A 109,609-nucleotide genomic window follows, 5' to 3' on the forward strand; every position below is an offset into this window, starting at 1 on the left:
GCCGACGCCGCGTTCGATCGGGCCATCCGCTCGATCGGCAACCCGATCATCGACGGGGTGCCCGCCGGTGGCGAAGAGAACTTCGTCACGCTGCGCGAGGTCGGCACCCGACGCGAGTTCGACTTCGAGCCGCTCGACCACGCCGACCTCGGCGAGCGGCTCGGTGCCATCGACATCAAGCGCGGCACCAAGGTCTCGGGCTCGCGGTTCTACTTCCTGCGGGGCATCGGCGCACGTCTCGAGCTCGCCATGATGAACATGGCCCTCGACCTCGCCCTGAAGAACGACTTCACCCCGCTGATCACGCCCACCCTGGTGCGCCCCGAGATCATGGCCGGCACCGGGTTCCTGGGGTCGCACGCCGACGAGGTCTACCACCTGCCCGCCGACGACCTCTACCTCACGGGGACGAGCGAGGTCGCGCTCGCCGGGTACCACGCCGACGAGATCCTCGACGTCGAGGCCGGTCCCGTGCGCTACGCCGGCTGGTCGACCTGCTACCGCCGCGAGGCCGGCGCCGCGGGTCGCGACAACCGGGGCATCCTCCGCGTGCACCAGTTCAACAAGCTCGAGATGTTCACCTACGTGCACCCCGATCAGGCCGAGGCCGAGCACCTCGCGCTCGTCGCCTTCCAGGAGGAGATGATGCAGGCGCTCGGCCTGCACTACCGCGTGATCGACGTCGCGGCGGGCGACCTCGGTTCGAGCGCGGCCCGCAAGTACGACATCGAGGCGTGGGTCCCGACGCAGGGCACCTACCGCGAGCTCAGCAGCACGTCGAACTGCACCACGTTCCAGGCGCGACGCCTCGACATCCGCTACCGGACGGAGAGCGGCAAGACGGCCCCGGTGGCGACGCTGAACGGCACGCTCGCGACGACGCGCTGGCTGGTGGCGATCCTCGAGACCCACCAGCAGGCCGACGGGTCGGTCATCGTGCCCGAGGCCCTGCGCCCCTACCTCGGCGGCCTCGACGTGATCGAGCCCGTCGCATGACGAGCCCCTCGCCCGCCGCGGCCGCCGGGGCCCTGCCCGCAGACGAGCAGTGGCTCGTCTGCCTCGACATCGACGGCACGATCATGCAAGAGACCGGCACCATCAGCGACGCCGTCTCCGACGAGATCCGGCGCCTCGCCGGCGAAGGGCACCGCGTGATGATCGCGACCGGTCGCTCGGTCTCGATGACGCTGCCCGTGCTCGAGCGTCTCGGCCTCGTGTCCGAGTACGTCGTGTGCGCGAACGGCGCGATCACCCTCGGCCGCGACGAGACGGCGCCCACCGGCTACCGCCAGGTCTTCGTCGAGGAGTTCGACCCGACCGAGGTCCTGACGACCATCCGGTCGAACCTCTCGGAGGGCGGGTACGCCGTCGAGGACCGCGACGGGGTCATGCGCTACTGCGGCACCTTCCCCGTCATCGAGGCGAGCGGTCAGGCCGAGAAGGTCGAGTTCGAGCAGCTGGGCGAACGGCCCGCGACCCGCGTGGTCGTCGTGTCGCCGGATCACGGCACGGAGGAGTTCCTCGAGGTCGTCGAGCGCATGGGCCTCTCGAAGGTGAACTACAACGTCGGGTGGACGGCCTGGCTCGACATCGCGCCCGACGGCGTGACGAAGGCCACGGCCCTCGAGCGGGTCCGCGAGTGGCTCGACGTGCCGCGTGACCGCGTCCTCGCCGCCGGCGACGGCCGCAACGACATCGACATGCTGCGCTGGGCCTCAGCCGAGGGTCGGGGCGTCGCCATGGGCCAGGCGCCCGAGGACGTCGTCGAGGTCGCCAGCGAGCGGACCGGCACCGACCTCGACGACGGGCTCGCCACCGCGCTCGCGACGCTGTAGGTCCGGGCAGGCCCCTGGGGCGGATCGGGGTCGTCCGCTAGACTCGACGGCGGTCGCCGGGGTACGCCTCGCGCAGGCCGGGAGGGCTGTCCGAGCGGCCGATGGAGCTTGTCTTGAAAACAAGTGGGCAGAGATGTCTCGTGGGTTCGAATCCCACGCCCTCCGCATCAGGCGCCTGACAGTGTCTCCGACCGCAGTGTCTCCGACCGCAGCGTCTCCGACCGCAGCGCGTCGCATCGCTGCGCCCCTCGCCGCAGCGCACGGTCCGGCGGCGTGACCAGAACGAGGGGCTGCCCCGGTCGGCCGGACGTGGTGCACTGGACGTGGCCGTCGAGCACCTGAGCTCGCACCCCGAGGCCCGCCACTTCTGAGGATCCGTCCCATGACCCGTCTCGCCCTCGCGAGCGCCGTCGCCGTCGGCGCTCTCGTGTTGAGCGCCGGCCTCGCAGCGATCGCCCCGGCCTCGTCCGCCTCGGCCGCCGCGGGAGGCTCCGCCACGGTGACCCGTGCCACGATCAAGACCGCGCCGACCACGACCGTCTACGCCGGCGGTCTCTACGTGCAGCGTTCGAGCGAGGCCTCGCGCGCCGCCGACGCCCTCGCGAAGCAGGGCCGCACGCGCGACGCGGCCGCCGCCCGCACCATCGCCGGGCAGTCCGTCGCGATCTGGCTGGGCTCGTGGTACAGCGACGCGCAGCTCGTCGAGGTCCTCCGCTACAACCTGGCCGAGGCCGAGAAGGCCGGCACCACGCCCGTCTTCGTCACGTACGACATCCCCAACCGCGACTGCGGCGGGTTCTCCGGAGGAGGCGCGGCGTCGTCGGCCGCGTACCTCACGTGGAACCAGCGCATCGCCGACACCCTCCGAGGGCGCAAGGCCGTCGTGATCGTCGAGCCCGACGCCCTCGCCCACCTCAGCAGCTGCCCCGAGCTCGCCGCCGGCCGCGAGGCCACCATCAAGAAGGCCGTCACGGCCCTCAGCGCCGCGGGCGTGCCGTCGTACATCGACGCCGGCAACTCGAACTGGGTCCCCGCCGACGTCATGGCGAAGCGCCTGGTCGCCGCCGGGGTCGGAGTCGCCCGCGGCTTCGCCACGAACGTGTCGAACTACTACCCCGTGGCCAACGAGGTCGCCTACGCCGAGAAGGTGTCGTCGAAGGTGGGAGGCGCGCGCTACGTCGTCGACGTCTCGCGCAACGGCCGCGGCTGGAAGGGCACCTGGTGCAACGCGCCCGGCGCCGGTCTCGGGGTGAACCCGCACCGCACGAAGGGCACGGGTCGGCTCGACGCCCAGCTGTGGATCAAGACGCCGGGCGCCAGCGACGGTCCGTGCAACGGCGGTCCGGCGGCCGGGGCCTGGTTCCCGTCGTACGCGACCGCCCTGGTGGCCAACCGCCCGTAGCGACTCGACCGTCGGCGGCCGCCCGTAGGCTCACGGGTATGGCCACAGTCCTCTTCGTGCGGCACGGCCGCACCACCGCCAACGCCGGCGGGCTCCTCGCCGGGCGCACCCCCGGCGTCCACCTCGACGAGGTGGGTCGCCAGCAGGCCCTCCGCGCCGCCGAGCGCATCGCCGCCGTGCCCGTGGTCGCCGTGGTCTCGAGCCCCCTCGACCGCTGCCGCCAGACGGCGTCGGCCGTCATCGACGCCCAGCAGGGCCCGCTCGACAGCCCGCTCGACGAGGCCATCACCGAGTGCGACTACGGCGATTGGCAGGGCCGCTCGCTCGCCGACCTCGCCCGTGAGCCCCTCTGGTCGGTCGTCCAGTCGCAGCCCTCGGCCGTGGTGTTCCCCGGGGGCGAGCCCATGGCGACGATGCAGTCGCGCGCCGTCGCCGCCATCCGCCGACGCGACGCCGAGATCGAGGCCGAGCACGGGCCGGGCGCCGTCTGGGTCGCCGTCAGCCACGGCGACATCATCAAATCGGTGCTGGCCGACGCCCTCGGCATGCACCTCGACCTCTTCCAGCGCATCGCGGTCGGCCCGGCGTCGATCTCGATCGTCCGCTACGGCACCCACCGCCCCGACGTCATCGCCACCAACACCGACTCCGGCGATCTGTCGTGGCTGCGGGCGTCGGCCCCGTCGGGCGACGCACCCGTGGGCGGAGGCGCGGGGCACGCCTGACCGGCACCGCGCCTCCTCGAGGAGGGGCGGGTCGTGACCGACCGGCACCGCGCCTCCTGCAGGGGGTCGCGCCCCGTGACTCCGGGGCCGCTCGGAGCACGGCGCTCGTAGGATGAGCGCATGCCAACCATCGTGCACGGATTCGACTGGCCCGATCGTTTCGTCGTCGGCACCGTCGGTCAGCCCGGCGCACGGGCCTTCTACCTGCAGGTGCGCGCCGGCGCCCGCGTCGTCAGCGTCGGGATCGAGAAGCAGCAGGCCGCGGTGCTCGCCGAGAAGGTCGACGAGCTGCTCGACGAGCTGAAGGCCGCCGAGGGCCGCGGCAACCCCGTGTCGATCCCCACCGAGACCCCCGCCGAGCTGCTCGACGACGAACCGCTCGATCAGCCCGTCACCGCCGAGTTCCGCACCGGGGCCATCAGCCTCGGCTGGGATCCCTCGACCGCGCAGGTCGTCATCGAGGCGTTCCCCCTGATCGAGGACGACGATCCGGCCGACGGCCCGGGCGCACCCGACGGCCTCGAGGGTCTCGACGGGTTCGACGGCTTCGCGTTCGACTCGAATCCCGGCGACGGCCGCGGCGACGGCGACGGCGAGGCCGCGATGCTGGCCGAGGTCGTCGAACCCGCCGAGCTGCTGCGCGTGCGGATCCCCGTCGGCACCGCGCGGGCCTTCGCCACCCGCACCCTCGGCGTCGTCCGCGCCGGTCGCCCCCTGTGCCCGCGCTGCGGCAACCCCATGGACCCCGAGGGTCACGACTGCCCCGCCGGCGACCTCTGGTGACCACCGGCGTCGGGGGCGGGTCCGAGACCCGGGCCGACGACGGCGCCGAGAGCGGCGATCACGTCGACGTCGGTCTCGGTGCGGATGCCGGCGGCCTCGGTGCCGACTCGGAACCCGTCCCCGGCCCCGACCTCCACGTCGACCTCGACCTCGACCGGGGCGAGCTCGAGCTGACGGCGCGACTGACGACGGCGTCGAACGCGACGTTCGTCGGGCTCATCGGCGACCGTGAGGTGGTCTACAAGCCCGCGAAGGGCGAACGACCGCTCTGGGACTTCCCCGACAACGACCTGGCCCGGCGAGAGGCCGCCGCCCACCTCGTCTCCGAGGCGCTCGGGTGGGGAGTCGTCCCGCGCACCTGGTTGCGCGACGGGCCGCACGGCCCCGGCATGGTGCAGCTCTGGTGCGAGATCGACGCCGAGAACCCCGCCGTCGACCTCCTGCCGACCGACGAGGTGCCCGAGACGGGGTGGCGCACGGTGCTCGAGGGCTCCGACGAGGACGACCGACCCGTCGCGCTCATCCACGAGGACAGCCCGGCGCTCCGCCGCATGGCCGTCTTCGACATCGTGGTCAACAACGCCGATCGCAAGGGCGACCACGTGCTCGCCCTGCCCGACGGCCGCCGACTCGGGGTCGACCACGGACTCACCTTCCACGTCGAGCACAAGCTCCGCACGGTGCTCTGGGGGTGGATCGGCGACGAGCTCGACGCCGCGGAGCTCGACGGCCTGCACCGGCTGCGCGCCGACCTGGACGGAACCCTCGGCGACTCGCTCGTCGAGCTGCTGACCGAGGAGGCGCGGGTCGCCACGATCGAGCGGATCGAGCACCTGATCGGCGAGGGCCGGTTCCCCGCGCCCTCGGGTGCGTCGTCGGCGGTGCCCTGGCCGCTGTTCTGAGGGACGCCGCGCCTCCTGGGTGGTGTCTCCGGGGGCTTCAGCGCGCCTCCCGGAATGCGGCGCACCTCGTGAGGGCCGCCGCCGCGGCGGGATCGTGACCGTGTCGAGACCACCCGTTCACCCGGAGGACACGGAGAGGTCGTGAGCAGGACACGAGAGGCGGTCAGATTCCTCTGAGCACCCCGCTTCCCCTGCTGTCAGCACCTCACGAAGGAACCCGATGAAACTCAAGCGCACTGGTACCGTCCTGGCGATCGCCGCCGTCGGCACCGTCCTCCTCGCCTCCTGCGCCTCGAACGAAGGCGGCTCGACCAGCCCCTCCGAGAGCGCATCCTCCGACCTGTCCGGCTCGATCTCCGGCATCGGCGCCTCGTCGCAGCAGTCGGCCCAGGAGGCCTGGGTCGCCGCGTTCCAGACGGCCAACGAGGGCGTCACCGTCAACTACGACCCCCAGGGCTCGGGTGGTGGACGCGAGAGCTTCATCTCCGGCGCCGCCGACTTCGCGGCCTCCGACCGGGCCTTCAAGACCGACGAGATCTCGTCGAGCACCTTCGCGGGCTGCACGCCCGACACCGACATCGTCGAGCTGCCCGCCTACGTGTCGCCCATCGCGGTCATCTTCAACGTCGAGGGCGTCGACGAGCTGAACCTCGCCCCCGCCACGATCGCCGGCATCTTCAACGGCTCGATCACCACGTGGGACGCCGACGAGATCGCCGCCGACAACCCCGACGCCGACCTGCCGAGCACCCCCATCACCGCCGTGCACCGCTCGGACGACTCGGGCACGACAGAGAACTTCACCGACTACCTGCACGCCACGGCCCCCGACGTGTGGACCGACGAGGCCGACGACGTCTGGCCCCTCGACTCGGGCGAGGGTGCGAACCTGACCTCGGGCATGATCGACGCCGTCACCAACGGCACCGGCACCATCGGCTACGCCGACGCCTCGCGCGCCGGTGACCTCGGTGTCGCCAAGGTCAAGGTCGGCGACGAGTTCGTCGAGTACTCGGCCGACGCCGCCGCCGCGATCGTCGACGCCTCGCCGCGCGAGGAGGGCCGCACCGCCGGCGACCTCGCCATCGCGATCGACCGCACCTCCGACGCCGAGGGCGTCTACCCGATCGTGCTGATCAGCTACCTCATCGCCTGCGAGTCCTACAAGGACGAGGCCCAGGGCGAGCTCGTGAAGTCGTACCTCAGCTACGTCACCAGCGAGGACGGCCAGCAGGTCGCCGCCGACGCCGCCGGCTCGGCCCCCATCTCGAGCGAGCTGTCGACCGAGGTCGCCGGAGTCATCGAGACCATCAAGTAGCACCCGCCGCACCCACGAGGCCGTCGCCCCCACCCGGGGCGGCGGCCTCGCCTGCGTGTGCCCGTGGCGGCGCTACGACGCCACGTTGTGGACACGACGCCAGGGTTGAAGCGGGCGTCGGGTCCATGACCTGGCGTGGTGGGTGGGGGTGGGGTCGTGCGTGGCGGGTGGTGGGGGAGGCCGGCGGCTGCGCCGCCACGTTCTCGACATGCCGCCACGTGATCCGGTGGCGGGGTGTCGAGTCGGTGGCGGTTTGCGTGGGGGCGCGGCCAAGACGCAAGGGTTGAAGCTGGCGTCTTGTCCACAAACTGGCGTCGTGGGTGGCGGGGGAGAACGGCGGCGCGGCACGCGGCCGAGCCTTTCGAAGCGAGGCATTCGTCCGCCCCCAGGTCCGGTACTCCGGTACGCGCCCGCTACCTCGCGACGGCCGCCGTGGCGGCCGAGACCCTGCTGACGGATGTGTAGCCGGTGAGCTTGCCGGTGACCTGCAGGGTCACCTTCTGGCCTCGCTGCGTCGCAGTCGGCGTGAACCAGGTCTTGTTAGCACCGGCGATGGCCTTGCCATTGGCCAGCCACTGATACGACAGGACCGTCCCGGACGTCCATGTGCCCGTTCGGCTCGTCAAAGAGACACCGGCTTTCGGGGTTCCGTTGATCGTCGGCACGGGGGAGACGAGTGTGCCCTTCGCGACAGCCATCGTCGGTGATGAGGCCGCGGCCCGGGTCGCATAACCGTTCAGAATGCCGGTGACCTGGACCGAAATTCTCTGACCCGCATTCGAGCCGCCGGGTACGAAGGCTGTTTTCGTCGCACCGCTGATCGGTTTTCCATCTGCCGACCATTGATAAGTCAACGTGGTTCCGGTGGTCCATCTGCCGGCTGTGGCGGTGAGGAGGAGGCCGACCTTGGCTGTGCCGCTGATGACGGGGGTGCTAGCGGTCAGGGTGCCTTTCATCACGGCGGAACTCGGCGCCGATGACTTGGACGCCGATTCGTATCCGCTGAGACTTCCCGTCACTAGGACAGTCAATCTCTTACCGACGGTCGCCCCCGTGGGGGTGATCGTCTTCGTGCTGTAGCCGCTGAGGAGCACGCCGTCCGCGAACCATCGATATGAGAACTGCGTTCCCGAACGCCACGAGCCGGTCTGCGCGGTGACGGGCTGACCGACGGTGACCGAGCCGGATATGGAGGGCGTGCCTGCCGTCAGCACAGGTCTGTTCGTGAGCGAGATCGTCGCGAGGGTGACGAACGAGGCTCTATTGCCGAGCGTGTCCTCCAACGGATAGAGCCGGACCTCCCAACCGCCTGGAGCTGCGGTCGTGGGAATGCTGATCGTCCGTTGCCAGGTGCCGTTCTTCGTCGTTCCACTGATCAACTGCATGCTGCCGAAGCCTGCGGATTGTGTCGTCGAAGTGCTGCTCGCCACCACCGTGGGGGTCTCGACGCCCGACGGGTCGCTGATGGTGGCCGTGATCGTGAAGTTCGCGGGCCCCTGCGAGAGGTTGAAGCTCGTGCGGGTGATGGCACTGCTGACGAGCCTCGGAGCACTCGTATCGGGAGGCTTCGGGGCGAGCACGTCGATTGTCGTGAGTGTGGTGAAGAACGACGAGTTTCCGAGCATGTCGTCCAGGGGATAGAGCAGAATCTCCCATTGGCCTGTCGCAGCATTCGTCGGAATACTGATCGTGCTCTGCCAGGTTCCGTTGAAGGTCGTTCCGGCGACGAGCCGCATGCTGCCGAACCCTGCACCTTGCGTGGTCGAGAGGCTGCTCGCGGTCACCACCGGGGTCTCCACGCCCGACGGATCAGAGACCTTTACTGTGACCGTGAATGTCGCCGGTCCGTCAGCGAAGTCGAAGGTCTTCTTCGAGACCGAGCTGCTGATCAGTGTCGGCGGGCTGACATCGGCTGCCGCCGACGCGCTTGCGCTGACCGCGAGAGGCACCATGACACCGACGGTCAGGACGGTCGCCATCATTAGCGCACGGATGGACCAGGTGCTTCTCTTCACATTTTCCCCAAAGTACGAGTCGCGCTAGTACTGGCGCGACGTGCAGACTTTAGCAGCGAATATGAGTCATATCTGCGCCCTTGAATGGGGGTGCTCGTCAAATAGAACGTCCATTTCTGATATCCGAATTCCTGCTCGTCACTTTCCTCGGAGCCTCTCGACCTACTACGTTCAGCCTCACCCTGGTTGAGGGAGTCAGGTGCGATGCAGCAGGCGTTGTGACATATGGCGTGGTGGGTGGGGCGGCCAGCGACTATGACGCCACCGACTCGACATGCCGCCACGTGATCCGGTGGCGGGGTGTCGAGTCGGTGGCGGTTCGCGTGTGGCGTCGTGGGTGGCGGGGGAAGCGGCGGGGCGGGGGCGCCGGGTCAGGGGAGGAGGCCCGAGCGGAACGCCCAGACGACGGTCTGCAGCCGGTCGCGGGTGCCGAGCTTCGTCATGACGCGGGTGAGATGCGACTTGACGGTGCTCGTCTCGACCACGAGGCGGGTGCCGATCTCGTCGTTCGAGAGACCGTCGCCGAGCAGCCGGACGATCTGCTGCTCTCGCTCGGTCAGAACTCCGGGCGGCGGCTCGACCGCGGTGGACCGGCGGCGGCGGGTGAACTCCGCGATGACGCGGCGCGTGGTGGCACCGTCGATCGCGGCCTGACCGGCAGCCAGGCTGCGGACGGCGGCGACGAACTCGTCGGGCTCGACATCCTTCAGCACGAACCCGCTGGCACCGGCCTCGAGCGCGCCGAACACGTACTCGTCGAGGTCGAAGGTCGTGGCGACGAGGACCGCGGGAGGCGCGGCGGACCCGACCCGCGCCTCCTGAGCAGACGACGCGGCGCCCGCACCGGACCCCAACCCAGCCCCAGACCCGGACCCCGACCCCGACCCGAGCCGGGACCCAGCCCCAGCCCCAGACCCGGACCCGACGATGGCGCGTGTCGCCTCGATTCCGTCACCGCCGGGCATGCGGACGTCCATCACGACGACGTCCGGACTCACCCGACGCACCAGCTCGACCGCCTCGCGCCCGCCGGCGGCCTCGCCGACGACCTCGATCCCGCCGGCGGTCTCGAGCACGACGCGGAACCCCGTGCGGACGATCGACTGGTCGTCGACCAGCACGACCCGGATCACGCCGCGCCCCCGGCGGGCGACGACGGGTCCGCCTCGACCGGCAGAGACAGCGCGACGCGCCAGCGGCCGGCCTGCGTGACGCCCGCCTCGAGCTCGCCGCCGACGAGCGCCGCGCGCTCCCGCATGCCGACCAAGCCGTAGCCCGGGGTGTGCGCGGCGCCGCCGCCGGAGGGCAGGTCGTTCTCGACGACCACCGTCAGCCGGTCGACCGTCGCGTCGATCGACAGCTCGACCACGGCGCCCGGACTGTGCCTCCGCGCGTTCACGAGGGACTCCTGCACGGTGCGGAACGCCGTCACGTCGGCGAGCGGGGGCAGCGACGGCAGGGTGCCGCTCCGGTGCACCTCGACGACGGCCCCGGAGGCGCGGGCCGCGTCGACGAGATCGGTCACGTCGGCGAGACCGGGGACGGGTGCGGTGCCGCTGGCGTCGTCACCCGTCTCGCGCAGGATCCCGACGATCGACCGCAGGGCGTCGAGGGTCTCGCGGCCCTGGGCTCGGACGCTCCGCAGCGACTCCTTCGCCCGTTCGGGGTCGCCGTCGACCAGGCGCTCGGCCGCCCCGGCCTGCACGACGAGCCCCGTCAGGTGGTGCGCCGCGACGTCGTGGAGCTCGCGGGCCATACGGGTGCGCTCCGCGGCGACGGCCGATCGCGTGAGCGTCGCCTGGTGCTCGACCGACTCGGCGGCCCGGGCGCGGGCGTCGTGATCGTGCACGCGCCGGAGGGCCACCCACGAGCCCACGGCCGCGCTGACCCCGTTGACCAGCACCGCGGTGGAGACGAGCGCGAGCGTCTCGACGACGACGCCCGACGGGCCGTCCCCGAACAGATCGCCCCGCGGCGTCACGGTCGTCGTCGCCCAGTCGAGGCGCTCGACGATCAGATCGGTCGCACCGACGACGGCGCCGATCGTCGCGACGCCGATGGCCGCGAGGACGGCGCGGACCGCGACCCGGGTGGGTCGCAGGGTGGCCACGGTGTAGGCGGCGATGACGGGAGCCGCCGTCCACAGCGCGACACCCGAGGGCAGGATCGTCAGCAGAGCGGCCTGGACGACAGCGATCACCAGCAGGACGCCGACCGGGCGGACCCGACGCAGGGCCAGCGGCACGTACTGGACGACAGCCAGCAGGGTCATCACGACGAGCTGCGGGGCCGACGCGCCCAGAGAGGCGGACGGCGCCGTCCCGAGCTCGCCCGTGGCCAGCAGGGCGCCGAGCAGAGCCACCGTGACCACCGCCCAGACGGCGGCGAGCACGACGTCGCGACCGAGCGGCGTGCGGACGCCGACACGGGCGAGCATCCGACGCGTCGCTGCTGCACCGGGCCCCGAGGCGGAGCCCGCGGTGGCAGCGTCGGAGGCGGGCGAGGTCATCGTCCGAGCATGCCAGGTGCCGGTGGTCTCGGGGGAGCGCTTCAGCCCGCGCATCAGAAGCTCACGCTCGGCGCGATGAGGCGGAACACGAACGCGACGGTGGCGAGAGCCGCGAGAGCGGCGACGACGAGCACGCGTCCGGTGACGACGGCCCAGCCTCGACGGTCGCGGACGGCCCGCCACGCGACGAGGGCGGCCGGCACGACGGCCAGGACGCCGAGCACCTGCAGCACCTGGAGCACGCGCAGGGTCGTGGCCGTGACCTCGGCGAACGACATCGCCTGCACGGCGACGATCGCCCAGCCGACGAGTGCGAGCAGGGTCGACGCCTGTCCGAGTCGCGACAGCAGCAGCATCCGGTCCTTCCGGCGCGGGGCGGCGTCGGGTCGCGAGGGGTCGCGACGGGTCGAGCGGCCTCCGGCTCGCGCCAGGGCCGTGGCCGGCCAGACGATCATCGACGCGAGCAGGACGACGAGCGAGCCGAGCGCGACCGGCACGACGACCGACGCCGTCTGCCAGGGCTGCGCCCGCAGCAGGGTGAAGGAGGCGCCCCACGAGATCGCGGTCACGGTCGCGTCGTCCGCATCCCCGCCGGAGTCGGTGCGAGTCGCCAGCAGCGCGTCACCGCCGACCTCGCGCCACAGGTTGGGCTCGATCTTCTCGTAGACCCCGGTGGTGACGCCGAGCGGCTTCGGGGTGACGGCGACGGTCCCGTCGGTCCGCGGCACGACGACCGTCTGACCGCTGAGGGCGAGCAGGGCGCCCGGGTTCGTCACGGGCGACCGCGACGAGAGGTACGTGCCGGCCAGATCGGCGGCGGCGGGCCCGTCCGGAGCTTCCGCGTCCGAGGCGTCCGTGTCGGAGGCGACCGCACCCGCGCCTCCTCGGCTCGGGTCGTCCGCCTCGTCGCGCAGATACCGGTCGGCGAAGCCCTGCAGCACCGTCGTGCGGAGGTCGAGCGACGCGGTCGGCGTGCGCCCGCTGCCGTTCAACGAGACGAAGATGCCGGCGTCATGGTCGGGGAACAGCCGCATCGCCGAATGGAACACCTGGGTGTCGCCGTCGTGCCCGAATGCCGGGACGCCCGGGGTGCTGTCGTCGAAGAAGCCGAGGTCCATGCGCTGCCCGGCGGCGAGCGTGCCGAGCTGGTCGGCGTCGAGCGCGGGGCGGTGCATCTCGGCCAGCGCGTCGTCGCCGAGCAGTGCGTCGTCGCCCGGCAGGTCGCCGAGGTGCGCGAGCATGAAGCGGGCCATGTCGGTGGCGCTCGAGGTCATCGCGCCGGCGGGTGCGGCGTTGACGACCTCGGTCGGGTACGCGGGCTGCGAGTCGTCGGGGTAGCCCTTCGCGAGGCGGGCGTCGAGGTCGTCGGGCAGGGGCTGCTCGAACGACGACGACGACATGCCGGCGGGCTCGAACACGTTCTGCTGCAGCAGCTCCGCGAACGGCTCGCCCGACACGCGCTCGGCGATGTAGCCCGCGAGGGTCGCGCCGTAGTTGGAGTACGCGGGCGTGGTGCCGGGCTCGTAGACCTGCTCGGGCGGTGCGGCCGAGACGGCCTCGCGCAACGGCACCTCGCTGCCGGCGGTGCCGATCAGCCCGGCGATCACCTCCTCGAAGCCGGCCGTGTGGGTCAGCAGATGCCGCAGCGTGATCGGGCCCTTCGGGGTGTCGAGGTCGAAGTCGAGGTACTGCTGCACGTCGGCGTCGAGATCGAGATCGCCCCGCTCGACGAGCTGAATGATCGCCGTGGCCGACACGACCTTCGAGATCGAGCCGATGCGGAAGAGCGTGTCGTCGGGGTCCACGGGACGGGCGGATCCACCCTCGGTCCCCGTGTCGGCGAGGCCGTAGCCCTTCGCCGTCAGCAGCTCGCCGTCCGAGACGACGGAGACGGTGGCCCCGGGGATGCCCGTGGTCTGCAGAGCCGAGCCGATCGCGCCGTCGAGCCACGTGTCGACGTCGTCGGCGGTGAGGGAGTGGCCTCCGGGCTGCTGGCGAGGAGGGGCGGGAGGCGCGGCCTCGGTGGGCGCCGCGCTCGCGGAACCGCAGGCGGCGAGCGGCAGGGCGAGGGCCACGACCGCGGTCGCGGCGGCGAGTCGGGGCAGGAGGCGCGGGGCGCGTCGACCGGTGCGCGGCGCCCCCTGGGTCGGTGTCGTTGTCATGCCTCCACGTTCGCGGGTGCCGATCGACGGCGCAGGAGGCGCAGGTCGGGACCTCGTCTACGACCTGAGTCGCAAGCGGCCGGTCTCAGGACCCCGCCGGGGTCGGCTGACACCGCGGGCGCCTCCGGGCGCGGCGGGCGCGGCCGGGTGACCCGGTCCCCTCGGACGCGCCTACACTCCGGGTCGACGCGGTCCCCTGCCGCCCTGACCCGGAGGCCCGCCATCCCCACCCTCGACCCGACCCTCGACCCCGCGGTCGACCCCGCCGTCCCCGCGGTCCCCGCATCGCCCGCGGCTGCGCCCACGGTGGCCTCCGCCCCGACGGCGCCTCCCCGCGTCCGGTGGTTCCGCGCCGGCCCCGAGGCCCACGCCGCCCCGGAGGCGCCGATCTTCGTGCTGGTACACGGCGTCGGCCTCTCGCACCGGTCGTTCAGCCGTCTCGCGCCGCTGCTCGCCGAGCACGGCACGGTGCTGGCCGTCGACCTGCCCGGCTTCGGCCGCACGCCGGGGCCGCGTCGTCGTCTGGGCGTCGACGAGATGGCGGAGGCCCTGCTGCCCCGGCTCGACTCGGCTGCGGGAGGCGCTCCCCGGCTCGTCGTGATCGGCCACTCGCTGGGTTCCGAGGTCGCCGTCGACGTGGCCCTCCGACGACCGGGGCTCGTGCGCGGGCTCGTGCTGATCGGCCCGGTCGTCGACCCGGCGGCCTCGAGCGCGGCCGGTCAGGGGCGACGGCTGGCCCTCGACATGCTCGGCGAGCCGCCGCTCACCGGCGCGATGGTGGCCCGCGACTACGCCCGCGGCGGGATGCTCTCGTATGCCGCCGGGGTCGCCTCGATGCTCCGCTACGAGACGGCCGACCGCATCCGCGGGGTCACCCGACCGACGCTGGTCGTCCGGGGCGCGCACGACCCGATCGCCCCCGCCGACTGGGTGCGCGGACTCGCCGAGGCCGTCGACGGCCGGTCGGCCGAGGTGCCCGGCGCCGTGCACAACGTCATCCACTCCCACCCCGACGAGGTCGGCCGTCTCGTCGCGGCGTTCGCCGCAGGACTCCCGGAGGCGCGGGTCCCGTGACCGTGCCGTCGCCGTTCCGTCTCGCGCGCCTCCTGATCTGGTGGGTCCGCGACTACGCCTACGCCGCGCACTGGCAGGTCCGCGCCGTGCTCGCGCCGCGGGGCGAGGCGGAGTACCGGGACGGGGAGGGGCGCGCGGTGCTGGTCGTGCCCGGCATCTGGGAGACCTGGGCGTTCCTCCGCCCGCTGATCGCCCGGGTGCACGCCGAGGGGCACCCCGTGCACGTGCTGTCGGCCCTGCGGTGGAACGGCCGGCCCGTCGAGGCCGCCGCCCGCGACGTGGCCGAGTACCTCGAGCGGCACGATCTGCGCGACGTCGTGATCGTCGCGCACAGCAAGGGCGGTCTGATCGGCAAGTACGTGATGGCCATGCTCGACCCCGAGGGCCGCGTCGACGGCATGGTGGCCGTCTGCGCGCCCTTCTCGGGATCGCGCTACGCCCGATGGCTGCCCCTGTCGAGCCTGAGGGCGTTCTCGCCGCGGGACGCCACGACCCTGCTGCTCACCCGCAACGCGGAGGTCAACTCGCGGATCGTGTCGATCTACGGCGAGTTCGATCCGCACATCCCCGAGGGCAGCGAGCTGCCGGGGGCCGAGAACGTCCGGCTTCCCGCGGGCGGGCACTTCCGGATCCTGGCCCTGCCCCGCACGATCGCGACCGTGCTGGCCGTCGCCGGGCGGCCACCCCGTCGAGGCTGAGGCGGCGGGGGCGCTCCGACCGGTCGGTCGGGGGTCGGGTCAGGCGTTCAGCAGGCGGGACGGCTGCGCGGCCTCGTCCTCGGCCGGCAGTCGCATGCCCGACGGAGTGTTGGCCGTGGCGATGATCGCCCTGACCCAGGACTCGTTGATCCGGGGCGGGCGGTTGCCGCTGAAGTGGAACCGGAGATCGCTGGTCGGGTTGATCCACATGGTGTCGCGGCCGCTGCCCTGACTCACCGGTCGGGCGATCGTCAGCGCCACGCTCTGCTGAGCGCGGAGGAGCGTGAGCAGCGCGACCTTCAGGTGCGCGAGGGCACGGTCGTCGAGCTCGACGCCGTAGCGGTCGGTTCCGTAGAACAGGGTTCCCATGCTGATCCGCCTCGAGGTGGGGTCCGAGATTACGGGTGATCAGGGACTCGGTCGTCTCGCCTGTGGGGGCGAGGAGTGGTGGACGAGCCCGCGATGCGGGGTGTGCGGACCCGGGGAGCGCACGCTCGTGATGTACCGGCTGCCGAGGTCTGGGGTGGCCTTGCCCCCACGGTAGGGGACAGCGGGACGGTGCTGCAAGCGAGAGGGATGAGGTCGCGGAACAGCATCCGGTATGCGAACTGCTGGCCTCCGAAGGGCCGGATCAGGCGGGGGTGCGTACCCCTACGCAACGACCCCGCCTCACCGTTCGGCCCCCCGAAGGGCCGTCGGCCGTGCTCATCCGAAGAGCAGTCGGTTCGGTGTGCTCCTTTTCTACAGGGTCCGGGGGGAATCGCCTACGCCTCCGCGGTTCCGGCTGCGAATCGATGTGCAGATGTGACCGAGCGTGGTCTCCTCACCCGCGCGCGCCTCCTGAGGAGGGGATCGACGAGGCCCGTCTCGTGACGCAGCCCGTCGACGAGCGGGACGACGTCGAGAGCACCTGCTCGGGCCGGTGTCAACCCCCTGAGGCGTACTCGTTTCCGTTCGGCCCTCCGGGGCGCGACGCGGACAGTGTTGCAGCATCTCAACCCGATCGCGGCCGTCGTCCCGATGGTCGCTCGACGATCCGAGAGGCACAGCATGAGCGATGACAAGCGCTACGACAGCGACTCGTCCACACCCGTCTTCGACCAGACCGCCGGAGGGCAGCCGCCGACGGGCACGTCGTCAGGCCACGACGGCGGCCGCCGCGACGACGCCGTGACCGGACTCGGCGACGAGGTCGGCGCGTACGCCGACATCACCGACCCCGACGCCACCGCGGCCGACTTCTCGGCCACCGCGGCACCCGTGGTCGCGCCGTCCGCCGGGGCCGGCGGCTCCGGCGACGGCGGCTCCGACGGCGGCTCCGACGGCGGCTCCGACGGCGGCTCCGACGGCGGCGTCAAGGAGAAGGCCCAGGCCAAGGCGGACTCGGCCAAGGAGGAGGCGGCCGGTGTCGCGGGCGACGCCAGGAGCGCCGCCTCCGACGTGGTCGGCAGCGCCAGGGAGCAGGCCTCGAAGGTCGCCTCCGAGGCGACCGGTCAGGCCAAGGAGCTCTTCGGCCAGGCGACCTCCGAGCTCAAGGAGCAGGCCGGTGCGCAGCAGGAGAAGGCGGCCGCCGGTCTCCGCACCATGGGCGACCACCTCGGCTCCATGGCCGACAACGGCGAGAGCGGTGTGGCGGGCGAGCTCGTCCGCAACCTCTCCGGTCGCGCGCACGGCGTCGCCGAGTGGCTCGAGGGGCGCGACGCCGGCACTCTGCTGGACGACGTCAAGTCGTTCGCCGCCCGGAAGCCCGGCACCTTCATCGCGATCGCCGCAGCCTCCGGTCTGCTGGCCGGTCGGGTCGTGAAGTCGCTGACCGCCGAGGCCAAGCAGCAGCACCAGAGCGACTCCGACTCCGGCACCCCGACCTCGGGGAGCTCAGGAGGCGCGGCGACGCCGTCCGCGCCCGTCGCCTCGACCGGCGGCCAGACGCCGCTCGTCGGTGACCCCGGTCCCGTGGCCGGCGAGTACGACGTCGTCGAGGAGGGCGAGCTGCCCGACGTGATCGCGACGCCCGGCAACCCGAGCGCCACCCCGGGCACCTGGCCCGGAGCCGCAGGGCCCCGCCTGTGAGCGACCCGTCCGCCGGCGCCCCCGAGACCGGGCGTCCGGCCCCTGAGGAGACCGCCGCCACGACGTCGCTCGGCGAACTGCTGAGCGGCGTCACCGGCGACCTGTCCACGCTGTTCCGTCAGGAGGTCGAGCTCGCCAAGGCCGAGCTCACCGACTCGGCCAAGAAGGCCGGCAAGGGAGCGGGCATGTTCGGCGGTGCCGGTCTGACGGCGCTGTTCGCCCTGCTGTTCCTGTCGCTCGCCGCGATGTGGGCGCTCGGCTCGCTGATCGGCCTCGGCTGGTCGTCGCTGATCATCGCCGTCGTCTACGCCGTGGTCGCGCTGGTGATGTTCCTCCGGGGGCGCAAGCAGCTGAAGACCATCACGGGAGCGCCCTCGACGGTCGACTCCCTCAAGAAGATCCCTGAGACCGTCAAGCCAGGAGGCAACGCATGAGCACCGCAGACACCAACGAGAGCGGATCGACCCGCACGCCCGAGGAGATCCGCGCCGACATCGAGCGAACCCGCGCCGGGCTCGGCTACGACGTCGACGCGCTCGCCGACAAGGTGAACCCGTCGAGCATCGCCCACCGCCAGACCGAGAAGGTCAAGGGGCGCTTCACGAGCGTCAAGGAGTCCGTCATGGGCGTCGCCCACTCGGGCGTCGACAGCGTCCGCGACGCCGGCGGCTCGGCCGTCGACAGCGTGCGGGGAGCCAGCGGCTCGGTCGCGGGCGGCGTCACCGGCGCCCCGCAGCAGGCCGTGCAGAAGGCGAAGGGCAACCCGCTCGCGGTCGGCCTGATCGCCTTCGGCGCCGGATGGCTGGTCTCGTCGCTGATCCCCGCGTCGGACAAGGAGCAGGAGCTCGTCTCGTCGGCGAAGGAGAAGGCCGCGCCGGTCGTCAAGTCGGCCGCGGACGACGCCGCCGAGCACCTGCGCGAGCCCGCGCAGGAGGCCTTCGCCGCCGTCAAGGAGACCGCTCAGGACGCCGCGTCGACCGTCAAGGACGACACGACCTCGGCCGCCGCCGACGTCAAGGACAGTGCTCAGCAGTCGAAGGAGAACGTTCAGGGCGCCTGACCGGCGAACCACGCGACGAGGCCCCGCACCGGGAGATCGGTGCGGGGCCTCGTCGTGTCCTCGACACAGCCCCCCCACAGCGCCGGGGGATGGACACGACGCCAGGGGTTCTCCCGGCGTCGTGTCCATCTCCTGGCGTCGTGGGGCCCCAGCACGACACGAGGCCCCGCCCGAGGATGTCGGGCGGGGCCTCGTGTCGACCGCGGGGGTCAGCTCTTCGAGAGCTTGTCCTTGACGGTGCCGACGGTCTTCTCGACGATGTTCGGCACGGGGGTCGTGCCGTAGAGACGCTCGTCGGGCTTCGTGGGCGCGGGGAAGGGCAGGCCGCCGGCAGGTGCCTCCTCGTAGGTGAAGGTGCCCTTGCCGTCGGGGGTCGGACCCTTGGCCCAGGTGCCCTCCGACGCCGCCTCGCCGTCCGAGAAGTTGTAGAACTTGTACGACTCGGTCTGGATCTCGTTCGACTGCGGGAAGTTGCTCGGCACCGGCAGGTCCTCGTAGCCGTCGGCCATGAGCTCGCGGGCGGCGGCGGTCCACTGGTTCTGGTGAGCGGTGTCGCGTGCGAGAAGGAATCCGAGCATGTCCCGGACGCCCTTGTCCTCGGTCATGTGGTACAGACGCGCGACCTGGAGACGGCCCTGCATCTCGGCGTTGGCGTTGGCGATCACGTCGGCGAGCAGGTTGCCCGACGCCGTGATGTAGCTGCCCGACCACGGGTTGCCGTTCGAGTCGACCGGGCGCGCACCGGCGCCCGCGACGATGGCGTGCTGGATGTCCGTGCCGCCGACGACGGCCGCGATGACCGGGTCGTCCTGGACGGCCTTCTCGGTCGCGCCGACCGGCGCGTCGGCCAGGAGCTGGCTGATCATGGTGGCGATCATCTCGACATGGCCGAACTCCTCGGCGCCGATGCCGAAGATCATGTCGCGGTACTTGCCGGGCAGGTGGCTGTTCCAGGCCTGGAAGCCGTACTGCATCGCCACCGTGATCTCGCCGTACTGGCCGCCGAGGATCTCCTGCATCTTGTGGGCCAGGACGGCGTCGGGCTTCGACGGAGTGGCCGTGTACTGGAGCTCTTGCTTGTGGAAGAACATTCTTTCCCTTTCGTCGAGAGCATCCACCCTCCTGCCGGCCCCACGGGGAGCGACCGAAGACGATGGATCGGCCCCCACGGGGTTGACTCCGCAGCCGCCGGTGACGACAATCCCGCGCCTCGACGACGAACGGCCCCGGCGTGAGCCGGGGCCGTTCTCAGAGCGGGTCGCGCGAGGTCAGTCGGCGTCGACGACCACGGTCGTGATGACCGGGGTGCGACGGTGCCGACGCAGGAACCACCGGCTGAGGCCGTCGGCGATGGCGTTCTCGGCGCCGACCCCGTCGACGTGACCGCGGTTGGTCGCCTCGGCCAGCGCCTTGGTGGCCACGTCTTCGGCCTGCGACATCCAGCCGGCCTCCTCGACGAAGCCGCGGGGGATGAACTCGACGGGGTCGATGAGCTTCTGCGTGCCCTCGTCGAAGATGCCGAGCACGGTGATGTGCCCCTCTTCGGCGAGCGAGAGGCGGTCCTTCAAGGCGTCTTCGGTGGCGATGCCGATCGTGGCGCCGTCGACGAAGACGTAGGGGGCGGGGATGCGCCCGGCGATGCTGGCGCGGCCGCGGTCGAGGTCGACGACGACGCCGTCCTCGACGACGAGCACGCGGTCCTCCGGCACGCCGGTCGCGATCGCGAGGTCGGCGTTCGCGGTGAGGTGGCGCCATTCGCCGTGGACGGGCAGCACGTTCTTCGGCTTGACGATGTTGTAGCAGTAGGTGAGCTCGCCGGCGCTGGCGTGGCCCGAGACGTGCACCTTGGCGTTGCCCTTGTGCACGACGGTGGCGCCCCAGCGGATGAGGCCGTTGATGACGCCGTAGATGGCGTTCTCGTTGCCGGGGATCAGCGAGCTGGCGAGGAGGATGGTGTCGCCCTCGCCGACCTTGATGATGTGCTCTCGGTTCGCCATGCGCGACAGCGCCGCCATCGGCTCGCCCTGCGAACCGGTGCAGATGAGCACGATCTTGTTGTCGGCCATCTTGCTCAGCTGCTTGAGGTCGACCACGAGGCCCTTGGGGATCGTGAGGTAGCCGAGGTCGGAGGCGATGCCCATGTTGCGCACCATCGAGCGACCCACGAAGGCGACCTTGCGGCCGTGCTTGTGCGCCGTATCGAGCACCTGCTGGATGCGGTGGACGTGGCTGGCGAAGCTCGACACGACGATGCGCTTGGGCGCCTCGCGGAAGACGCGGTCGATGGCGGCGCCGAGGTCCTTCTCGGCGGTCGTGAAGCCGGGGACCTCCGCGTTGGTGGAGTCGGTCATGAAGAGGTCGACGCCCTCGTCGCCCAGACGGGCGAAGTGGTTGAGGTCGGTGATCCGCTTGTCCATCGGGAACTGGTCCATCTTGAAGTCGCCCGTGTGGAGGACGATCCCGGCGCTCGTGCGCAGGGCGACCGCGAGGCCGTCGGGGATGGAGTGGTTCACGGCCACGAACTCGAGGTCGAAGGGGCCGGCCTGGTGGTGGTCGCCGGCGGCGACCTCGTGGGTGATCGGCGTGATCTTGTGCTCCTGCAGCTTCGCCGTGATGAAGGCGAGGGTGAGCTTCGACCCGATCAGGGGGATGTCGGGGCGCTCTTTGAGCAGGTAGGGGACTCCGCCGATGTGGTCCTCGTGACCGTGCGTCAGCACGATGGCCTCGACGTCCTTCAGGCGGTCGCGCAGCGGGGTGAAGTCGGGCAGGATCACGTCGATGCCGGGCTGGGTCTCTTCGGGGAAGAGCACGCCGCAGTCGACGACGACGAGCTTGCCCTTGTGCTCGAAGAGGGTCATGTTGCGGCCGACGTCGCCGAGTCCGCCGAGGGGCGTGACCCGCAGGGCCCCGCGCTTCAGCGGCTGCGGCTTCTTCAGGTCGAGGGAGTGCTTGGTGGTCTGCATAGAGGATCTTCTGTCTCTGAGGTGGGTGTGCTGGCCGCACCTCTGGACCAGGTGCGTGTCGTCGTACGGGTGGTGCCGGGGAGATCGGAGAGTTGCTGCCAGAGATCTCGGGGTGGTGCGGAAGTCTGTGTCGCGGGCTCGTGCCTCGTCGCCGCCGTCATCGGTCGGAAGACCAGTTTCGCACGCCTGGTGACCTCGACGGCACCGCGCGCGACGGCCGGGCGGGCGGATAGCCCTTCAGGGCGTCGGTGTCAACCCGCTCGACGGGGTCGGACCGGCCCGGCGACCGCGCCCTACTGTCGGGCCGTCAGGCCCTCCGCCGTCATCCGGCTCCGGGCATCATGACCGCACACGACGTCACCGGAGAACCGACATGCGAGAACTGCCGATCGTCAAGGCCCTGGCCGCCGTCGAGGACGCCTCGACCCTCGACCCCGTCGTCACCCGGGTGCAGCGCGTGGTCGACGCCGTGCTCGCCCCCCGGGCCCTGCGCGACCTGCTGCACGGGGTACCCGCCGGGCACCCGCTGCACCCCGTGCTGGTGCTCGTCCCCACCGGCTCGTGGATCAGCGCCGCCGTGCTCGACGCGATGCCCGGCCAGGAGCGGGCCGCCCGCACCCTCGTCGGCGTCGGGCTGCTCGCCGTGGCGCCCTCGGCGCTCGCCGGGTTCGCCGACTGGGCGGCGTCGCACGAGCAGCAGAAGCGGGTGGGTCTCGTGCACTCCGCGGCGAACCTCGTCGCCACGGCCCTCTACGGCGCGTCGTACCTGCAGCGCCTCCGCGGCCGGAGCACGAGCGCGAAGCTCCTCGGCTGGACGGGACTCGGGGCCGTCGGGCTCGGCGGCTTCATCGGCGGGCACCTCGCCTACCGTCAGGCCGTCGGGGCCAACCACGCCGAGGACGTCCCGCACCTGGTGAGTCCCGGCTGGCACGAGGTCGCCCCTCTCGACGAGCTGCCCGACGGCGAGCTCACCGGCCGCGAGGTCGACGGGAAGCCGGTCGTGGTGCTCCGTCGGGGCGATCGGGCGCATGTGCTCTCCGACACCTGCAGCCACCTCTCGGGCCCGCTCTCCGACGGCGCCCTCACGACCGAGCGGGGCGAGGCCTGCGTCACCTGCCCGTGGCACGACAGCGTCTTCTCGCTCCGGACCGGCGAGGTCGTGCACGGACCGGCGACCTCGCCGCAGCCCGCCTTCACGACCCGAGTGGCCGACGGCGTGCTCGAGGCGCGACTGCCGAACGCCGGCTGACGACGCGCCCCGCGCCTCCTCGGGAGGTGCGGGGCACGTCGTCACGGACTCGCGACTACTGCGAGTGGACCATCCCGCGACCCGTCGCGTCGTCCTGCCACAGCGTCAGGTGCGGGTTCTTCAGCAGGACCGCGACCGCGCAGGCGCCGGCCTGCGCGAAGAAGACGACCTCGTCCATCAGCGTGAGCCCGGTCGGCGCCGCTCCGAAGAGGTGCGGGTCGGCCATGCCGGAGAGCCCCAGGACGAGGAACGAGAGACCGGGTATCGCGACGAGGATGCGGATCGTCAGCGCCGACGCCGGCAGCAGCGCCGCCGCGAGCAGCAGAGCGGCCGACCCGAGGTAGACGACGTCGAGCGCGATGTCGACGGTGAAGATGCCGAGCATGTGCTCGCCCTCGATGAACAGCCCGATCAGGCCGTGGCCGCCGACGATCATGGCGAGCATGAGGGCGATGGACTTCGTCATGGTGATGCTCCTCCTGGAGGTTCGGCGGGACTGCCGGCGACGGGACGTCTCGAGCGCGACGTGCGGTCGACGGTAGCGACGGCAGGTGTCGGCGAACTGAGGCGATCTGTACCCCGATCGGTCGGGTCCGCCTCGACCGGCGCTGCTTGGATCGGGGTCATGCAGAGCGAGCGCCGCCCCGTCGTCGAACCGGCCGTCCGTCGAGCGGAGCTCGCGCTCCGGGCGGCGACCGCGGCCTACGTGCTCACCTGCGGCGTCGGACTGGCCGTCCGCCGCGGGCTCCTGCGGACGGACCGCGCACGCTGGGTGCACCACGCCCTCTTCGTGACGACGGCGGCCACCACGGCTCTCGCGGTCGCCGCCCTCGCCACGAGCCGCCGTCGTGCGGCCCTGGCGCTCGCCGCCTCGGCCGTCCCCTTCGTCGCCCTGACCCGGGTCTCGGCCCGCACCGGTCCCCACGCCCGGGTGGCGCTCGCGGCCGCACCGGCCTACGCCGCCGCGTGGCTCGTCCTCGACCGCGACGCCGTCGCGGCGCGGGCCGGGGCGGGTGCGCGCTGATGGACTTCTTCGAGGTCGTCCGCCGCCGACGGACCATGAACAGCCATTTCACCGACGAGCCGGTCAGCGCCGCCGACCAGCGCCTCCTGATGGAGCTCGCCGGGCGAGCCCCCAGTCAGCTGAACAGTCAGCCGTGGCGCTTCGTGCTGATCGAGTCGCGCGAGACGATCGAGGCCGTCGCCCGCATCAGCGGCGAGAGCATGACCGAGTCGATGGCGCGCGGGGCGTTCTTCGACCGGTACAAGCCCTTCTTCCGGTTCAGCCCGGCCGAGATGGAGCGGCACCGCGACGGCATGCTGTTCGACCGCCTGCCCGCGCCGCTCCGGCCGTTCACCCGCCAGGTCTTCACGAAGCGCGGGCGTCTGCTCATGAACGCGCTGCGCGTGCCGCAGACCCTCGGCGCCGAGAACCGCAAGCTGGTCGCGGGCGCCCCGTTGCTGCTCGGCGTGATGCTCGACCGGTCGTCGTTCCGGCCCGACTCGCTGACGTCGTTCTACTCGACGTTCAGCATGGGGGCCGCGATGGAGAACGTGTGGCTCGCGACCGTGCCCCTCGGGCTCGGCATCCAGTTCATCTCGTTCCCGATGGAGCTGCCCGAGCGCTGGGCCGAGATTGAGCGCCTCCTCGCGGTGCCCGACGACCTCGAGCTGATGGCCGTCTACCGCATCGGCCACGTGCCCGCCGAGAAGGTCCGGCCCGCGATCGACTGGGTCAGCGACGAGCGCAAGGTCATCTCGCAGTACGTCTTCCGAGAGGACTGCACCCGAGCCCAGGAGGGCTGGGACGCCCCGCCGCAGCCGGTCGCCGCGCCGGGCGGGGGAGCCGAGGAGGCGCGGGTCGACTGACCCCGCCCGTCACCTCCGCCCCTCACCCGCGTTCGGCGTCGAGGCGCCGGACGAGCGCGGCGACCGCGGCCCGGCCGGCCCGGTTGGCCCCGACGGTCGACTGCGACGGGCCGTAGCCGATCAGGTGCACGCGGGGGTCGAGCCGGGCGGCCGTCCCGTCGAGCGGCACGCCGCCGAGCGGGCCGCGGAGTCCGAGCGGGTCGAGGTGGCCGAGATCGGCGCGGAACCCGGTCGCCCACACGACGGCGTCGACGCTCGTGCTCGAGCCGTCGGACTCGATCACGTGTCGTGGGCCGAGAGCGGTGAACATCGGTCGACGGACGAGCACGCCCCGCCGGCGGGCGTCGACGGCGTACGACGTCCAGCCGAGACCGGTGTACGAGACGATGCTCGCCGGCTCGCGGCCCGCCGCGGCGTCGACCGCCACCCGGCGCTCGACGTCGACGCCGTCGAGGCTCTGCGTGAAGTCGTGGTCGAGGAACACCGGTTCGCGCCGCGTGTACCAGAGCGTCGTCGCGACCCGGCTGATCTCGTCGAGCAGCTGCACGGCTGAGATCCCGCCGCCGACGATCGCCACCCGCTGCCCGGCGAAGGCCTCCGCCGCGACGTAGTCGCGGGTGTGCAGCTGGGTGCCGGTGAAGAGGTCGCGCCCCGGCAGGTCGGGGACGCGGGGCGTGTTCCAGGTGCCGGTCGCGTTGACGACGACCCGCGCCTCCCAGGCTCCGGCGGACGTCTCGAGACGCAGCGGGCCGTCGGGGTCGTCGTCGACGGCGCGCACCGAGTCGACGTGCACCGGTCGAAGGATCGCGAGATCGTCGGCGGCCTCGTAGGCGGCGAAGTAGCGGGGCACGGCCGTGCGGCTGGGCTCGGCCGGATCGACCGGGGGCAGCGGCATGCCGGGCAGGTCGAAGATGCCGTTCACCGTGGCCATCCGCAGCGACTCCCAGCGGTGCTGCCACGCGCCTCCCGGGTGCTGCTCGGCGTCCAGCACGACGAAGGTGCGGGCGCCGCCGCCGTCGCTGCCGCTGCTGGCGGCGTCGCCGTCGAGCGCCGAGGTGAAGCCGCGCCGCCGCAGGTGGTGGGCTGCCGAGAGACCGGCCTGCCCACCGCCCACGACGACGACGGTCGCGTGCCGTGCGGTCATCGCGCGGCGATGATGCTCTCGGCGACCTGCACGAGACGCGGAGCCTGAGAGGCGCTGCCGGGCCCCTCGTAGATCACGCGCATCCACGAGTCGTCGACGAGGACGTCGAGATAGCAGACGCTCGACATCTCGGCGCACTGGAGGAGCCCGTCCTCAGCACCCTGCACGGTCATCGTCGTGAATCCGTCGGATGCTCCCAGCCCGGCGACGGCGTACTCGCGGAACCGTTCGTAACCCCACCGCGCTCCTGCCGCGACGTGCACCTGAACGCTGGTGTAGATCGGTTGGCCGTCCTCGGCCCGAGTCGTGCCCTCCGATTGGCAGCCGTACTCGTCGGAGGCTTCGGCGACGAGCGGATTACGGCCGTCCGGGGTGCTCTCGAACCACGACTCGTCCAACGACGGGTCCGCGAAGATCGTGCCGAGCGGCGTGACCAGGTCGAGCGTCGAGCAGTCACCCGTGGCCACCCACCGTTGTGAGGCGGCGGAGGCGACCCACGGTGCCCTGGCCTCGAGGGGGCGCACGACGTCGGCGATCCGTCCGAGCTGCGCGACGACGAGATCGGTCGTGTCGTCTCCGAAGTCCTGCGACTGCTCGTATTCCGCCTCGATCCAGTAGTCGCCGACGACGACCGTGGCTGCACAGCGGAACGAGGCACCGCAGGCCAGGGCCGAGTCGTCGCCGAGGCCGAGCTCGACGCCGGTCCCACCCTCCCGCTTGGCCGCGAGGGCGTCGACGGACGCCGGATCGTCGAGGCTGATGTCGACGTCGAACCCCGCGTAGTCCGCCTCGCTCGACGACATCCATGCGCAGGTCTGGACTCCGCTCTGACGGAGCGACGCCTCACGGGGCGTGAAGACCAGGCCCTCCTCCTGCTTCAGCTCCGGCGCGCGCAGCAGCGACGTCAGCGACGACTCGGTCGCGAGGGTCGCGCAGTCGATCGGCAGGTACGGCTCCGGCGTGCCGCCGACCGGCTGGGTGGACGGAGCCGCGCTCGGCTCGGGCGTGGGGGTCGCGGTGGGCGTCGGAGCCGGGGGAGTCGAGACGACCGCCGTCGGCTCGGGCTGCGCGAGGCCCTCGAAGGGCGAGGGCACGAAGCCCATGGCGACGGCGCCGCCGGCACTGCCGAGGCCGATGAGGGCGACGAGTCCGAAGGCGATGCCGAAGCGCCGACCGGGTCGACGACGGGTCGTGTCGGTGGCCCGCTCGAGGACGTTCTTCTTCATCGAGACGAGCATGCGGGTGAGGTCGTCACCGGTGGGGGGCTCAGTGTTCATCGTGCGTCACCGCCTTTCGCAGTCGCGAGCGTGTTCGGGAGACCCGTTTGGTGACCGCCCCGACGGTCATGCCGAGACGGTCGGCGGCCTCGCGGTACGAGAGACCCTCGATCAGACAGAGCTCGCAGATCGCGCGGTCGTCGGGCGAGAGGGCGTCGATGGCCTCGCGGACGAAGCGCAGCATCTCGCGCGCCTCGGCTCCGTCGGGCGCGACGAGGTCGTCGGGCAGCGCATCCGCCGCCGCGAGGGCGAGCTTGCGGCGCTGATTCGCCGCGTGGTTGCGGCAGACCACCAGCAGCCACGGCAGCAGCGAGTCGGTCGGCAGGGTCATCCCGTTGCTCTTCTTCCAGAGCGTGACGAAGGTGTCCTGCACGATCTCCTCCACATCCATGCGACTCGGCGCCAGAGCCCACGCGTACCGCGTGACCGTCGTGGCGTACCGGTCGAACAGCGCCGACAGCGCCTGCCTGCTGCCGGTCGCGGCGCGCTTGATCAACTCAGCGTCGCTCATCGTGTTCGGATCCACGTCCACCCCCTCACTAGAGGAGTGTCGCGTAAACGCCGATCCTGACCGAATCGGTCGGAATCCCCCTGCCGAGCCCGTTTGGCCGCGAAACGAGTGCGCCGCGCCATCTGTCTGGAAGCTCGCTGAAGGGCCATGACGTGGGCAGGGCTCGATGCGTCTGAATGATGTGTCCGCTTCACGGACTCGACGCCGGGGCCGCTCGCCCCGGAGTCGTCAGGAACGAAACAAGGAGAAACCATGAGCAACGTCACCCCCGCCACCACCGGGACCGCCGCCGCCAAGCACACCGCCTCCGACGCGGCCGGCAAGAACACCATCGTCGACGGCGTCGTGTCGAAGGTCGCGGGGATCGCTGCTCGTGAGGTGCCCGGGGTCCACGACCTCGGCAACGGCGCGGCCCGTGCGATCGGCGCGATCCGCAACGCGATCAACCAGCAGGACCGCGGCCAGGGCGTCTCGGTCGAGGTCGGCGAGAAGCAGGTCGCGGCCGACATCGTCATCGTCGCCGAGTACCCCGTCGAGCTGCAGAAGGTCGCCGACGACGTGCGCCAGGCCGTCACGCAGGCGATCATGCAGGTCGTCGGCATGGAGGTCGCCGAGGTCAACGTGACCATCTCCGATGTGCACATCCCCTCGGACGACGCCGACGACGCCGACGACAGCCGCGTCCAGTAGTCGCCCGCGACACCCTCCGGCCGAACGGCCGGTGACCCTCCGGACGGCCCCCGCCCACCCCTGGGCGGGGGCCGTCCGCGTGCCCGCAGACCCCTCAGACCCTCGAACCAGGAGCCACCATGACCGACGACAGCACCCCCGAGACCTCCTTCGCCGACCGCCTCCGCGGCCAGATCGGCAGCAAGGCCATCGACCCCGTCATCCGGGCGGTCCGCACCGAGATCGGCGCGGCCCGCGACGAGATCACCGGGCGGGCTCGTGACGCACGGACCGGCATCGTCCTCGTCGTCGTGGGCGCCGTCCTCGCGCTCGTCACCACGACCCTGATCGCCGCCGCCGGCGTCGTGGCCCTCGCGCTCGTGCTGCCGCTCTGGTCGGCGACGCTCGTCGTGTTCGCCGTCTTCGCCGTCGTCACCGCCCTGGTGCTCGCGGCGGGTCTCCGCGGTCTCAAGCGCGGCGTGCCGCCGGTGCCCCGCGACACCGTCCGCGACCTCACCCGACGCGACTAGGCCGACCCGCGCCTCCTCGTCCCCTCCCGCCCCACCGAACCCGAGAGCACAGCCCCATGTCGAACAGAAAGCCCGTCAGCCGATCCACCACCGAACAGCGCACCCGGAAGGCCGAGGGCTACTCGGGCGGTGCGCGCTACGCCTCCGAGGCGTTCGGCGCGTTCCTCCTCGTGATGGGCGGCGTCGGCACGGCCGTCTACGCGTCGTCCTTCCCCGACGAGGCGAACACACTCGGCGTCGGGTTCGTCGGCGTCGCGCTGGCCTTCGGCCTCAGCGTCATGGCCGGCATCTACACGGTCGGCCACATCTCGGGCGGCCACTTCAACCCCGCCGTGACTCTCGGCTTCGCCGTCGCGGGCCGGACCGAGTGGAGGCACGTGCCCGGGTACGTCATCGCCCAGATCGTCGGCGGGCTCGCGGGTGCGGGCGTGGTCGCCGCCGTCGCGGCCGGCGGACCGGCGGGCTACCTCGACACCGCACGCGAGTCGGGCTTCGCCTCGAACGGCTTCGGCGCCTCGTCGCCCGGCGGGTTCGGGCTCGGCGCGGTGCTCCTCGCGGAGGTCGTGCTGACCGCCGTGTTCGTCGGGGTCATCCTGTCGGTCACCGCGAAGTCCGAGTACAAGGCGATCGCCCCGCTCGCGATCGGCCTGACGCTGACGCTCGTGCACCTGATCAGCATCCCGGTCAGCAACACGTCGGTGAACCCGGCCCGCTCGATCGCGGCGGCCGTCGTCGCCGGGCCGGACGCGCTCGGCCAGCTGTGGGTGTTCATCGTGGCGCCGCTCGCGGGCGCCGTGATCGCGGGCGGGGCCACGCTGCTGCTGCGCCGCCGCTGAGCGCGGGCGGGCCTCAGCCCATGTGCACGACGGGGCCGGAGGGCAGCAGGTCCTCCTTCGAGCCGCGGATCATGAAGAAGCTGATCGGAGCGGCGATGAGGGCGGCGATCGCGGCGCCGACGAACGCGGCCTGGTAGCCGTCGACGAGGGTGCCGAGTCCCTGCAGGTCGCTGCCGGCCACGGCCGAGGCGTACAGGTTCGTGTAGACCGCGAGGCCGATCGAGCCGCCGATCTGCATCATCGCGTTCGAGGTCGCGCTCGCGGCTCCGGCCTCGTGCGGGGCGACGCCGGCGAGGGCGAGGTTCTGCATCGGCACGAAGATGCCGGCGAGGCCGACGCCCATCACGATCAGCGCGGGCAGCACGTGCGTCGCGTAGGCGCCGTCGACCGTGATGAACGACAGCCAGAAGAGACCGGCGGCGGCCACGATCGGGCCGACGATCATGAGGATGCGCGGGCCGACGACCGGCAGCAGCTTCGTCAGGATCGGCGCCATCACCATGATGACGAGGGTCATCGGCAGCGTGGCGAGACCGGCTTCGAGGGGCCCGAAGCCGAGCACGATCTGCAGGTGGAACGTCAGGTAGAGGAGGGCGCCGATCATGACGCTGCCGACGATCAGCTGCACGAGGAACGCTCCGCCGCGCACCCGGTTCGTCAGCACGCCGAGCGGCAGGAGGGGGTGGTCGCTGCGCTTCTGGATCAGCACGAACAGAGCCAGCAGGCCGGCGCCCAGTGCGATGAAGCCGATGACCACGGCCGAGCCCCAGCCGTCTTCGGCCTGCGTGAAGCCGTAGACGAGCGAGGCGAGTCCGAGCGCGACGACGATGGTTCCTGCGACGTCGAGGCGGTTGTCGCCCTCGGCCTTGCTCTCGCGCACGACGAGCGCGGCGGCGATGATCGCGACGATCACGATCGGCACGTTGACGAGCAGGCACCAGCGCCAGCTGACGAACTCGGTCAGCACGCCGCCGAGCACGAGGCCGACGGCCGCGCCGGCACCCGAGATGGCGCCGAAGACGGCGAAGGCGGTGTTGCGCTCGCGCCCGCGGTCGAAGGTGGTGGTGAGGACGGCGAGGGCGGCCGGTGCGAGCAGCGCGGCGAAGACGCCCTGCAGGGCGCGGGCCGTGACGAGCAGCTCGCCGGTCGAGACGAGTCCGCCGAAGGCCGAGGCCGCGCCGAAGCCGATCATGCCGACGATGAAGGTGCGCTTGCGTCCCCAGAAGTCGGCGATGCGTCCGCCGAGCAGCAGCAGGGCGCCGAAGGCGAGGGCGTAGGCCGTGACGACCCACTGGCGGTTCTCGTCGCTCAGGCCGAGCTCGGCCTGAGCCTGGGGCAGCGCGATGTTGACGATCGTGCCGTCGAGCACGACGACGAGCTGGGCGAGCCCGACGATGACGAGCACCCACCAGCGGCGGGACGAGGGAGGCGCGGTGCGGTTCGCGCCGGTGGCGGGCGTTGCTTGTGAGGTGGTCACTGTTCTCCTGGTCTGGGGTGCCGCACGACGAGGCGGCGGCCGTCGTGGACGGATCGATACTACCTACTGGTTGGTTGGCTCGTAAGCGGCTACGGTCATCTCATGGCCTACGACGCTGACGAGACGCGCCGCCGCATCCTCGCGGCGGCGACGGCGGAGTTCGCCGAGCACGGTCTCGCCGGGGCCCGGGTCGACCGCATCGCCACCGCGGCCGGCTGCAGCAAAGAGCGCCTCTACGCCCACTTCGGCGACAAGGAGGCGCTGTTCACCGCAGTGCTGAACCGCTCGTTCGCCGCACTCGGCGAGGCCGCGGCCCCGCCGTTCGCCACCGCGCCCGACTTCGCCGTCGCGATCTTCGACCACCTCGTGGCGCATCCCGAGAACCACCGGCTGCTCGGCTGGGCCCGGCTCGAGCAGCGGCACGACTGGGCGTCGTCGTTCGCCGTCCTCGACGAGGTGCGCCGCACCTCCGTCGGTCATCTCGACCGTCTGGTCGGCGACCGGGTCGACTGGTCGCCCGACGACCTCTTCGCTCTCGTGCTGTCGATCGCCACGGCCTGGATGCAGCTGCCGGGGCTCCCGCACGACCGCCACGACGGGCCCGGTCTCGACGCTCAGCGCGCCATCGTCCGTGAGGTCGTGGCGCGCCTCCTCGGCCCCGCGTAGTCGAGCGACCGCTCAGTCGGCCGCCCGTCGCAGGATCTCGATGCCCGTCGTGAACGACCTCTCGACGTGGACTTCTAGGGCATCGTGCCTGGTCATCGCACGCGCTTCCGGACGATGAGGTCTGCTCGCGCCCGCCCGAGATCGGTCGTCAAGGGATCGAGCGACTCCGTGATCGTCTCGAGTACCCCGAGGGCCCGCGCGACGCGGAGGACGACAGGGAAGCCGACGGACGGGTCGCCATGCTCCAGCTTGCGGAGCGTGGCCCGAGTGACGTCGGCGCGATCCGCCACCTGCTCGGCCGTCAGTCCGAGGACCTTCCGCCATCCGGTGAGGTCGGCGCCGATGTCGGCGGCTGACTGCATGATGGCTCGGGGAATGGGGCCTGACATCGGGTGCCTCCTTCTGGGCGACGAACGCCGCCTCGTTCGCCCTGCGCCCCGCCCGGGGGCCTCGCGGTTCGTCCCACGACCTTCTCAGGGCCGCTGTACCCCGGCGCCGACGCTCTAGGCTCGCGGGGTGCTGCAGACCGTCGCGACCCGGGTGAGATCCGCGCCGCCGGTGGTGGTCGTGCTGGTGCTCTACGCCCTGTCGCGGGTCGTCTCGAGCGCCTGGCTCGCGGGGCTCTTCACCCTGGCGACCTCGCAGGGGTGGGAGTTCGCGAGCAGACGGAGCGACCCGTCGTTCGCGTCGTTCTCGGGCTCGTGGGACGCCAGCTTCTATCGGACGATCGCCCAGCAGGGCTACCCCACCGAGCTGCCCCTCGACGAGCAGGGCGAGGTAGCCGTCAACCCCTGGGCGTTCCTGCCGGTGTTCCCGGCCGTGGTGCGGTTCGTCGCGACGGTGCTGGGCGTCGACCTGGCGGGCAACGCGTTCTTCGCGATCGGACTCGTCGTCGCCACGATCGCCGGAGGCGGTGCCGCCGTCCTCCTGCACCGCATCGTCACCGAGACGGTCGGCGCCCCGAACGCGATGTGGGCCGTCGCCCTCTTCTGCTTCGGCCCGACGGCCTTCGTGCTTCAGGTCGCCTACGCCGAGAGCCTGATGCTGATGCTCGTGTTCGCGGCGCTGCTGATGATGATCCGCCGCCGGTACCTGCTGATGCTGCCGTTCGCCGTCGTCGCCGCCTTCACCCGCCCCGGGGTGCTCGCCCTCGCCCTCGGCCTCGCGGTGACCGGGATCGTCCGACTCGTCCGCGAGAGGGAGGGCTTCCGGAGGCGCGAGAGGGTCGCACTCGTCGTCACGGGCCTCGTCGTCGCGGCGGCGGGTCTCGCGTGGCCGGTCATCGCCGACGCCGTCACCGGGCGCCCCGGGGCCTACGTCGACACCGAGCTGTCGTGGTGGGTCGGATTCGTCGGGCGGCAGCACTTCGTGCCCCTCACCCCGTGGTTCGTCATGGCGACGACGTTCCTCGGCGTCGCGGGGGCGGTGCTCGTGCTCGCCGTGCTGGCGCTCGCGGTCCGCTTCTTCGCGAAGCGGTCGACCCGGGCGCTCGGCGTCGAGGTGTGGTCGTACTCGGCCGCGTACGTGCTCTACCTCGTGGCGGTGTTCCTGCCGCAGCAGAGTCTGCCGCGGCTGCTCATGCCGGTCGCGCCGCTGCTCGGGCACCCCGCGATCGCCGCGTCACCGCGCCTCCGGAGATCGCTGCTCGCCGCGGGCGTCACCCTGCAGCCCGTCGCCGTGGTGCTGCTCTGGTTCGTCGGCTACCCCTGAGCCGGGGCGTCGCCGTCGCCGTGCTCCGGGTCGTCGTCGCCGAAGTCCAGCTGGATGTCCGCGATCTCGAACCGCGCGGACGTCCGCGGCGAGACGAGGACCGACACCTCGCCGCGACCGAGGGCGGAGAACTCGACGAAGGCCGCGTTCGCGCTGCCGGCCAGGATCTCGGCCCGCAGGCTCGTGGTGTCGAGTTCGGGGTCGAGGAAGAACGACTGCCCGTCGATGTGCAGGGTGGTGGTCCTCATGCGGTGCTCGTCTCGTCGGTTCTCGCCTCGGGCGCCGGCTGATCCGGCACGGCGCCAGGCCACGCTAGGCGGTCGATGACGCGTCGCGCGACGTCCGCGGGGCCATCGGACCGGCCGCACTCGCATCGCGGACAGCGCCGGGGTCACCCGCCGACGGTCAGGTCGAAGGCGTGCTCGCGGACGTGCGCGACGGCCCGCTCGACCGCGCCGAGCGTCACCACCTGGTCGCCGAGGGTCGATGCGACGACCTCGGGCGCATCGCGGTGCGTGAAGTGGCTCAGCCAGGGGGTGGTCCGCTCGAGAAGCAGCCCGATCGACGGTGCGAGGGCGCCCGCGACGACGATCCGGTCGACGTCGAGCATGCCGCTGAGCACGGCGCACACGCGGCCGAGGCGCTCGGCGGCGCGCTCGACGAGTCGCAGGGCGGTCGCGTCGCCGGCGTCGGCCGCCGCCAGCACCGCGGGGGCCTCGAGCTCGTCGTCGGGGAGGCCGTTCAGCGGCGACCCTGCGGGGATGGTGCGCAACGACCGCGCGAGTCTCACGGACTCGCGCAGCACGGCGCCGATCCCGTCGGCCGACTCGACGCCCTGCACCAGGTCGAGGAGGCGCATCTCGCCCGCCGCCCCGCGGCTGCCCCGCACGAGCGACCCGTCGAGCACGAACCCGGCGCCGAACCGCTCGCCGGCCAGCAGGGTCACGAACGAGAGGGCGCGCGCGTCGCCGGCGGACGCCGCGGGGGCCGTCGCGGCGGCCTCGGCCACGGCGGCGAGGTTCGCGTCGTTCTCGACGACGACCATCCACCCCCGCGCCGCGAAGAGTCCGACGAAGTCGGGGTTCATGTGGGTCCAGAAGTCGGCGCCGACCTCGTTCGGCGATCGGCCCTCGGCGTTCGCCGGGGCCGGCACCCCGAGGGCGATCGCGAGCACGTCGACCGGGTCGACGCCCGACTCGAGCAGGACGTCGTCGACGAGGCGCGACACGGCCAGTCGGCGGTCGCCCGACGAGCCCGCGGGGTCGATCCGCCGCGCCACCCGGCCGACCACGTGCCCGCGCAGATCGGCGACGACCGCGGTCATGTGGTGCTGGCCGGCGTCCACGCCGACCACGTGACCGGCGCGGACGTCGAGCGCGTAACGCCGCGCGGGTCGACCCGTGCGGTAGTCGCCGGTCGAGCGGGCGTCGGCGAGCACGCGCAGCCAGCCGCGGTCGATGAGCTCGTCGCAGACCCCGATCACCGTCGACCTCGTCAGACCGGTCAAGGCGATGAGATCGCTCGCCGTCAGCGCGTCGGCGCTCCAGGCGTGCCGGAGCACCTCGGTCGCGTTCATCCGGCGCAGCACGCTCGGCGAGGTGACCCCGTTGGGGGAGGCGACCCCGTTCGACGACGCGACCCGTCTCGTGGGGGTCATGCGCGCCTCCTCGGCTCCGGTGGCCCGTGATCGGGACACCCCATGGTGCCACGCGCCGGATTGATCTAGTGTCTAAATCTAGACACCTGATCAACTCGACCCGGCAGCGACGCCCGGTCGCGACCCGGGAGATGACGACGTGCCCACACCCCCCTTGCCCTCGGGAGCCGGCCTCAGCCGCCGCGCTCTCCTCGGCGGCATCGGCGCCGCCGGGGCGGCCCTGCTGCTGGCTGGCTGCGCCCCCTCGGGAGTCCGCTCCGGCGGGCGGACCGAGATCACCTTCTACCAGACCAAGCCCGAGGCGATCGGCTACTTCTCGGACCTCGTCGACCGCTTCAACGCGTCGCAGTCGTCGATCCGCGTGGTGCACGACTCGACCTCGGGCATCGCGGCCGGCTTCGTCCGCGGCAACCCGCCCGACATCGCGGCCTTCACCTACAACCTCGAGATGGCCCGCTTCATGGAGCGGGGGGCGTTGAGCGACCTGAGCGACATGCCCGAGGCGGCGACGATCCGCCCCGAGGTGCAGCAGCTCGTCGACCAGTACGCGACCTACCCGGGCCGGACGAGCGTGCTGCCGTACTCGATCACGGCCGCGTCGGTCATCTACGACCAGCGGCTGTTCGCCGACCGCGGCGTCGAGGTGCCCACCACGTGGGAGGAGTTCCTCGCGGCCTGCCAGACCTTCACGAGCGCCGGGGTCACGCCGATCTACAGCACCTTCAAAGAGCCGTGGACGGTCGCGCAGGGCCTGTTCGACTACACGACGGGCGGGATGCTCGACGTGGCCGACTTCTACGAGCGGATGAACGCCGAGGGCACGGCCGTCGGACGGACGGGCTCGGTGTCGTTCGAGAAGGACTTCGCCGAGCCGGTCGACCGCATGATCCAGCTCGCGGGTCTCTCGAACCCGAACCGCAACAGCCGCGGCTACGGCGACGGCAACCTCGCGATGGCCGAAGGTCAGGCCGCGATGCTCATGCAGGGTCCCTGGGCGCTCGGCGAGATCTCTAAGTCGAACCCCGACGCCCGGATCGGCACCTTCCCCCTGCCCATGACCGCCGACCCCGACGACCGCAAGGTCCGCGTCAACCTCGACCTCGCGCTCTGGGTACCCGAGTCGTCGAGCAAGAAGAGCGCGGCCAGAGAGTTCCTGAGCTATCTCATGCAGCCCGACATCCATGACGCGTACAACCGCGACTTCCTCGCCTTCGGCACGACGACCACCGCGCCGCCGGTCACCGACGAGCGGATCGTCGGCATGCAGACCTACTACGACGAGGCCCGCTTCTACCAGGGCGCCTCGAAGGCGATCCCGCTGACCATCCCCGCCGAGAACTACGTGCAGGGGATCGTCACGGGGGCGAGCGCCCAAGGCACGCTCCGCACGATGGACGCCGACTGGCGTCGTCTGGCGCTCCGCGCATGAGCGCCGTCGACAAGGCAGTGCCGCGACGCCGCGGCAGGCGGACCGACCCGGTCTTCTACCTCTTCCTGCTGCCGACGCTGGCGATGTTCACCCTCGCCATCACGCTGCCGGCCGCGATGGGCGTGTTCTTCAGCTTCACGAACTCGATCGGATTCGGCGACTTCGACATGGTCGGGGTCACGAACTACGTGGCCATGGCGACCGACCCGGCGATCCTCGGCTCGTACGGCTTCACGATGGGCTTCGCCCTCGTGACCGTGCTCGCCGTCAACGTGATCGCGCTGCTGCTGGCGATCGGGCTGACCTCGCGGATCTCGGCGAAGAACGCCCTCCGGGCCGTGTTCGTCATCCCGATGGTCATCTCGGGCATCATCATCGCGTTCGTCTTCAACTTCCTGTTCTCGAACTCGGTGCCGGCCCTCGGTGCGGCGCTGGGCATCGACTCGCTGCGCGACAGCATCCTGGCGAACGCCGACACCGCCTGGATCGGCATCGTCATCGTGACCGCGTGGCAGGCGATCCCGAGCACGCTGCTCATTTACATCGCCGGTCTGCTCGCCATCCCGGGCGAGGTCTACGAGGCCGGCGCGCTCGACGGCGCCTCGGGCTGGAAGCAGCTGAAGTCGATCACCCTGCCGCTCGTCGCCGGGTACATCGTCATCAACACGATCATCGGCTTCAAGAACTTCCTGAACTCGTACGACATCATCGTCGGCCTCACGAACGGCGGACCGGGCACGTCGACCCGCAGCATCGCGATGACGATCTTCTCGGGCTTCACCGGCGGCGACTACGCGTACCAGATGGCCAACGCGACGATCTTCTTCCTGATCGCCGTGGCGATCGCCCTCGTGCAACTCCGGATCACCCGCGGAAAGGCGGCCGTCTGATGGCTGACACTGCCCTCGTCACTCCGACCCTGTCCGACGCGCCGACCCCCGGAGGCGCGGGTCGCGACGCCGACGCCCCCACCCGTCGCCGTCGTGGCCGGGTCGGTCAGGAGCGACCCAACCGTCTCGTCACGGTGCTGCTCGCCCTCGCCTCGCTCACCGTGCTCGTGCCGATCTACGTGACGGTGACGATGGCGCTCAAGACGAGCGCGCAGGCGGTCGACGGCAACGCGTTCAGCCTGCCGGCTCCTCTCGACCTCACGAACTTCGCGGCGGCGTGGCGGCTGACCGACTTCCCGCGGGCGTTCGCGATCTCGACGCTCGTGACCGCGGCCACGGTGATCGGCACCGTGGTGCTCGCGTCGATGGCGTCGTACGCGATCTCGCGCAACTGGGATCGCAAGCTCTTCCGGTACTCGTTCTTCTACCTCCTCGCGGCGATGTTCCTGCCGTTCCCCGTGGTGGCGCTGTCGCAGATCAAGCTCACCGGGCTGGTCGGGCTCGACAACCCCGGCGGCGTCGCGGTGCTGCACATCATGTTCCAGCTGTCGTTCTCGTTGCTGCTGTTCACGGCGTTCCTCCGCTCGCTGCCCGAAGAGCTCGAAGAGAGCGCGCGCCTCGACGGCGCGAGCACCTGGCAGGTCTTCTGGCGGCTGGTCTTCCCGCTGCTCGCCCCCATGAGCGCGACGGTCGGGATCTTCGCGTTCCTGGCATCGTGGAACGACTTCGCGATGCCGTCCCTGATCACCGCCGACCCGTCGCTGCAGACGCTCCCGGTGCTGCAGCAGATCTTCCAGACCCAGTTCAGCAACGACTACAACGTCGCCTTCGCCTCGTACCTCATGGCGATGGCCCCGGCGATCGTCGTCTACCTCGTCACCCAGCGCTGGGTGATGGCCGGGGTGACGCAGGGCGCGATCAAGTAGACCCGCCCCGTTCCCCGACCCGCGCCTCCTGATCACCCCACCCCTCGAAAGGACGTCGCTCCTCGATGACCGACACGCTCCAGACCTCACCCACGACCCAGCTGCTGACCGACGACGCCACCTGGTGGCGCCAGGCGGCCGTCTACCAGATCTACCCCCGCAGCTTCGCCGACTCGAACGGCGACGGGATCGGCGACCTGCCCGGCATCACCGCCAAGGTGCCGTACCTGACGACGCTCGGCGTCGACGCGGTCTGGCTCAGCCCGTTCTATCCGTCGGCCCTCGCCGACGGCGGCTACGACGTCGACGACTACCGCGACGTCGACCCGAAGATCGGCACGCTCGCCCAGTTCGACGAGATGATCACGGCGCTGCACGGCGCGGGCATCAAAGTGATCGTCGACCTCGTGCCGAACCACTCCTCCGACCGGCACGTCTGGTTCCAGGAGGCTCTGGCGGCGCCCGCCGGATCGCCGGCCCGCGCCCGCTACATCTTCCGAGACGGTCTCGGCGAGAACGGCGAGCTGCCGCCGTCGGACTGGACCTCGATCTTCGGCGGTCCCGCCTGGACGCGCGTCGCCGACGGTCAGTGGTACCTGCACTCGTTCGCGAGCGAGCAGCCCGACTGGGACTGGGACAACCAGGAGGTGCGCGAGGACTTCCTGACGACGCTGCGGTTCTGGTCGGATCGCGGGGTCGACGGGTTCCGCGTGGACGTCGCGCACGGTCTCGCGAAGAGCCTGCCCGAGGTGCTGCCCTCGAAGGCCGAGCTCGACGCCCTGCCGAAGGCCGACGGCGACCACCCCCTGTGGGATCGCGACGCCGTGCACGAGATCTACGCCACCTGGCGCGAGGTCTTCGACTCGTACGACCCGCCCCGCACGGCCGTGGCCGAGGCCTGGGTCGAGCCCGCCCGTCGTGCGAAGTACGCCAGCGCGTCGGGTCTCGGTCAGGCGTTCAACTTCGACCTGCTCGAGGCGGACTTCGACGCCGAGTCGTTCCACGACATCATCACGTTCAACCTCAAGGCCGCGGAGGAGTCCGGGTCGTCGACCACCTGGGTCTTCTCGAACCACGACGTGGTGCGGCACCCGACCCGCTACGGGCTGCCCCCGCTGGCGGGCCGTGAGATCAAGCAGGGCGCCGAGTGGCTGCTCGCCGGGGGCGACGCGTCCGAGGTCGACGCCGAGCGCGGACTCCGTCGCGCGCGCGCCGCGTCGCTCTTCATGCTCGGCCTGCCGGGCTCGGCGTACATCTACCAGGGCGAGGAGCTCGGGCTGCCCGAGGTCGGCGACATCCCCGAGGCGCAGCGCCAGGACCCGGCGTTCTTCCGCAACCCGGGCGTCGACGTCGGTCGTGACGGCTGCCGCGTGCCGCTGCCGTGGGAGCGCTCGGGCGAGTCGTTCGGCTTCGGCCCCGGCCCGGCGCACCTGCCGCAGCCGGCGTGGTTCGGCGACTTCTCGGTCGAGGCCGAAGAGGACGACCCGGCCTCGACGCTCTCCCTCTATCGCGCGGCGCTCGCGGCGCGACGCGAGCTGCAGGCCGACGAGACCCTGACCTGGGAGGCGGTGGCCGACACGGGCGCCGTGGCCGGGGCCGAGCCGCAGGTGCTGCACTTCTCCCGCCCCGGCGGCTGGCACGTGGTCTGCAACTTCGGACCGACCCCGGTGGCGCTGCCCGCCGGCGAGGTGCTCGTCGCGAGCGGTCCGCTCGGCGAGGCCGGCTCCGACTCGGTGCTGCCGGGCGAGACGGCGGTCTGGCTGCGGGCGTAGTCGCACCGCGCCTCCTCGGCGTCGCTCGGGCCAAGGGCCGTCCCGGTGAGTAACCAGCTCACCGGGACGACCGGGTCCCACACGGCGGCCCGAACCGGCACGTATGAGTGCCCTGCGGTGCCGGGATCAGGGGCGGCACCGCAGGGCGTCGGTGCGCCGTCCACTATGACGGCGAGAGTGCCCGCAGAGCGACGCCTTCGGGGGCGTCGCCCAGGTCGGGGGGGGCGACCGGGCACGGCGACGTCCGCTGGTCGAGACCCATGCGCCGGGGGGAGCGCGATCCGTGCTGTCGGATCAGGTGTGCCTCGGCCGTCGCCGGCGTCAAGGGGTACTCTATGGGTCCGCATATGGGGGGACAAGCCCGATCGTGTCCCCCGAGCGGGGGGTCGTCGGGTGAACCTGCCGCCTGTCGCGGGTGAGACCCGCGCCGTTCCGGGGCTGTGAGATGGCCGAGGAGGCGCGGTTCGCTTCGCCCCCGACTCCGGGTATGCTTGTCGAGCGCGTTCGCTCTGCGGCGCGTGATGGAGCCGTCGCATAGTTCGGCCTAGTGCACCACCCTGCTAAGGTGGAGTTCCCTTTGTGGGAACCGTGGGTTCAAATCCCACCGGCTCCGCTGGACCCCGTTGAGTTGTGATCTCGCCAGATCAGTTCACGGGGTCCTTCGCTTTAATAGGCATCGTCGGCTCGTCCGCGGGGTGAGCGGCGAGGTGCGATGCTGGCCGCATGACGCACGGTCGGTTGAGGGTGCTGCTCGGGGCCGCGCCCGGGGTGGGCAAGACGTACACGATGCTCGAAGAGGGCGCCCGGCTCGCGGCCGAGGGCAAGGACGTCGTCGTCGCCGTCGTCGAGACGCACGGGCGGGCGGCCACCGCCGCCGTGATCGGCGACCTCGAGATCGTGCCGCGCAGCATCCGCACGCACCGCGGGGTCGTGCTCGACGAGATGGATCTCGAGGCCGTGCTCGCGCGCCGCCCCCAGCTGGCCCTCGTCGACGAGCTCGCGCACACCAACGCCCCCGGCTCGACGAACGCCAAGCGCTGGCACGACGTGCAGGCGCTCCTCGACGCGGGCATCGACGTCGTGTCGACGGTCAACGTGCAGCACATCGAATCGCTCGGCGACGTCGTGGAGGAGATCACGGGCGCCCGCCAGCGCGAGACCGTGCCCGACGCCGTGCTGCGGGACGCCGACCAGGTGGAGGTCGTCGACCTCGCGCCGCAGGCCCTCCGCGACCGCCTCGCCGCCGGCGACGTCTACCCCGTCGACCGCATCGACGCCGCCCTCTCGAACTACTTCCGACTGGGCAACCTGACGGCCCTCCGCGAGCTCGCGCTGCTCTGGCTCGCCGACGAGGTCGACAGCGCCCTGAGGGCCTACCGCGACGAGCACGGCATCGACAGCCACTGGGAGGCGCGCGAACGCATCGTCGTCGGACTCACCGGGGGGCCCGAGGGCGAGACGCTCATCCGCCGGGCGGCCCGCGTCGCCGCCCGGTCATCGGGTGGCGAGCTGATCGCCGTCCACGTCAGCAGCCCCGACGGCCTGGCGCAGGGCGAACCCGGGGCCCTCGCGGCGCAGCGCGCACTCGTCGAGAAGGCCGGCGGCACGTACCACCAGGTCGTCGGCTCGGACGTGCCCCGGGCGCTCGTCGACTTCGCTCGGGCCGCGAACGCCTCGCAGCTCGTGATCGGCGTCAGCCGACGCGGCCGGCTCGCCACCGCCATCAGCGGCCCCGGCATCGGCGCGACGGTGATCCGCGAGTCGGGTCGCATCGACGTCCACATCGTCACGCACTCGGCGGCGGGCGGTCGTTCGCGCCTGCCTCGTCTCGGCGGTGCCCTCTCGCCCCGTCGCGTCGTCGCCGGCTTCGTGCTCGCCCTCGCGGGCGGGCCGCTGCTCACCTGGCTGCTGACGAACAACCGGACGGAGGACGGCATCGCCGGCGACGTCCTCCTCCTGCAGCTGCTCGTGCTCGTCGTCGCGGTGACCGGCGGTCTCTGGCCGGCGCTCTTCGCCGGGCTGCTGTCGGGCATCATCCTCGACGTCTACTTCATCGCCCCGATCTACAGCCTGACCATCGCTCAACCGCTGCACCTGCTGGCACTCGTGCTCTACCTCGTCAACGCGACGCTGGTCAGCTGGGTGGTCGACCAGGCGGCCCGGCGGTCGCGGGCCGCCGCCCGGGCGCTCGCCGAGACCGAGCTGCTCGCGACCATCGCGGGCAGCGTCATCCGCGGTGAAGGAGCCCTGCAGGCCGTCATCACGCGCACCCGCGAGGCCTTCGGGCTCAGCCGCGTCCGCATCGTGACCGACACGGGCTCGGGGGAGCGCGAGCTGCAGAGCACCGGGCAGGAGGCGGTGGCGGGGCCGGTCACGCGCCTCCCGGTGGGCGACGAGACCGTTCTCGAGGTGACGGGCGACGTCACCGCGGCCGACCGTCGTCTGCTCGGCGTCGTCGCCGCGCAGGTCGAGGCCGCCCTCGAGCACTCCGCCCTCAGCCGCACGGCCGGCGAGGTCGGGCCGCTGGCCGAGGTCGACCGGATGCGCAGCGCGCTGCTCGCCGCGGTGGGACACGATCTGCGTCGGCCCCTCGCGGCGGCGACCGCGGCCGTCAGCGGTCTCCGTCAGAGCGACGTGCGCTGGAGCGACGCCGACCGCGACGAGCTGCTGTCGACCGCGCACGAGAGCCTCGACTCGCTCTCGACGCTCGTCACGAACCTGCTCGACGTCAGCCGCGTGCAGGCGGGTGCCCTGGCCGTCACCCCCGCCGACGTCGACGTCGACGAGGTCGTCATGGGGGCGCTCGACGAGCTGGGTCTCGGACCCGACGACGTCGAGCTCTCGCTGCGGACGGCCGTGCCGGCGGTCCGGGCCGACGCCGTGCTGCTGCAGCGCGTGCTGGTGAACCTGCTCGACAACGCGCTGCGCTACTCGCCGACGGGGGAGCGGGCGCGGATCTCGTCGAGCGTGTTCGGAGGCCGCGTCGAGATCCGCGTGGTCGATCGGGGGCCCGGGGTGCCCGCCGATCGACGGGACGAGATCATGGTGGCGTTCCAGCGGCTCGGCGACACCGACAACGCGACCGGGCTCGGTCTCGGACTCGCGCTGAGCAAGGGGTTCGTCGAGGCGATGGGCGGCACGCTCGCGCTCGACGACACCCCCGGGGGCGGTCTCACGATGGTCGTCTCGCTCGCCGCGGTCGATCGCGATCCTCACGGAATCCCTACGCCGGAGGCGCGTGCCGAGTCGGTCGCGTCGGCTACGGTCGGCGAGGAGGCACCGTGAAGATCCTGATCGCCGACGACGACCCGCAGATCCTGCGTGCGCTGAAGGTCACCCTCGGCGCGCGCGGCTACGAGATCGTGACGGCCGGCGACGGTCGCACCGCCCTCGACCTGGCGGCCACGGAGCACCCCGACCTCGTGATGCTCGACCTCGGGATGCCCCGACTCGACGGCGTCGAGGTCATCGCCGGGCTGCGCGGCTGGTCGACGGTGCCCATCCTGGTGGTGTCGGGCCGAACCGACGCGGCCGACAAGGTCGAGGCGCTCGACGCCGGCGCCGACGACTACGTCACCAAGCCGTTCGCGATGGAGGAGCTGCTGGCGCGCATCCGCGCCCAGACCCGCCGTCTGCCCTCGGGAGCCGACGACGAGCAGCCCGTGACGACGTTCGGCGACGTGCGCGTCGACCTGTCGGCGAAGACGGTCGAGCGGGGCGCCGTGCGCGAGCCCGTGCGGCTGACTCCCACGGAGTGGAAGATCGTCGAGCTGCTGCTGCACAGCCCCGGCAAGCTGATCACGCGCGAGACGATCCTCACCCAGGTCTGGGGCCCCTTCCATGCGAAGGACACCGGCTACCTCCGCCTCTACTTCGCCCAGCTGCGCAAGAAGCTCGAACCCGTGCCGGCCTCGCCCCGGTACCTCGTGACCGTGCTCGGCATGGGGTACCGCTTCGAGCCGGATGAGCCCGCCGGGCCGGTCGACCCGGCTGCGGTCGAAGGCTGATACCGCGCCGACCCTCCTGGGCACCCCGTCAGGACCCATCACTCGTCCGGAGGCGGCGATGGCGTCGTCGGAGCGGTCAGCGGCACCCCGATCGTCCCGATCTGCACGGTCGCACCGCCGCGTGCACACGCCGCCGCCACGGCGTCCAGACCGTTTCTGAACGAGTCGACGGCGTCCGCCTGGGCTCGGACACCCAGCCCACCGCCGGACCAGGCCGTCACCAGATCGCGGTCGAGAATCCGGATGGACTCGACGACGGCGGCGGACGGTCGTGTCGGTCCCCCGACCAGGTCGTTCCAGTCCTGGCGGAGGGCGTCGCGGGCTGCGAGCGCGTCGTGCCGTCCCTCAGACGCGTCGAGCCTCTGATCCGCCGGCTGCGCACCACCGCGGCGGTCGACGTAGTCGTGCCAGGCGGCCGCGAACGGCTGACAGAAGTCGGCCCCTGCGCGAGGCTCCGAGGTGGAGCACCCCGCGAACGGCAGCGCCGCCGCCATGCCGACAACGACCGCTAGACGACGGCGCCGGGGCTGGTGAGTCACGAAGGTCGAATTCGGCCACCGGGTGAGGTCTCGACTCCAGATGCGCATGCGTCATGCTATCGGGTGTCATGTCAGGGGGAGGTTCGGGCCTGGGGCGAGAATCCTTACGGTTTCCTCGCGCTTTTGGGGGCTGGCGCTGTCGCTCGCCCGCATAGCCTGACGGAGCGTCCGCCGAGGGCGCGATCGAGAGGTCCGCCGTGTCAACAGTGTCTGAGAGAAGCGGTCGCGACGGCGATGCGCTCGAACCGCAGCCGACGCGACCGGGTGACTCGCGCCTCCGGAACTGGCTGCTCGACGGTCTGACCGAGAACTCGGGCGCCCACCAGGGGCCCCACGCCGAGAAGGTCGAGAAGACGCATTCGTGGTGGCGCGTCATGTGCCTGACCGGCGTCGACTACTTCTCGACGCTCGGCTACCAGCCGGCGATCGCCGCGGTCGCCGCCGGCCTGCTGTCGCCGCTGGCGACCATCGTGCTCATCGCGCTCACCCTGCTCGGCGCCCTGCCCGTCTATCGCCGGGTCGCCCGCGAGAGCCCCCGTGGCGAGGGGTCGATCGCCATGCTCGAGCGACTGCTGCCGTGGTGGGGCGGCAAGCTGTTCGTGCTCGTGCTGCTCGGGTTCGCGGCGACGGACTTCATGATCACCATCACGCTGTCGGCGGCCGACGCGACGGCTCACGCGGTCGAGAACCCGTTCGCGCCCGAGTGGTTCCACGGCGCCGAGGTGCCCATCACGCTCTTCCTGGTGGCGCTGCTCGCAGCGGTGTTCCTCCGAGGCTTCAAAGAAGCGATCGGCATCGCCGTGGTGCTCGTCGGGGTGTTCCTGACCCTGAACCTCGTCGTCATCGCCGTCTCGATCTTCCACGTCGCCGAAGACACGGTCGTGATCGGCAACTGGTGGCAGGCACTCACGGTGCAGCACGGCAACCCGATCGTCATGGTCGGGATCGCCCTGATCGTGTTCCCGAAGCTCGCCCTCGGCCTGTCGGGCTTCGAGACCGGCGTCGCGGTCATGCCGCAGATCACCGGCGACGCCTCCGACACCGACGAGCGGCCGACGGGGCGCATCCGGGGCGCCCGCCGCCTGCTGACGACCGCCGCCATCATCATGAGCTCGTTCCTCATCCTGTCGAGCTTCGTCACGACGCTGCTGATCCCGCAGGCGGAGTTCCAGGCGGGAGGCTCGGCGAACGGCCGCGCGCTGGCCTACCTCGCGCACGAGTACCTGGGCGACGGCTTCGGCACGCTCTACGACGTCAGCACGATCTGCATCCTCTGGTTCGCCGGGGCGTCGGCCATGGCCGGCCTGCTGAACCTCGTGCCGCGCTACCTGCCGCGCTACGGCATGGCGCCGCAGTGGGCTCGCGCCGTCAGGCCGCTCGTGCTCGTCTTCACCGTCGTCGCGTTCATCATCACGATCGTGTTCGACGCCGACGTCGACGCCCAGGGTGGGGCCTACGCGACGGGAGTGCTCGTGCTGATCACCAGCGCCTCCGTCGCGGTCACCCTCTCGGCCCGACGGGCCCGGCAGCCCAAGCGCACGATCGGCTTCGGCGCCATCGCCCTGGTCTTCGTCTACACGACCGTCGTCAACGTCGTCGAACGTCCCGACGGCGTCAAGATCGCCGCGATCTTCATCGTGGGGATCATGGCCGTGTCGCTGTTCTCCCGGGTGCGGCGGTCGTTCCAGCTGCGGGCCACGTCCATCTCGTTCGACGACACCTCGCTCGGGTACGTGCGCGAGGACGCCGACGAGTACGGCTCGATCCGCGTCATCGCCCACGAGCCCGGGCGCGAGGTCGCCGAGATCTACAAGAAGAAGCTCAGCGCCGAACGCCGCTACAGCGGGATCCCGCAGCGCTCGCCGGTCATCTTCCTGGAGGTGCACCCCGGCGACTCGTCCGACTTCGAGGAGGACCTCGTCGTCACCGGCTGCGTCGTGCACGGCTACCGCGTGCTGCGCGTGACGAGCGGCGCGGTGCCGAACACGATCGCATCGGTGCTGCTCGCGATCCGCGACGAGACCGGCGTCGTGCCCGACATCTACTTCGAGTGGACCGAGGGCAGCCCGCTGTCGAACATGGGCCGGTTCCTCGTGACGGGGGCGGGCGAGGTCGCCCCCGTCACCCGCGAGGTGCTGCGCCAGGCCGAACCGCACCGCTCGCGCCGGCCGGACGTGCACGTCAGCTGACCTGCGAGTCCTGCGGCGCGAGTCCTGACCCGCGCGACCTGCGTCCTGCGCCGCGCCTCCTCGGTCGCGCGTCCCGACCCGCGCCCTCTGGCCTGGGCGTCCTGCGTCCTGACCCGCGCCTCCTGGCCTGCGCGTCTGAGTCGCACCTCCTGACCCGCGCCTCCTGGGCTGGGGCGCGGGCGGGGTACGCCGGCGCCGGCGCGCTCAGCTTGGCCCTCGCGCTCGCGGCTGCTGTACATCTAGAGAAATGACCGATCCCCGCACCATGCCCTACCCCCTCGGCGTCACTCCGCTGCCCGACGGCGGCGCGCACGTCGCCGTGTACTCCGAGACCGCCGACCGCATCTGGTTCTGCCTCTTCGACGACGACGGCGCCGAGACGCGCTTCGAGCTCGACTCCCGAACCGGTCACGTCTTCCACACCGTGGTCGAGGAGGCGCGGGTCGGCTCCCGCTACGGCCTCCGTGTCGCAGGCCCCTGGGACCCGGCCAACGGCCTCCGCCACAACGAGAGCAAGCTGCTGCTGGACCCGTACGCGACCGCCCTCGACGGCGTCTTCGACTGGGGTCAGGCCGTCTTCGGCCACGACATGAACGAGCCCGAGACGCGTGACGACACCGACTCCGCCGCCGCCATGCCGCGCAACGTCATCGCCGACCGCGACTTCGACTGGGGCGACGACCGACGTCCGCTGACCCCGCTCGAGGACACCGTCGTCTACGAGGTCCACGTCAAGGGCTTCACGAAGCAGCACCCCGACGTGCCCGAGGAGATCCGCGGCACGTACGCCGGCATGGGTCACCCCGCCGCCATCAAGCACTTCACCGACCTCGGCGTCACGGCGGTCGAACTGCTGCCCACGCACCAGTTCGTGCAGGACAGCCACCTCGAGGAGAAGGGACTCCGCAACTACTGGGGCTACAACTCCATCGGCTTCTTCGCCCCGCACGACGAGTACGCCTCGAAGGCCGCCGGCACCCGCGGCGGCCAGGTCGCCGAGTTCAAGCAGATGGTCAAGAACCTGCACTCCGCAGGCCTCGAGGTGTGGATGGACGTCGTCTACAACCACACCGCCGAGGGCAACCACATGGGCCCGACCATCTCGTTCAAGGGCATCGACAACGCCGCCTACTACCGTCTGGTCGAGGGCGACGAGGCGAACTACTTCGACACCACGGGCACCGGCAACAGCCTGAACGTCAGCCACCCGGCGGCGCTCGCCCTCATCATGGACAGCCTCCGCTACTGGGTGACCGAGATGCACGTCGACGGCTTCCGCTTCGACCTCGCCACGACCCTCACCCGTCAGGGCGGGGAGGCCAGCGAGCACAGCGCGTTCCTGACGCTGATCCACCAGGACCCGGTGCTGCGCAGCGTCAAGATGATCGCCGAGCCGTGGGACACCGCCGGCTACCAGGTCGGCGGGTTCCCGGCCGACTGGTCGGAGTGGAACGGCAAGTTCCGCGACGACGTGCGCGAGTTCTGGAACGGCGAGCCCGGCGTCCTGTCGACCTTCTCCGACCGCGTCCTCGGCAGCCCCGACGTCTACGAGGCCGACCGCCGCTCGCCTCTGTCGAGCGTCAACTTCGTCACCGCCCACGACGGCTTCACCCTGGCCGACCTCACGAGCTACGCCGAGAAGCACAACGAGGAGAACGGCGAGGACAGCCAGGACGGCGAGAGCGACAACAAGTCGTTCAACGGCGGAGCCGAGGGCCCGACCGACGACCCGGCCGTGAACGAGTACCGCGATCGCCAGCGCCGGAACTTCCTCGGCACGCTGCTCGTCAGCGCGGGCGTGCCGATGATCCTCGGCGGCGACGAGATGGCCCGGACGCAGGGCGGCAACAACAACGCCTACTGCCAGGACAGCGAGATCTCGTGGTTCGACTGGGCCGGAGCCGACCGCGACCTCCTCGCGTTCACGACCGAGCTCATCACCCTGCGCCGTGAGAACCCGGCGCTGCGCCCCGACTGGTTCCGTTACGCGCCCGAGGTCGAGAGCGACGACCACGTCCAGGTGCGTCGCGCCGACGACCACTCGTTCTCGACGGGCGACTGGCAGCAGGGCGAGAACAAGGCGATCACGTTCGTGCTCACCCACAAGGACGCCGACGCGTTCGCCTACCTCGTCAACGGCTCGACCTCGGTCGTCGAGTTCAACGTGCCCGACGCACCGCACGGCGAGTGGGAGCTCGCCGTCTCGAGCGACCCGGACCAGCGGGTCGAGGGCGCCGTGACCACGCTGCTCGTGCGTGACGCGAGCTTCACGCTGCTGCGGAGCCGCGCCTCGTAGGCGGTCTCGACCCGAGCCTCCCGGCCCCTTGCGGTCGGGAGCCCGGGCGGGCGCGCCCCTGCGCGTGCCGCGCGTGTTGCGTGTCGGCGTGCCGCGTGCCGCGTGCCGCGTGCCGCGTGCTGCGTGCCGCGTGCCGCGTGCTGCGTGCTGCGTGCCGCGTCCCGCATGCTGCGTGCCGCGTGCCGCGTGCCGGGCGTCGGCAACTCCTGAACTTCGGCGTCGGTCGCGCCGGTTCGGCCACGCGGACCGTCGCTCGGGTGCAGGAGTCAGGAGTTGCCGCCGGTCGCGGCGATGCGCCGACATCGACCCAACGTGGGCCTGAGGCGGGTGTCGCCAACTCCTGTGAATCGGCGTCGGTTCCGCTGGTTCTGCCCCTTGAGCGTCGTTTGGGTGCAGGAGTCAGGAGTTGCCACCAGGCCAGGCCTGTCCCGGACCGGACCGGACCGGACCGGCCCGGTTCGCTCGGCAAGGTCCGGCGTCGCCCCGAGAGGGGTGGGTTCGCGCGTCGGCGTGCGTCTTGTGCGCGGGCGGGCGTCGGCAACTCCTGCATTTCGGAGTCGGTTCCGCTGGTCCGGCCTCGCTCAGCGTCGCTCGCGTGCAGGAAGCAGGAGTTGCCACCAGGCCAGGCCAGGCCCGTCCCGGGGTGCGTCTTGTGCGCGGGCGGGCGTCGGCAACTCCTGCATTTCGGAGTCGGTTCCGCTGGTTCGGCCTCGCTCAGCGTCGGCCGGGTGCAGGAAGCAGGAGTTGCCACCAGGCCAGGCCAGGCCCGTCCCGGGGTGCGTCGTGTGCGCGGGCGGGCGTCGGCAACTCCTGCACTTCGGCGTCGGTTCCGCTGGTTCGGCCTCGCTCAGCGTCGGCCGGGTGCAGGAAGCAGGAGTTGCCGACACGGCCCGTCCCGTCCCGACACGGCCCGGCCCGTCCCGACACGGCCCGGCCCGTCCCGACAAGGCGCGGACCGGCTCGGCGGGGCCCGGCTCGGGCCGGGCCGGTTCGGCAAGGTCCGGCGTCGCCGCGGAGGGGTGGGCCCGCCGCGGCGGCGCTCATCGCGTGCGCGGGCGGGTGTCGGCAACTCCTGCACTCGGGCGTCGGTCAGCTGGTTCAGCGCCCGCTGCGCGTCGCTCGGATGCATGAGGCAGGAGTTGCCGACGTCAGCTGGCGACGCCGCGGATGCTGGCGACGCCGCAGACGCCGCAGATGCCGATGAGGCCGCACATGCCGCACACGCCGCCGACGGCGCAGACGCCGAGGGCCCGCTGCGCCGAACGGCGGAGCGGGCCCTCGGCGGAGCGGATCAGGCGGAGGCGAGGTGGCCGAGCGACCCGCGGAGGAAGTCGGCGTATGTGGGCTCGACGACGGTCGTCGTCATCGGGGCCGCGGCGACCGGGCCGGCGGTGAGGCGGCGGCGCTTCGGATAGGCGGTGATGCGGACGGCGGAGACGCCGGGCTCGCGACGGTAGAAGCTGTCGCTCGACACATCGACGCGGGCGCGGATGTGGGCGACGAGCGACTCGTGCGAGAGGCGGGCGAGTGTCGCGGCGCTCATACGGCGTCTTCCGCGAAGAGGGCGGCGAGGTCGAGCGGCTGGGTCTCGGCGAGGTCGAGGACGGCCGGCGAGGTGGAGTCGGTTGCAGAGAGCATTGTTCATCTCATTTCTGGTGTCCCTGTGGTCACCGTGAGGGGAACTGGTGTCGCACTGCCGTGAATCAGTGCGCTTTCACTCTCGCATCGGGGGATGGGGGCGTCCAGTCGCCGCCCAGAGGAGTTCGCATTGCGGACACGACCGCTTCGTCTTCAGCGACGTCGCCCGACGAGCGCCTCGCCGAGACGCTCGGTCTCGGCGCTGTCGACGGGCACGGAGACCCCGTCGAGAGTGGTCACGGGGGCGATCTGCCGACCGCTCGAGACGAGCCAGAGGGCATCCGCCTCGCGCACCCGGTCGAGTGTCAGCAGCGCGTACTCGACCGTGACGCCCTGCCGTTCGAGCGCCTCGAAGGCGGCCGCCTGGGTGGTGCCCGCCAGGATGCCCAGGTCGAGGCGCGGGGTCGTGTAGCGGTCGCCGAAGCGGGCGAGCAGCGAGGCCGAGGGCCCCTCGAGCGCGTAGCCGTCACTGCTGACGAAGAGGACGTCGTCGGCACCGCGGCGCGCGGCCTCGCGCAGCACGCTCTTGTTCACGGCGTACGAGAGGGTCTTCGCCCCCTGCAGCAGCCAGGGGGAGGTCTCGGCGACGTCGTGTCGGTAACCCCGGTCGAGTGAGACCACCGAGATGCCGTCACGGCGCTCGATCGCCGGGTCGTCCATCACGGCGGTGCGCACCCAGGCGGTCGGCGTGCCGTCGCCGCCCTCGAGCCCGCGGGTCACGACGAGCTTCTGCAGCAGGAACGGGGCCGGCTCGTGCGCGGCCGCCGACGCGAGACACGCGGCACGGAAGACGTCGAGATCGAGTTCGGGCAGGTCGAGCATCGCCGCCGACCGGGCGAGGCGCAGGAGGTGCGGCTCGAGCGCCTGCACCGCCCCGTCGACGACGCCCAGGCCCTCGAAGACGCCGTCACCGCGGGTGACGCCGAGGTCGGTGACGTGGATGGTGACGAGGTCGGGGTCGACGAGCCGGTAGCCGACGTCCGACGGGCCCTGGACGGGCATGCCCCGCATGGGCCGGTCGACGACGGCGACGGTGGCAGGGGGCTGAGCGGTCACGACGGGTCTCCTCGGCTGGGCGACAGCGCGCCCTCGACACCAGCATGCCCGACACCACCGACACGGCGATCCTCCGGTCGACGTTCCTAGTCCGTCTAGTTAGGGCTTCTAGGTAAAATCCCACTCTGATCTGGACTTTTCGTGCCACCGAATGCTGGTGGCGCACAGGTTGGCACCGTAACGTGGAACACGCCCGGCTCGAACGGGCTCGTGGCACCCCGCAGGCGCGGAGCTTCACACGCAGGGGCGCTGTCTGCGGGGGGTCACCACGAGCCCCCATGTGCCGGTCGCCCGAGTCGGCCTCAGCCGCTGAGCGGGTGCGACCCCTCGTGCTTGGCACCGGTGGCGAGTCCGCCGATGAACTCGCCCAGGGTCTCGTCGGCGGTCCGGGTCGGCGTCCATCCGAGCTCGCGCCTCGCCTTGTCGGTCGACATGGTCGGGATCTTCGCGGCGATGTCGAGCCAGCCGGGCTCTGTCGGCTGCAGCCGCAGCAGCCAGGTCACCAGCACGACGGCTCGAAGTGCCCGGTACGGCACCGGGACGACTCGGCTGCCGAGCACGCGTGCGACGACGTACGGGTCGACGAGACCCTCCGTGGCCAGGTTGAAGGCGCCCCCGGCGCGACGGTCGACTGCGCGCCAGAAGGCGTCCGCGACGTCGTCGGCGTGGACGATCTGGGCGACGAACCGGGGCGACAGGGGAAGGAACGGCGGGCGGAACCGGCTGAGCCAGGTCGTCGGCACCCAGCGCCCGGCGAACAGCCCGACGATCTCGCGTGCGGCCGCCGCCTGGAGCACGAGCCCCGGTCGCATCCGGGTGACGACGACGTCGGGGTGCTGGCGAGAGAAGCGATCGAGCACGCTCTCGTTGGTCGCCTTGTACGACGAGTAGCTCGAGCGGCGCACGCCCCGGGTCTTGTACGACTCGTCGACACGGCGCCCCTTGGGGCCGCGACTGTAGGCGCCGACCGAGCTCGCGACGAGCACGTGAGGAACGCGGGCGCGCACGACCGCATCGAGGACGTGGGAGGTGCCGGTCACGTTCGTCCGGTACATCGCGTCGCGATCGTGGCTGGGCTGCAGTGCCCAGCCGAGGTGGACGACCGCGTCGGCCCCGGCGAAGGCCACGGCGAGCTGCTCGGGGGCGGCGTCCGCGCCGATGTCGATGCCGTACCAGGTGACGTCGCCGTAGGGCGGCGACGCGGAGCGCGGGCCGCGACGGGCGATCCCCACGAGTTCCGTCACGCTCGGTTCGGCCTGCAGGCGGGTGAGGAGGGCCGTGCCCAGGTTGCCCGTTGCTCCGACGACGACCACGCGCATGCGGGTTCCTCCCGTGTTGTCCGAACGGGGCGGCGGCTCGATCCCGTGTGCTGCGAGCGTACGCGCGACCGCTGAGCGACCGGCGCGCGGGGTACCCCGCTTCCCGGCGCCGCCGCCCCTGCCCTGCCCGATGGGTCCTGCGCCCCGAGTGCCCGATGCGCTCTGCGCCCTGCGCCCGTCCCGCGCCCAACGCGCCCCGCGCCCAACGCGCCCCGCTCCCAGCGCGCCCAGCGCCCTGGGCCCAGCGCGCCCAGCGCGCCCAGCGCGCCCAGCGCGCCCCGCTCCCAGCACTCAGCGCGCCCGGCGCTCGGGGCGCACCTCCGCGTCACGCGGCGGGCGGGCCCGCCTCGGCGGCGATCCGCGCCACCGTGTCGCGGTCGAGCGAGAAGACCTCGTCGCCGTCGTGCGCGTCGTGCGCTCGGACGACCGTGGTGCGGACCCCGTCGGCCCCGCGGGCGTCGGCCGAGACGTCGACGACGACGAACCCCGACCCGCGGACGGCGCGCTCGGTGCCCTCCTCGGCGGAGACGTCGGTGTCGTTGGCGACTCCGGGGGCCACGATGACGGGCACGCCGGCGAGGCCGCCGACGATGTGGTGGTGGTAGTGCCCGGCGAGGACGACGCGGACGTCGGTCCCGTCGATCACCTCGGCCAGCGCCTCCGGGGCTCGGAGGGCGAGAGCGCGGTGCAGCACGGTCGGCGCGGGCAGCGGAGGGTGGTGGAGCACGAGCACGGTGCCGCGCACGGCGGGCGTCGCGAGCAGCTCGCGCAGCATCTCGAGCTGCGCGGGGCGGAGGTCGCCGTAGCCGGCCCCGGGCACGGAGGTGTCGAGTCCGACGATGCGCCAGCCGTCGACCTCGACGAGGCGGTCGAGGGGTCCTTCGGGGTCACCGCCGAACACCTCGGCGAAGCCCTCGCGCCGATCGTGGTTGCCGGGCACGAGCGCCACGGCCGCACGCCGGGCGCCCGCCCAGGCGCCGAGCCGGGATCGCAGCAGACGGTAGGAGGCGGTGCTCCCGTCGTCCGACAGGTCGCCCGAGCCCACCAGCAGCCGCACCCCCTCGACCCTCGCCGCCTCGGCCAGCACCCGGTCGAGGGCTGCGGTGGTGTCGACGACCCCCTGGTGCAGGATGCCGTCGCCCGTCAGGTGGGCGTCGCTGAGGTGGACGAGGCGGAGCGCGCCGGGCGCGAGTGGCTGCATGGGTCGAGCGTAGGTCAGTGCGCGAAGCCGTCGGCGGGGGCGAGCCGGGCGTCGAGTTCGCCGCCGAGCCGGTCGAACATCCCGGTGACCTCGGCCCACTGCCCGGGCGTCGGCGTGTTGGGCTCGACGTAGAGGCCGTAGAACCAGCGGGGCAGGGCGAGCACCTCGATCAGCACGGTCTCGCTGCGGTCGAAGAACTGGGTGCCGTCGCGGCGCAGATCGGCGGCGACGAGGGGTTCGCCGGTCACGTGGTGGAACCCGGCCGCGCGCAGGGCCCTGGCCGTGATCCGTGCCGAGAGGCGCGGCGACGTGCGCCTCGTGGCCCGGTCGCCCACGACCGCTCGCACGTGCGCGAACACGAGCTCGAAGTCGTGGACGGCGTGCGAGCCGTCAGCGGGCGGACTGCTCATCGTGACACTGTGCCACCTGCGTCCGACCCCGACGACGCCCAGTTCGGGTCGCCCCCGGACGGGAGCGGCGGCCGCCTCTTCCCTCGGCCGACCCTGCGGTGCCAGGATGCCCCTACGGCTGCCGCAGGCGCCGCCCCCGCCCGGCTCGACGACGTGCCCGGCGCCCGTCCGAGGAGGAACATCGTGCCCACGCAGCTCACCCCGTACCTCGCCTTCCGCGACACCGCCCGCGAGGCGCTCGAGTTCTACCGCTCCGTGCTCGGGGGCGAGTTCACGGTCAGCACCTTCGGCGAGTACGGCATGGGGGGCCCGGCCGAGAGGGATCGCATCATGCACGGGCAGCTGGTGACCGCGGGCGGCATGCTGCTCATGGCCTCCGACCGGCCCGACGAGATCCCGCTCGAGTCCGAGAACGCGATCTCGCTGTCGCTCTCCGGCGACGACGCCGACGAGCTGACCGCCTACTTCACGGGGCTGTCCGACGGGGGCACCGTCGGCGTCCCGCTCGAGAAGGCTCCGTGGGGAGACAGCTTCGGCATGGTGACCGACCGCTACGGCATCCACTGGATGATCAACATCTCCGGCGAGGCCGCCTGATCGCGCGGTCGATCGGACCCGCCCGACGGGCCAGAATGGCGACATGGACGACGCGAGCCGCTGCCCCTGCCTGAGCGGAGACGTCTACGGCGACTGCTGCGGTCCCCTGCACGCCGGTGCCGCCGCACCCACCGCCGAGCGGCTGATGCGTTCGCGCTACTCCGCCTACGTGCTGCGCGACGTCGCCTACCTGGCCGCGACCTGGCATCCCTCGACCCGACCGGCCGATCTCGACGTCGACCCCGGCACGCGGTGGTTCCGGCTCGACATCGTGCGCACCGAGAAGGGCGGCCCCTTCGACGACGCCGGAGTCGTCGAGTTCGAGGCCCGGTCGACGACGGACGGCGAGGTGCACGTGCAGCACGAGGCGAGCCGGTTCGTGCGAGACCGCGACCGGCGCTGGCTCTACCGGGACGGCCTCGTCTCCTGAAGGGACGACGACGGGCCGGAGTCGCGGCCCGGTGCGGAGGCGGCGGCGACGAGCGGTCGGGGCGGGGGAGTCAGGCGCTGCGAGTCGCGAGCCGGCGCGAGGAGCGTCGCGCGCCTCCCTCGCTCGTCGGGCTCGGTCGTGACGCCGAGCACCTGGAGGCGCTCCGGCGTCAGGGTCCTGACCGCCGCCGTCCAGGCGCAGACGAGCGCGTCGAGGAGGTCCTCGCGGTGCTTGTACGCCCGGTCGACGAGGGGCGAGGGCTCGTCGATCAGGAGGCGCGACACCGGGTGGGACGACAGGCGCAGCGGAGGGGCGGCCCCGTCGAGAGCCGCCAGCCGGGCGATCAGATCGTCGCAGACGACGGCCCGCGCGGCCCGGCGGTCGGCGAGCGGGAGCGTCGTGTCCGGCCTCTTGTAGCGCGGCCGTCGGGTCTCGTAGCCGAGCTCGGTCATGCCGACCAGCGTCGTGTACGGGTAGCACTCGAAGTACGACGAGCGGCCGGGCTGCACGGCAGCGACCCCGTCGTCGTAGACCATTCCGACGGTCTCGAGGCGCTCGCCGAGGGTGCGTCCGCCGAGCCACGCCAAAGAGGCGCTGCTCGCGTTGGCCGCGACGTGCCAGCGACCGTAGGCGCGACCGACCTCCCGCTCGCTCGGCCGCATGCCGGTCGCGTTCGGCACGAGCACCGGGGCGTCGATCGCGATGGACGAGCCCGGGGTCGCCCACGCGTCGATCCACCGGACGACCTCGTCGACGCCGCGCGCCCAGCCGGCGTCGAGCACCGTGCCGTCGGCATCGAGGACGGCGAGGCCCGTCTCGTTCGCGGGGCGCCCGGGGGACGAGTCGCGCCAGGCGAGGTCGACGCCGACGAAACGGGGTGAGGTCACACGCCCGACGGTACCCGTGCGGGTCGGCGGCGACCCGCCGCAGCCCCGCCGTCGGACGGCATGCGGGCGCTCCGGTGCCTCCGCGCTGCGCCGGCGTGCCCGTGCCCGTGCCTCCGCGCTGCGCCGGCGTGCCCGTGCCTCGCGCTGCGCCGGGTGCGTGCGAGCACCGATACTGGGGGCATGTCGAGCACACCGACCGGCCCCGCGGCCGCCGCGCCCACCCCCGCCGATCTGCGACGGTGGCGCCGGTTCCTCGCCGACGAGCGGGCCGAGGAGTCGACCTACCGCTATCTCGCTCGCCGCCGCACCGGTGAGGAGCGGGACATCCTGCTCGCGCTCGCCGACGCCGAGGCTCGTCACGCCCAGCACTGGCTCGCGCTGCTCGGCGACCGGGTGGGGCGGCCGGCGCGCACCGACCTCCGCACCCGCGTGCTCGGTCTCCTCGCCCGCCGCTTCGGCTCGATCTTCGTGCTCGCGCTCGTGCAGAGCGCCGAGGCCCGCTCGCCGTACGCGACCGACGCCGATGCGACCGTGGCGATGGCCGCCGACGAGCGGATCCACGGCGAGGTCGTCCGCGCGCTGGCCGAACGCGGGCGCACCAGGCTGTCCGGCTCGTTCCGAGCCGCGGTGTTCGGAGCCAACGACGGGCTCGTCAGCAACCTCGCCCTCGTGCTCGGCATCAGCGCGACCGGGGTGCCGAACCGCGTCGTGCTGCTGACCGGTCTCTCGGGGCTGCTCGCGGGGGCCCTCTCGATGGGCGCGGGCGAGTACGTGTCGGTGCGCTCGCAGCGCGAACTGCTCGACGCGTCGACGCCCGACCCCGCCACCCGCGGCGTGCTCGCCGACCTCGACGTCGACGCCAACGAGCTGGCGCTGGTGTTCCGCGCTCGGGGGATGACGGCGGCCGACGCCGATGCGCGCGCTCGCGCCGTGCTCGGCGGGACCGACCGGGGCGAGGCGCCCTTCGGCGGTTCGGCGACCGGTGCGCCCGCCCTGCCCGCCGACGCCGCGGCGCCCGAGGGCGACGTGCCCGCGGGAGCGGCGCCGGGGGATGCCGCGTCGTCGGCGGCCCCGGCCTCCGACGCCCACGAGTCCCTCGGCACGGCGTTCGGGGCGGCGGGCTCCAGCTTCTGCTTCTTCGCCTCCGGGGCGATCATCGCCGTGCTGCCCTACCTGTTCGGTCTCGAGGGCCTCACCGCGGTCGTGGTCGCCGCCGTGCTCGTCGGCATCGCGCTGCTCGGCACGGGTGCGGTCGTCGGGCTGCTCTCGGGCGCGAGTCCGCTGCGCCGGGCCCTCCGGCAGCTCGCGATCGGCTTCGGAGCCGCCGCCGTGACGTACGCGCTGGGGCTGCTCTTCGGCACGGGCGGGGCCTGAGCCCTCGAACGAGCGGCAGCGCCCGGACCGCACCCGCGCGACCCGGGACCACCCGCGCCTCCTGCCCGATCGCGACCCGCGCCTCCTGCCGGTCGCGACCCGCGCCTCCAGACGGCAGCGGCCGCACCCGGCGATCAGACCCGGCGAACCCCACACCGCGGTCAGACCCGGCGGTCAGACCCGGCGGTCGAGCTTCCAGGCGATCCACGCCGTGACGAGCACGACCCCGGCCGCGGCGAGGCGCGCGCCGTCGAGCACGCCGTAGCCGGTCGTGCCGGTGAGGCTCATGTCGCTGCCGACGCCGATGCCCCAGACCGCGCCCGAGGTCGCCAGGCAGACGACCACCGCGAGACCGATGATGCTCGAGGTCACCGCGTGCGACTTGACGCCCACCTGGTCGGTGGTCGTGGTGGGCCGCGACCAGCGGGTGGCGGCGAACCGCACGATGCCGAGCCAGAGCAGGGCGACGGCGCACGAGCCGACGACGTCGCTGCACCGGTGCCAGCCGTAGGCCACGGTCTGCTCGGCGACGATCGCGGCGAACGCGGTGCCGATGACGAACAGGAGCGGTCGCAGGTGCCGGCCGAAGGCGGTCATCACGGCCAGGAGACCGGCGACGGCGATCGTGGCGTGACCGCTCGGGAAGCTGTTGCTGTAGAGCTCGCCGGTCAGGTCGGGTCGGGGCACGACCTGCTTGAGAACCTGCGCGGTCACCGTCGCGCCGATGATGATCACGGCCGACTGGATCGCGGCGCCCGGGCGTCGGCGGATCAGCGCGACCCCGACGGTGAGGGCGAGGAGGGCGAGGACGGCCGTGGGTGAGATCGCGTCGAGGGCCACCCCGGACTGCAGCAGCGTGTCGCCCTCGACCGAGGCGAGGATGCTGTCTTCTATCTGCTGCCCGGCCGGGGTGAGCACCGCGGCGAAGTAGACGCCGACGAGGGCGGCGAACGAGACGCCCGACGTGACGACCCACCTCGTGGCGCCCGAACGGCGGACGGCCGTGGGCGCGGAGAGGGTCGGAGAAGCGGTCACCGGATAATGAAACAACACCACTGCTGGGCGCAAGCTCCCACCGGGCACCGAATCCGCGGAAAGACGAGGGACTCCCAGGTTCGACGGTCCTCGCTGCGATCAGCCTGGGAGGCGCGGGCCGGCCGGGTGAAGACTGGTCACCACCCGATCGAGGAGGATCCATGAGCACGACGAACAGCAACGAGCCGCAGCAGGGCGGGGTCACCGACGAGGACTCCACGTTCGGAGACCGCGACGACCAGAAGCCCGTCGAGGTGTCGGAGAACGGCGGGGCGCCCGACGGCGGCACGTCGCCCGACGCGGCGGAGAAGGCCGACGGCGAGGAGGTCACCGGCCGTGACGCGACCGGCGACATGCGCGACCGGACGGGCGCCGCCGACGCCGACGACATCGACGAACTGCTCGGCGAGCGGCACGACGACGCCGAGGGTCCGCGCGCTCCGTAACCCGCGCCTCCGTCCCGATTGGCGGGGAGGCCCTGCCTCGTGTAGTGTTTCCTCTGGCCAATCGGCCGGAGAAATGCGCCTGTAGCTCAACGGATAGAGCATCTGACTACGGATCAGAAGGTTGGGGGTTCGAGTCCCTCCAGGCGCACATTCTGAAAGGCCCCGCCCTCGTCGGCGGGGCCTTTCTCCGTCTGCGGGCTCGGCCGGGGTGGCCCCGGGCGGGGCTGCCGCCCGTCTCCCGTGGCCTCGGCCGGCCCTACTGGTAGATGTACGGGTCGTCCGGCTCCGCGACGGCTTCGATGGAGTCGGCGGTCACGGCCGTCGGCTGGTCGCTGGCGGCGCTGGTGTTCGTCGTGAACCGGCCCTCGAGGTCGACCCACTGGTCGGGCTCGTAGGTGCTGGTCCAGTCGGGCAGGTGCACCGGTATCCCGACGGCCTGGGCATCGATGGCGCAGTGGCTGATGTAGAAGCGCGAGACGTAGAAGACGTTGTCGGGGTCGTCGGCGTCGGGGGTGATGAAGCCGGTCGCGCGCACCGTCTTGCCCTCGTAGAACGCCGGGTCGCTCGTCTGCCGCAGCAGCGACGCCCAGTCGAGCAGCGACAGGTTCGCCGTCGAGGCGTCGGGTGCCGACTGCTCGTCGAGGGTCGTGCTGCTCGTCAGCGGGGCGGTGCTGTTGACGTCGCGCTGAGCGGCCGTGGCCGAGGTCAGCGTCGCCGGCGGCAGCAGCACCATGGCCCCGGTGACGACGACGGCGACGGCGGCTCCGACCCCCGTCAGGGCCCGACCGAGGAGGCGCGGGGCGGGTCCGTGACGATGCACCGTCACGCGCATGGCGCTGAAGAGCACGCCGGCGAGTCCGAGCGCCGACATGATGACGGCGAAGACGGCGTGCTTGGGGGCGACGTACAGCTCGAGCTGATCGGTGGCGGCCAGCCACAGGGTCGAGGCGGACATGACGCCGATGAGGGCGAGGCCCTGGTAGCGCTTGAGGTCAGGCATAGAAGTTCACCATCAATCCGATCGCGGCGCACGTGAGGGCGACGACCGTCGTGAGCTGGACGAGCGTCGTGGTCGTGAAGGTGGTCTTCATCATGGCGAGCATCTTGATGTCGACGATGGGACCGAAGAGCAGGAAGGCGACGATGCCGCCGGGCAGGAACGTCGAGGCGAACGGGAGGATGAAGAACGCGTCGATGTTCGAGCAGATCGAGATGACGAACGCGAGGGCCATCAGGGCGAGGACCGACCAGACGGGGTTGCTGCCGAGGGTCACGAGGACGCTGCGGGGGACGGCGACCTGCACCAGGCCGGCGATGAACGCTCCGAGCACGAGGGCCGGCATGACCGCAGCCGACTCGCGGGCCATCACGTCGCGGCTCTCCTGCCACCGCGAACCGTGGTCGTGGTCGTGGTCGTGGTCGTGGTCGTGGGCGTCGCTCGCGGGGACGGCGCAGTCGGCGGCGAACGACTCGGTGAGCAGCCTCTGCGGTGCGGGGTGCCGGCTGAACAGCCATCCGATCAGGTTCGCGATCACGAAGCCGCCGACGACGCGCGAGACGAGGATGCCGTCGTCGAAGCCGAAGACCTGGAAGGTCGTGAGGATCGTGACGGGGTTGACGATCGGCGCGGCGACGAGGAACGTCATCGCTTCGGGCACCGAGAACCCCTTGGCGATGAGCCCGCGTGAGAGCGGCACGTTGCCGCACTCGCAGACCGGGAGCAGCACCCCGAGGACCGAGATGACCATCCGCCGCGCGGTCGCGTTGCGGGGGAGGACCTTCACGATCCACCGGTCGGGGATCCACACCTGCACGAGCACCGAGATGAGCAGGCCGAGGATGACGAATCCGAGCGACTCGATGAGCACGCTGGTGGTCAGGGTGACGAGGTCCTGGCCGACGTTCGGCAGGTCGACGAGGGCGATGTCGCCGGTCAGGGCGCGGACGACGAAGACGAGCGCCAGCACCCCGGCGGCGACGAGCAGGCCGGTGCGCTGCGCGCGTCGGGCCACCCGCGGGCGGTCCCTCGTGAGGAGATCGGTCATGTCGTCCCAGTCTCGCAGGAGTCGTCGGGTCGTCTGTCGGGCGGCGACCCGTGAGTCGGCCTCCGCAGACAGTACAGGCCGTCGATGAGGGGCCGGCGGGGAGGGCGCGCTCGCCGGGACCGCCGCACCGCGCCTCCGAGGCTCACGTCCGCAGCGAGCCGAGGTGCCGGTCGAGCGCCGCGATCGCCCACGACGCGTCCTGCCCGAGATCGTGGGCGAGCAGATGCAGCGCCAGGCCGTCGACGACCGCGTGCGTCAGATCGAGGTCGACGTCGCTCGGCGAGGCGCCGAGATGGGCGAGCGCCTCGGCGCAGACGTCGCGCACGACGCGGTGACTCAGCTCGTGCGCCTCGCGGAGGGCGGGTTCGGCCGTGGCGAGGGCCATCAGCGAGACGGTGACCTCCATCTCGTCCCGTCGCTCGGCGTCCAGCGGCAGCAGCTCGAGCAGGATCGCGCGGGCGCTGTCGACGCCCCGCGCGGCGCCCGCCGCTCGCACGACCCGCCGCCGGACGCGTTCGACCAGGAGGTGCACGGCCGCGCTCCGGACGCTCGCCTGGGTGGGGAACGTGTACCGCAGCGACGACGGGGGCAGGCCGGCCTCGGCCGCCACCCGGCGCACCGACATCTCGGCCGGGCCGTCGCGGACCAGCACCCGCCAGGCCGCCTCCGACACCACTCGTCGTCGTTCGTCGACATCCATCGTCCGGGGCATCCCCGCATTTTGGCACATCCGTACGAGATCCGTGCTTAGAATGGGCCTCGTGGTCGTACGGTCGTGCGACTATCCACCGGCGAACGGAGCGGCACATGGCCTGGGCACTGCTGATCGTCTCGGGGGTGCTCGAGTCCGTCTGGGCGTCGGCCCTCGGGGCGTCGAAGAACTTCACGAGACGAGGCCCCACGGCGCTGTTCGTCGTCGCGCTCGCCCTGAGCATGGTGGGCCTCGCCCTCGCCATGAACGACATCCCCGTCGGGACGGCCTACGCCGTCTGGGTCGGCATCGGCGCGGTGCTGACGGTCGTCATCGGCGTCGTCCGCGAGCAGGAGGTCCTCACGATCGGCCGCGGCATCCTGCTGGCCCTGCTGATCGGCTGCGTCATCGGCCTCAAGGTGGTCAGCTGATGCCGTGGATCGTGCTCGTCGTCAGCGCCGTGCTCGAGGCCGTCTGGGCGACCGCCCTCGGCCGGAGCGACGGGCTCAGCGTCCTCACGCCGTCGATCGTGTTCTTCGTCGCGCTCGCCGCCTCGATGCTCACCCTCGCCTACGTCACCCGCCACATCCCGATCAGCACCGCCTACGCGATCTGGGCCGGACTCGGCGCGGCGTTCACCGTCACGTACAGCATGCTGACGGGCGGCGAGGCGGTCACGGCCCTGCGGGTGCTGTTCCTCGCCGGCATCGTCGCCAGCGTCGTCGGCCTCAAGCTGCTGAAGCCCCGCCCCGCCGCCGCCGCAGAGGTGGTCGACCAGCCGACGGGTCGCTAGGGTGTGGGCCATGCAGTGCTGCTGAGCCTCCGTCGAGTACCCGCCCCGCGCCTCCTCGGCGCTCGATCGATCGGTTCAGCATGTCCGCAGCTCTGCCCCTCCACGGCAAGACCGCCCTCGTCACCGGCGTCTCACGACGACGCGGCATCGGGTTCGCCGTCGCCACGAAGCTCGCCGCGCTCGGCGCGAGCGTCGTCGTGCAGCACCACCGCCCGCACGACCTCGACCTGCCCTGGGGCGGCGACGACCTCGACGCGGTCCGCGACGGGATCCGCGCGCACCTGACTCCCGGGGCCTCCTTCGCCGACGTCGCCGCCGACCTCGCCGACCCGGAGAGCATCGCCCGCGTGATGAGCGTCGCCACCGAGCTGACCGGGTCGCTCGACGTGCTCGTCTGCAACCACGCCAAGAGCGGCGACGACGGCAGCATCCTCGACATGACCCCCGAGCGCCTCACCGCGTTCTGGGAGGTCGACACGCGCTCGACGCTGCTGCTCACCACCGCGTTCGCCCGTCTGCGGGCACCCCGAGTCGAGACCCCCCGCCGACCCGGCGACCGCATCGTCGGGACCGGCCCCTACGAGGAGGCGCGGGGTCACGTCATCTGGATGACCTCCGGGCAGATCCACGGCGCGATGCGCGGCGAGGTCGCCTACGCCGCGAGCAAGGCGGCGCTCGCCGGGGTGACCCCCACCGTGGCCGCCGAGCTGCTCGAGCTCGGCATCGTGCTGAACACGATCGACCCGGGGCCCGTGAACACCGGCTACCTGGACCCGGAGACGACCGACCGGTCGCTCGACGACCTCGCCGAGCAGCTCGCGAGCACGCCGTTCGGCCGGGTCGGACGACCGGAGGACCCGGCCGAGCTGATCGGCTGGCTCGTCACCTCGGCGGGCAGCTGGGTCGTCGGTCAGGTGCTGACCTCGGATGGCGGCTTCGGGCTCTGACGCGGGCCGGTGCGGCCGGCCCCCCGCTCGCGGTACGGCCGGACGCGCCTCAGCGGCGCGGCCGGACGCGCCTCAGCGGCGTGCGACCACGGCCCAGCCGTGCGGCCCGACCGAGAGCACGTCGCCGTCGAGACCCGCGTCACGCCCGGCGAGCCACTCGCCCAGCGCCGGCTCGGGCACGCGCAGCTCGTCGTCACCCAGATTCAGCGCAACGACGAGCGCCTCGTCCGGCCCGTCCCCGGTGATCTCGAGCACGAGCGTCTCGTTCGAGACCGCGATCGTGCGACTGCGCGCCGTGTGCAGCCAGGGGTGACGGCGTCTCACGCCGATGAGCTCCTGGTGCAGCGCGAGGACCTCGGGGACGGCGCCGGGCACGCCCAGCCCCGGCTCGTCGACCGGCGCCGAGGGGAACGCCGGGCGCACCGCGTCGTCGCCGCCGACCCGCTCCTCCTTCAGGGCCCGGAGCCCCAGTTCGTCGCCGTAGTAGATCGAGGGCGTGCCGCCGAGCGTCAGCAGCAGCGCCACCGCATGATCGTGGTGACGGTCGTCGTCGATCTGGCTGGCGATGCGGGTCACGTCGTGATTGCCGACGAACGTGAGCGGCACGAAGTGCTCGAGGAACCCGTCGTGGCGCTGCAGCGCCCACTCGAGCTCGTGCAGGTTGACGTCGTTCAGCCCATGCCAGACCCCCTGCCACAGCTCGTACTGGGTGACGCTGTCGAGTGCTCCGTCGGCGACGGCCGCGACGTAGTCGCCGTGCAGCACCTCGCCGACGACGTACACGTCGGGGTGGCGTTCGCGCAGCGGCGGCAGCACGGTCGCCCAGAACGCCGAGGGGACCGAGTACGCGGCGTCGAGTCGCCAGGCGTCGGCGCCGCGGTCGCACCAGTACGTGAGCACGTCGGTCACGCGGCGGGCGACCTCGGGCGAGTCGTGGTCGAGCGCGATGAGGCCGCCGTGGCCCTCGAAGGTCGCGAGTCCGCCCTCGTCGTCGCGGCGGAAGAGCGCGGCGGCCGGCGACGACGGGTCGCGTCGCGCCTCGAGCAGGTCGGGGAACTCGGGGCCGACGTGGTTGAAGACCCCGTCGAGCATGACCTGGACGCCCTTGGCATGGGCCGCGTCGATCAGCGTCACGAGATCGGCCTCGGTGCCGAGGCGCGGATCGACGGCGAACCAGTCGATCGTGTCGTAGCCGTGCGTCGACGAGGCGAACACCGGCCCGAGGGCGAGGCCGTTGGCGCCGAGCGCCAGCAGGTGGTCGAGCCAGGGGACGAGATCGAGGAGGCGCGGTGCCGGCGAGCGGTCCGCCCCGGTCGTGTCGGCCCCGACGAAGCCGAGCGGGTAGACGTGCCACCAGATGGTGTGCTTCGAGCTGTTCACCTCTCACACCGTACGTGTCGAGGCCGGACGTCGACCCGACGCCGGCGGCGGGGTCAGAGCGTGATGCGTCGGGAGACGACGTCGCGGGCCACGTCGGCCAGCTTCAGATTGCGGCGCCGGGCATGCGAGCGGAGCGCCTCGAAGGCGTCGTCCGTGCTGACGGACAGCGTCTCGGAGAGCACCCCCTTGGCCTGCTCGATGACGATGCGGCTGCCCAGCGCCTTCTGCAGCTGCTCCTGGACGAGAGCGCTCTGGCGGGCGGTCCGCTCGTGCAGGATGCCCACCGTCGCGACGTCGGCCAGAGCCTGAGCGGCGCGGAGGTCGCGCGGCGCCAACTCGCTCGGCCGGTCGCGCAGCAGGGTGAGCGTGCCGACCGTCTCGGAGCGCAGCCGCAGCGGGATCGCGAACGACGACCGGAAGCCGCGTCGGGTGGCGATCGATTCGTAGTCACGCCATCTCGAGGGCCCGGCGACGAGATCGGTGACCAGGACCGGCTTGCCGCTCGTGAAGCAGTCGAGGCACGGGCCCGCTTGAGAGCCGACCTCGAGGACCTCGACGAGGTCGAGCGATTCGCTCGACGACGCGACGATGTCGAGGGTGCGGTCGTCGTCGGCGAGGAGGATGCCGGCGGCGGAGACGTCGAAGAGCTGGCCGCTCGTCTCGACGACGGTCTGGAGGAGATCGACGACGTCGTACTCGGCGACGAGGGTGTCGGCCAACGTGGTGAAGACGTCGACCAGGTGGGTCTCCCGATCGGTGCTACTCATTGCGGTGCTCCTCGATTCCGAGTTCTGTGGCCGAGAACGAGAGTCGTCCGGCGAGGATCTCGGCCGCGACGTCCGTCACCCGGGCGCCGGTCGAATAGGCATGACCCTGGATGAGCAGGTACGCCTCGTCGACGGTCACGTCGGCCTGGACGAGGACCCGCCCGGTCGCCTGGTGCACGATCCGCCGGGAATGCACCCCGACGGGCTCGGGATCAACGCCGGCGTCGTGCGCCTGTCGTGCGATGCCGTACCGCAGGACGACGCGGCTGACGGCCCGTGCCATGACCCGGGCGTCGTCGACGGCCTCGTCGGGCAGCGGCTCCGCCCGGTCGGAGTACATGTCGATGGCGCCGAGCTCCAGCGGCCCCACCCTCACCGGGAAGACGAACATCGCCCGTACGTCGAGGCTCTGGAGGGCCGCGCCGAAGAGGGGCCAGACCGCCGGGGTCGACGCGCGGGCGTCGGCGAGGATCACGGGCGCGTCGGCGCGCATGGCGTCCCAGCAGGGGCCCTCGCCGAGGTCGAACTGCAGCTCGTCGAGCCGCTCGGCCGTGCCGTCGGTCGCCGTCAGGGTCTCGTTCCCGAGCACGGAGCCCACCGTCGCGACCGAGACGCCGGTCACGGGGAACAGGTCGAGGAACGGCCGGGACAGTGCGTCGCCGTTCGGGGCGCGGGCGATGGCCCGCACCGCCTCGTCGAGCTCGGACATCCCACCCCCTCACGTCGAGACCAAACCTATCGGGTCGCGTCGCCCTGGCGTCCGCGACGTGGAGGGGGTCGGCGTCGAGGGGGTCGGTCAGCTCGGTGGTCCTCCGAACGACCAGTCGAGGTCGTCGAAGTCGGGGTAGGCGACATCGGGCTCGTCGAACCCCTGCGCGAGGTTCTCGACGACCTCGAGCCAGACCTCGGTGAGCGGTGTGACGAGGAGGGACACCCGGCTGCCGGTCGCCGTCTCGAGTTCGACGAAGGCCGTCTCGCCCTCGGAGGCCGCGAGGATCCGGCGCTTGATCTCGGGGAGATCGCTGGTGGGGGCCAGGGCCACGCTGTGCTGGCCGGTGTGCAGGGTGGTGAGAGACATGAGACCTCGTTCGTCTGGTCGCGGTGGGTCGTTCGGGGCGTCGCGTCCGAGGTCTGGAGACGGAGTGGCCTGGTCGAATCCGCAAGGATGTGCAGAGCTGGTGATGGATTCCGGCCCGGACGGGGCCGGAACGGGTGACGCGTGCGGGGGCGGGCCGCGACCCCACGCCCGAGGCCGCGACCCGGCGGCGAGCCGCGCCGCACCGAACTCCCTGCCGCGCCCGGCCTGAGGGCCGTCGCGGTGCCCGTGAAGACTCGATCAGGAAGTGACTCCATCCTGCCCTGGCCGCGGCCCGCGGGCACGGGGTTGACATCGCGCCCGCTCTCCCTCAGCGGCGCGGGGAGCGGCCCCGCGGGAGGTGCACCGGGCAGCGAGGAGCGTCGCCGGTCGCGCGCACCCGCCCGCCGGAGGCGGGCTTCGTCGGCAGGCGACGCCGGTTCACCTCGAGTCCCGTGTCGAGCACGGTGACCCTCGGGTCGCTCAGGGTCGCCACGGCGGCGGCCAGCCCCGCGATGGCGAGCTTCTCGCCGGGGCAGCGGTGGCCGGTGGCGACCCCGGCACCGCCGTGCGGGATGAACGCGGCGATGGCCTCGTAGTCGTCGACTCCGACGAAGCGCTCGGGGTCGAACTCGTCGGCGCGCTCCCACGAGGCGCGGTCGGTGTCCGTGCCGAGGATGTCGAGCACGAGGCGCCCTCCCTCGGGCACGGTGAGTCCGTCGAACTCGACGTCGCGTCGGGTGAGCCCCGGCAGCATCGGCACGAACGGGGCCGTGCGTCGGATCTCCTGCGCGAAGGCGACCGCGAGCGGGCCGTCGACGAGCGAGCCGCGCTCCGCGGTCTCGGCGGCGATGCGCCTCCTCCATTCGGGGCGGTCGTGCAGCTCCTTCGCGGCGAACGCGACGAAGCGGGAGACGGCGATCAGGGGGCGGATGCTGTTCTGCAGCTCGATGCCCGCGAGTCGGGCCGGCAGCAGACGGCCCTCGCGGTCGCGATGCCAGGTCCACTCGAACAGGGCCGTGCCCGCGTCGGGGGTGAGGCGCCCGGCCCGGGTCGACTCGATCAGGCGCTCGGCGTGACGATCCGACCAGCGCCGGTGGAGGGCCGCGAGCAGGTACTCGGGCGAGTAGGGCACCCCGAAGCCGTCGACGATCTGCGCCAGTCGTGCCGACCATCGGGTCTTGGCGGCCGCGGTGCCCGGCAGGCCGGCCCAGCGCATGCCCGCGCGACCGAAGGCGCCGACGGCCGCGTCGTAGGCCGAACGCTCGCCGCCGGCGAGCCACTCGTCGAGCTCGGCGCGCCATTCCCGCTCGAACAGGGGCGTGAGGCGGGCGACCTGCGCGTCGTCGTAGGCGACGTCGACGAAGGTGGCCTTGCGATGACGGTGATCGTCACCGTCGAGGCTGTGCACCGAGCCCTTGCCGAACAACGTGCCCTGCACGATCCCCGGCATCGCGCCGTGGCGGGCGATGACGTCGCCGTCGGAGAAGAGCTCGACGGCCTCCGCTCCTCTCACGAGGAGGGCGTCATCGCCCAGCAGGCCGAGGGGCGCCGCCCGGGCGTCGGGTGCGACCCGATCCCAGATCCGCGAACCGAAGCCGTAGCCGCGGGTCATCAGCGAGAGCGAATCGTCTGTCAATGCACGGAGGATCATGCGGGTCATGGTGCCAGCGACGGGGAGCCGCGGTCCGCCGCCGGAGGGCGCTTGACATCCGGCCCGGCGACGGGCAGGGGCCGGGTGTCGTGACGTCAGACGGCCCGCAGGGCCGAGGGGATGCGCGCCTCCTCGAGCGCGTCGAGGAACACCGCGCGGGCGGCGCGCTCATCGGCGCAGAACTCGATCTCGAGCGGGCGGGCGAGCGTGGTGACCTCGAGCAGGCCGGCGACCACGCAGACGAAGCCGAGCACCGTGGTGGCGTCGTCGTGGGGGAGTCGCGCGTCGACGACCCGCCACTGATCGCGGGCGAGCTCGTCGAAACGGATGTCGCCGTCGGCGAGAGACGAGACGGGGCGGATGGCGCTGGCGGTGATGGTCATGATGCGGTCCCTCGGTCGGCGGCGGGCGAGCTGCTGCGATGATCTCGGGCCCCCATCCGGGGGCGTGCCGCGAGATTATGACTGAGCTTCATTTTCTTGAACGGGATTGCGGCCCCCGCGATCGTGGCCTATAGGGGCGGAACGGGAGCCTGTGCATCGGCCCTGATCCGCACGGACGTCGGGTATATCGTTCGGGTATCGCTCGACCCTCGACAGGAGATCATCATGAGCACTTCGCGTACACCCGGCTCGTTCGGCGTCGACCTCGACGGGATGTGGCAGGCGATGGATCAGCTGCGCTCGACCTTCGATCGCCGTGACGGCGCCCGCGCCCCCCGCGGCGAGGTCCGCGCCGCCATCCTCGCCCTCCTCGCCGAGCGGCCGATGCACGGCTACCAGGTCATCCACGAGATCGACGAGCGCAGCGGCGGCGACTGGAAGCCCAGCGCCGGCTCCGTCTACCCGACCCTGCAGCTCCTCGCCGACGAGGGCCTGATCGTCGCGGAGGAGACCGACGGTCGCAAGGTCTACTCGCTGACCGACTCCGGGCGGGCCGCCGCCGGCGTCGACGCAGCGGACGCCTCCGACCCGTGGGCTCCCCAGCGATCGACGGGCGACCGACGCACCGCGCTGCCCCGGGCCGGGGTCGAACTGGCCCGTGCCACCGCCCAGGTCGGTCGCACCGGCACCTCCGCTCAGGTCGACGAGGCGGTGGCGGTCCTCGACGAGGCCCGCCGTCGCATCTACTCGATCCTCGCCCGAGACTGACGCGGGTGGCGTCGCCCCGTCCCGACGAGGCCGATCATCCGGTGCACGACCGTGCCGGTCGCGCCCGTTACCGCCGAATCCTGCGGTTCGCGTCACGCCACCTGGCGGTGAGCTGGTGGTTCGAGCTCGTGCTGCCCCGCCTCGGTCTGCGCTGGATCGCCGACCGGACGCGCCCGCGTCGGATGCAGCGCTTCGCCCGGGGCTTCCACGTGCTCGCCCTCGACCTCGGCGGTCTGATGATCAAGGTGGGGCAGTACCTGTCGTCGCGCCTCGACGTCCTGCCGCCCGAGATCACGAAAGAGCTGGAGGGTCTGCAGGACGAGGTCACGCCCGTGCCCTTCGCCGAGATCAAGGCGCTCGCCGAGGCCGAGCTGGGGATGCCGCTCGATCGCGTCTTCGCGTCCGTCTCGGCCGAGCCGATCGCGGCCGCGTCGCTCGGTCAGGCGCATCGCGCCACGCTCGGACCCGTCGACTCGGCCGACACCGGCCTCGTCGACGTCGTGCTCAAGGTGCAGCGTCCGGGCATCGACCGGATCGTCGACGTCGACCTGGCCGCGCTCCGGAGGGTCGGCGGCTGGCTCAGTCACGTGCGCCTCGTCTCCGACCGGGTCGACGCCCCCGCGCTCGTCGAGGAGTTCGCCCGCACCAGCCTGGAGGAGATCGACTACCTCAACGAGGCGGCCAACTCGGCGCGGTTCGCCGCGGACTTCGCCGACGACGACCGGGTCGGCGTGCCCGACGTCGTCTGGGAGCGCAGCACCCGACGGATCCTCGTGCTCGAGGACGTCTCGGCCGTCAAGATCACCGACATCGAGGGCCTCCGCGCCGCCGGCATCGACCCCGACGAGGTCGCCCCCGTCTTCGCGGCCGTCATGTTCGACCAGCTCTTCTCGAACGGCTTCTTCCACGCCGATCCGCACCCGGGCAACATCTTCGTCACCCCGATCGAGGCGGCCGACGGCGAACGGCCCTGGCGGCTCACCTTCATCGACTTCGGCATGATGGGCGAGGTGCCGACGGGCACCCGCAACGGCCTGCGGCAGCTGCTGATCGCCGCCGCCTCGCGCGACGGCAGCGGCATGGTGAACGCCATGCGCGACCTCGGGGTGCTGCTGCCGAGCGCCGACACCCGCGAGCTCGAGCGGGCCGTGTCGGCGACCTTCGCCCGTTTCGGCGGCATGGGCTTCGCCGAGCTGCGAGAGGTCGACCCTCGCGAGTACCGCGAGTTCGCCGGCCAGTTCGGCGAGCTGATCCGGTCGCTGCCGTTCCAGCTGCCCGACGACTTCCTGCTCGTCCTGCGGTCGGTGACCCTCACCTCCGGGGTGTCCAGCGCCCTGGATCCGGCCTTCAATCTCTGGGACTCGGTCGAGCCCTACGCCGCGAGACTCGTGCGCGACGAGAGGGGCAACGCGGTGCAGGACGTCGCGCGTCGGGCGCTCGACGCGGCCCAGGTCACGGTGCGGCTGCCCGGTCGGCTCGACCACCTCGTCACGCGGCTGGAGGACGGCACCCTCGAGGTCGGCAGCCCGCGCATCGAACGTCAGCTGAGCCGGATCGAGCGGACGGCGAGGCGCGTGCTGGCCGCCGTGCTCTTCGGCGGCTTGCTGATCGCCGGTGCCGTGCTGAGGGCGGACGACGACGGACTCGGCTCCGTGCTCATGATCGTCTCCATCGTGCCCGGGCTGTACGCCCTGCTCGCCGGACGCCTGCCGGGCTGACGACCCATGCCGGAGCCGGCTCGGACGGGCCGACGCACCCCGGGGGTGCCGCGGCCCGCTGTCGCCTGGGGCAGGATCAGAGCAGGATCTCGCGGCGGACGACGAGCTGCGCGGTCTCCTGCAGAGTGCGGTTGTTCGTCCGGGCGTCGTCGCGGAGCAGCATGAACGCCTGGCCGACGCTGGTGCCGTGCCGCTGGGCGAGGGCACCCTTCGCCTGCTCGATGACGATCCGGCTGTCGAGGGCGCCCTGAAGCTGTGTCGTCAGGGCCTCCTGCCGACGCAGTGCGTTGCGCTCCTGCAGGCTGATGGCCACGACCTGCGCCATGGCCTCGATGAAGCTCCTCTCGTCGTCGTCGAGGCGGCCCTGGGTCCGCAGGAACACGTTGAGTCCGCCGATCGCCCGGCCGTCGACGATCAGTGGCACGGCGAGGGCGGCCCCGAGACCGGAGTCCACGGCGGTGGCGACGAACTCCGGCCAGAGCTCGGTCGCCTCGCGGAGATCGGGCACCTCGATGCTCCGGAGGTCTCGGATGCTGTCGATGCAGGGCCCGCCGCTGGCGCCGATCTGCGCCTCCTCGACGTCGAGGGTGCGCTCCCGCGTCGAGGCGATGGGGCGGAAGGTGTCGTGATCCGCGGCGAGGATCACCGCCGCCTCGACGGCCCGCGTGTGCTCGGTCGTCCCCCGGACGATGACGTCCATGGCGTCCACGATGCCGCCCTCCGCGCTGAGCGATGCCACGAGATCCACGAACAGGCGGGCGATGTCAGCGGGATTGTCGGTCACGGTCTGCGTCTCCGTCGAGGGATGTGATCGGGCGATCGGTGCGTGCCCGATGTCGGCGCCCCTGCGAACGACCCTAGTCACGACGCCGGTCCCGTGACCGTCGTGACGGGCGTGGCCGACCGGAGGGGCGCCTCCTCGGCTGCGGTGCGGGGCGCGGCCGCGGCGTCAGTGCCGGTGCCCCTTCTCGGACCAGGCGGGGAAGGGGTCGGCGAAGTCGCGCCACCCGGCGGGGTCGCCGAGCAGCTCGTCGTCGGTCAGGAGGCACGTGTCGAGATCGCGACGGATGGTCACCACGTCGAGGTCGAGACCGAAGAACGCGATCTGCTGGCCGTGGGGCGAGTCGGGGTGCCAGGACGGCGCCGAGGTCGGGTCGAGGCTCAGCATCTGCCCGACGCTCGACCACGACCCGACGCGGTCGCTGCGGGTGGCGAACTGCGTGAATCCGCGCGATCGCAGCACCGTGCCGACGGTGCCGGGGGCGAAGGTCCGCTCGAGCGCGAGACCGAGGCGCCCCGGGTGGAACGGGCGCTCGTCGCGGTAGACGAACGTGGTGATGGCGCCGTCGTGGTGGTGGTCGGGGGTGTGGTCCGAGAGGGCCTGCATCCAGCCCGCGGCGCCGCCCAGGCGAGCCGCGCCTCCTCGGTGCGAGAGCGACGCGTGCGTCAGCGCCGCGGTCGACACGACGAGCGTCTCGGGTGCGAGGCGGGCGAGCAGGCGCTCGAGCACCCGGAGATCCCCGGCGGGCACGGCGGACGTGTCGGCGACGGCGACGACGGTGGCGTGCTCGACGAGGTCGATCACGTGCTCGGCGGCGAGGAACCGGTCGTCGACGCCGCCCAGCACGAGTTCGGCGAGGTCGACGGCGCTGACCACGGCGACCACGTGCTGCAGCAGCGACTCGCCGCTGGGGTGGCCGAGGTCGGAGTCGAGCAGCGCGCCGAGCAGCAGGGCCGTCGGTCGCACCGGGGTGCCGGGCTCGAGCGTGGCGACGACGTCGATGCGGTCGCCGGCACGGGCCCGGTCGAGCACGAGTCGGTGCACGGCATCGGCGGCCGCGTGGGCGTCGGGTCCGACCGTGACGCGGTGGCTGTCTGGGCCCGCCGCGATGTCGGCGGCGCGATCGACGGGGCCGGCGCCCTGCCCGGCGACGATGGTGACACCCCGGTGTCGGAGGGACGAGGAGGCGCGGGTCGGGTCGGTCATGCCCCTAAGCTAAGTGATAACCGTTCTCACTAACAACTCCTCACCGACTCCTGGAGGCAGCATGAAGGTCCGCAACTCGCTCAAGGCGCTCAAGGCCATCCCCGGGTCGCAGGTGGTCCGCCGCCGCGGTCGCGTCTTCGTTATCAACAAGAAGGACCCGCGCTGGAAGGCGCGCCAGGGCTGACCCGCCCACCCGGCCCGCGCCTCCTCACCGGGAACGCCGGAGGCGCCCCCGCTCGAACGAGCAGGGGCGCCTCCGGACCACCGGACCGGCGACGGGTCAGACGAGGGTGGCCGCGTCGATGACGAAGCGGTAGCGGACGTCCGACTTCAGCACGCGCTCGTAGGCGTCGTTGATGCCGTCGGCGCCGATCAGCTCGGTCTCGGGGACGATGCCGTGCTCGGCGCAGAAGTCGAGCATCTCCTGCGTCTCGCGGATGCCGCCGATGGCGGAGCCCGCCCAGCTGCGACGAGCGGGGATCAGCGCGAACGCGGGCACCTCGAGCGGCTCCGACGGAGCGCCGACGTTGATGAGCGTGCCGTCGACGGCAAGGAGCCCGAGGTACGCGCCCATGTCGATCTTCGCCGAGACGGTGTTGATGATGATGTCGAACGAGTTCGCCAGATCGGTGAAGGTCTGCTCATCGCTGGTCGCGTGGTGCGCCTTCGCGCCGAAACGCAGCGAGTCGTCCTTCTTCGAGGTGGTCTGCGACAGGACCGTGACCTCGGCGCCGAGCGCCGCGGCGATCTTGACGCCCATGTGGCCGAGTCCACCCATGCCGACGATGGCGACCTTCGTGCCCTCGGTCACGCCCCAGTGGTGCAGGGGCGAGTACAGCGTGATGCCGGCGCAGAGCAGCGGCGCGACCTTGTCGTAGTCGAGCGACTCGGGCACGCGCAGCACGAAGTCCTCGGTGACGACGACGGCCTGCGAGTAGCCGCCCTGCGTGATGGTGCCGTCGGCCGGGTCGACCGCGCCGTAGGTGCCGGTGTTGCCCTTCGCGCAGTACTGCTCGTCGCCGCGCTGGCAGTACTCGCACTCGCCGCACGAGTTCACCATGCAGCCGACGCCGACCCGGTCGCCGACCTTGTGCTTCGTGACCTCGGAGCCGACCTCCGAGACGGTGCCGACGATCTCGTGCCCGACGACCTGTGGGTACTGGATCTCGCCCCACTCGCCGCGGACGGTGTGGATGTCGCTGTGGCAGATGCCGGCGTAGGCGATGTCGATCATGACGTCCTTCGGGCCGACGTCGCGGCGCTCGATGGTGGTCTTGACGAGGGGCTCGGTGGCGGACGGTGCCGCGTAGGCGTTGACGGTGCGCATGGTTCTCCTGGGTGGTGGGTTCGGTTCGGGGGGATGAGGGGCGGGTCGGAACACGGTGCTCGACGACGGGCTCTCCGTCTCTGACGTTACGCTCCCGCGCCGACCGTGGGTGGCCCTGACAGGGCCCCCCGAGGCGACGGCCTGCAGGAGGCGCGGTGGAGTCCGACCGGCACCGGGCCTCCTGCGGGTGGGCCGGTAGGGCGGCTGATGGCGGCAGATGCCCCAGGGATGCCGATGTACGATTTCCACGATATCCCAAAAAGAACGATTTTTGCGACTTTTCAGGGTGTACGATTTATACGACTTGCTCATAATTACGATTATTCGTACATCTGCGAATGTACGATTTCCGGGACACAGGAGGCAGACATGGCCGATGCGATCTATTCCGTGGTGCAGCTCGGTGCTCTGCTGCGGAACGAGAGACAAAGGCGACACCTCACCCAGGCAGCTGCCGCGAAGGCAGCCGGCGTCGAACGCCAGTGGCTGAGCAGACTCGAATCCGGCAAAGCTCCTGGCGCGTCGATCTCGGCAGTGATCGAAGTCCTGGAATCCCTCGACCTCCGACTCGCAGTTCAGGCAGGCCCTGCCGAGGACGAGTCGCGCCTGTTCGGGGGCGACTGGTGAGAGAGCTCATCGCATACATCAACGGTGATCGTGCCGGTGTCTTCCGTCAGACCGACGGCGGGCAGAACGAGTTCACCTACGACGACTCTGCTTCGACGGCGGACACACCCATGTCGATGACCATGCCCATCGTCCCTGGTGGCATGTACAAGAACAAGGTCGTCAGACCGTTCCTCAAAGGGCTGCTGCCCGACAACGGCGACACCTTGGACGGGCTCGCACGAACGTTCCACACGTCGACGGACCCCTTCGCTCTCCTCCGACACATCGGGCGGGACACCGCGGGAGCGCTGCAACTCCTTCCGCCGGGCGGCGAGTCCGACGACGCCGCGAAGAGCACCGGGGACATCATGTGGTTCAGCGACGACGATTTCGAGGAGCTCATCGCCGACATCGTGAAGGATGCTGGCGCGTGGCAACGAGACCGTGACGACATCCGCTGGAGCCTCGCCGGCGCACAACCCAAGGTTGCCCTCCACCGCGACGATGCGACAGGCGCCTGGGGAGTACCACGGGATGCCACGCCGACCACCCACATCCTGAAACCGTCGGGGCCTGGTTCTCGACACGACGTGAACGAATTCGTCACCATGCGCGCCGCGAAGAACCTGGGGCTTCGTGTGGCCGACCACGATGTCATGACGACGTCCCGGGGGCATCACGTCTTCGTCAGCAAGCGCTACGACCGCGAGAAGACCCCGAACGGGCCCGGGCGCGTCCATCAAGAAGACCTGGCCCAAGCTCTGGGAGTCGACCCGGCGAACAAGTACCAGAGTGACGGTGGCCCCGGCGTGGGCGAGATCGCCGCACTGTTCCGCAGACTGCGACCACGGGCACGTGACGAGGCGCGTCGCCGGTTCTTCGAAGCGCTGGTGTTCGCGGTCGCCTCGGTCAACACCGACGCCCACGCGAAGAACTACTCGATGCTGCACTCCGGCCCCGCGTCCAGGCTCGCACCGCTGTACGACCTGGGGTCGAACGTCCTGTATGACGGCGCGCAGGTCGTGGAGTCCGCGATGACCATCGGTGGCGAACGGCGCATGGACGGCATCGGCACCCGACACTTCGTGAAAGCGGCCACGAACATCGGCATCCCCGAGGACGAAGCTCTGCAGGTGGTCGACCGGATTCGAGGCGGAGTCTCGCAGGCATTCGCCGAGGCAGCGGACGACGCTCCCGAGGGGGACGAGGGCACCGCGAGGGACATCGCGGACGGCATCGCGCGAATGGCGACCGCGAAGGGGTGGTGACCGGGCCTCCTGCGGGTGGGCCGTCCGAGCGGCGGCCCCCGTGAGACACGCCTCCGGGTGGGAAAGTGCCCTGACTAGCGACACGGCTCGCACGGTGCGGCGCGTAGCAAGGATCAGACGCTGCATCGGGCATTCCGGTGGCGGACGAAGGAGTCGACATGGCAAGTGGAGTGGCAACAGTGTGGGTGCCCGTGACCGACATGGGGCGGGCGACGGCGTTCTACCGTGACGCGCTCGGACTCACGGTGACGAGCGAGAGCGACGACTGGACCGAGATCGACGCGAACGGCCTGATGATCGGCCTGAACGGTCGCGAGGAGGCCGCGGCGTCGAGCGAGGGCGGCGCGGTCATCACGTTCCAGCCCGACGGCACCCTCGAGGACGCCTTGGCCGACCTGCAGTCGCGCAGCGCCGACGTGACCGGCACGATCAGCGAGCACCCGTGGGGCCGCATCCTGCCCTTCAAGGACTCCGAGGGCAACGACCTGCAGTTCTACACGCCCCCGACCGACTGACCTCGGGGCCTGCAGGTAGCGCTGCCGACCGCATCCTGCCCGTCCTGCTGACGCTGCCCGTCTTCACGATCGCGCAACTCGTCGACGAGCTGCGCGACCTCCCTGAGCGAAGCGTGTATCGCGGCGTCGAGGTCCTGGAGGAGAACCACATCGTCGAAGCCGTCACGGAGCGCGTCCGTGGCCGCGCCGACGCGGCGATGGACGTCCTCGACGAGTTCGACGACCTCGACTCCCGCATCCGCGAGCGCATCACCCGACTGCGCGGGGCGTGACGCCACCGAGGAGGCGCGGTGCCGGTCGACCGGCACGCGTACCATTCCGGCATGAGCCGCTTGGACGACATGCCGTTCGCGAAGGTCTACCCCCTGTACGTGGCCAAGGTCGAACGCAAGGGCCGCACGAAGGCCGAGGTCGACGAGGTCGTGACGTGGTTGACCGGTTACGACCAGCGGCAGCTCGCCCGGCACGTCGCCGATGGCACCACCTTCCGCGACTTCTTCGAGTCCGCCGACCTCAACCCCCGGGCCTCGCTCGTGACCGGTGTGATCTGCGGCGTCCGCATCGAGGCCCTCGACGACGAGCTGACCGCGAACATCCGCCGCCTCGACAAGCTCGTGGACGAGGTCGCCCGCGGGCGCCCGATGACGAAGGTGCTGCGGGCAGGGTGACGGGCCCTCGGGCGTCGGCTCCTCGGTGGCTGGGCGAGCCTCTGCGCAGGTCGTGAAGGCGCTCCACGAGGGGGAACAGCCCTACTTCGAGAGCTTCGCGGGAAAGGCGTTGCGCCTGCCGTGCACGGTGAGCGCGAGGGCGACGAGGCCGAAGCCGATCATCAGCACCGGCAGCACGAGGCCGTCGGTCGTGGTCAGCAGCGCCGCGCCGACGATGCCGGCGAAGAAGATGGCCACGTTGAACGCCACCGGCAGGAACGCGTTGGCGACGTCGGCGTTGTCCCCGCCGACGGTCGTCAGGGCCGCCTGCAGCTGAGCGGATGCGCCACCGAACGTGACGCCCCAGAGCACCGCGGCGACGACGACGGCCGCCACCGACGCGTGGCCGACGAGCAGGACGACCCCGGCGACGACGAACACAGCGACGCTGCCGTGCAGCAGGGGTCGCGGGTGCCGGTCGAGCAGGGCTCCCGTGATGACGATCCCGCCGATCGAGGCGACGCCGTATATCAGCAGCATCACGTCGACGCCGAGCCCGGAGCCCCCGGCGCGGAGGTACGGCGAGACGTACGTGTAGATCGTGTTGTGCGCCAGCATCCAGGCGGCGATCACCGCGAGGATCACCGCGATGCCGGGGATGCGGAACACGCGCCCGAGCGACAGGCGAGCCCCCTCGGGCGCAGGCGCGGCGTCGGGGACGACCGCTGCCACGAGCACGAGCACCACGACGCCGAGCAGCGTCAACCCGCCGAACGACCAGCGCCAGTCGAGGGTCGTGCCGAGCCATGAGCCGAGCGGCGTGCCGAACGCGAAGCCGACGGGTGCCCCGGCCGAGACGACGGCGAGCGAGAGACCGGCGCGGCTCGGCGGGCTGATGCGGCGTCCGTAGGCGGCGAGCATGCCCCAGATCACGCCCGAGAAGGCGCCGGCGACGAACCGCGACACCAGGGCGAGCGCGATCACCGGCGAGAGCGCCGTCACGGTGTTCGCCACGACCAGCCCGGTGATCGCGATCAGGAGGAGAGGCTTGCGTCGCATCCCACGGGTCAGCGTGATGGCCGGAACGGTCGCCAGCACGGTCCCGAGGGCGTAGGCGCTGATGAGCAGACCGACGGCCCCTTCGCTCGTGTCGAGGCCGTTCGCGATGACGGGCAGCAGCCCCGCCGGCATCGTCTCCATGGCGACGAGGATGAAACCCATCGTCGCCAGGACGACGAGCGAGACGACCGGCAGGCGCTCCGGGGCTCCGCCGGGGGAGGAGGCGCGGGGGGAGCGGGTGGGGACGGGCGCGGTGTCCATCGTGAGGTCCTTTCGGGCGCGGAGACGCGCCTCCGGGGCGTGCCCGGCGGTTCGGATGACGGGGGAGGCGCGGGTCAGGTCGGGCTGTCGGCCGCGCGGGCGCGCTCGAGGAGGCCCTCGGTGGCGGCCCACGAGGCCAGCAGTCGCAGACCCTCGTCGGAGGGCGAGCCCGGTCGGGCCGTGTAGACGGTGAGCGAGTGGCCGGGCGTGTCCTGGAGCTCCATCGCCTGGAAGTCCAGTTCGAGCAGTCCGATGCTCGGGTGCCGGAACTCCTTGGCGCCCGTGTAGTGGCGGCGGACGTCGTGGGCGGCCCAGCGGGCGCGGAACTCGTCGCTGTGGATCGAGAGCTCGCCGACGAGGGCGGCGATGCCCGCGTCGTGCGGGTGGCGCCCGGCGTCCCGGCGGAGGATCGCGACGTTGACGTTCGCCGCGCGCTCCCAGTCGGGGTAGAAGTCGTGCGCGCCCGGGTCGAGGAAGATGTACCGCGAGTGGTTGGCGGGGCGGAGGGTGCCCCGGTGCATGTCGCTGTACAGCGCGAAGCCGAGCGCGTTCGCGGCCACGAGGTCCATCCGCGTGTTCGTCACCATCGCGGCGGCCCCGGTCATCGCGTCGAGCATGTGCTGCACGGGGGACTGCGCGAAGCGCGGCTCTCCGGTGATCTGCGGGCGTCGACGGGGCGGGGTGAACGCCCGGGCGAGGTCGTGGAGGTGGTCGTTCTCGGCCTGGTCGAGACCGAGGGCGCGCGAGATCGCGTCGAGCACGCTGTCGGACACCCCCGCGAGATCGCCGCGTTCGAGACGCGTGTAGTAGTCGACGCTGACGCCGGCGAGTCGGGCGACCTCGTCGCGGCGGAGACCGGGGACGCGTCGGCGCCCGCCCGCGCTCACGACGCCGGCCTGCTCGGGCGACAGCCGCGCCCGGCGTGACGCGAGGAACTCGCGGACCTCGGCTCGTTCATCCATGACCACGACCCTACGGTCGCCCGTCGGACGCAGCCAGGCCCTGCCGGAACCCTGTTGGAGCAGGGACCTCGCCCCCGGTGCAGCAGCCGACCCGAGCGGCCTCGCGTCAGCCCCGGGTGAAGCGCGCGGCGCCGGCCGTCGCCGACTCGGGCAGGTTGCTCGAAACGAGGGGCGCGCCCGTCGAGAGCGCCGTCGTCCATTCCGCGGTCGTCGCGACGGCGGCGAAGTTCGAGGCGAGGAGGGCCATGAGCGTGCGGTGCACGGTCTCGGCGTCGACGAAGCCGGCGTCGTTGCCGATGCTGATGGCGCCGGTCGCGTCGGAGAGCACCTCGGCGGTGATGCCGACGGCCTCGGCTGCGGCGGCCGAGGCGAGGATGCAGTTGTTCGTCATGTAGCCGACGAGGGTCACGGTGTCGATCGAGTTCTCGTGCAGCCAGTCGAGCAGGCCGGTCTCGGCGAAGACGGAGCTGTAGCGCTTCGTGATCGACGTCCATCCGGCCTGGCGGCGCTTCTCGATCTCGGGGTGCAGGGCGAAGCGCTCGGTGGTCGGGTCGAAGACGGGTGCGCCCTCGCCGGCCGTGTGCTGGAACACGACGACGGGGGTGCCAGCGGCCGTCGCCGCGTCGATCGCGGCCGTGACCCGGGCGAGCGAATCGTCGACCGGCGGGTGCTGGATCTCGAGCGGGCCGTCGAAGTACTCCTGCTGGACGTCGACGACGACGAGGGCGCGGTTCGGTGCGGTCATGGGGGCTCCTTCACTCAGGGCGGACGGTCGGGGCGGGATCGCCGACCAGGACGATCCTCCTCCGAGCGCGGGCGTCGCACGAGTGGCACGTGTGCGGCGATACGATGACTTCAGGCCACTCGAGAGGAGCCCCGTGCAGATCGCCGTCCACGCCTTCGAGGGCGTCTCGATGTTCCATCTCTCGGTGCCCCAGATCGTGTTCGACGAGGTGACCCGTCAGGGTCTCGGGTCATGGCGGACGACCCTGTTCTCCGAGCGGCCGGGCTCGGTCACGACGGCGGAGGGCTACTCGCTCGGCGGCATCGCCGGGCTCGAGGCAGTGACCGGCGCCGACCTGGTCGTCGTCCCCTCGTGGGTCGACGACGGGCGCGAGCCCGGACCCTCGCTCCGCCTCGCGCTGCTCGAGGCCCACGAGCGCGGGGCCACCATCGCCGGGCTCTGCCTCGGGGCCCTCGCCGTCGCCGATCTCGGTCTCCTCGAGGGGCGGAGCGCGGTCACGCACTGGCACGCGGTCGAGGGCATGGCCGAACGCCACCCGGGGATCACCGTCGAGGCCGACGTCCTGTACCTCGATCACGGCGACGTGCTGACCTCGGCGGGCACCGCCTCCGGGATCGACGCGTGCCTGCACGTCGTGCGGACGCGACTCGGGGCCGAGGCCGCGAACCGGGTCGCGCGGAGCCTCGTCGTCGCACCGCATCGCGAAGGGGGCCAGGCGCAGTTCATCGAGCGGCCGGTGGCGCAGCGCGCCGCGACCGACCCCGTCGCCGTCGCCATGGCCTGGGCGCTCGAGCACCTGGGCGACGAGCTCGGAGTCGACCGCCTCGCGGCCCAGGCGCGGATGAGCCGCCGCACGTTCATCCGGTCGTTCCGGGCCGCGACGGGCACCACCCCGGCCGCCTGGGTGCGGTCGCGTCGCCTCGACGAGGCCCGGCGCCTGCTCGAGACGTCGGACCTCTCGATCGATCGGATCGCCGCGTCGTGCGGATTCGGGAACCCCGTGACCCTGCGACAGAACTTCGCGAGCGCCTTCGGCAGCACCCCGTCGGGGTACCGGCGCCGGTTCGACGCACGCCCCTGAGGCCGAGGTGCGCGAAGGCTGCGCACCGTGCAGGGATACTGGAGAGTCGCCCATCCGACGGAGGATCCGTGCCCACCACCCCGCCCGACAGTCCCACCCGTGTGCCGCTGCCCGCGCTCGTCGCCGGCCCCCACACCCGACGACTCGGCCTCGTCGCCGTCATCGCGACGTTCGGCGGTCTGCTCTTCGGCTACGACACCGGCGTCGTCAACGGCGCCCTCGACTCGATGGAGGAGGGGCTCGGGCTGACCCCGACCACCGAGGGGGTCATGGTGTCCGCGATCCTCGTCGGCGCGGCCCTCGGCGCCTTCTTCACCGGGCGCGTCTCCGATGCCCTCGGGCGGCGGCCGACCATCAGGGCCCTCGCCGTCCTCTTCTTCGTCGCGGCCGTCGCGTGCGTCCTGGCGCCGTCGTGGGAGTTCCTCACGGGCGCCCGCTTCGTGCTCGGCCTCGCGGTCGGCGGGGCGTCGGTGACCGTCCCGGTGTTCCTCGCCGAGCTCGCGCCCACCGAGCAGCGCGGCGGGCTCGTCAGCCGCAACGAGCTGATGATCGTGGTCGGCCAGCTGGCGGCCTTCACGATCAACGCCGTCATCGGCAGCGTCTGGGGCGAGCACGACGACGTCTGGCGCTTCATGCTGGCGGTCGCCGCCCTGCCCGCCATCGCCCTCTTCCTGGGGATGATGCGGGTGCCCGAGAGTCCGCGGTGGCTGATCGCGCAGGGTCGCGACGACGACGCTCTCGCGGTGCTGAAGCAGATCCGCGCCGACGACCGCGCGGTCGCCGAGCTCGATGAGGTGCGCCTCCTCGCCCATCACGAGGAGGAGGCTCGCGGCGCCCGTCTGGCCGACCTGGTGGCGGAGCCGTGGCTGCGGCGGATCCTCGGCGTCGGCATCGGCCTCGCCGTCGCGCAGCAGCTCACCGGCATCAACTCGATCATGTACTACGGCACGCAGGTGCTGCAGCAGTCCGGCTTCTCGCAGAACGGGGCGCTGATCGCCAACGTCGGCGCGGGCGTCATCGCGGTCGTCGCCATGCTCGTCGCGCTGCGCATCATCAACCGGGTCGGCCGCCGCGCCATGCTGACGGTCGGGTTCGCCGGCGTCGCGGTGTTCCACCTGCTGATCGGGCTGTCGTCGCTGCTCATCCCCGAGGGGCTGGGCAGGGCGATCGTCGTGCTGATCTTCGTGATCTGCTTCGTGGGAACCATGCAGGGCGCCATCGGGCCGCTGGTCTGGCTGATGCTCTCCGAGATCTTCCCGTTGAAGCTGCGCGGCGTCGGCATGGGGCTGACCGCGCTCGTGCTCTGGTCGACGAACTTCGTCGTCAGTCTGCTGTTCCCGATCGTGGTCGCCTCCGTCGGCATCTCGACCACGTTCTTCGTCTTCGCCGGGCTGAACGCCGCCTCCCTGGTCTTCGCCATCACCCGCGTGCCCGAGACGCAGGGGCGCTCGCTCGAGCAGCTCGAAGAGGACTTCAGCACCGGATCCGTGGCCGTGGTCCGGTCCGAGTGAGTCCGCCGGGGCGCGGGCGGGCGTCGGAGGGCGTTTGATGGAGCCAGGGCGCGACGTCGCCGTGCACCGGGCCGCATCGGCTGCACGCGTCGTCCGACAGCCGGTCGGCGTCCGCGACAGGAGCCCCGACATGACCACCCCGAGCAGACGCGCCGTGCACGCCGTCGCGATACGCTCCGCGCCGTCGGCGTGGACGGTCGTCGTGACGGTCGACGACGGCCGGGTGGTCGGCACGCTGGTCTCGCACGGCTCCGTGGGTGTCGCCCCGCTCACGATCGAGACGCGCGACATCGCCGCCGAGTGGCTGGGCGTCGCGGTCGACGATCTCGACCTGCGACTCGTGGTCGAGCTCCCCGAGGAGGCGCGGGACCTGTGGGCGCGCGCCTCGCGTCCCGAGACGACCGCCGAGGAGGCGCGGGCGCTGCGACGACGCGCCGTGCGTCTCGCACACGATCGGGGTCACACCCCCGACGCCATCGCCGAGGCGCTCGATCTGCCCCGGGCGCGCGTGGCCCGGCTGCTGCGCGCGGACTCCGCCGCGCTCGCCGCCGCCGTGGCCGAGTCCGCCGAGCGTGCGCTGAGCGCCGCGCCCGCGGTGCCCGCACCCGGGCCCGCGGCCGCCGGGCCGGCGGCGCCGGCGGCGGCGTCGGCCGCCCCCGCGGCGCCCGCCGAGCCCGCACGCGCAGCGCCGCGCCCGCGCGGCCGTGAGGCCTAGTACGCGACGCTGAAGTGCGCGCGGCGGTGCTTCGGCGTGTCGATCTCGTCGACGATGGCGAGCGCGAAGTCGGCCCCGCCGACGGCCGAGACGCCCTCGGCGTCGGCGAACGCCAGGTCGCCGCCCGTGCGGTACTCGCCGCGGCTCTCGCCGGGCGCGTAGGCGCCGAAGTTCAGGGCGGGCGACACGAAGAACCAGTCGAGGGCCTCAGGGGCGTCGCCGAGGCGCATGAGCACCTCGTTCATCTGCTTGGCCTCGCTCGCGAACTCGGGCGGCAGCTGGTCGGTCTCGGCCATGCGCGGGCCGCCCTCCTCGAGGCGCAGCGAGCTGTAGCCGCCGACGACCCCGAAGCGCACGCCGTGCTCGGCTGCGAGGTCGGCGAGGGCCAGGTCGGCCTCGACGATGCGGCCGTCGAGCTCGCCGCGGGGCGACAGCGACGAGACCACGACGTCGCTGCCGGTCACCGCACGCAGGCGGGCCTCGGCGTCGAGCATCGAACCGGTCTCGTAGCGGACGCCCTCGACCCGCGCCTCCTCGGCGGGGGTGCTGCGGCTGAACGAGACGACCTGGTGTCCGCGCTTCGCGGCCTCGCGGACGATGGCGCTGCCGGCGTAGCCGGTCCCTCCGACGACGGTGATGGTGCTCATGGTGTTCTCCTTCTGGTGCGGGTGGGCTTCCCCGTCCGGGGTCGCACGGCTACGCTAGATCCATTAGTCACCATTGGGAAGTAGGCACTTTGTGGTAACCGACCCCTCGCTCCCGGTCGATCCGTCGCTCGCGCTCGACCCCTACGCCGACGGCTGCCCGACGCGGCGCGTGCTCGACCGCATCGGCGATCGCTGGACGGTGCTGATCGTCGGCACGCTCGACTCCGGCCCGCATCGCTTCACCGACATCCGACGGCGGGTGTCGGGCATCTCGCAGAAGATGCTGACGCAGACGCTCCGCGGTCTCGAGCGCGACGGTCTCGTGACCCGCACGGTCTTCGCCGAGGTGCCCCCGAGGGTCGAGTACGAGCTGACGGCAGCGGGTCGCACGCTCATCGCGCCCCTCAAGGCCCTCGAGGAGTGGTCGATCGCGCACTTCGGCGACGTCCGCGAGGCCTGGGTCGACTACGACGAGCGGACCGCCTAGGAGGCGCGGGTCGGCCACGCCCCTCCCGCGGGCGTCTGCGGACGATCAGGCTGCGCACCGCTTGCGGATCGCATGATGGGCGGGTGATCATCCCGACCAGAGCCGCCGGCCTCGAGGCGCTCGACGACTTCGTCCCCCGAGCGGGCGGCGCCTACGCCCGCGACCGCAACCACGATCTCGGTGCCCGCCGCGACAACGTCTCGGGGCAGTCGCCGTATCTGCGTCATCGCCTCGTGACCGAGCCGGAGGTCGTCGCCGCCGTCCTCTCGCGGCACAGCCAGGGCGCGGCCGAGAAGTTCGTGCAGGAGGTCTTCTGGCGGACCTACTGGAAGGGCTGGCTCGAGCAGAACCCCGAGGTGTGGCGCCGGTACCGTCGCGACGTCGCCGAGCTCGCCGCCGGCGACCTCCCTCCGGGCTACGCGGAGGCCATCGCGGGCCGCACGGGGATCGACGCCCTGGACGCGTGGGTGCACGAGCTGATCGACACCGGCTACCTCCACAACCACACGCGCATGTGGTTCGCCAGCATCTGGATCTTCACCCTCGGTCTGCCCTGGCAGCTCGGGGCGGACCTCTTCCACCGGCACCTGCTCGACGGCGACGCGGCGTCCAACACGCTCTCGTGGCGCTGGGTGGCGGGTCTGCAGACGAAGGGCAAGACGTATCTCGCGACGGCCGAGAACATCTCGCGATTCACCGAGGGGCGCTTCTCGCCGACCGGCCTCGCCGAGACGGCGCGGGCGCTCACCGAGGAGCCGCTGCCGTCGCGGACCCCGTTCGAGACGGACGACGTCGTGGGCGCCGTCGAGGGACGGGTCGGGCTGCTCCTGCACGAGGAGGACCTCGAGCCCGAGAGCCTGCTCGCCGAGCGACCGGGGCTCGCCGGGCGGCTGGTGGCCGCCGCGGTCGCCGGCGATGCCGAGGAGCGTTCCCCCGGGGGCGCGTCGGGGGTCGTGACCGCGTTCACGGTCGGCGCCCTCGAGGACGCCGCCGGGCGCGCACGCGACGGCGACGGACGCGCGGCCCGGCTGCTGTCCGACGCACGCCCTCCGACCATCGCGAGCTGGGCGGTGACGGAGCGGCTCGACACCGTCGTCGTCCCGTACGCGCCGATCGGCCCGGTGCACGAGCGGCTCGATGCTCTGCGTCCCGTCCTCGCGTCCGAGGGGATCGGTCTCGCGACCGTGCGCCGCGGGTGGGACTCCGAGGCGTGGCCGCACGCGTCTCGGGGGTTCTTCCCGTTCCGCGAGAGCATCCCGTCCCTCGTCCGACGATCCGGGCTCGCGTCAGGCGGTCCGTCCGTCTGAGACGGGGGGAGGCGCGGTGTCGGCGGCCGGCGCAGGCCCCGGCACCCCGGCGCCCTCGAACAGCAGCGCGACCGTGGCGGCGAGGCCGGAGGCGTCGGGGGCCCGGCGGGTCAGGACGCCGAGCAGCACCACGCCGACCAGGGTCTCGACGAGCGCCTCGAGAGGCGTCGCGGAGCCGACCTGCCCGGCGCGCTGCGCCGACTCGAGCCGTGTCACGAGCTCGGCCCGCACGACCGAGGTGACGTGGTCGTCGTAGTGCCGCGCCACGTCGGCGTCCTCGGCGGTCGCGGCGATCGTCGCACGGATCAGGCCGCCGGTGGCGGCGTCGGTCAACGACTCGGCCGTCGCGAGCAGCCAGCTCGTCACGTCGCCCCGGACGTCGCCGGTGTCGGGCACGACGACCCGGGGGAGGAGGTGCCCCGAGACCATGCCCTCGGCGACGAGGGCGCCCTTGCCCGGGTACCAGCGGTAGATGGTCGCCTTGCCCACGCCGGCCGCGGCGGCGATCCGGTCGAGCGAGAGCCTGTCGTAGCCGCGCTCGGCGAGCTCGTCGCGCGTCGCCTCGAGGATCGCCAGGCGCGCGGCCTCGCTGCGGACCCGACCGGGGCGTGCTGTCGTCATGCTGTCATCCTCCTGCACGCACCCGACGCGCGTCGCGCGCACCGCGCCTCCCGAGCTCCCGCCCGTCGGCCCCCGCCCGTCGACCCGGGGCATCGGGCCGACGAGCGCCCGTCGGAGCTACTGGACCGACCAGCCGCCGTCGGAGGCGAGCACCGCGCCGTTGATGTTGACCGCGTCGTCGCTGAGCAGGAACGTGATCGAGGCCGCGAGCTCCTCGGCGGTCGCGATCGTCGGGATGGCCGCCTGGAACGGCCGCAGCCGCGCCGAGCCCGCCTCCGACACGTTCGCCGGGAACGGGATGCCGGTCGCGACGCCGCCGGGGGCCACGGCGTTGACGCGCAGGCCCTGCTTCGCGTACATGAACGCCGCCGATTTCGTCAGCCCGACCACGCCGTGCTTCGACACCGTGTACGCGTTGCCCGACGCGTTGCCGCGCAGCCCCGCCTCCGAGGCGACGTTGACGATCGATCCGCGGCCGGCGGCGAGCATGACCGGCACGACCGCCCGCGACAGCTTGAAGCCGCCGGTCAGGTTGATGCCGATGACGCGCTCCCACATCGCGTCGCTCGTCTCGTGCAGCGGCGAGAAGTCGTCGTTGATGCCGGCGATGTTGGCCAGGGCGTCGATGCGGTCGCCCGCGACCTCGACGATGCGGTCGATGTCGGCCTGGCTGGTGATGTCGCCGACCACGGTCTCGACGGACGAGCCGGGCAGCGAGGCGACCAGCGCCTCCAGCCCCGGGGCGGTGATGTCGACGGCGACCACCCGACCGCCCTCGCGGGCGACGCGCGACGCCGTGGCCCGGCCGATGCCGCCGGCGGCACCGGTCACGACGACCGTCCTGCCCGCGAAGCGGCCCGGCGTGATCGTCTCGCGCCACGGTCCGGCGTCGGAGGCCTCGGTGTCGGGCATCTCGCCGCCGTTGACCTGCAGCACGAGGCCGTCGACGAGCTCCTGGGGGAGCGTTCCGCGGCTCAGCGAGACGAGCTGCTGCAGCGGCAGGTCGCGGACGGGGGCCAGGGCGCTCTCGTCGAAGGCGCCGCCCTGCGAGAGGGCCGCGCGCAGGGCGGGTCCGCCCTCGGGGTGATCGAGCCAGGTCGCGATCGTGCTCGATCCGGTGAGGGGTGCGGGGGTCTCGGTCATGCGCGTCTCTTCTCTGCGGGGTCCGGCGGCCCAGGGGCCGTGGTCAGGGCATTTACGAGACGAATCGTCTCGTTTCAGTGACAGTAGGCGCACGAGCGCCTCCGCGTCCAGCCTGAGGGTCGATAAACGACAGGTGTAGCGTGCACTGCGGTGCGCGGCGATGCGCACCACGGGCCCGACTGCTCGTCGGGTCCGACGAGTCATCGAGAGAACCGGAGTCGAGCCCATGGAACGTTTCACCGACAAGGTCGTCCTCATCACCGGCGGAGGGTCCGGCCTCGGCCGTGCCGCCGCCGTCCGCGTCGCGCAGGAGGGCGCCCGTCTCGCCCTCGTCGACATCTCGGAGAAGGGCCTCGCCGCCTCCGAGGCCGCGGTGCTCGAGGCCGTCCCCGGCGCGGAGGTCCTGACCGCCGTCGCCGACGTCTCGAGCGAGGCCGACGTCGACGCCTACGTCGCTGCGACGCTCGAGCGCTTCGGTCGCATCGACGCGTTCTTCAACAACGCCGGCATCGAGGGGCGGCAGAACCTCACCGAGGACTTCGGGGCCGACGAGTTCGACAAGGTCGTCTCGATCAACCTGCGCGGGGTCTTCCTCGGCCTCGAGAAGGTGCTCGGGGTCCTGCGCGCGCAGGGCGACGGCGGCGCGGTCGTCAACACCGCCAGCGTCGGCGGGATCCGCGGAGTCGGCAACCAGTCCGGCTACGCGGCCGCGAAGCACGGCGTCGTCGGACTGACGCGCAACTCGGCGGTCGAGTACGGGCGGTACGGCATCCGGGTGAACGCCATCGCGCCCGGCGCCATCTGGACCCCGATGGTCGAGGCCTCCATGCGCCAGATCGACGCGGACGACCCCAAGGGCGCCGCGGAGCAGTTCATCCAGGGCAACCCGACGAAGCGCTACGGCGAGGCTCCCGAGATCGCCTCGGTCGTCGCGTTCCTGCTCTCGGACGACGCGACCTACGTCAACGCGGCCGTCGTCCCCATCGACGGCGGGCAGTCCGCGAAGTACTGACGCGGTTCGGACCCCGCGAACCCGCTCGGACCCCAGCGCGCGCGCCGGGGTCCGAGCGGGTTTCCGGGGTCTCATCTTCTCTCTTCCCAGAATCCGATAGGATATGCGATACTGACAGCGGTCGGGTGGCTGCACCCGGGCGACACCAATCACTGGAGATTGAGACGATGAAGTCAAGAGCCCCCCTCGCTGCCGCGGTCGTGGCAACCGCCCTGTTCGCCCTCACCGCCTGCGGCTCCGCGGGTGCGGGCTCGGGCGCCGACGGCGCCCCGTCGGGCAACATCAGCATGATCGTCCCGTTCAGCGCCGGCGGCGGCAGCGACCTCTCGGGTCGCGCGATCGCCTCCGGGCTCGAAGCCGGGACGGGTCTGAACATCAGCGTCGAGAACCGCGAGGGCGGCTCCGGCGCCGTCGGCTACTCGTACCTGCTGGCGCAGCAGGGCAAGTCCGACACCCTGCTCGCCTCCGAGACGGCCATGCTCGCCCTCCCGCTCACTCAGGACGTCGAGTTCTCGTACGAGGACTTCACGCCGATCATGAAGCTCGGCGACGACTTCACGCTCATGGTCGTCGCCCCCGACTCGCCGTACGACACCTGCACCGACGTCATCGACGCCGCGGACGACGACCGCGTCGTCGCCGCCGTCTCGGGGGCCACGAGCCTCGACGAGATCATCTTCACCCTCGTCGAGCAGGACCAGGGCATCGAGCTCGACCGGGTGCCGTTCGAGTCCGGCAGCGAGGTGCTCACCGCCCTGCTCGGCGGTCAGGTCGACGTCGCGTCGCTCAACCCGTCCGAGGTCGTGGCGCAGCTCGAGGCCGGCGACCTCAAGGCGCTCTGCGCCTTCGCCGACGAGCGGTACACCTACGACGAGCTCGCGGACATCCCCACGGCGGCCGAGCAGGGCATCGACGTCTCGTTCGCGCAGTTCCGCGGCTTCATCGCGCCCGGCGGCATTTCGGCCGAGACCGAGGCGTACTGGACCGACGCCGCCGAGGCCTTCGCCGAGACCGACGACTACACGCAGTACATCGAAAGCAACTACATGCAGGCCAACGCCGTCTACGGCGACGAGTTCACCGAGTACCTGGCGGGCAACACGGCCGATCTCGAGAAGGTGTTCACCGAATGACCGGCGCCCAGCGGGGCGGCCTCATCGCGAGCATCGTCCTCGCCGTGATCGGGGGCTCGGCCGTGTCGGCCGGTCTCGGCTACGGCGTCACGGTCGAGGGCGGTGAGATCGGGCCGGGGTTCCTGCCGGTCCTCGCCGGCGGCCTCGTCGCGGTCTTCGCCGTGCTCGACATCGTCGGGCGGCTCCGTCCGCGACGGGCGCTGCCGAGCCAGGCCGAGCTGATCCTCGACACGGTCGACGCGCCTCCCGCCGGCGTCGCCGGGTACCTCGCCGAGCAGAACGCGGCCGACCCCGGCGCCGTCTCGACGAGCACGCAGACGATCCACCGCGAGGCGGAGGGCGACGAGGTCGACATCTTCGGCCGCACGCAGTCGCAGCGCAACCGCATGCTCGGCATCGTGCTGGGCATCGTCGTGCTGACCCTGCTCGCCGTGCAGCTCGTCGGGTTCCTCATCGCGTTCGTGCTCATGCTCGTCGTGATCGCCGTCTTCGTCGAACGCCGTTCGCTCGTGCCGTCCGTCGTCGTGGCCCTCGTGGCCGGCGGCGTCACCTACGCCATCTTCGTCGCCCTGCTGCGCGTTCCGCTGCCGCAGGGTCTGCTCGGCCTCATCTAAGGACGACCATGCTCGACAATCTCGCACTCGGCTTCTCGACGGCGTTCACGCCCGAGAACCTGCTCTGGTGCTTCATCGGCGTGCTGCTCGGCACGATCATCGGGCTCATGCCCGGTCTCGGCTCGACCACCGGTGTGGCCATCCTCATCCCCCTGACCCTCACGCTCGAACCCGTCACGGCGCTCATCATGCTGGCGGGCATCTACTACGGCGCCCAGTACGGAGGCACGATCACCTCGGTGCTGATCTCGACGCCGGGAGAGGCCGCGAGCGTGGTCACCACGCTCGACGGCTATCAGATGGCCAAGAACGGCAAAGCCGGCTCGGCCCTCGCCATCAGCGCCATCGGCTCGTTCGTCGCGGCGATCATCTCGCTCGCGCTGCTCATGTGGCTCGCGCCCCCGCTGGCCGATCTGGCGCTCAACTTCGGCCCGGTCGAGAACCTCGCGATCATGATCCTCGGCCTGATCATCGTGGTCAGCTTCGCGGGCGGCTCGCTGTCGCGCGGTCTCATGATGGCGGCCGCCGGCCTGCTCATCTCGACCGTCGGCGTCGCCACCGGCTTCAGCGACGCGCGCTTCACGTTCGGCAGCGTCAACCTGCTCGGCGGCATCCCGTTCGTCGAGGTCATGATCGGCCTCTTCGCCGTGGGCGAGGTGCTGCACCAGATCCGCCTCGGCGCCGACGCGCCGATCCGCACGCGGTTCCGCGACATGGTCATCAGCCGTCGCGAGCTCAAGCAGAGCGCCGGCCCCATCCTCCGCGGCAGCGGGATCGGCTTCGTGCTCGGCATCCTGCCCGGCGCCGGCTCGACCCTCGCGTCGTTCATGGCCTACGGCATCGAGAAGCGGGTCTCGCCGCGCAAGGCCCTGTTCGGCAAGGGCGCGATCGAGGGCGTCGCCGCGCCCGAGAGCGCCAACAACGCGGCGGCCAACGCGAACTTCGTGCCGACGCTGGCCCTCGGCATCCCCGGTGGCGGGACCACCGCCGTGCTGCTCGGCGCCTTCACGGTCTACGGGCTCCAGCCCGGGCCGCGACTGTTCGAGACGCAGCCGACGCTGATCTGGGGGCTGCTCGTCTCGTTCTTCATCGGCAACGTCATGCTGCTGGTGCTCAACCTGCCGCTCGCGCCGGTGTTCGCGCAGATGCTGCGGATCCCCTACGGCTACCTCTATCCGATCATCCTGCTGACGAGCTTCGTCGGCGCCTACTCGGTGAGCAACAACATGTTCAGCGTGGTGCTCGTCTTCGTCTTCGGGGTCGTCGGCTGGCTGATGAAGGAGCTCGACCTCCCCATGGCGCCGCTGGTGCTCGGGCTCGTGCTCGGCCCGCTGTTCGAGAAGGCGCTCGTGCAGACCTCCGCCCTCGGCCAGGGCAGCTTCGGCATCGTGCTGCAGAGTCCGATCAGCGTCACGATCCTGCTCTTCGCCGTCGCGCTCATGGTCGGCCCGAAGATCGCCGCCCGCTTCGCCGTCCGTCGCCGACCCGCCGCGGTCGCCGCCCACGACTCCACCCCTTCCGACCGACAGCACGAGGACGTGTCATGAGCCACACCCGAGAGACCTGGCCGATCGCCGCGGCGATGCTGCAGTTCCCCGCGGTGTCCCGAACGGGGCAGCGCGTGCAGGACGCCGACGGCGAGACCTGGAGCGACGCCTTCACGCAGATCCGCGAGACCGGCTTCGACCGGGTCGAGATCAACGACAACTGGCTGCGGGTGGGCGACCTCCCGCCCGGTCGGCTCGACGAGCTGTCCGACGCGGGTCGAGCCGCCGGCGTGGTGCTCGGCAGCGTCTGCGTCGTCCGTTCGAGCATCATCGACCCGGTCGACGGGCTCGCGAACCTCGCCTACAGCCACCGCACCCTCGAGGCCGCGGCCCGACTCGGCGCCGACGTGCTGTCCATCGGCTTCCACCGCCCCCTGACGGCGGAGCAGCGCGAACGGCTCTGGTTCTGGACCGCGCAGGGCGAGATCGACGAGCCCGACGACGTCGAGAACTGGCAGCGCGCCGTCGACCGCGTCGGCGAGCTGGGTCGGCACGCCGCCGACCTCGGGCTCGAGCTGACCCTCGAGATGTACGAGGACACCTACCTCGGCACCGCGGCGAGCTCGGTGCGGCTCGTGACCGAGGTCGGGCTCGACAACGTCGGCCTCAACCCCGACGTCGGCAACCTCGTCCGACTGCACCGCCCGATCGACGACTGGGTCGAGACCCTGCACGCCACGCTGCCCCACGCCAACTACTGGCACGTGAAGAACTACGCCCGCGACGAGGATCCCTCGACCGGTCTCTACACGGCCGTCCCCACGCCGCTCGAGCTGGGCGTCATCAACTACCGCCACGCCGTCCGCGACGCGGTCGCCTACGGGTTCCGCGGCACCTTCGTCTGCGAGCACTACGGCGGCGACGGGCTCGGGGTCGCGGCGATGAACCGCGACTACCTGCGGCGGGTGCTGCCCGCCGAGGCGCCCCCCGTCGAGAGGCCGACCCGCGCCTCCTCGGCTCCCACCGCCACCGAGGAGATGGTCTCGTGACCGTGCTCGACTACGACGCGACCACCTTCGCCGACGAGGCGCTCGCCGGCTTCGTCGCCGCCCACTCCGAGCTGCGGGCGGTCGACGGCGGCATCGTCCGTCGCGCCCCCCTCGCCGACGGGTGCGTCTCGCTCGTCATCGGCGGGGGCTCGGGCCACTACCCCGCCTTCGCCGGTCTGATCGGCACGGGGCTCGCCGCGGGTGTCGCGTACGGCAACATCTTCGCCTCGCCGTCGGCCGGTCAGGTCCACCGGGTCGCGAGGGCCACCGAGCGCGGCGGGGGAGTGGTGCTCGCCTTCGGAAACTACGCCGGCGACGTGCTGAACTTCGGCCAGGCGGCCGAGAGGCTGCGGGCCGAGGGCGTCGACGTCCGCGTGATCGCGGTCACCGACGACATCGCCAGCGGCGCGGTCGGCGAGGAGTCCAAGCGGCGAGGCGTCGCCGGCGACCTGGCCGTCTTCAAGATCATCGGCGCCGCGGCCGAGGCGGGGTTCGACCTCGACCGGGTCGAGGAGCTCGGCCGTCGTGCGAACTCCCGCACCCGCTCGCTCGGCGTCGCCTTCTCGGGTTGCACGCTGCCCGGCGCCGACCGGCCCCTGTTCGAGGTCCCGCCCGGGCGCATGTCGATCGGCCTCGGCATCCACGGCGAACCCGGCATCTCGGAGGCCGATCTGCCGACCTCCCCCGAGCTGGCCGAGCTGCTCGTGGGCCGCCTCCTCGACGAGCGGCCCGAGGGCGCGGGCGACCGGGTCGTCGTGCTGCTCAACGGCCTCGGCACCTTCAAGTACGAGGAGCTCTTCGTGCTGTACGGCCATGTCGCGCGCCTGATCGGCGACGCCGGGCTGACGATCGTCCGCCCCGAGGTCGGCGAGCTGGTCACGAGTCTCGACATGTCCGGCGTCTCGGCGACCCTCTTCTGGGTCGACGACGAGCTCGAGGGGCTCTGGGCCGCGCCCGCCTCGTCTCCCGCCTTCCGGACCGGATCCGTCGAGGACGCCGTCACGGAGACCGAGGAGGCGCGGGTCGAGTCGACCGCGCCCGCCGACGATCCGCGTCACGCGGCCGCGTCGCCCCGCGTCGTGCGGGGTCTCGAGCAGGTGCGCGACGTCGTGCTCGCCGCCGAGGACGAGTTCGGGCGCCTGGACGCCGTCGCCGGAGACGGCGACCACGGGATCGGCATGTCGCGGGGCATCACTGCGGCCGTCGTCGCGGCGCGGGCCGCCCTCGATCGCGGGGCCGGCATCGGAACGGTGCTCGCCGACGCCGGCGAGGGCTGGGCGGAGAACGCCGGGGGCACGTCGGGCGCCCTGTGGGGCGTCTGCCTGACCGCCGCCGGGGGGAGTCTCGCCGCCGAAGGCGATCCGTCGTCGGCGGGGGCCTCGGCCCGGGCCGCGTCCGCCGGGCTCGCCGCGATCCAGCGTCTCGGCGGAGCGGAGGTGGGCGACAAGACGCTCGTCGACGCGTTCGCGCCTACCGTCGACGAGCTGGACCGCGCCTCCTCGGCGGGTCTCCCGCTCGCCGATGCCTGGGCCGGCGCCGCCGAGGTCGCCGAGGCCGCCGCCCGCTCGACGGCCGAGATGCGGCCGCGCCTCGGCCGGGCCCGACCGCTCGCCGAGAAGAGCGTCGGGCACCCCGACGCCGGCGCCGTCTCGTTCGCCCGCATCACCGGGGTCGTCGCACGAGCGACGGCCGCCGATCCGACCTCCGACGACCGTTCCGCTGAAAGGGACCGAGCATGACCGACACCACGACCACGACCGCGACGCCCGCGACCCCCGGGGGCGTCCCCGCCGTCCGGCCGCGCATCGCGCTGACCCTCGGCGACCCCGCCGGGGTCGGCCCCGAGCTCGCCGCCCGACTGCTCGCCGACCCCCGCAACCTCGAGCGCGCCGAGATCCACGTGCTCGCGGATCGCAGCGAGCTCGACGCGGCCGCCGCCGTCATCGGCGCCGAGATCCCGCTCAGCGACGAACCGCGGCCCGGGTACGCGACCCTGCTCGACGACTCCTCGGCCCCCGCGACGCCGATCCCCGCGCGGCAGGTCAGCCGGGAGGCCGGCGAGCGGGTGCTGCACCAGCTGCGGCGGGCCATCGCGCTCGCCAACGACGGCGCCATCGGGGCGATCGTCTTCACGCCGTTGAACAAGACGAGCCTGCACCTCGGCGGCATGGACGAGGAGGACGAGCTGCGCTGGTTCGCCAAGGAGCTGCACTACGAGGGCGTGACCAGCGAGATCAACATCATCCCCGGCATGTGGACGGCCCGCGTGACCTCGCACATCGGCATCCGGGACGTCGCCGCCCGGGTGACGACCGCCGGTGTCGTCGACGCGATCCGACTGCTGCACGGGCTGCTGCGCGACTCGGGCGTCGCCGCGCCGCGACTCGGCGTCTGCGCGCTCAACCCGCACAACGGCGAGAACGGCATCTTCGGTCGCGAGGAGATCGACGTGATCCGCCCCGGCGTCGAGGCGGCCGTGGCCGAGGGCATCGCCGTCGACGGGCCGTGGCCGTCGGACACGATCTTCGTGGGCTCGCGCGACCGCTACGACGGCATCGTCACGATGTACCACGACCAGGGTCAGATCGCCATCAAGCTGATGGGCTTCGACGGCGGCGTGACCGTGCAGGGCGGGCTGCCGGTCGTCATCGCGACGCCGGCGCACGGCACGGCCTTCGACATCGCGGGCACCGGGGTCGCCAGCGTGACGTCGAGTCAGAACGCCCTCGACGTGGCCATCGCGATCGCGGGGCGTCGGGCCGTCCCCCGTGCGGGCTGAGAGCCGGGCCCCGCGGCGCGGTCCCGGCCGGGGCGGCGGGCGCCTGCTCGTCGCCCCCGCCGACGACCCCCTGCGTGACAGACTGGTCCGATGACAGCCTCGCCCTCGACCGGTCGGCCCCGGCGGGTGTCTCTCGCCGACGGCGTCTACGACGAGCTGCTGTCGCGTCTGTTCGACAACACGCTCCCGCCCGGCACCTGGATGAACATCGACGCGCTCGCTCGTGATCTCGAGGTCTCCCAGACCCCCATCCGCGAGGCGCTCGCGCGTCTCGAGTCCACGGGGCTCGTCACCCGGGCGGCCCTCCGCGGCTACCGGGCGGCCCCGTTGCTCACCGCCAAGGAGCTCGGCGATCTGATGCACGCCCGTGCCGTCGTCGAGCCGGCCAACGCGGCCCTCGCGGCGGCGCACGCGACGGAGGCGTTCCTGGCGGGGCTCGACGAGTCGATCGAGCGGCTCGCGACCTCGCCGACCGGCCCCACCGTGCACGAGTACCACTCGTACTGGCAGGCCGACGAGCAGTTCCACGACCTCATCGCGCGGCAGGCCGACAACGCTTTCCTCTACCGCGCCTTCGAGTCGCTCGGCGGTCAGGCCCAGCGCTTCCGCATGTTCGGGGGGCTCGGCGTCACGGACGCCGAGTACGCCATCGCCGAGCACCGGGCGATCCGGACGGCGCTGGCCTCGGGTCGGCCCGAGGCCGCCGAGGCCGCGATGCTCGACCACGTCGTCAACGTGCGCATCCGCTCGCTCGACTGACCCGACCGCGGGCCCGGTTCAGGAGGCGCGGCGCGGGGGAGTCCCGCACCGCCCCTCCTGAACGCCCCGGTCAGTCCTCGCGCGGGACGCGCACGCGCAGCGCACCCGCGTCGACGGTCGTGCGGAAGCCGATGGCGGTGCCGAAGCCGTCGCCGTCGAGCTCGATCTCCGCGGGCTCCGACAGCTTCGCGGTCAGCTGCTTCGCCTTGACGTAGTTCAGGGCCGCGATCTCGCGCGACCCGACGATCCGCTTGAGCGGGGTGCGCTGGACCAGCCCGTTCTCGATCAGCACCTTGCCGATGATCTGCAGCCAGTGGACGATGCCCTCGGGGCGCAGCATCATCACGTCGAAGACGCCGTCGTCGATGGCCGCGTCGGGCAGCAGCAGGATGTTGCCGGTGAGCGTGCCGCAGTTGCCGACGATGACGGTGTTCGCGTGCATCCGCTTCGTCGGGCCGTCGTCGAACCGGTACCGGAGCTTGAGGGTGTTCTCGTCGCGCAGCGCGACGACGATGGCCTTGACGTAGGCGAGCCAGCCGATCTTGGCCTTGAGGTCCTCGTCGGTCGCGGCGAGCATCTTCGCGTCGATGCCGACGCCCGCCATCACGAGGAACGCGTGCTTCTGGATCGACCCGTCGGCGGCGCGGATCTCGATGCGCCCGAGGTCGATGGCGCGATCCCGGCCGGTGAAGGCCGTGTGGATCGAGTTGTCGACGTCGTCGAGCGTGAGGTTCATGTTGCGGGCGAGCAGGTTGCCGGTCCCCGACGGCAGCAGGGCGAACGCGACGTCGCGGTCGGCGATCGTCTCGGCCACGATCCGCACAGTCCCGTCGCCGCCGGCGGCGATCACCAGGTCGACCCCCGCCTCCAGCGCCTCGAGCGCGGCACCGCGGCCCGGGTCCTCCTTCGACGTGCTGAACCACAGCGTGTCGTCCCACCCGGCCGCGGTCTGCTCGCGATCGACGACCGCCTTGACGGCGTCGAGATCGATCTTGATGGGGTTGTAGACCACGGCTGCGCGCATGACGACTCTCTGTCGAGGGGACGGAGCCTCCATGAAACCGCAGATCGGCGCCCGGTGGTCGCTCCCGAAGTCTCAGCCGGGGCGATCGGCGTCGGGCCGGTCGACCAGATGCGCCGTCACGGTCACCAGCGTCTGCCCGCCGTCGTCCGCCTCGAGTCGGGTGCGGAGCGCCTCGGCGGCCCGACCGAGGATCTCGGGCGTCGACCCGTCGAGGTCGGTGGCGACGTGGGCGGTCACGGCGACGAGTCCCTCGCTGCGGTCGACGAGCACGAGTCCCGTCGAGTCCGCCCAGTCGAGCTCGGCGGCGACGGCGCGCACGGTCGACTCGACCGCGGGGTGGGCGTCGAAGACGTCGATGACGCCCTCGACCCGTCGCAGCAGGTCGGTCAGGGTCTGCGACAGTCGGTCGTCGGTGGTCATGGGTCGTCCGTCCGGGGGAGGAAGACGTCGTCGATCACGATGTCGACGGCGGCGATCGTCAGGTGGGTGTGGCGCGTCAGGGTCTCGACGATGCGGGCACGGAGGTCGTCCGCGACGCCGCGGATGTCGTCGCCGTAGCGGACGGCCGCCGTGACCTCGACGGTGACGGGCGCGCCGGGCGTCGTCACGTCGCCGCTGAAGGTGGTGGCTCCGAGCACGACCCCGCCGTCGGCGTCGCCGGTCCGACGGACGAGTCCCCGGGCGGCCGCCTCGGTGATGCGCAGGTCGATGCCGGCGTCGGGGTGCCCGAGGGGGATCTCCCGACCGCCGACGACCTCGCGTCGGATCGACTCGAGCAGACCGCTGATCCACCGGCCGTCGCGATCGGGCTCGCGGGTCGCCTCGTGCTCGAGGGAGGCGCGTGACAGGTCGTGCACCTGGGCGAGCGAGATGAGATAGAGACGGCAGGCCGCCGAGCCCTCGATGCCGGGGTCGCGGGGCGTGCGGCCGCTGTCGAGGTAGTCGCTGAGGCGTTCGACGGAGTAGCCGTCGACGGTCTGATCGGGCAGGGCGTCATCGGGGATCGTCATCGCCATGCCTCCATCTCCGTCATCAGGAAGGTGCGTGCCCTTGCTATGCAGCCACGGACGGTCGAGACCGACATCCCCAGGGCCTCGGCGATCTCGGCGTACGAGTACTCGGCCGTCTCGCGCAGCAGCCAACAGCGTCGCTGGTCGAGGGGCAGCTTGTCGAGAGCCGACCACATCGCGTCCATCTGGAACCGCGTCTCGACGACGCGATCGGGGGACTGCGACCGGGGGGCCTCGTGGTCGCGCTGGTCGATGTCGTCGTGGTCGCGGCGGACCCTGAGGCGGTCGATGCTCTTGTTGCTGACGATGCGCATCATCCAGTTGCGGATCTGCGCGGGGTTCTCGAGATCGCCCAGTCGGCGCCACGCCGTCAGGAAGGCGTCCTGCACGACGTCGTCGGACTCGAGGTCGGAGCCGAGGAGGCGCGAGGCGTACACGCGCATCAGCGGACCGTGTCGACGGGCCAGGACCTCGTAGGCGTGGACGTCCCCGTCGCGTGCGCGAGCGGCGAGGAGCGCGTCGCCGGCGTCGGGGAGGGGATCGTCGGCGGTGATGACGTCCTCCTCGCAGCGATCCGGTCGGGCGATCGGTCGATCGCGCCCTCCGTGGATACCACCTCGCCGTCCGGCGGGTCGCGGCGCTGGCCGGTAACGGCTGTCGGGCCGGGCCGCGGGTGTCGGACGGGCCGCAAAACGAGTCTCCGGAGCGCGGAGTCTGAAAGGAGTCTGAATGACCGTGACCTCCGCCGGGCTCGATGCGTCTGAATGATGTGTCCCGCTTCACGGGCACCGCAGGACCTGCCAGCAGGCCCCGCGACATCGACATCAAGGAGCAGTCCCATGAGCACCGTCACTCCCGCCACCACCGGCTCCGCCGCCGCGAAGACCTCGGGCGCCTCGACCGCCGGCAAGAACACGATCGCCGACGGCGTCGTCTCGAAGGTCGCCGGCATCGCCGCCCGCGAGGTCCGTGGAGTCCACGACCTCGGCAACGGCGCGGCCCGTGCCATCGGCGCGATCCGCAACGCGATCAACCAGCAGGACCGCAGCCAGGGCGTCTCCGTCGAGGTCGGCGAGAAGCAGGTCGCGGCCGACATCGTGATCGTCGCCGAGTACCCGGTCGAGCTCCAGCGCGTCGCCGACGAGGTCCGCAAGTCGGTCTCCGAGGCCATCTCGCAGGTCGTCGGCATGGAGGTCGCCGAGATCAACGTCACCGTCTCCGACGTGTACATCCCCTCGGACGACAACGACGACGACGCCGACGACAGCCGCGTCCAGTGACCGCCACGACCACCGGCATGCTCGTCGGCGCGGTCCTCGCGCTGACCGCAGTGGCCTTCGGGTTCTGGGCCTTCATCTTCGTCGCGATCGCCATGGCCGTCGGCTTCGGCGTCGGACGTGTCGTCGAGGGCAAGCTCGACGTCCGTGGTCTCGCGGACGCCCTCCGCGGGCGGCGGTCGTCGTGACCGCGGCGGTGACGGCCGACCAGACCCTCCACGGCCGGAACAAGATCACGTCGCGTGCCGTCCGCCGGGTCGTGTCGGCCGTCACCGCGGAGGCCCTCGAGGTCACCGCGTCCGACGTGTCGGTCGAACTGGCCGACCGTGACGGCGCGCTCAGCGTGATCGCCAAGACCCCCATCCGGATCACTCCGCTGGGGCTCCCCACCCGTTCGTCGGGCACCCTGCTCGAGCGCCTCACCTCGGCGCAGAGCACCATCCGCGACCGCGTCCTGCAGTTGACCGGATCGTCCATCGACCGCGTCGACCTCCAGATCACCGGCGCCGAACTCCGTGAGAGGAAGCGGGTCTCATGAGCAGCAGCTCGCTCTACCGGCGCATCGTGCGCCGCGAGACGCATTCGTCGCGGGCCGTCATCGCGATCACCCTCGCGGTGATCCTGATCGTCGTGCTCGCCTGGATCGGCACGGAGTCCGTGCTCGCCGCCATCGGTCAGCAGCCCCTGCTCGTGGCGCCGGCCGACGCCGCCGGTGCGGTCCTCGACGCCGCCGGAGCGGCCGTGGGAGTGCTCACGGCCATCGGCGCCGTGGTGGCCCTGATCGGTCTCGTCCTCATCATCGTGTCGCTCGCCCCCGGGCGCCGCGGTCGCCGTGCCGGAGGGATCGGACGCACCGCGGCCGTCGTCGACGACCGGGTCATCGCCCGTTCGCTCGCCCGCACGGCCAGCTACGCCGGCGACGTCGACCCCTCGCAGGTCAGCGTCAGCGTCGGCAAGCGGAAGGCCCTCATCGAGGTGACCCGCACCTCCGGTCGCAACACCGACGTGCGCAGCATCGACGAGGCCGTCCGCGACGAGCTCGACGCGTACGACTTCAGCCCGGCGCTCAAGCACACCGTGCGCCTGTCCAAGAAAGGAACGGTCGGAGCATGAACAACACCAATCGCGCCCTGAACCGCCTCCTCGTCTTCGTGATCGGCCTCGTGCTGCTCGCCGGCGGCGCCGCCGTCGCCGTCGGGGCCCTCTGGCCCGACGTCCGCGACACCGTCTCGGGCGCCGCATCCGACGCCTCCGGTCCCGTCTCGGACGCCCTCTCGGGCGACCAGGTGTGGATCCTCTGGGTCGTCGCCGCAGCCTCGCTGGTGCTCATCCTGCTGCTCGTCTGGTTCGCGTTCCGTCAGGGGCACGGTCAGACCGGCGAGCTGCTGACGGTGGACGAGGGATCGTCGCGGAACGAGCCCACCGGTGGCCGTCTCGTCATCGACGCCAAGGTCGCCGAGCAGGTCCTCGAGGAGGCGCTGGCCGACACGGCGGGCATCGTCTCGATCGACGTCACGGCGTTCCGGGTGAAGGGCGAGAACGTCCTCCGCATCACGGCGAACGCCCGCAAGGGCGCCTCGCCCGTCGAGATCCGTCGCAGCATCGACCAGGCGGTCTCCCGCTGGGATGCGCTGCTCGGCACCGAGACGCCCGTGGTCGTCCAGATCAACGGCGGGCTCCGCACGCAGATGGCCTCCGCCACCCGCCTCGACTGAGCCGGTCCCGACCGGATGCCCGGTCGCCGCAGCATCCGCACCACCGGTGATGGCCCTCGACCTCCCCCCGAGGACGAGGGCCATCACCGTCTCCCGACCCGCACGACACCGCGTCACCCCGCATCACGATGAAAGGACGGCCTCATGACCGAGTCCACCCACCACGTCACCCCCATCGACCTCGACTCGGCCGGTCCGTCCGCCCCGGAGACGCCGGAGCAGCGCCTCGAGCGCACCATCGCCGTCACCGTCCTCGGCGTGACGGGCGTGCACCGCCTGGGCAGCGGGGCGGCCCGCGTCGTCGGCGCCGTCCGAACCGCTCTCGGCTCGGCGGACTCCGCCGGCGTGACGGTCGCCACGACCGACACCGGGCTGAAGGTCGACGTCTCGGTCGTCGCCGAGTACCCGACCAACGTCACCGAGCTGGCCGACACCATCCGCACGCAGGTGCGGCACGCCGTCGGCCAGCTCGAGGGCGAGCCGGTCACCATCGACGTCGTCGTGACCGACGTGCACGGCCCGTTCGACGAGGCCGACGCCGCCAAGGCCGCCGCCGACTCCGAGAAGGCGGAGGAGCGCAAGCGCGCCATCGCCGAGAAGAAGGCCCAGGCGAAGGAGGCCGCCGCGGCGGTCGGGGCCGAGGCCACCGAGACGGCCGACCGCGCGAGGACCGGCGCCGCCGACGCGTTCGACGACGCCAAGGACGCCGCAGCCGGTGCTCTCGACGTCGCCAAGGGCAAGGCGGCCGACGCCCTCGACGGCATCGCGGACGCGGTCGACTCCCGCGGCGCCGAGCGCACCCCGGGCGCCGACACCGCAGCCGCGCGCACGGCCGACACCGCCGACGACGCCGTCGAGCGCACGGACGACCCGGCCGCCGAGACCACGACGGCCACCGTCGCACCCTCGGCCGCGCAGGCCGCCGCGGACGCCGCTCAGGCCGCCGCTGACGCGGCTCAGGCCGCCGCCGACGCGGCCGAGGCGGCCGCTGCGGCCGCCGACGACACCGCCGACTCCGCGTCGGCGGACGGCCCCTCCGCGACGGACCGCGTCGACGACTGGTTCGCCACGGACGACGACGCGGACGACGAGGCCACCGCAGCCCGTGAGGCGGCGGACTCCGCCGCGGCCGACCGGGCCGACGCAGCCGCCGCCCCCGACGCGGACGGCCGGGACCGCTGATGCTCGGCCGTCGATCGGCCGGGGCGCGACGGGCCCGCCCGCGGGCCGTCTGGGCCGCGCTGATCACGTCGACGATCGTCTGCCTCGTGATCGTGGTGGGTGTGCTCATCCCCGTGCTGACCCTCATCGGGGCGGCCGACGGCGGCACCGCCGGCGCGCTCGACGTCCCCGTCGGCGGGATCGTCGCCGCGATCGCGATCGGCTACATCCTCGCGCTCGTGCTCCTGGCGCTCATCGTCACGGTCCGCAACGGGCCGCTGGCCTGGGTCCTCGGCGTGGCGGCCGTCGTGTCGACGCTCCTCGTGTCGCTGTGGCCGCTCGTCGCGGTGGCGATCGCCGGCGTCGACCAGGTGCAGGACGTCGTCCCGTTCATCCAGGATCTCGTCCGTCAGTACGTCCCCGGGGCCTGACCCGCGCCTCCTCGGTCGATGACGGAGCCCCAGGCCGGCACGACGACCCGGCGGTCCGCGCCCTCGTCGCCGTCCGGCCCGGCGACGCGGAGGCTCACCTCCGACGACGTGAGGTTCGCCGCGATCAGCCGGAGACCGGCCGCGGTGGCGACACCGGCCAGGCGGACGCCCTCGGGCAGGGCGTCCGTCGGCTCGTGCACCGCCCCTCCCGAGAGCCGTGACAGCGCCTCGACGACCTCGGCGGCCGGCGTCGCCGCGCCCGTCCCGTCACGCAGGCCCCGCGGCCCGAGGGATTCGAAGAACGACAGGCTCGCGACCCCCGGCACGGCCAGGGCCACCGCGCTCGCGACCACCCACGCGGCCGTCGCCGTCGACCCCTGACGGTGGTCGACGGTCTCGGGCCCGCCGCGCCCCGACGATCCGGACGTCGCCACGGCGTTGAACCGCGGACGCAGCGTGATCGGCCCGACGTGCACCCGTCCGCTCGGCGCCATCGCGACGGCCTGTCGGGCGACCAGTCGCTGCATCGCGACGGACTCCCCGATCTGGAACACGTCGGTCGCGTGCATCTGCGGCGTGATGCTGAAGGTCCACGAGTCCAACCCGTCGGGCAGCCCCGTCCGACCGCGGTTGAGTTCGGTGAAGTGCGAGCGCGCCCCGCCGACCCGCTCGGGGTCGAGACCGGCCGCGACGAGTCCGTCGCCGAGGAGGCGCGCGGCCGTCGGTGTCGTCACCTGCGTCACCGAGTCGAAGACCCCCGCACGCACCACCCGGCACCCGGCCAGGGCCGCCGTCACGGCTCCGATCGCCGTCCCGTCGCCGGGTGCGACGACGATGCGGACGTCGAGGGCGACGGGCCCGGCCTCCGACACGGCGCGGGCGAGGTCGGCCCGCCACGCGGGCTCGGTCGTGTCGACCTCGACGAGGAGGGTCGGACCGGGCGGAGGCGCGGCGGACGTCCCGACGGCGCCCGCGGAGGTCCCCACCTCGGGGAGCACCGCACCCGTGGGCGCCAGGCGGATCGACGACGTGCGGGCCGGGGGAGCGGGTGAGGCGACGGAGCGTCGGGAGACCCGGAGCGTCAGGGTCTGCCGCACCGCGCCTCCCTCGGGGATCTCGAAGGGGAACGGCCGGCTCAGCGGACGGCTGTAGGTCTTGAAGGAGGCGTCGGTCCAGTTGCGCTGGTCCTCCATCTCGAAGACGTCGCCGTCGACGGTCAGGTCGACGTCGAGAGCGTCGACGGCCCACGCCAGGGCGCGGATGTCGCGCGCGGGCTGATGCGGGGCGACGTCGACGGGGAACGCCGTCGACGTCGTCCCGCCGCCGGGGTGACGCACGACGAGCGCGGCGCCGGCGGACGACGGCGGGTGCAGCACGACGAGACCGACCCGGTTGGCCCGGCAGGCGCGGGTCGCGGTCGCGGAGAAGGCGACCGTCAGGGCGTCGGCATCCGTGGCGGTGCCGTCACGGGTCGTCATCTCGAGGCCGCCGACGAGCGCGACGCCGCGGCCGCTGAGCCGCAGGTCGATCCGGGCGGCGCCGTCCGGTCCGTCGAGACGCAGCCCCGTGCGCCGGGCGTCGGCCGTGCCCCAGTCCGCGTCGCGCGCCACGGCACGGACCCCGCGCAGCACCACCACGCCCTCGAAGCGGATGTGGGCCAGCTCATCGCCGCGCAGCTCGATCGCCCACGGGCCGGATCGCAGCTCGACGGGCGCCGGGGTCGACTCGCGCCAGGCGGCGTCGTCGACGCGGTGGTCGTCGAGACGTCCGCGCAGGGTCTCGTCGCGCCAGTCGGTCACGACGCGGTCACAGCGCCGTCATGCCGCCGTCGACGGCGAAGAGGCTGCCCGTCGCGAACGCGGCGTCGTCGCTCGCCAGGAACACCATGATCCCCTCCACGTCGGCGGGGGTGCCCGCACGACCCAGCGGGATGCGACCGACGATGCCGGCCCGTGCCTCCGGGTCATCGCTGATCGCCGTGACGAGCCCGGTCTCGGTGTAGCCCGGCACCACGGTGTTGACGCGGATGCCGCGATCGGCGTACGCCGCGGCGGCCGTCCGCGCGAGACCGTGGATGCCGGCCTTCGACGAGCTGTAGGCGGTGAACTCGGCGCCCTCGCCGGTGAGACCCGTGGGGCTGCCGGTGAGGATCAGGCTGCCGCCCTCGTGGTCGAGCATCGAACGGATCGCGTGCTTGACGGTGAGGAACGTGCCGGTCAGGTTCGTGTCGATGGTCCGACGCCAGACGTCGAGGTCGAGGTCGGCGGCCGGCGCATCCTGCCCGAAGAGCTGGATGCCGGCGTTGGCCACCACGACGTCGGGAGCCCACCCGTCCGCCGCGAGATCGGCGAAGGCGCGACCCACCGACTCCTCGTCGGTGATGTCCATGGTGATGCTGCGGGCGGCGCCGTCGCCCGCCGACGCGGCGGCGTCGTGAGCGGCGGTCTCGGCGCGCTCGCCGTCGCGGTCGGCGAAGACGACGCGCGCCCCCTCGGCCGCGAAGCGCCGGGCGACCGACTCCCCGATGCCGGTCGCGGCGCCCGTCACGAGCGCCGTCCTGCCTGTCAGTCGTCCGGTCATGGTCCGTCACCTCTCTGTACACGGTCGCGGTCAGTCTGCCGGAAACGGCGACGCGAGGTGAGGCGACCGGAATGACGCGTGCCGCACCGGGGTTGCACGACACATGACGTCACCCGCGACCATCGGAATCCTCGGCGCCGGCAAGGTCGGCACCGTGCTCGCCCGCCTCCTGCACGCCGCGGGGCACCCCGTGCTGCTCTCCGGCTCGGGCGACCCCGCCCGCATCGGCCTCATCGTCGACGTGATCGCGCCCGGCGCACGCGCCGTCTGGTCGGAGGAGGCGGCCCGCGAGGCCGACATCGTCGTGCTCGCCCTGCCGCTCGGCAAGCTGGATTCCGTGCCCGTCGCCGCCCTCGACGGCAAGATCGTCGTCGACGCCATGAACTACTGGTGGGAGACCGACGGCATCCGCGACGATCTCGCCGACGTCCGCCGGTCGACGAGCGAGCTCGTCCAGGGTCACCTGCCGGGCTCGATCGTCGTCAAGGGCTTCAACCACATGGGGTATCACGACCTCGACGAGGGCGCGCTGCCGGCGGGCGACCCCGAGCGCAAGGCCATCGCCCTGGCGGCGGACGACGAGGCGGCGCTCGCGCGGGTGGCCGCCCTCGTCGACGCCATCGGCTTCGACCCGGTCGCCCTGCCCAGCCTCGCCGACGGCATCTCCCTCGAGCCGGGTTCCCTCGCCTTCGGAGCCAACGTCGGCGCCGCCGAGCTCGTCGAGACCGCCCGCTCCTTCTGGTCGTCGCAGCGCGGCCTCGCCGTGGGCCGCGCCCGAGCCCGGGACGCGGCGACCGAGCCCGCCTGACCCGCGCCTCCCACCCGGCGACCGAGCCCGCACGCCGGGGCGACCTGCGTGCGAGCGTGTCGGCGACGAGTCCTTAGCCATGGTTACGACCATGACCATGGGTAAGGTGGGGTCATGGTCGAGGTCCGGGTGTCGTCGTGGCCCGAGGTGCGATTCGAGTCGCGCCCGGGGGAGTCCGACGATGACGCGCCCGCTTCGCGTCGAGCGCGTCTGCGCAGCCGCGGCCCGTACGAGGCCGCGGTGACGCCCGCGATCTCGGCGACCGCGCCCCCGCAGCTGTCCGCCGATCTCATCGTCGATGCGGAGGACGCGGTCGCCGAGCTGTCGCGGTTCGATGCCGAGGTCGGTGCGTTCGCGGCCCCCTTCGCATCGATCCTCCTGCGGAGCGAGAGCGCCTCGAGCTCGGAGATCGAGAACCTCACGGCGATGCCGCGAGGGATCGCGCTGGCCGCACTCGGCCGCAGGTCCGGTGCGAACGCCCGCCTGGTCGTCGCGAACGTGCATGCGATGGAGGCGGCGCTGACCCTGGCCGACGATCTCGACGAGGCCGCCGTGATCGGCATGCACGCCGCCCTGCTGATCGAGGATCAGCCCCATCTCACGGGTTCCTGGCGCGATCAGCAGGTCTGGATCGGCGGAACGGGTCGCAGCCCGCACACGGCGGACTTCGTCCCCCCGCACGCCGACCGCGTCCCCGCCGCCATGACCGATCTCGTCGCGTTCGCCGGGCGGACCGATCTCCCCGCGCTGGTCCACGTCGCGCTGACGCACGCGCAGTTCGAGACGATCCATCCCTTCCCCGACGGCAACGGGCGCACGGGGCGCGCGATCGTGCACTCGATGCTGCGACGGCTGCGGATCACGCGTCAGGTCACCGTGCCCGTCTCGGCGGGGCTCCTCCGCGACACCGCGGGGTACTTCGCGGCCCTCGGCGCCTATCGGCGGGGTGACGTCGAGCCCATCGTCCGCGCCTTCGTCGACGCGACGATGTCGGCCGTCGTCAACGGTCGTGCTCTCGTCTCGGACCTCACGACGATCCGTCTCGACTGGGACGACGTGACGAGTGCGCGGCAGGGCTCGGTCGGCCGGCGCATGCTCGGTCTCCTGCAACGTCAACCCGTGGTCGACGTGCCCTCGGTCGCCCGCGAGCTCGGGGTCGCGACGAACAACGCCCGGGCCGGCATCGAGCGTCTCGTCGGCGACGGGATCCTCCAGCCGATCGGCGACGCCCGTCGGGGTCGGCTGTACGAGGCGCCCGACGTGCTCGTCGCGCTCGACGCGTTCGCCGTCCGGGCGAAGAGGGGGCTGCCCTGAGCGCCCGCTCGGATTCCCGTCCAGCCGCCGCCTGGGCGATTCTGCGTATTTCTTCGTTCATCTTGTTTTCTGTGGGTTCCGCGACGTAGAGTCTCGTCAACGCGACGGGAGCCCCGTCGAGGCAGCACGCAGACGACGAAGAGGTCACCGGATGTACGCGACGGAACGCTACGAGTCGATCGCCGACGATCTGCGCACCGTCGGCCGCGTCTCGGTCGCCGATCTCGCCGCCCGGTTCGACGTCACCCCCGAGACCGTCCGTCGCGATCTCGATCAGCTCGAGCAGTCGGGTCTGCTCCAGCGCGTCCACGGCGGGGCGGTCGCCGCGGGGCGCTCCAGCATCCGCGAGCTCAGCCTCAGCGAGCGCGAGGGGCAGCACTCGCCCGAGAAGACCGCCGTCGCCGCCGCGGCCGCCCGGCTCGTCCCGGCGACGTTCACGGGTTCGATCGCCATCGACGCCGGCACGACGACGGCCGCCGTCGCCGCCCGGCTCGCCGCGTGGGTCCCGGCCGAGCCCGGAACCGTGCTCACCGTCATCACCAACGCGGTGCCGATCGCCGCGCTGCTGCAGCACAGCCCGCACATCGACCTGCATCTGCTGGGCGGCCGCGTCCGCGGGCTGACCAGTGCGGCCGTGGGCACGACGACCGTCGACCAGATCCAGGCCCTGCGCCCCGACATCGTCTTCGTCGGGGCGAACGGGGTCAGCGCCGGCTTCGGCCTCTCGACCCCCGACGAGTTCGAAGGAGCCGTCAAGGCCGCCTACGTGCGGGCCGGGCGCCGCGTCGTCG

Annotated in this window: 113 protein-coding genes and 3 tRNA genes (2 of these 116 running past the window's edge); 69 read left to right on the forward strand and 47 right to left on the reverse strand. The window is 72.1% G+C overall.

The window, feature by feature from the left end; genetic code table 11:
- The 8 genes from serS to ASF89_RS12370 all read left to right on the forward strand — a co-directional run.
- Positions 1-996, forward strand: partial view of a serine--tRNA ligase gene (gene serS, locus ASF89_RS12335; protein ID WP_055795210.1) — the 3' portion only. 270 nt of this gene lie to the left of the window's left edge; only the last 996 of its 1,266 coding nucleotides appear in the window; its start codon lies beyond the left edge, outside the window; the stop codon is at positions 994-996.
- The gene (locus tag ASF89_RS12340; protein WP_055815224.1) at positions 993-1,835 is read left to right on the forward strand and encodes an HAD family hydrolase; all 843 of its coding nucleotides are present in this window, start codon (positions 993-995) and stop codon (positions 1,833-1,835) included. The genes serS and ASF89_RS12340 overlap by 4 nt, the downstream gene beginning before the upstream one ends.
- A gap of 80 nt (positions 1,836-1,915) precedes the next feature.
- A tRNA-Ser gene (locus tag ASF89_RS12345) sits at positions 1,916-2,000 on the forward strand.
- Between the two features lie 217 nt (positions 2,001-2,217).
- Entirely contained in the window at positions 2,218-3,237 is a 1,020-nt protein-coding gene (locus ASF89_RS12350; RefSeq protein ID WP_055815228.1) for a glycoside hydrolase family 6 protein, read from the forward strand.
- A 38-nt stretch (positions 3,238-3,275) separates the two neighbouring features.
- A complete protein-coding gene (locus tag ASF89_RS12355; RefSeq protein ID WP_200913415.1) occupies positions 3,276-3,962 on the forward strand; it encodes an MSMEG_4193 family putative phosphomutase in 687 nt (228 codons plus the stop codon).
- Positions 3,963-4,082: 120 nt separating this feature from the next.
- Complete coding sequence (locus ASF89_RS12360; RefSeq protein WP_055815231.1) at positions 4,083-4,745, forward strand: DUF3090 domain-containing protein; 663 nt, start codon at positions 4,083-4,085, stop codon at positions 4,743-4,745.
- Complete coding sequence (locus tag ASF89_RS12365) at positions 4,742-5,647, forward strand: SCO1664 family protein (RefSeq protein ID WP_082489999.1); 906 nt, start codon at positions 4,742-4,744, stop codon at positions 5,645-5,647. Before ASF89_RS12360 ends, ASF89_RS12365 begins: the two co-directional genes overlap by 4 nt.
- Before the next feature lie 220 nt (positions 5,648-5,867).
- Positions 5,868-6,965: a phosphate ABC transporter substrate-binding protein PstS gene (locus ASF89_RS12370; RefSeq protein ID WP_055815233.1), complete on the forward strand. Its 1,098-nt coding sequence runs from the start codon at positions 5,868-5,870 to the stop codon at positions 6,963-6,965.
- 413 nt (positions 6,966-7,378) lie between these two features.
- On the opposite strand, the gene ASF89_RS15745 is transcribed toward ASF89_RS12370, so the two are convergent.
- The 4 genes from ASF89_RS15745 to ASF89_RS12405 form a co-directional block, all read right to left on the reverse strand.
- Positions 7,379-8,947, reverse strand: coding sequence for a hypothetical protein (locus ASF89_RS15745; RefSeq protein WP_156463406.1), 1,569 nt, complete (start codon positions 8,945-8,947; stop codon positions 7,379-7,381).
- Positions 8,948-9,351: 404 nt separating this feature from the next.
- Positions 9,352-10,113: a response regulator transcription factor gene (locus tag ASF89_RS12395; protein ID WP_055815251.1), complete on the reverse strand. Its 762-nt coding sequence runs from the start codon at positions 10,111-10,113 to the stop codon at positions 9,352-9,354.
- Entirely contained in the window at positions 10,110-11,543 is a 1,434-nt protein-coding gene (locus ASF89_RS12400; protein WP_156463407.1) for a sensor histidine kinase, read from the reverse strand. Before ASF89_RS12400 ends, ASF89_RS12395 begins: the two co-directional genes overlap by 4 nt.
- Positions 11,543-13,651 (reverse strand): serine hydrolase, encoded by a 2,109-nt coding sequence (locus ASF89_RS12405; RefSeq protein WP_055815254.1) that lies wholly within the window; start codon positions 13,649-13,651, stop codon positions 11,543-11,545. The genes ASF89_RS12400 and ASF89_RS12405 overlap by 1 nt, the downstream gene beginning before the upstream one ends.
- Before the next feature lie 306 nt (positions 13,652-13,957).
- Here ASF89_RS12405 and ASF89_RS12410 point away from each other — a divergent pair, with 306 nt between their 5' ends.
- Both ASF89_RS12410 and ASF89_RS12415 read left to right on the forward strand, forming a co-directional pair.
- A complete protein-coding gene (locus ASF89_RS12410) occupies positions 13,958-14,725 on the forward strand; it encodes an alpha/beta fold hydrolase (protein WP_055815257.1) in 768 nt (255 codons plus the stop codon).
- Positions 14,722-15,423 carry a triacylglycerol lipase gene (locus tag ASF89_RS12415; RefSeq protein WP_200937176.1) on the forward strand — a complete coding sequence of 234 codons (702 nt, stop codon included), beginning with the start codon at positions 14,722-14,724 and terminating at the stop codon, positions 15,421-15,423. Before ASF89_RS12410 ends, ASF89_RS12415 begins: the two co-directional genes overlap by 4 nt.
- 39 nt (positions 15,424-15,462) lie before the next feature.
- Here the strand turns inward: ASF89_RS12415 and ASF89_RS12420 are convergent, their stop codons facing one another.
- Positions 15,463-15,792, reverse strand: a complete 330-nt coding sequence (locus tag ASF89_RS12420) for a hypothetical protein (RefSeq protein WP_055815260.1) — start codon at positions 15,790-15,792, stop codon at positions 15,463-15,465.
- A 681-nt stretch (positions 15,793-16,473) separates the two neighbouring features.
- Between ASF89_RS12420 and ASF89_RS12425 the strand changes: the two genes are divergently transcribed.
- Genes ASF89_RS12425 through ASF89_RS12435 form a run of 3 tightly spaced genes read left to right on the forward strand, consistent with a single transcriptional unit; the run spans position 16,474 to position 18,553 of the window.
- Positions 16,474-17,493, forward strand: coding sequence for an ATP synthase F0 subunit B (locus ASF89_RS12425; RefSeq protein ID WP_156463408.1), 1,020 nt, complete (start codon positions 16,474-16,476; stop codon positions 17,491-17,493).
- Positions 17,490-17,927 (forward strand): phage holin family protein, encoded by a 438-nt coding sequence (locus ASF89_RS12430; RefSeq protein ID WP_082490000.1) that lies wholly within the window; start codon positions 17,490-17,492, stop codon positions 17,925-17,927. The genes ASF89_RS12425 and ASF89_RS12430 overlap by 4 nt, the downstream gene beginning before the upstream one ends.
- Positions 17,924-18,553 (forward strand): DUF3618 domain-containing protein, encoded by a 630-nt coding sequence (locus ASF89_RS12435; RefSeq protein ID WP_055815266.1) that lies wholly within the window; start codon positions 17,924-17,926, stop codon positions 18,551-18,553. The genes ASF89_RS12430 and ASF89_RS12435 overlap by 4 nt, the downstream gene beginning before the upstream one ends.
- 209 nt (positions 18,554-18,762) lie before the next feature.
- Here ASF89_RS12435 and ASF89_RS12440 read toward each other — a convergent pair whose 3' ends face one another.
- Together ASF89_RS12440 and ASF89_RS12445 are read right to left on the reverse strand one after the other, a co-directional pair.
- Complete coding sequence (locus ASF89_RS12440) at positions 18,763-19,644, reverse strand: manganese catalase family protein (RefSeq protein WP_055795235.1); 882 nt, start codon at positions 19,642-19,644, stop codon at positions 18,763-18,765.
- Positions 19,645-19,821: 177 nt separating this feature from the next.
- Positions 19,822-21,516, reverse strand: coding sequence for a ribonuclease J (locus tag ASF89_RS12445; protein ID WP_055795237.1), 1,695 nt, complete (start codon positions 21,514-21,516; stop codon positions 19,822-19,824).
- A gap of 373 nt (positions 21,517-21,889) precedes the next feature.
- On the opposite strand from ASF89_RS12445, the gene ASF89_RS12450 reads away from it, so the two are divergent.
- A complete protein-coding gene (locus ASF89_RS12450) occupies positions 21,890-22,765 on the forward strand; it encodes a Rieske 2Fe-2S domain-containing protein (protein WP_055815269.1) in 876 nt (291 codons plus the stop codon).
- Positions 22,766-22,820: 55 nt separating this feature from the next.
- Here ASF89_RS12450 and ASF89_RS12455 read toward each other — a convergent pair whose 3' ends face one another.
- On the reverse strand, positions 22,821-23,231 hold the full coding sequence (locus ASF89_RS12455) for a hypothetical protein (protein ID WP_055795240.1): 411 nt from the start codon (positions 23,229-23,231) through the stop codon (positions 22,821-22,823).
- Positions 23,232-23,390: 159 nt separating this feature from the next.
- On the opposite strand from ASF89_RS12455, the gene ASF89_RS12460 reads away from it, so the two are divergent.
- Positions 23,391-23,789: a hypothetical protein gene (locus tag ASF89_RS12460; protein WP_055815273.1), complete on the forward strand. Its 399-nt coding sequence runs from the start codon at positions 23,391-23,393 to the stop codon at positions 23,787-23,789.
- The gene (locus ASF89_RS12465) at positions 23,789-24,634 is read left to right on the forward strand and encodes a nitroreductase family protein (protein ID WP_055815276.1); all 846 of its coding nucleotides are present in this window, start codon (positions 23,789-23,791) and stop codon (positions 24,632-24,634) included. Before ASF89_RS12460 ends, ASF89_RS12465 begins: the two co-directional genes overlap by 1 nt.
- 22 nt (positions 24,635-24,656) lie before the next feature.
- Here the strand turns inward: ASF89_RS12465 and ASF89_RS12470 are convergent, their stop codons facing one another.
- Genes ASF89_RS12470 through ASF89_RS12480 form a run of 3 tightly spaced genes read right to left on the reverse strand, consistent with a single transcriptional unit; the run spans position 24,657 to position 27,581 of the window.
- Entirely contained in the window at positions 24,657-25,778 is a 1,122-nt protein-coding gene (locus tag ASF89_RS12470) for an NAD(P)-binding domain-containing protein (protein WP_055815279.1), read from the reverse strand.
- Entirely contained in the window at positions 25,775-27,055 is a 1,281-nt protein-coding gene (locus tag ASF89_RS12475) for a hypothetical protein (RefSeq protein WP_156463409.1), read from the reverse strand. The genes ASF89_RS12470 and ASF89_RS12475 overlap by 4 nt, the downstream gene beginning before the upstream one ends.
- Positions 27,045-27,581: an RNA polymerase sigma factor gene (locus tag ASF89_RS12480; RefSeq protein ID WP_235476328.1), complete on the reverse strand. Its 537-nt coding sequence runs from the start codon at positions 27,579-27,581 to the stop codon at positions 27,045-27,047. The genes ASF89_RS12475 and ASF89_RS12480 overlap by 11 nt, the downstream gene beginning before the upstream one ends.
- A 237-nt stretch (positions 27,582-27,818) precedes the next feature.
- On the opposite strand from ASF89_RS12480, the gene ASF89_RS12485 reads away from it, so the two are divergent.
- From ASF89_RS12485 to aqpZ, 3 genes are all read left to right on the forward strand, one after another.
- Entirely contained in the window at positions 27,819-28,256 is a 438-nt protein-coding gene (locus tag ASF89_RS12485) for an Asp23/Gls24 family envelope stress response protein (RefSeq protein WP_055815286.1), read from the forward strand.
- Positions 28,257-28,375: 119 nt separating this feature from the next.
- The gene (locus ASF89_RS12490) at positions 28,376-28,765 is read left to right on the forward strand and encodes a phage holin family protein (protein ID WP_055815289.1); all 390 of its coding nucleotides are present in this window, start codon (positions 28,376-28,378) and stop codon (positions 28,763-28,765) included.
- 56 nt (positions 28,766-28,821) lie between these two features.
- Complete coding sequence (gene aqpZ / locus ASF89_RS12495; RefSeq protein WP_082490001.1) at positions 28,822-29,601, forward strand: aquaporin Z; 780 nt, start codon at positions 28,822-28,824, stop codon at positions 29,599-29,601.
- Positions 29,602-29,614: 13 nt separating this feature from the next.
- On the opposite strand, the gene ASF89_RS12500 is transcribed toward aqpZ, so the two are convergent.
- On the reverse strand, positions 29,615-31,078 hold the full coding sequence (locus ASF89_RS12500; RefSeq protein WP_082475012.1) for an MFS transporter: 1,464 nt from the start codon (positions 31,076-31,078) through the stop codon (positions 29,615-29,617).
- A 102-nt stretch (positions 31,079-31,180) separates the two neighbouring features.
- On the opposite strand from ASF89_RS12500, the gene ASF89_RS12505 reads away from it, so the two are divergent.
- Positions 31,181-31,744 carry a TetR family transcriptional regulator gene (locus ASF89_RS12505; RefSeq protein ID WP_055815292.1) on the forward strand — a complete coding sequence of 188 codons (564 nt, stop codon included), beginning with the start codon at positions 31,181-31,183 and terminating at the stop codon, positions 31,742-31,744.
- Between the two features lie 92 nt (positions 31,745-31,836).
- Here the strand turns inward: ASF89_RS12505 and ASF89_RS12510 are convergent, their stop codons facing one another.
- Complete coding sequence (locus tag ASF89_RS12510; protein ID WP_055815295.1) at positions 31,837-32,133, reverse strand: helix-turn-helix domain-containing protein; 297 nt, start codon at positions 32,131-32,133, stop codon at positions 31,837-31,839.
- A 127-nt stretch (positions 32,134-32,260) separates the two neighbouring features.
- Here ASF89_RS12510 and ASF89_RS12515 point away from each other — a divergent pair, with 127 nt between their 5' ends.
- A complete protein-coding gene (locus tag ASF89_RS12515; protein ID WP_055815298.1) occupies positions 32,261-33,454 on the forward strand; it encodes a mannosyltransferase family protein in 1,194 nt (397 codons plus the stop codon).
- Here ASF89_RS12515 and ASF89_RS12520 read toward each other — a convergent pair.
- Positions 33,445-33,702, reverse strand: coding sequence for a hypothetical protein (locus ASF89_RS12520; RefSeq protein WP_156463410.1), 258 nt, complete (start codon positions 33,700-33,702; stop codon positions 33,445-33,447). The two genes, ASF89_RS12515 and ASF89_RS12520, sit on opposite strands and share 10 nt — an antisense overlap.
- A 143-nt stretch (positions 33,703-33,845) precedes the next feature.
- Positions 33,846-35,111, reverse strand: coding sequence for an ROK family protein (locus ASF89_RS12525; RefSeq protein ID WP_055815304.1), 1,266 nt, complete (start codon positions 35,109-35,111; stop codon positions 33,846-33,848).
- 139 nt (positions 35,112-35,250) lie between these two features.
- Between ASF89_RS12525 and ASF89_RS12530 the strand changes: the two genes are divergently transcribed.
- From ASF89_RS12530 to ASF89_RS12560, 7 genes are all read left to right on the forward strand, one after another.
- Entirely contained in the window at positions 35,251-36,540 is a 1,290-nt protein-coding gene (locus tag ASF89_RS12530; protein WP_200937178.1) for an ABC transporter substrate-binding protein, read from the forward strand.
- Positions 36,537-37,430 (forward strand): carbohydrate ABC transporter permease, encoded by an 894-nt coding sequence (locus ASF89_RS12535; RefSeq protein WP_055795264.1) that lies wholly within the window; start codon positions 36,537-36,539, stop codon positions 37,428-37,430. Before ASF89_RS12530 ends, ASF89_RS12535 begins: the two co-directional genes overlap by 4 nt.
- On the forward strand, positions 37,430-38,356 hold the full coding sequence (locus ASF89_RS12540; protein ID WP_082490002.1) for a carbohydrate ABC transporter permease: 927 nt from the start codon (positions 37,430-37,432) through the stop codon (positions 38,354-38,356). The genes ASF89_RS12535 and ASF89_RS12540 overlap by 1 nt, the downstream gene beginning before the upstream one ends.
- Positions 38,357-38,421: 65 nt before the next feature.
- Entirely contained in the window at positions 38,422-40,128 is a 1,707-nt protein-coding gene (locus ASF89_RS12545) for a glycoside hydrolase family 13 protein (protein WP_055815311.1), read from the forward strand.
- Positions 40,129-40,651: 523 nt separating this feature from the next.
- A tRNA-Ser gene (locus tag ASF89_RS12550) sits at positions 40,652-40,741 on the forward strand.
- A 110-nt stretch (positions 40,742-40,851) separates the two neighbouring features.
- Positions 40,852-43,413 carry an ATP-binding protein gene (locus ASF89_RS12555; protein ID WP_055815315.1) on the forward strand — a complete coding sequence of 854 codons (2,562 nt, stop codon included), beginning with the start codon at positions 40,852-40,854 and terminating at the stop codon, positions 43,411-43,413.
- On the forward strand, positions 43,410-44,135 hold the full coding sequence (locus ASF89_RS12560; protein WP_055795269.1) for a response regulator: 726 nt from the start codon (positions 43,410-43,412) through the stop codon (positions 44,133-44,135). The genes ASF89_RS12555 and ASF89_RS12560 overlap by 4 nt, the downstream gene beginning before the upstream one ends.
- Positions 44,136-44,173: 38 nt before the next feature.
- Here ASF89_RS12560 and ASF89_RS12565 read toward each other — a convergent pair whose 3' ends face one another.
- Positions 44,174-44,722 carry a hypothetical protein gene (locus ASF89_RS12565; protein ID WP_156463411.1) on the reverse strand — a complete coding sequence of 183 codons (549 nt, stop codon included), beginning with the start codon at positions 44,720-44,722 and terminating at the stop codon, positions 44,174-44,176.
- A gap of 149 nt (positions 44,723-44,871) precedes the next feature.
- Here ASF89_RS12565 and ASF89_RS12570 point away from each other — a divergent pair, with 149 nt between their 5' ends.
- Entirely contained in the window at positions 44,872-46,863 is a 1,992-nt protein-coding gene (locus ASF89_RS12570) for an APC family permease (protein WP_200937180.1), read from the forward strand.
- A gap of 247 nt (positions 46,864-47,110) precedes the next feature.
- Positions 47,111-49,159 (forward strand): glycogen debranching protein GlgX, encoded by a 2,049-nt coding sequence (glgX, locus tag ASF89_RS12575; RefSeq protein ID WP_055815324.1) that lies wholly within the window; start codon positions 47,111-47,113, stop codon positions 49,157-49,159.
- Between the two features lie 1,291 nt (positions 49,160-50,450).
- On the opposite strand, the gene ASF89_RS12580 is transcribed toward glgX, so the two are convergent.
- The 5 genes from ASF89_RS12580 to ASF89_RS12600 form a co-directional block, all read right to left on the reverse strand.
- Positions 50,451-50,702 (reverse strand): hypothetical protein, encoded by a 252-nt coding sequence (locus ASF89_RS12580; protein WP_055815327.1) that lies wholly within the window; start codon positions 50,700-50,702, stop codon positions 50,451-50,453.
- 248 nt (positions 50,703-50,950) lie between these two features.
- The gene (locus tag ASF89_RS12585; protein WP_235484123.1) at positions 50,951-51,853 is read right to left on the reverse strand and encodes an aminotransferase class IV; all 903 of its coding nucleotides are present in this window, start codon (positions 51,851-51,853) and stop codon (positions 50,951-50,953) included.
- A gap of 302 nt (positions 51,854-52,155) precedes the next feature.
- Positions 52,156-53,172 (reverse strand): NAD-dependent epimerase/dehydratase family protein, encoded by a 1,017-nt coding sequence (locus ASF89_RS12590; protein ID WP_055815331.1) that lies wholly within the window; start codon positions 53,170-53,172, stop codon positions 52,156-52,158.
- A gap of 325 nt (positions 53,173-53,497) precedes the next feature.
- On the reverse strand, positions 53,498-54,373 hold the full coding sequence (locus tag ASF89_RS12595; RefSeq protein ID WP_055815333.1) for a metallophosphoesterase: 876 nt from the start codon (positions 54,371-54,373) through the stop codon (positions 53,498-53,500).
- Positions 54,374-54,387: 14 nt separating this feature from the next.
- Entirely contained in the window at positions 54,388-54,783 is a 396-nt protein-coding gene (locus ASF89_RS12600; protein WP_055795286.1) for a hypothetical protein, read from the reverse strand.
- 183 nt (positions 54,784-54,966) lie between these two features.
- Here ASF89_RS12600 and ASF89_RS12605 point away from each other — a divergent pair, with 183 nt between their 5' ends.
- Entirely contained in the window at positions 54,967-55,380 is a 414-nt protein-coding gene (locus tag ASF89_RS12605; RefSeq protein WP_055815569.1) for a VOC family protein, read from the forward strand.
- A gap of 43 nt (positions 55,381-55,423) precedes the next feature.
- Positions 55,424-55,810 carry a YchJ family protein gene (locus ASF89_RS12610; RefSeq protein WP_055815337.1) on the forward strand — a complete coding sequence of 129 codons (387 nt, stop codon included), beginning with the start codon at positions 55,424-55,426 and terminating at the stop codon, positions 55,808-55,810.
- Here the strand turns inward: ASF89_RS12610 and ASF89_RS12615 are convergent.
- The gene (locus tag ASF89_RS12615; protein ID WP_156463412.1) at positions 55,786-56,697 is read right to left on the reverse strand and encodes a DUF429 domain-containing protein; all 912 of its coding nucleotides are present in this window, start codon (positions 56,695-56,697) and stop codon (positions 55,786-55,788) included. The two genes, ASF89_RS12610 and ASF89_RS12615, sit on opposite strands and share 25 nt — an antisense overlap.
- Before the next feature lie 180 nt (positions 56,698-56,877).
- Between ASF89_RS12615 and ASF89_RS12620 the strand changes: the two genes are divergently transcribed.
- Positions 56,878-58,071 (forward strand): VIT1/CCC1 family protein, encoded by a 1,194-nt coding sequence (locus ASF89_RS12620; RefSeq protein WP_055815340.1) that lies wholly within the window; start codon positions 56,878-56,880, stop codon positions 58,069-58,071.
- A gap of 174 nt (positions 58,072-58,245) precedes the next feature.
- Here ASF89_RS12620 and ASF89_RS12625 read toward each other — a convergent pair whose 3' ends face one another.
- On the reverse strand, positions 58,246-59,106 hold the full coding sequence (locus ASF89_RS12625; protein WP_055815344.1) for a phosphatase PAP2 family protein: 861 nt from the start codon (positions 59,104-59,106) through the stop codon (positions 58,246-58,248).
- A 161-nt stretch (positions 59,107-59,267) separates the two neighbouring features.
- Here ASF89_RS12625 and ASF89_RS12630 point away from each other — a divergent pair, with 161 nt between their 5' ends.
- Positions 59,268-59,552 (forward strand): hypothetical protein, encoded by a 285-nt coding sequence (locus ASF89_RS12630; protein WP_055815347.1) that lies wholly within the window; start codon positions 59,268-59,270, stop codon positions 59,550-59,552.
- 75 nt (positions 59,553-59,627) lie between these two features.
- A tRNA-Arg gene (locus tag ASF89_RS12635) sits at positions 59,628-59,700 on the forward strand.
- A 108-nt stretch (positions 59,701-59,808) separates the two neighbouring features.
- On the opposite strand, the gene ASF89_RS12640 is transcribed toward ASF89_RS12635, so the two are convergent.
- From ASF89_RS12640 to ASF89_RS12650, 3 genes are all read right to left on the reverse strand, one after another.
- Positions 59,809-60,552 carry a TIGR03943 family protein gene (locus ASF89_RS12640; protein WP_055795298.1) on the reverse strand — a complete coding sequence of 248 codons (744 nt, stop codon included), beginning with the start codon at positions 60,550-60,552 and terminating at the stop codon, positions 59,809-59,811.
- Positions 60,545-61,597 carry a permease gene (locus tag ASF89_RS12645; RefSeq protein WP_082490006.1) on the reverse strand — a complete coding sequence of 351 codons (1,053 nt, stop codon included), beginning with the start codon at positions 61,595-61,597 and terminating at the stop codon, positions 60,545-60,547. Before ASF89_RS12645 ends, ASF89_RS12640 begins: the two co-directional genes overlap by 8 nt.
- A 142-nt stretch (positions 61,598-61,739) precedes the next feature.
- The gene (locus tag ASF89_RS12650; RefSeq protein WP_055815349.1) at positions 61,740-62,309 is read right to left on the reverse strand and encodes a TetR/AcrR family transcriptional regulator; all 570 of its coding nucleotides are present in this window, start codon (positions 62,307-62,309) and stop codon (positions 61,740-61,742) included.
- A 95-nt stretch (positions 62,310-62,404) separates the two neighbouring features.
- Between ASF89_RS12650 and ASF89_RS12655 the strand changes: the two genes are divergently transcribed.
- From ASF89_RS12655 to ASF89_RS12665, 3 genes are all read left to right on the forward strand, one after another.
- Positions 62,405-62,719, forward strand: a complete 315-nt coding sequence (locus tag ASF89_RS12655) for a multidrug efflux SMR transporter (protein WP_055815351.1) — start codon at positions 62,405-62,407, stop codon at positions 62,717-62,719.
- Complete coding sequence (locus ASF89_RS12660) at positions 62,719-63,081, forward strand: multidrug efflux SMR transporter (RefSeq protein ID WP_055815355.1); 363 nt, start codon at positions 62,719-62,721, stop codon at positions 63,079-63,081. The genes ASF89_RS12655 and ASF89_RS12660 overlap by 1 nt, the downstream gene beginning before the upstream one ends.
- Before the next feature lie 80 nt (positions 63,082-63,161).
- Positions 63,162-64,028, forward strand: coding sequence for an SDR family oxidoreductase (locus ASF89_RS12665; protein ID WP_055815359.1), 867 nt, complete (start codon positions 63,162-63,164; stop codon positions 64,026-64,028).
- Positions 64,029-64,100: 72 nt separating this feature from the next.
- On the opposite strand, the gene ASF89_RS12670 is transcribed toward ASF89_RS12665, so the two are convergent.
- From ASF89_RS12670 to ASF89_RS12695, 6 genes are all read right to left on the reverse strand, one after another.
- Positions 64,101-65,408, reverse strand: coding sequence for an alpha-amylase family glycosyl hydrolase (locus ASF89_RS12670; protein ID WP_055815363.1), 1,308 nt, complete (start codon positions 65,406-65,408; stop codon positions 64,101-64,103).
- Positions 65,409-65,461: 53 nt separating this feature from the next.
- On the reverse strand, positions 65,462-66,175 hold the full coding sequence (locus ASF89_RS12675) for a GAF and ANTAR domain-containing protein (protein ID WP_055815366.1): 714 nt from the start codon (positions 66,173-66,175) through the stop codon (positions 65,462-65,464).
- On the reverse strand, positions 66,168-66,884 hold the full coding sequence (locus ASF89_RS12680) for a GAF and ANTAR domain-containing protein (protein WP_055815369.1): 717 nt from the start codon (positions 66,882-66,884) through the stop codon (positions 66,168-66,170). The genes ASF89_RS12675 and ASF89_RS12680 overlap by 8 nt, the downstream gene beginning before the upstream one ends.
- A gap of 87 nt (positions 66,885-66,971) precedes the next feature.
- Positions 66,972-67,253, reverse strand: a complete 282-nt coding sequence (locus tag ASF89_RS12685; RefSeq protein ID WP_055795314.1) for a hypothetical protein — start codon at positions 67,251-67,253, stop codon at positions 66,972-66,974.
- A 328-nt stretch (positions 67,254-67,581) separates the two neighbouring features.
- Positions 67,582-68,904 carry a cytochrome P450 gene (locus tag ASF89_RS12690; RefSeq protein ID WP_235484124.1) on the reverse strand — a complete coding sequence of 441 codons (1,323 nt, stop codon included), beginning with the start codon at positions 68,902-68,904 and terminating at the stop codon, positions 67,582-67,584.
- A 95-nt stretch (positions 68,905-68,999) separates the two neighbouring features.
- The gene (locus ASF89_RS12695; RefSeq protein WP_055815375.1) at positions 69,000-69,287 is read right to left on the reverse strand and encodes a hypothetical protein; all 288 of its coding nucleotides are present in this window, start codon (positions 69,285-69,287) and stop codon (positions 69,000-69,002) included.
- A gap of 225 nt (positions 69,288-69,512) precedes the next feature.
- Between ASF89_RS12695 and ASF89_RS12700 the strand changes: the two genes are divergently transcribed.
- Complete coding sequence (locus tag ASF89_RS12700) at positions 69,513-70,055, forward strand: PadR family transcriptional regulator (protein WP_055815379.1); 543 nt, start codon at positions 69,513-69,515, stop codon at positions 70,053-70,055.
- Positions 70,056-70,060: 5 nt separating this feature from the next.
- Positions 70,061-71,773, forward strand: coding sequence for an AarF/ABC1/UbiB kinase family protein (locus ASF89_RS12705; RefSeq protein ID WP_156463413.1), 1,713 nt, complete (start codon positions 70,061-70,063; stop codon positions 71,771-71,773).
- A 76-nt stretch (positions 71,774-71,849) separates the two neighbouring features.
- Here ASF89_RS12705 and ASF89_RS12710 read toward each other — a convergent pair whose 3' ends face one another.
- Both ASF89_RS12710 and ASF89_RS12715 read right to left on the reverse strand, forming a co-directional pair.
- Complete coding sequence (locus tag ASF89_RS12710; RefSeq protein ID WP_055815382.1) at positions 71,850-72,557, reverse strand: GAF and ANTAR domain-containing protein; 708 nt, start codon at positions 72,555-72,557, stop codon at positions 71,850-71,852.
- A gap of 165 nt (positions 72,558-72,722) precedes the next feature.
- Positions 72,723-73,760 carry a GTP-binding protein gene (locus ASF89_RS12715; RefSeq protein ID WP_055815386.1) on the reverse strand — a complete coding sequence of 346 codons (1,038 nt, stop codon included), beginning with the start codon at positions 73,758-73,760 and terminating at the stop codon, positions 72,723-72,725.
- Positions 73,761-73,821: 61 nt separating this feature from the next.
- On the opposite strand from ASF89_RS12715, the gene ykgO reads away from it, so the two are divergent.
- Positions 73,822-73,944, forward strand: coding sequence for a type B 50S ribosomal protein L36 (ykgO, locus tag ASF89_RS12720; RefSeq protein ID WP_055795327.1), 123 nt, complete (start codon positions 73,822-73,824; stop codon positions 73,942-73,944).
- Between the two features lie 96 nt (positions 73,945-74,040).
- Here the strand turns inward: ykgO and ASF89_RS12725 are convergent, their stop codons facing one another.
- A complete protein-coding gene (locus ASF89_RS12725) occupies positions 74,041-75,087 on the reverse strand; it encodes an NAD(P)-dependent alcohol dehydrogenase (protein ID WP_055815389.1) in 1,047 nt (348 codons plus the stop codon).
- Between the two features lie 369 nt (positions 75,088-75,456).
- Between ASF89_RS12725 and ASF89_RS15750 the strand changes: the two genes are divergently transcribed.
- The 5 genes from ASF89_RS15750 (at position 75,457) to ASF89_RS12745 (ending at position 78,147) form a co-directional block, all read left to right on the forward strand.
- Positions 75,457-75,714, forward strand: coding sequence for a helix-turn-helix domain-containing protein (locus ASF89_RS15750; protein ID WP_055815392.1), 258 nt, complete (start codon positions 75,457-75,459; stop codon positions 75,712-75,714).
- A complete protein-coding gene (locus ASF89_RS12735; protein WP_055815395.1) occupies positions 75,711-76,964 on the forward strand; it encodes a HipA domain-containing protein in 1,254 nt (417 codons plus the stop codon). The genes ASF89_RS15750 and ASF89_RS12735 overlap by 4 nt, the downstream gene beginning before the upstream one ends.
- Positions 76,965-77,122: 158 nt before the next feature.
- Positions 77,123-77,479 carry a VOC family protein gene (locus ASF89_RS12740; RefSeq protein ID WP_055815398.1) on the forward strand — a complete coding sequence of 119 codons (357 nt, stop codon included), beginning with the start codon at positions 77,123-77,125 and terminating at the stop codon, positions 77,477-77,479.
- A gap of 113 nt (positions 77,480-77,592) precedes the next feature.
- On the forward strand, positions 77,593-77,751 hold the full coding sequence (locus ASF89_RS15755; RefSeq protein ID WP_156463414.1) for a hypothetical protein: 159 nt from the start codon (positions 77,593-77,595) through the stop codon (positions 77,749-77,751).
- A gap of 51 nt (positions 77,752-77,802) precedes the next feature.
- Complete coding sequence (locus ASF89_RS12745; protein WP_055815401.1) at positions 77,803-78,147, forward strand: DUF2200 domain-containing protein; 345 nt, start codon at positions 77,803-77,805, stop codon at positions 78,145-78,147.
- Positions 78,148-78,228: 81 nt separating this feature from the next.
- Here the strand turns inward: ASF89_RS12745 and ASF89_RS12750 are convergent, their stop codons facing one another.
- The 3 genes from ASF89_RS12750 to ASF89_RS12760 form a co-directional block, all read right to left on the reverse strand.
- Entirely contained in the window at positions 78,229-79,446 is a 1,218-nt protein-coding gene (locus tag ASF89_RS12750; protein WP_055815404.1) for an MFS transporter, read from the reverse strand.
- Positions 79,447-79,520: 74 nt separating this feature from the next.
- Positions 79,521-80,408, reverse strand: a complete 888-nt coding sequence (locus ASF89_RS12755; RefSeq protein WP_055815407.1) for a helix-turn-helix transcriptional regulator — start codon at positions 80,406-80,408, stop codon at positions 79,521-79,523.
- A gap of 106 nt (positions 80,409-80,514) precedes the next feature.
- Positions 80,515-81,153 carry an isochorismatase family protein gene (locus ASF89_RS12760; RefSeq protein WP_055815410.1) on the reverse strand — a complete coding sequence of 213 codons (639 nt, stop codon included), beginning with the start codon at positions 81,151-81,153 and terminating at the stop codon, positions 80,515-80,517.
- A 133-nt stretch (positions 81,154-81,286) separates the two neighbouring features.
- On the opposite strand from ASF89_RS12760, the gene ASF89_RS12765 reads away from it, so the two are divergent.
- From ASF89_RS12765 to ASF89_RS12775, 3 genes are all read left to right on the forward strand, one after another.
- Positions 81,287-82,234, forward strand: a complete 948-nt coding sequence (locus ASF89_RS12765; protein ID WP_055795338.1) for a GlxA family transcriptional regulator — start codon at positions 81,287-81,289, stop codon at positions 82,232-82,234.
- 68 nt (positions 82,235-82,302) lie between these two features.
- On the forward strand, positions 82,303-83,745 hold the full coding sequence (locus tag ASF89_RS12770; RefSeq protein WP_055815413.1) for a sugar porter family MFS transporter: 1,443 nt from the start codon (positions 82,303-82,305) through the stop codon (positions 83,743-83,745).
- A gap of 130 nt (positions 83,746-83,875) precedes the next feature.
- The gene (locus tag ASF89_RS12775; RefSeq protein ID WP_156463415.1) at positions 83,876-84,460 is read left to right on the forward strand and encodes a hypothetical protein; all 585 of its coding nucleotides are present in this window, start codon (positions 83,876-83,878) and stop codon (positions 84,458-84,460) included.
- Here ASF89_RS12775 and ASF89_RS12780 read toward each other — a convergent pair.
- On the reverse strand, positions 84,457-85,107 hold the full coding sequence (locus ASF89_RS12780) for an NAD(P)-dependent oxidoreductase (RefSeq protein WP_055815419.1): 651 nt from the start codon (positions 85,105-85,107) through the stop codon (positions 84,457-84,459). The genes ASF89_RS12775 and ASF89_RS12780 overlap by 4 nt on opposite strands.
- A gap of 91 nt (positions 85,108-85,198) precedes the next feature.
- Here ASF89_RS12780 and ASF89_RS12785 point away from each other — a divergent pair, with 91 nt between their 5' ends.
- Together ASF89_RS12785 and ASF89_RS12790 are read left to right on the forward strand one after the other, a co-directional pair.
- On the forward strand, positions 85,199-85,594 hold the full coding sequence (locus ASF89_RS12785; RefSeq protein ID WP_055795347.1) for a helix-turn-helix domain-containing protein: 396 nt from the start codon (positions 85,199-85,201) through the stop codon (positions 85,592-85,594).
- Between the two features lie 83 nt (positions 85,595-85,677).
- Positions 85,678-86,901, forward strand: coding sequence for an FAD-binding domain-containing protein (locus tag ASF89_RS12790; RefSeq protein ID WP_082490010.1), 1,224 nt, complete (start codon positions 85,678-85,680; stop codon positions 86,899-86,901).
- Here the strand turns inward: ASF89_RS12790 and ASF89_RS12795 are convergent.
- Together ASF89_RS12795 and ASF89_RS12800 are read right to left on the reverse strand one after the other, a co-directional pair.
- Positions 86,881-87,522, reverse strand: coding sequence for a TetR/AcrR family transcriptional regulator (locus ASF89_RS12795; protein ID WP_162240701.1), 642 nt, complete (start codon positions 87,520-87,522; stop codon positions 86,881-86,883). The two genes, ASF89_RS12790 and ASF89_RS12795, sit on opposite strands and share 21 nt — an antisense overlap.
- 117 nt (positions 87,523-87,639) lie before the next feature.
- Positions 87,640-88,665, reverse strand: a complete 1,026-nt coding sequence (locus ASF89_RS12800) for an SDR family NAD(P)-dependent oxidoreductase (RefSeq protein WP_055815426.1) — start codon at positions 88,663-88,665, stop codon at positions 87,640-87,642.
- A 226-nt stretch (positions 88,666-88,891) separates the two neighbouring features.
- Here ASF89_RS12800 and ASF89_RS12805 point away from each other — a divergent pair, with 226 nt between their 5' ends.
- The 8 genes from ASF89_RS12805 (at position 88,892) to ASF89_RS12840 (ending at position 97,498) form a co-directional block, all read left to right on the forward strand.
- On the forward strand, positions 88,892-89,677 hold the full coding sequence (locus ASF89_RS12805; RefSeq protein ID WP_055795355.1) for an SDR family oxidoreductase: 786 nt from the start codon (positions 88,892-88,894) through the stop codon (positions 89,675-89,677).
- A gap of 167 nt (positions 89,678-89,844) precedes the next feature.
- Positions 89,845-90,810, forward strand: coding sequence for a tripartite tricarboxylate transporter substrate binding protein (locus ASF89_RS12810; protein WP_055815429.1), 966 nt, complete (start codon positions 89,845-89,847; stop codon positions 90,808-90,810).
- Entirely contained in the window at positions 90,807-91,424 is a 618-nt protein-coding gene (locus tag ASF89_RS12815) for a tripartite tricarboxylate transporter TctB family protein (protein WP_055795359.1), read from the forward strand. The genes ASF89_RS12810 and ASF89_RS12815 overlap by 4 nt, the downstream gene beginning before the upstream one ends.
- A gap of 8 nt (positions 91,425-91,432) precedes the next feature.
- A complete protein-coding gene (locus ASF89_RS12820) occupies positions 91,433-92,971 on the forward strand; it encodes a tripartite tricarboxylate transporter permease (protein WP_055795361.1) in 1,539 nt (512 codons plus the stop codon).
- Positions 92,968-93,960, forward strand: coding sequence for a sugar phosphate isomerase/epimerase (locus tag ASF89_RS12825; RefSeq protein WP_055815432.1), 993 nt, complete (start codon positions 92,968-92,970; stop codon positions 93,958-93,960). Before ASF89_RS12820 ends, ASF89_RS12825 begins: the two co-directional genes overlap by 4 nt.
- Positions 93,957-95,699 (forward strand): dihydroxyacetone kinase family protein, encoded by a 1,743-nt coding sequence (locus ASF89_RS12830; RefSeq protein ID WP_055815435.1) that lies wholly within the window; start codon positions 93,957-93,959, stop codon positions 95,697-95,699. The genes ASF89_RS12825 and ASF89_RS12830 overlap by 4 nt, the downstream gene beginning before the upstream one ends.
- On the forward strand, positions 95,696-96,739 hold the full coding sequence (locus tag ASF89_RS12835; protein ID WP_082490012.1) for a 4-hydroxythreonine-4-phosphate dehydrogenase PdxA: 1,044 nt from the start codon (positions 95,696-95,698) through the stop codon (positions 96,737-96,739). Before ASF89_RS12830 ends, ASF89_RS12835 begins: the two co-directional genes overlap by 4 nt.
- A 90-nt stretch (positions 96,740-96,829) precedes the next feature.
- Entirely contained in the window at positions 96,830-97,498 is a 669-nt protein-coding gene (locus ASF89_RS12840) for a GntR family transcriptional regulator (protein ID WP_055795365.1), read from the forward strand.
- Between the two features lie 70 nt (positions 97,499-97,568).
- On the opposite strand, the gene ASF89_RS12845 is transcribed toward ASF89_RS12840, so the two are convergent.
- The 4 genes from ASF89_RS12845 to ASF89_RS12860 all read right to left on the reverse strand — a co-directional run bounded on the left by ASF89_RS12845 (position 97,569) and on the right by ASF89_RS12860 (position 100,119).
- Complete coding sequence (locus ASF89_RS12845) at positions 97,569-98,522, reverse strand: diacylglycerol kinase family protein (protein ID WP_055795367.1); 954 nt, start codon at positions 98,520-98,522, stop codon at positions 97,569-97,571.
- 72 nt (positions 98,523-98,594) lie between these two features.
- A complete protein-coding gene (locus ASF89_RS12850) occupies positions 98,595-98,942 on the reverse strand; it encodes a hypothetical protein (protein WP_055795369.1) in 348 nt (115 codons plus the stop codon).
- Positions 98,939-99,532 carry an Asp23/Gls24 family envelope stress response protein gene (locus ASF89_RS12855; RefSeq protein WP_156357278.1) on the reverse strand — a complete coding sequence of 198 codons (594 nt, stop codon included), beginning with the start codon at positions 99,530-99,532 and terminating at the stop codon, positions 98,939-98,941. Before ASF89_RS12855 ends, ASF89_RS12850 begins: the two co-directional genes overlap by 4 nt.
- Positions 99,529-100,119, reverse strand: coding sequence for an RNA polymerase sigma factor (locus ASF89_RS12860; RefSeq protein WP_369814560.1), 591 nt, complete (start codon positions 100,117-100,119; stop codon positions 99,529-99,531). Before ASF89_RS12860 ends, ASF89_RS12855 begins: the two co-directional genes overlap by 4 nt.
- A gap of 252 nt (positions 100,120-100,371) precedes the next feature.
- On the opposite strand from ASF89_RS12860, the gene ASF89_RS12865 reads away from it, so the two are divergent.
- From ASF89_RS12865 to ASF89_RS12895, 7 genes are all read left to right on the forward strand, one after another.
- Positions 100,372-100,812 carry an Asp23/Gls24 family envelope stress response protein gene (locus ASF89_RS12865; protein WP_055795375.1) on the forward strand — a complete coding sequence of 147 codons (441 nt, stop codon included), beginning with the start codon at positions 100,372-100,374 and terminating at the stop codon, positions 100,810-100,812.
- Entirely contained in the window at positions 100,809-100,997 is a 189-nt protein-coding gene (locus ASF89_RS12870) for a DUF2273 domain-containing protein (RefSeq protein ID WP_055795377.1), read from the forward strand. Before ASF89_RS12865 ends, ASF89_RS12870 begins: the two co-directional genes overlap by 4 nt.
- Positions 100,994-101,347 carry a hypothetical protein gene (locus ASF89_RS12875; protein ID WP_055795379.1) on the forward strand — a complete coding sequence of 118 codons (354 nt, stop codon included), beginning with the start codon at positions 100,994-100,996 and terminating at the stop codon, positions 101,345-101,347. The genes ASF89_RS12870 and ASF89_RS12875 overlap by 4 nt, the downstream gene beginning before the upstream one ends.
- Positions 101,344-101,922: a DUF6286 domain-containing protein gene (locus tag ASF89_RS12880; protein ID WP_055795381.1), complete on the forward strand. Its 579-nt coding sequence runs from the start codon at positions 101,344-101,346 to the stop codon at positions 101,920-101,922. The genes ASF89_RS12875 and ASF89_RS12880 overlap by 4 nt, the downstream gene beginning before the upstream one ends.
- Positions 101,919-102,524, forward strand: coding sequence for a hypothetical protein (locus ASF89_RS12885; RefSeq protein ID WP_055795383.1), 606 nt, complete (start codon positions 101,919-101,921; stop codon positions 102,522-102,524). Before ASF89_RS12880 ends, ASF89_RS12885 begins: the two co-directional genes overlap by 4 nt.
- A 144-nt stretch (positions 102,525-102,668) precedes the next feature.
- The gene (locus ASF89_RS12890) at positions 102,669-103,706 is read left to right on the forward strand and encodes an Asp23/Gls24 family envelope stress response protein (RefSeq protein ID WP_055815450.1); all 1,038 of its coding nucleotides are present in this window, start codon (positions 102,669-102,671) and stop codon (positions 103,704-103,706) included.
- Positions 103,706-104,116 carry a hypothetical protein gene (locus tag ASF89_RS12895; RefSeq protein WP_055815453.1) on the forward strand — a complete coding sequence of 137 codons (411 nt, stop codon included), beginning with the start codon at positions 103,706-103,708 and terminating at the stop codon, positions 104,114-104,116. Before ASF89_RS12890 ends, ASF89_RS12895 begins: the two co-directional genes overlap by 1 nt.
- Here ASF89_RS12895 and ASF89_RS12900 read toward each other — a convergent pair.
- Entirely contained in the window at positions 104,095-105,915 is a 1,821-nt protein-coding gene (locus ASF89_RS12900) for a hypothetical protein (protein WP_055815456.1), read from the reverse strand. The genes ASF89_RS12895 and ASF89_RS12900 overlap by 22 nt on opposite strands.
- A gap of 7 nt (positions 105,916-105,922) precedes the next feature.
- Entirely contained in the window at positions 105,923-106,696 is a 774-nt protein-coding gene (locus ASF89_RS12905; RefSeq protein ID WP_055795392.1) for an SDR family NAD(P)-dependent oxidoreductase, read from the reverse strand.
- Between the two features lie 103 nt (positions 106,697-106,799).
- Here ASF89_RS12905 and ASF89_RS12910 point away from each other — a divergent pair, with 103 nt between their 5' ends.
- The 3 genes from ASF89_RS12910 to ASF89_RS12920 form a co-directional block, all read left to right on the forward strand.
- Positions 106,800-107,504, forward strand: coding sequence for an NADPH-dependent F420 reductase (locus ASF89_RS12910; protein WP_055795395.1), 705 nt, complete (start codon positions 106,800-106,802; stop codon positions 107,502-107,504).
- A 114-nt stretch (positions 107,505-107,618) separates the two neighbouring features.
- On the forward strand, positions 107,619-108,818 hold the full coding sequence (locus ASF89_RS12915; RefSeq protein ID WP_055815459.1) for a Fic family protein: 1,200 nt from the start codon (positions 107,619-107,621) through the stop codon (positions 108,816-108,818).
- 151 nt (positions 108,819-108,969) lie between these two features.
- Positions 108,970-109,609: the 5' portion of a DeoR/GlpR family DNA-binding transcription regulator gene (locus tag ASF89_RS12920; protein ID WP_055795398.1), read on the forward strand. 149 nt of this gene lie beyond the right edge of the window; the window shows 640 of its 789 coding nt (coding positions 1-640); it begins with the start codon at positions 108,970-108,972; its stop codon lies beyond the right edge, outside the window.

Source organism: Frigoribacterium sp. Leaf172 (genome assembly GCF_001424285.1).
In the GTDB taxonomy this organism is placed as follows: domain Bacteria; phylum Actinomycetota; class Actinomycetes; order Actinomycetales; family Microbacteriaceae; genus Frigoribacterium.

What these genes read in the sequence shown, in the direction of transcription:
- ASF89_RS12340 (WP_055815224.1), top strand. Translation starts at nt 993, where the DNA reads ATGACGAGCCCCTCGCCCGCCGCGGCCGCCGGGGCCCTGCCCGCAGAC.
- ASF89_RS12350 (WP_055815228.1), top strand. Translation starts at nt 2,218, where the DNA reads ATGACCCGTCTCGCCCTCGCGAGCGCCGTCGCCGTCGGCGCTCTCGTG.
- ASF89_RS12355 (WP_200913415.1), top strand. Translation starts at nt 3,276, where the DNA reads ATGGCCACAGTCCTCTTCGTGCGGCACGGCCGCACCACCGCCAACGCC.
- ASF89_RS12360 (WP_055815231.1), top strand. Translation starts at nt 4,083, where the DNA reads ATGCCAACCATCGTGCACGGATTCGACTGGCCCGATCGTTTCGTCGTC.
- ASF89_RS12370 (WP_055815233.1), top strand. Translation starts at nt 5,868, where the DNA reads ATGAAACTCAAGCGCACTGGTACCGTCCTGGCGATCGCCGCCGTCGGC.
- ASF89_RS15745 (WP_156463406.1), bottom strand. Translation starts at nt 8,947, where the DNA reads ATGATGGCGACCGTCCTGACCGTCGGTGTCATGGTGCCTCTCGCGGTC.
- ASF89_RS12400 (WP_156463407.1), bottom strand. Translation starts at nt 11,543, where the DNA reads ATGCGCGGGCTGAAGCGCTCCCCCGAGACCACCGGCACCTGGCATGCT.
- ASF89_RS12405 (WP_055815254.1), bottom strand. Translation starts at nt 13,651, where the DNA reads ATGACAACGACACCGACCCAGGGGGCGCCGCGCACCGGTCGACGCGCC.
- ASF89_RS12420 (WP_055815260.1), bottom strand. Translation starts at nt 15,792, where the DNA reads ATGGGAACCCTGTTCTACGGAACCGACCGCTACGGCGTCGAGCTCGAC.
- ASF89_RS12425 (WP_156463408.1), top strand. Translation starts at nt 16,474, where the DNA reads ATGAGCGATGACAAGCGCTACGACAGCGACTCGTCCACACCCGTCTTC.
- ASF89_RS12435 (WP_055815266.1), top strand. Translation starts at nt 17,924, where the DNA reads ATGAGCACCGCAGACACCAACGAGAGCGGATCGACCCGCACGCCCGAG.
- ASF89_RS12440 (WP_055795235.1), bottom strand. Translation starts at nt 19,644, where the DNA reads ATGTTCTTCCACAAGCAAGAGCTCCAGTACACGGCCACTCCGTCGAAG.
- ASF89_RS12445 (WP_055795237.1), bottom strand. Translation starts at nt 21,516, where the DNA reads ATGCAGACCACCAAGCACTCCCTCGACCTGAAGAAGCCGCAGCCGCTG.
- ASF89_RS12450 (WP_055815269.1), top strand. Translation starts at nt 21,890, where the DNA reads ATGCGAGAACTGCCGATCGTCAAGGCCCTGGCCGCCGTCGAGGACGCC.
- ASF89_RS12455 (WP_055795240.1), bottom strand. Translation starts at nt 23,231, where the DNA reads ATGACGAAGTCCATCGCCCTCATGCTCGCCATGATCGTCGGCGGCCAC.
- ASF89_RS12460 (WP_055815273.1), top strand. Translation starts at nt 23,391, where the DNA reads ATGCAGAGCGAGCGCCGCCCCGTCGTCGAACCGGCCGTCCGTCGAGCG.
- ASF89_RS12465 (WP_055815276.1), top strand. Translation starts at nt 23,789, where the DNA reads ATGGACTTCTTCGAGGTCGTCCGCCGCCGACGGACCATGAACAGCCAT.
- ASF89_RS12470 (WP_055815279.1), bottom strand. Translation starts at nt 25,778, where the DNA reads ATGACCGCACGGCACGCGACCGTCGTCGTCGTGGGCGGTGGGCAGGCC.
- ASF89_RS12475 (WP_156463409.1), bottom strand. Translation starts at nt 27,055, where the DNA reads ATGAACACTGAGCCCCCCACCGGTGACGACCTCACCCGCATGCTCGTC.
- ASF89_RS12485 (WP_055815286.1), top strand. Translation starts at nt 27,819, where the DNA reads ATGAGCAACGTCACCCCCGCCACCACCGGGACCGCCGCCGCCAAGCAC.
- ASF89_RS12490 (WP_055815289.1), top strand. Translation starts at nt 28,376, where the DNA reads ATGACCGACGACAGCACCCCCGAGACCTCCTTCGCCGACCGCCTCCGC.
- aqpZ (WP_082490001.1), top strand. Translation starts at nt 28,822, where the DNA reads ATGTCGAACAGAAAGCCCGTCAGCCGATCCACCACCGAACAGCGCACC.
- ASF89_RS12505 (WP_055815292.1), top strand. Translation starts at nt 31,181, where the DNA reads ATGGCCTACGACGCTGACGAGACGCGCCGCCGCATCCTCGCGGCGGCG.
- ASF89_RS12510 (WP_055815295.1), bottom strand. Translation starts at nt 32,133, where the DNA reads ATGTCAGGCCCCATTCCCCGAGCCATCATGCAGTCAGCCGCCGACATC.
- ASF89_RS12520 (WP_156463410.1), bottom strand. Translation starts at nt 33,702, where the DNA reads ATGAGGACCACCACCCTGCACATCGACGGGCAGTCGTTCTTCCTCGAC.
- ASF89_RS12525 (WP_055815304.1), bottom strand. Translation starts at nt 35,111, where the DNA reads ATGACCCCCACGAGACGGGTCGCGTCGTCGAACGGGGTCGCCTCCCCC.
- ASF89_RS12535 (WP_055795264.1), top strand. Translation starts at nt 36,537, where the DNA reads ATGAGCGCCGTCGACAAGGCAGTGCCGCGACGCCGCGGCAGGCGGACC.
- ASF89_RS12540 (WP_082490002.1), top strand. Translation starts at nt 37,430, where the DNA reads ATGGCTGACACTGCCCTCGTCACTCCGACCCTGTCCGACGCGCCGACC.
- ASF89_RS12545 (WP_055815311.1), top strand. Translation starts at nt 38,422, where the DNA reads ATGACCGACACGCTCCAGACCTCACCCACGACCCAGCTGCTGACCGAC.
- ASF89_RS12555 (WP_055815315.1), top strand. Translation starts at nt 40,852, where the DNA reads ATGACGCACGGTCGGTTGAGGGTGCTGCTCGGGGCCGCGCCCGGGGTG.
- ASF89_RS12565 (WP_156463411.1), bottom strand. Translation starts at nt 44,722, where the DNA reads ATGCGCATCTGGAGTCGAGACCTCACCCGGTGGCCGAATTCGACCTTC.
- glgX (WP_055815324.1), top strand. Translation starts at nt 47,111, where the DNA reads ATGACCGATCCCCGCACCATGCCCTACCCCCTCGGCGTCACTCCGCTG.
- ASF89_RS12580 (WP_055815327.1), bottom strand. Translation starts at nt 50,702, where the DNA reads ATGAGCGCCGCGACACTCGCCCGCCTCTCGCACGAGTCGCTCGTCGCC.
- ASF89_RS12590 (WP_055815331.1), bottom strand. Translation starts at nt 53,172, where the DNA reads ATGCGCGTGGTCGTCGTCGGAGCAACGGGCAACCTGGGCACGGCCCTC.
- ASF89_RS12595 (WP_055815333.1), bottom strand. Translation starts at nt 54,373, where the DNA reads ATGCAGCCACTCGCGCCCGGCGCGCTCCGCCTCGTCCACCTCAGCGAC.
- ASF89_RS12600 (WP_055795286.1), bottom strand. Translation starts at nt 54,783, where the DNA reads ATGAGCAGTCCGCCCGCTGACGGCTCGCACGCCGTCCACGACTTCGAG.
- ASF89_RS12610 (WP_055815337.1), top strand. Translation starts at nt 55,424, where the DNA reads ATGGACGACGCGAGCCGCTGCCCCTGCCTGAGCGGAGACGTCTACGGC.
- ASF89_RS12620 (WP_055815340.1), top strand. Translation starts at nt 56,878, where the DNA reads ATGTCGAGCACACCGACCGGCCCCGCGGCCGCCGCGCCCACCCCCGCC.
- ASF89_RS12630 (WP_055815347.1), top strand. Translation starts at nt 59,268, where the DNA reads ATGAGCACGACGAACAGCAACGAGCCGCAGCAGGGCGGGGTCACCGAC.
- ASF89_RS12640 (WP_055795298.1), bottom strand. Translation starts at nt 60,552, where the DNA reads ATGCCTGACCTCAAGCGCTACCAGGGCCTCGCCCTCATCGGCGTCATG.
- ASF89_RS12645 (WP_082490006.1), bottom strand. Translation starts at nt 61,597, where the DNA reads ATGACCGATCTCCTCACGAGGGACCGCCCGCGGGTGGCCCGACGCGCG.
- ASF89_RS12650 (WP_055815349.1), bottom strand. Translation starts at nt 62,309, where the DNA reads ATGCCCCGGACGATGGATGTCGACGAACGACGACGAGTGGTGTCGGAG.
- ASF89_RS12655 (WP_055815351.1), top strand. Translation starts at nt 62,405, where the DNA reads ATGGCCTGGGCACTGCTGATCGTCTCGGGGGTGCTCGAGTCCGTCTGG.
- ASF89_RS12660 (WP_055815355.1), top strand. Translation starts at nt 62,719, where the DNA reads ATGCCGTGGATCGTGCTCGTCGTCAGCGCCGTGCTCGAGGCCGTCTGG.
- ASF89_RS12665 (WP_055815359.1), top strand. Translation starts at nt 63,162, where the DNA reads ATGTCCGCAGCTCTGCCCCTCCACGGCAAGACCGCCCTCGTCACCGGC.
- ASF89_RS12675 (WP_055815366.1), bottom strand. Translation starts at nt 66,175, where the DNA reads ATGAGTAGCACCGATCGGGAGACCCACCTGGTCGACGTCTTCACCACG.
- ASF89_RS12680 (WP_055815369.1), bottom strand. Translation starts at nt 66,884, where the DNA reads ATGTCCGAGCTCGACGAGGCGGTGCGGGCCATCGCCCGCGCCCCGAAC.
- ASF89_RS12685 (WP_055795314.1), bottom strand. Translation starts at nt 67,253, where the DNA reads ATGTCTCTCACCACCCTGCACACCGGCCAGCACAGCGTGGCCCTGGCC.
- ASF89_RS12690 (WP_235484124.1), bottom strand. Translation starts at nt 68,904, where the DNA reads ATGATCCTCCGTGCATTGACAGACGATTCGCTCTCGCTGATGACCCGC.
- ASF89_RS12695 (WP_055815375.1), bottom strand. Translation starts at nt 69,287, where the DNA reads ATGACCATCACCGCCAGCGCCATCCGCCCCGTCTCGTCTCTCGCCGAC.
- ASF89_RS12700 (WP_055815379.1), top strand. Translation starts at nt 69,513, where the DNA reads ATGAGCACTTCGCGTACACCCGGCTCGTTCGGCGTCGACCTCGACGGG.
- ASF89_RS12715 (WP_055815386.1), bottom strand. Translation starts at nt 73,760, where the DNA reads ATGACCGACCCGACCCGCGCCTCCTCGTCCCTCCGACACCGGGGTGTC.
- ykgO (WP_055795327.1), top strand. Translation starts at nt 73,822, where the DNA reads ATGAAGGTCCGCAACTCGCTCAAGGCGCTCAAGGCCATCCCCGGGTCG.
- ASF89_RS12725 (WP_055815389.1), bottom strand. Translation starts at nt 75,087, where the DNA reads ATGCGCACCGTCAACGCCTACGCGGCACCGTCCGCCACCGAGCCCCTC.
- ASF89_RS15750 (WP_055815392.1), top strand. Translation starts at nt 75,457, where the DNA reads ATGGCCGATGCGATCTATTCCGTGGTGCAGCTCGGTGCTCTGCTGCGG.
- ASF89_RS12740 (WP_055815398.1), top strand. Translation starts at nt 77,123, where the DNA reads ATGGCAAGTGGAGTGGCAACAGTGTGGGTGCCCGTGACCGACATGGGG.
- ASF89_RS12745 (WP_055815401.1), top strand. Translation starts at nt 77,803, where the DNA reads ATGAGCCGCTTGGACGACATGCCGTTCGCGAAGGTCTACCCCCTGTAC.
- ASF89_RS12750 (WP_055815404.1), bottom strand. Translation starts at nt 79,446, where the DNA reads ATGGACACCGCGCCCGTCCCCACCCGCTCCCCCCGCGCCTCCTCCCCC.
- ASF89_RS12755 (WP_055815407.1), bottom strand. Translation starts at nt 80,408, where the DNA reads ATGGATGAACGAGCCGAGGTCCGCGAGTTCCTCGCGTCACGCCGGGCG.
- ASF89_RS12760 (WP_055815410.1), bottom strand. Translation starts at nt 81,153, where the DNA reads ATGACCGCACCGAACCGCGCCCTCGTCGTCGTCGACGTCCAGCAGGAG.
- ASF89_RS12775 (WP_156463415.1), top strand. Translation starts at nt 83,876, where the DNA reads ATGACCACCCCGAGCAGACGCGCCGTGCACGCCGTCGCGATACGCTCC.
- ASF89_RS12780 (WP_055815419.1), bottom strand. Translation starts at nt 85,107, where the DNA reads ATGAGCACCATCACCGTCGTCGGAGGGACCGGCTACGCCGGCAGCGCC.
- ASF89_RS12795 (WP_162240701.1), bottom strand. Translation starts at nt 87,522, where the DNA reads ATGACGACAGCACGCCCCGGTCGGGTCCGCAGCGAGGCCGCGCGCCTG.
- ASF89_RS12800 (WP_055815426.1), bottom strand. Translation starts at nt 88,665, where the DNA reads ATGACCGAGACCCCCGCACCCCTCACCGGATCGAGCACGATCGCGACC.
- ASF89_RS12805 (WP_055795355.1), top strand. Translation starts at nt 88,892, where the DNA reads ATGGAACGTTTCACCGACAAGGTCGTCCTCATCACCGGCGGAGGGTCC.
- ASF89_RS12810 (WP_055815429.1), top strand. Translation starts at nt 89,845, where the DNA reads ATGAAGTCAAGAGCCCCCCTCGCTGCCGCGGTCGTGGCAACCGCCCTG.
- ASF89_RS12815 (WP_055795359.1), top strand. Translation starts at nt 90,807, where the DNA reads ATGACCGGCGCCCAGCGGGGCGGCCTCATCGCGAGCATCGTCCTCGCC.
- ASF89_RS12820 (WP_055795361.1), top strand. Translation starts at nt 91,433, where the DNA reads ATGCTCGACAATCTCGCACTCGGCTTCTCGACGGCGTTCACGCCCGAG.
- ASF89_RS12825 (WP_055815432.1), top strand. Translation starts at nt 92,968, where the DNA reads ATGAGCCACACCCGAGAGACCTGGCCGATCGCCGCGGCGATGCTGCAG.
- ASF89_RS12835 (WP_082490012.1), top strand. Translation starts at nt 95,696, where the DNA reads ATGACCGACACCACGACCACGACCGCGACGCCCGCGACCCCCGGGGGC.
- ASF89_RS12840 (WP_055795365.1), top strand. Translation starts at nt 96,830, where the DNA reads ATGACAGCCTCGCCCTCGACCGGTCGGCCCCGGCGGGTGTCTCTCGCC.
- ASF89_RS12845 (WP_055795367.1), bottom strand. Translation starts at nt 98,522, where the DNA reads ATGCGCGCAGCCGTGGTCTACAACCCCATCAAGATCGATCTCGACGCC.
- ASF89_RS12850 (WP_055795369.1), bottom strand. Translation starts at nt 98,942, where the DNA reads ATGACCACCGACGACCGACTGTCGCAGACCCTGACCGACCTGCTGCGA.
- ASF89_RS12855 (WP_156357278.1), bottom strand. Translation starts at nt 99,532, where the DNA reads ATGACGATCCCCGATGACGCCCTGCCCGATCAGACCGTCGACGGCTAC.
- ASF89_RS12865 (WP_055795375.1), top strand. Translation starts at nt 100,372, where the DNA reads ATGAGCACCGTCACTCCCGCCACCACCGGCTCCGCCGCCGCGAAGACC.
- ASF89_RS12880 (WP_055795381.1), top strand. Translation starts at nt 101,344, where the DNA reads ATGAGCAGCAGCTCGCTCTACCGGCGCATCGTGCGCCGCGAGACGCAT.
- ASF89_RS12885 (WP_055795383.1), top strand. Translation starts at nt 101,919, where the DNA reads ATGAACAACACCAATCGCGCCCTGAACCGCCTCCTCGTCTTCGTGATC.
- ASF89_RS12890 (WP_055815450.1), top strand. Translation starts at nt 102,669, where the DNA reads ATGACCGAGTCCACCCACCACGTCACCCCCATCGACCTCGACTCGGCC.
- ASF89_RS12895 (WP_055815453.1), top strand. Translation starts at nt 103,706, where the DNA reads ATGCTCGGCCGTCGATCGGCCGGGGCGCGACGGGCCCGCCCGCGGGCC.
- ASF89_RS12905 (WP_055795392.1), bottom strand. Translation starts at nt 106,696, where the DNA reads ATGACCGGACGACTGACAGGCAGGACGGCGCTCGTGACGGGCGCCGCG.
- ASF89_RS12910 (WP_055795395.1), top strand. Translation starts at nt 106,800, where the DNA reads ATGACGTCACCCGCGACCATCGGAATCCTCGGCGCCGGCAAGGTCGGC.
- ASF89_RS12915 (WP_055815459.1), top strand. Translation starts at nt 107,619, where the DNA reads ATGGTCGAGGTCCGGGTGTCGTCGTGGCCCGAGGTGCGATTCGAGTCG.